The organism is Halomonas sp. AOP22-C1-8 (assembly GCF_052378905.1).
Taxonomy (GTDB): Bacteria; Pseudomonadota; Gammaproteobacteria; order Pseudomonadales; family Halomonadaceae; genus Vreelandella; species Vreelandella citrativorans.
This window is the reverse complement of sequence record NZ_JBQSYD010000020.1, coordinates 1-80,744: the sequence shown is the minus strand read 5'-3', so window position 1 is coordinate 80,744 and position 80,744 is coordinate 1. Positions and strand designations below refer to the sequence as shown.

The following is an 80,744-nucleotide window of genomic DNA, read 5'->3' as shown; positions in this document are numbered from 1 at the left end:
AAGAGCTGAGAATTGCACTATTCCGCTCAAGTCTATTTTGATTCTTCTCAGCTGGACTTCTTTACACATGCCCGGATTCCACGTTATTTAAATGTTAGGGTAAAACTTGTCTGTTTTAGGCCACAGTGGTTGCGATGAGGTGGTACTTGGCTAAATACGTAGCTTACACTATTTTCAGTCTCTAAATATAGTGGATGAGAGTATAAGGTTTAAGGAATAAGCTGCTCGTAGATCATGTCTCCTTCCTTTTTTTGTTCACAAATAGTTTTTTTGTTATGTCAGTTTAAAATCCATGTTATTAACCCTCCGTATACTATGCAAGTTCCCCAGGTCGAGTAGAGGATAGAAGCAGAATTAGTAGCGAATATAGTTGGTATGAGATGTATTATCATCCCAATAAGATTTGTTAGAACTGAGGTGGCAGCTCGAGTCCTTCCAATCATGTGTGCTATCGGCAGGTTGTAATTCCACAGTCGAGGATTCTTATTAAGCACAATAAAGTCTCAGCGAAAATAAGATTATTTGGCGGCGGCCTACATTTAAGGAAGTGGTTTAGGCAGGCAGACGCAACAACAAGAAAGGAAAGTTGTTGCGGCTTAATAGTCTGACTTTTTCAAACCCATACGTTTGCTCTTCGGAATGTGCCTTTGGCCCTATTAGCGTATCAGACAGAAGGAGCATAAGGCCATTCGGATGCATTAGTGGGCGGTGGAGGTTTATAAGAAGTGTATTTTAGTCACTATGAGTGATCAAAGTGAGAGTAAATTAAACCTTCTGCTGATACTGGCTAGCGCAATGACTCCCATGCTTTGGCGATAAAAAACACTGGCGAGGCATTGTTTGCGCTGCCCTATGAGGCAAATGAGGCCATTCGCCAACCCGCTATGTGCTTTACTATCAGCAACTGTTATTCACGGAGTAAACATCCATGGCCATAGGCGGCTTGATAGGATTATTGGATGACATTGCCGCATTGGCGAAGTTATCCGCCGCATCATTGGACGATGTGAGTGCCGCCGCTGGGCGTGCGACGGCGAAGGCGGCCGGGGTGGTGGTGGATGATACGGCGGTAACACCGCAATATTTGCAGGGTGTGGCAGCGGAGCGTGAACTGGCGATTGTGAAGAAAATCGCGCTGGGTTCGATCCGCAACAAGCTGATTTTTATCCTACCGGCAGCGCTGCTGTTGAACCACTTTTTGCCCGCGCTATTGCCGATCATCCTGATGGTGGGCGGCAGCTACCTAGCCTTTGAGGGCGCTGAGAAGGTCTGGCACAAGCTTTCTGGCAAGCATGACGACGACAAGCCTGCGGTAGAGAAGGGGCCTGAAGCCGAGAAAAAGATCGTGAGTGGTGCCGTTCGCACCGACCTGATTCTGTCCGCCGAAATCATGGTGATCGCGCTTTCTACTGTTTCCCATCAGGGATTCTGGTCGCAGATGGTGAGCCTGGTGGTGGTTGCGTTTGTCATCACTGTTCTGGTGTATGGCGTGGTGGCGATGTTGGTCAGGATGGATGATTTCGGGCTGAAGCTCGCCCAGCGGGACAGTTCGGGCATGCAGAAACTGGGCCGTGGTCTGGTCACGGCCATGCCCAAGGTGCTAGCGACCATCGCAGTGGTGGGTACCATCGCCATGCTCTGGGTGGGAGGACATATCCTGATGGCCAACCTGGGGGCGGATGGCACGGGTTGGTTCAACGCCCCCTATGAATGGGTACATCATATTGAGCATAGGATTAGCGAGGCCACCGGTGCCTTGGGCGGCTTGCTGGGCTGGAGTTTCAATACGTTGTGCTCAGCGGTGATTGGCTTTTTGGTGGGCTCGGTGGTGGTGGGTGTGCTGCACCTCGTTCCCTTCAAGAAGGCGCATTCGGCATAGGTGGGCCGCGACGGGCGTACCAGAGAACCAAGAGTTTAGTTATAAACGCTTTCACAGTTGTCGCGATACAGCGGGGCATCGGTGCCCAACGCCAGTCGCTTGGTGTTGCTGTTGTAGTAGAAGCGACCGGACTCGGCGCCTGAAAGCGCATAGTCGCCGCACACCCCATACCCCTTGTTGACAGTCGCCAGGTTGGAAATTTCGGCCGGTGCTTGGCTATTAAGACGCTCCGAAATCGTCTCGGCGATGTGGGCATCACGCTGGGCCTCGGAATAGGCCTGGCCACCGAATATCAGGCCCGCAACGACGAAAATGGCGACGACGGGAATCCATAGGTTATGCATAGCGTGTCCAGTGAAAGAATATAAACGTGCATGAAGTCTGCAGAAAACTATTTAGCGGGATAATAACTTTATCAGATTTGCGCAGAAAACCCCGTACTTTTAGTGCGGGGATGTCGAGCGCGTCGTATGACTACCTAAATTCATCAAGCCCAACGCAGCCAGCATCTTTTTCAGTTGAAGAGTCGGCTTTCACTATGAATTTTTCTAAACTTCCCATGAAATAAGACCATTTTTATTCATCTTTGTACTCCTGTATAAAATCCCCAGCACTCTTCGTTATAGAGCCTGCCAGCTTCTCATGAATAAGGCTGTCAGGTTTAAAAGCTGTAAAGCCGCCCGGTTTATAAATATTGGGCCGTTCCGCAGAAGCGAAGAACCGGTTCGATTTTTTACTATTGGAGGCGAGATGATGAATAACGACGTCGCATTTACTATCAAGCGTATCGGCTTCGATGAGAATTATCGTCCGTCGGACAATACGCGTATCACGACCAACTTTGCCAATTTGGCCCGGGGCGAAAGGCGGCGCGAGAACCTCCGCAATACGCTGGAAATGATCAATAACCGTTTCAATGCCCTGGTGCATTGGGATAACCCCGAAGGGCGTCGTTATTGCGTCGAACTCGACATCATTTCCGTGAGTATGGAGGTTGGCGCAAGGGGCCATGAAGCGCCTTTTCAAATCATCGAGATACTCAAAACCAGTTTTCTGGACAAGCAAACCGGCAAACGCATCGACGGTATCGTAGGGAACAACTTTTCATCCTATGTCCGAGATTACGACTTTAGCGTGCGGCTTTTAGAGCATAACAAGCACCAGTCGACTTTCAGTATTCCGGATGATTTTGGTGTTCTGCACGGCAACTTGTTTAAAAGCTTCGTGGATTCACCCGTTTACAAAGAGCATTTCGGGAAGCCTCCCGTCATATGCTTGAGCGTATCGGATAACAAGGTCTATCACCGAACCGATAATCAGCATCCCGTATTGGGGGTTGAATATCAGCCGAACGAGTCTTCGCTGACCGAGCAGTACTTCAAGAAGATGGGGCTTCAGGTTCGCTACTTTATGCCTGCCAACAGTGCTGCCCCGCTGGCGTTTTATTTTTCTGGCGACCTGCTCAACGATTACACCAACCTTGAGCTTGCCGGCACCATTAGCACCATGGAGTCTTTTCAGAAGATTTACCGGCCTGAGATCTACAACGCCAATGCGGTTGCCGGAAATGTTTATCAGCCCAACTTGAAGAACTCGGATCATTCGCTCACTCAAATCGTTTACGACCGAGAAGAACGTAGCCAATTGGCCGCCGAGCAGGGGAAATTTGCTGAAGAGAATTTCATTAAACCCTATCAGGCGATGCTTGAGCAGTGGTCTTCCAACAGCTCGCTTTAACCTAATCAAATGCACGGGATGATGACTCATGAGTAAACGCTTACCCACTTCGACGGCGGGCAGCCTGCCCAAACCCTCCTGGCTTGCCGAGCCCGAAACCCTTTGGTCGCCCTGGAAACTGCAAGACGAGGCGTTGATTGAAGGTAAACAGGATGCGCTGCGCGTGTCGTTGCAGGAACAGCAGCAAGCCGGTATCGATATCGTCAGCGATGGTGAACAAACGCGTCAACATTTCGTGACAACCTTTATCGAGCATCTTAGCGGCGTCGATTTTGAAAAGCGCAAAACCGTGAGAATTCGCAATCGCTACGATGCGAGCGTGCCGACGGTTGTGGGCGAGATCAACCGCCATAAGCCAGTTTTCGTCGAAGATGCCAGGTTTTTGCGCGAGCAAACCCGCCAACCCATCAAATGGGCGCTGCCGGGTCCGATGACCATGATCGACACACTGTATGACGATCACTATAAAAGTCGTGAGAAGCTGGCGTGGGAATTTGCGAAAGCGCTCAATCAGGAAGCCCGGGAACTGGAGGCAGCAGGCGTCGATATCATTCAGTTCGACGAACCTGCGTTCAACGTATTCTTTGATGAGGTGAATGACTGGGGAATCGCCGCCTTGGAAAGAGCCATTGAAGGGCTCAAATGCGAAACGGCTGTCCATATCTGTTATGGCTACGGCATTAAAGCCAATACGGATTGGAAAAAGACGCTAGGATCGGAGTGGAGGCAATATGAAGAAGTCTTCCCCCGGCTGCAAAAATCCAACATCGATATCGTATCGCTGGAGTGCCAGAACTCCCACGTGCCCATCGAGCTGATCGAACTTCTGAGCGGCAAGAAGGTGATGCTGGGCGCCATCGACGTCGCCACCAATACCATCGAAACGCCGGAAGAAGTCGCCGCAACGCTTAGAAAGGCACTTCAGTTCGTGGATGCCGACAAGCTTTACCCGTGCACCAACTGTGGCATGGCGCCACTTTCTCGCTCGGTTGCGCGAGGCAAGCTCAGTGCCTTGAGTGCCGGAGCGGAGATCGTTCGAAAAGAACTTTGATATCTTAACGTCAGTAAAAATCTGGTTTCTATCTGGGAACGAGGTGGGGCTGACGACTCTGAACGCCTGCTCCTATACATGGCAGAGCAAGCGTTCAGATTAAGTAAATCAGATCTAGCTTAGCCCTGAGCAAGCGCGCGGCGTGCTTTAAGCGTGGAAAAAAAGCTCCATACCAAAATCAGCGCAGCAATGGCGAGGATGGTGGCGCTGATCGGCCGCTCAATGAAGGTCGCAAAATCTCCCGACGAGAGCAGCATGGCGCGGCGGAAGTTGTCCTCCATCATCGGGCCAAGTACAAACCCCAAAATGAGCGGCGCCGCTGGGAAAGCCAGTTTGCGCATCAAAACGCCCAACGCACCGAATATCATCACCAGTAGTACGTCGAACGAGCTGTTATTGACGCTGTAGGTGCCCAGGCAAATGAACATCAATACGGCGGGAAACAGCAGATGATAAGGGACGGCAAGCAGGCGTACCCATAGACCAATAAGAGGAACGTTAAGGATAACCAGCATAATATTACCGATCCAGAAGCTCATGACGAGACCCCAGAAAAGGCTCGGTTGCTCTGTCATCAGACCGGGGCCAGGTGTAACGCCATGAATAATGAGCGCACCTAACATTAGTGCCATTGTCGGGCTACCGGGTATACCCAAGGCCAGAGTAGGGATGAACGAGGTTTGGTCAGCTGCGTTATTGGCTGATTCCGGAGCCATGACGCCTTCAATTGCTCCTTTACCAAATCGGCTTGGATCTTTGGATGAGCGCTTTTCCACTGCATAAGCGATAAACGCGGCCAGTGACGGGCCTGTTCCCGGTAGGGCGCCAAAGAATGAGCCAATGCTTGAGCCGCGCAGCATCGGGAACCACGAACGTCGCATATCATCGCGCGTAGGTTTCATGGCACGTAGCGTCAGGTCAGACGATTTAAAGCGGTTTGCCTTAACACTGCCAACGCTAATAATGAGCTCCGCTACCCCGAACACTCCCATGGCCAGTGCTACCAGGCTAATGCCGTCACCGAGTTCTGGGATACCAAAGGCAAAACGTTGTGTGCCTGTGTAAACGTCGGTACCGATACTGCCAAGGAAAATACCCAGCATGACCATGACGAAGCCTTTGACTGCGGAGCCATCAGCAATACCGGTCGCCGCAATTAGCCCTAGCAGCATTAATGAGAAGTACTCAGCGGGGCCCATGCTCAAGGCATATTGTGCTATCACCGGTGCGAAAAGGGTCAGGATGACGATGCCGATGGAGCCGCCAACGAAAGAGGCCACTGTGGTCATAAACAGAGCAACGGCACCACGACCTTTTTGTGCCATAGGGTAGCCATCTAAACAGACCACCGCATTGGCAGGCGTGCCTGGCACGTTAAGCAGGATAGACGCCGTGCTGCCACCGTAACTCGTGCCGTACCATATTCCTGCCAGCATTATGAGTGCTGATGTCACTTCCATATGAAACGTTATGGGAAACAGCATGGAAATGGCGGCTAAAACGCCAACGCCCGGGATAACGCCAAGCAGTGTTCCTAGAAACACGCCAACAAAGCAGAAAAACAGGTTGCTGAACGAAAGTGCGGTGTGCAAACCAAGCGAAAGATTGCCAAAAAAGTCCATTAGAATGCCCACCTGAAGATCGGTATGTTCATGCCAAGTGCCAAGCGGAAGATCAAAATGGCCACCAGAATGAGAAAGGCGATGAGTGCCAAAACCGTCTTGATTCGCAACTGCTTATCGGCAAGCGAGGTGATCAGTGTTAACAGGAAAATGGCAGGTACTAAGCCAACACGTGGTACTGCAAGAGAGAAGACCAAAATTCCGCTGAGGATAGCGGCTAGCGGGCGCCACTCAATGCTTGGCATTGGAAAATGTGGGCGCGATGCGCCTCCAATGGTAAGCATTATGCCAAGCAGGGCAATAATCGATCCTATGCCCATAGGAACCATGCCAGGCCCCATACGCTGAAGTGACCCAAGGTTATAATGCGTAGTGGCATAGGCGGCAATGATTAAGCCAAAAGCTGCCAGTGCCATCCCCGTAATAATGTCAACGATATCGCGATTTAGCATAATGATGTCTCCCATAAGGCCGAGCAAATAAATCAATGCCCGGCCTTAAATGATCACTCCACTGTCGCGCCCGAGGCGCTTACTGCTTCAGCCCAGCGCTCATACTCGGCCTGCAGGTAAGCAGCAAATTCATCGGCGGAACCACCTTCCACCGTACTGCCCTCGTTCTCTATCGTTTCGATCAGGCGTTCATCCTGAAGAGCCTGATTGATAGCGGCGTTAAAGGTTGCGACTACATCGTCGGGAAGACCGGCGGGGCCGACCACTGCTTTCCAGTCGGAGGCTTCAAAACCTTCATAGCCTAACTCGGCTATCGAGGGAACATCGGGTAGCGCCGCGTTGCGCTCAGCCGAGGTAACGGCTAATGCTTTTAATGAGCCTGACCGAATATGCGACAATAAGCTGGGAAGGCTGGCAGTCACAAAGTCCACATGCCCACCAATGGCGTCCGTTACCGCTTGGGCCGCACCGGGGTAGGGTACATGCATGAACTCTACGTCTGCTTGGTCGCTAAATACTTCCATCGACAGGTGACTCACCGTGCCAGAGCCGGGCGTACTCATGGACACTTTGCCTGGGTTTTCTCTGGCGGCGGCGACTAAAGATTCAAAATCTTCGTAGGCCGAGTTCTGGTTAACGGCCAGCACCATGGGTTGTGAGCTAACTAGCGCAATAGGCGTAAAATCATTTAATGAGTCGTAGGGGATGCTGGCGTACAGCGTTGGGTTAATCGCCATGTTAGACGTTTGCCCCATACCCATAACCTGCCCATCATTTTTAGCACGCGCAAGTTGTGAAAGGCCGATGTTGCCTCCTGCTCCGCCGCGGTTCTCAATAACAAAGTTCCATCCTTGCTGCTCGGAAAGCTTCTCTGTCAGTACGCGTGAAGCAAAATCAGTACCTCCACCGGCGGAGAAGGGCACAATGAAGTCGATTGATCCTTTGGGATAGGACTGGGCCATTCCTACGGCAGGAAGAATAAGCAATGCAGCGCAAGCGATAGATTTTAAAGCGTTGTTTTTCATGGCGTGTTCCTTATTATTGATGTTGTCGTACTGCTTGTTGTTGTGTGCTGAAGAAATGTTATGTGTTGAAGTAACGTCGTGTTCTGGGGTAATGACTAAAGCGGACAGCCTTTCTTACGCAGGATGGAATCGAAGCGCTCGCGGTCGACCTCGCCGGTTTCATTCTGCGCACGTATACGCGCCTCTTTCGCTGCCTGGGTTTGGCACAGGCTTAAAAGCGCCTCGGCTTCACTAGCGGGGATAGCGATAACGCCGTCGGCGTCGCCCAGAATTAAGTCACCAGGCATCACTGTCATGCCTGCACAGGAAATAGGAATGTTTATCTGGCCAGGGCCATCCTTGCTGGGGCCACGATGAACATGGCCGCGGGCGTAAACTGGTAAGACGCCTTCGGCCCATTCAGCGACATCGCGCAGCGCGCCATCAATCACGATACCACCTAGTTGGCGGGCAATTGCTGTTGTGCGCATCAGCCCACCAATCACCGCGGTAGAGAGGTCGCCGCCCCCGTCGATAACGATAATGTCACCTGGCTGGGCGCGCTGTATGGCGACATGCACCATGAGGTTGTCACCTGGGCGGGTACGCACCGTAATAGCCGTACCACACATGGTGAGTCCAAGGTCGTTGTGATAAGCGCAAAGGCCTACTGCACCGGTGTGCCGCCCCATCACATCCCCCGCATGAGCGACCGGCACTTGTTTAAAGGCGGTCAGCAGCTTTTGCGTTAGGGTGGTTTGGCGCGGTTGGACAGCAAAGCCAGCAGGCCATGTTCCGCCATCAAGCGTCATGCTCATTGGGTTATCTCCAGTAAGTGTTCGTTGACGATGCGTCCATGCGCAGGGGAATGCCCAGACAGCAGTGCCAAGGCATTTTCGGCAGCAGCACGGGCAGTCAGTGCCAGCGCTGCATCGCTATTACCGCCTACATGCGGGGTGAGTACCACTTGGGGTAAACGCAGAAGAGGATGATTTTCGGGAGGTGGCTCAATGTTCAAGGTATCCAGCCCCGCGCCTTTTAGGCGGTCAGCCATGATGGCTTCGGCCAAGGCGTCCTCATCAATCAGCCCCCCGCGGGCGGTATTGATCACAATGGCGCCCGAATGAAGCTTCGCGAGTGCTGCGGCATCAATCAGGTTCTGGGTAGAGGGCAACAGCGGGCAGTGCAGAGAGAGGACATCGCTACTGGTTAGCAGGTCGTCCAGGTTAGTCGCCTTGGAAATACCTTCCGGCATGGTTTTCAGGGCGGGGTCATAAGCGATAACGCGCATACCAATGGCATTTGCCATTCGGGCTACATGGCGGGCGATGGTGCCGCAACCCACCAGCCCTAACACGCGGCCTGAAAGTTGTAAGCCAGGGGTTTGCCTCGGCCATTCACCGGCACTAACACGTTGGCTCAGATTCGACACGTTACGCGCCACGGTGATCATCAGACCAATGGCTAGCTCAGCGACCGACTGTGCATTGGTATCACCGACGACTGTCACAGGAATGCCCATCTCAGCCGCTGCTTGAATATCTACTGCGTCATGGCCTACGCCGTGGCGGGATATCGCGCGCAGCCCTTGGCACGATGCAATGGTTGCTTTATTCAGCGTGAGCGTGCGTGCGATGACTGCGTCGATAGGCTGGCTGGCCATTATTTCACCCAGGCTATCTTCCTCCCCTTTGGGGATGAATAGCAGACGACAGCCTGCTTGTTCCAGCACTTCCCGGCCTTCGTCAGCCAGACGTGGAGCCGTCACCAGAATCGTATAACTCATGGCTGGCCGCCTTCCTGCTCAACACTACGGGGAGCATGGCCGGTATAGGTCCAGGTTTCGGTACGGGGGAGTGGGCCTTTATTGCGCTCGGGTCGCTGCATCTGTTCCCAAGCATGGCTCATGATGCCTACCGAGCGAGATAGCACAAACAGGCCGCGGCATAGCGCTGGTGGAAATCCCAGCGCCGCATAAATAGCGCCGGTTGCACCATCTACATTCATGGGAATTGCACGGCTGCGGCCTTGGGATATCTGGCGCTCAACTTCTTCTGCAATGTCGGCGAAATGAGTGTTGATGCTGTCGTCGGCTGTGGCGCGTAGAACCTCCATCAGTTTGGGGGCTCGTGGGTCTTTAGGATGGAAGCGATGCCCGAACCCTGGGATATAGCGCACGCCACTCTCTTTAAGCTTGGCAAGCTCGGTATGGGTGGCAGAGGTAATATCTTCACCAGCTTCACAGCGTGCCTGGATAGCGTTATATAGCGCCACGCACTGCTCGCCCGCACCGCCATGTACATCACCAAGTACATTGGCTGCAGAAGCCATGGCGTTGTTGATGCCTACACCGCAGGTGGATGCAATGCGCGCAATTGCAATAGACGGCGCTTGTGGACCGTGGTCAATGGAGCTCATCAGTACCGTGCTTAACAGAGTCGCCTGGGCTGCACTGGGTAGATCGCCGCGTAGCATCAACCAGATCATTTCCGGGAAGCCGACCTTGCCAATCAGATCCTCAATGGCGTAGCCGTGGTAGCGAATTATACCGGGGGACATTTCTATGATATCGGTAGACCACCAGTCTTCACCGGCGGTACGGCGGTTCTCTTCAATCATTTTTCCGTCTCTTTGGTTGTTATGTTTGGATGAGTGAAGGCGGCGCGTGCGGCAGCGTCATAGCCGAGCTCTGCAAGGATCGCATCGGTGTCCTGACCCAATGTGGGAGGCGGTGTTTTGGGTTCGGGATCGCCGCTGCCCAGGCGAAAACCTGAGCGCACTACTGAGAGGTTTGTCTGGCCGACGACGCCGGGGAACGTGCGCGTTAACTCACGCTCTTCGACCTGGGGGTGGCGAAGCGCCTGAGGAACGGTGAGCACTTCGCCTGCTGGTATGCCGCGGGCGTTCATTTGTGTTGCCCACTGCTCAGCGGAAGCGCTTTGCAAGGCGGCTTCCAACTCGATAGTTAAAGCGTTACGGTTGCGCTTGCGCTCTTCACGTAATTGAAATCGTGGATCGGATATCAAATCCACGCGCTCTATCAACTGGCACAGAATCTCGAACTGTTCCTGCTTATTGGCGGCGATGTTCAACAACCCATCACCAGTGCGGAAGGTGCCGGATGGGGCCGCCGTTGTATTTTGGTTTCCCATAGGAAGTGGCTCAATGCCACACGTCAGCCAGTTGGATACCACCCAGCCCATGGTGCCCATCATGGACTCAAGCATGGATACATCAATAAACTCGCCGTGCCCGGTTCTATTTCGGCCGACCAAGGCGCTGGAAATGGCGAAAGCTGCGGTCATACCACCGATGGTGTCGCAAACGGGGTAGCCAACGCGCAGCGGTGCAGACGTTTCATCGCCTGTCACGCTCATTACGCCGGAAAGACCTTGGATAATCTGATCGTAAGCAGGGTTCTTTGCCAGCGGGCCGGTTTGTCCAAACCCTGAAATAGCACAGTAGATCAGGCGTGGATTAAGCGCTTGAAGACTCTCATGTCCAAGGCCAAGCCGGTCCATTACGCCAGGGCGAAAGTTTTCGACCAATACATCGGCGGTTTGTACCAGTTTGCGAAAAGCCTGCTTGCCTTGGTCGGATTTTAGATTGAGCTCAATGGAGCGCTTGCCCGCATTCTGGGCGAGAAATGAAACGCCCATTAGTTGGGCATTCAGTTCAGGGTCGGCTCCTAACTGGCGGGCCAAATCTCCACTTCTGGGTTGCTCAACTTTGATGACATCGGCACCCTGCTGCGCTAACTGATAGCAGCAGTAAGGACCAGCAAGAACGTTGGTCAGATCCAGCACCCGAATCCCTTTTAGCAGTTCAGACATGGGGCTTGCCGAATGCTGTAATTTTGATAAGCGGCATAATGGTTCCTTTTTGTTCTGTCAGGCATAATAGTGTTCTTTATGGCAGAACGATTTTTACATGTCAAACATGTTCTATTTTAAAAATGTTTGTTCTGTCAGGTAGAACTAGGTGCAATGGAGGTGTAGCTTGGTCCAAAAGCAAAATCGAGTAGAAGCCGTTGAGCGTGCTTTAACGATCCTGGAAGCGTTTACAGATCAGGAGCGATCGCTGTCGCTCGTTACGTTAGCGGAGCGTACGGGGCTTTATAAAAGCACTATTCTTCGGTTGATAGGATCCTTGGAGCGCTTTGGCTATATCGTTCGTGAAGGCGATGGCACGTATGCTTTGGGGCCCAGCCTATGGCGGTTAGGAAATCTATTCCGTCATACAGGAGATATGGGCGAGCTTATTCGTCCGCAGTTGACTCAATTGGTAGAGCAAACTCAGGAAACGGCATCGTTCTTTATCCGCTTGGGTAACCAGCGCATGTGCCTTTATCGGCTGAACTCGCCAAAGCCTGCCCGGCACCATCTGGATGAAGGGGCATTACTGCCTATTGAACGGGGGGCGACAGGCCGCGTTCTTTTAGCGTTCAGTGGGGAAGAAGGCGCGTTCTATGATGATATCCGTACCAAAGGCTATGCCTTCTCAAAGGGCGAACGAGACCCGGATGTTGCTGCCATAGCGCTGCCGGTACTCGACCGGCATGGAGTAATGCGCGGCGCAATATCCGTTTCTGCATTAATCACCCGGTTAACCGATGATAAAGTCGAATCAACAGTCGAGTTGCTCAAAGCGAGTTGTGACACCTTGCGTGAAACCATGCCTTAAAAAGTATTACCACAGTGACAGCAGGACTGTTGAACACTGGTCTAATTGTCTCGCGTATTTTAGCCTCCAAGCTGCTGTGCCCAATGAGACCCCCCTGCCTTAAATGGTGAAGGAGGAGGCTGCTCTTGCGGGCTTCTTGATAGGTGCCGCTTTGGGACCAGACGCGGGCGGCGGTCATGTCGGAAAAGCGCAGAATTACCGCGCTTTCCATCACTTCAAAGTCGCCGTAGAAGGCGACCAGCAAGAAGTCGAACAACTGATCAGTAGGCGTACTTGCTACTCTTCCAACTGACGATTCGCCGCCCTAACGAAAGTGGTGGGAGATTGGCCAAGCACCTTGCGAAACATGCTGGAGAAAGCGGCTGGGCTGTCGTAGCCGAGTTCCAGCGCGGTGCGAGTAACGGAACTACCGGACAGCAGCCTGGGAAGGGCGGCCATCAGGCAGGCCTGTTGACGCCATACGGCAAAGGACATGCCGGTCTGCTGACGGAACAGGCGATTGAAGGTGCGCTGGCTGCGATGCATCTGCCGGGCCCAGTCTTCGGGAGGGCTGTGTATATGTGGCTGGCCGAGAAATGCTCGGCACAGGCTGGCTAGTTGAGGGTCATGGGGCAGGGGCGCAAATAGCGGCAGGGCCTGAGCCTGTTGCAGCTCGTATAGAAGTAGTTGCGCCAAGGCGCCATCGCGGCCATTTTCATCATAGAGCGCGGGTAGATGGGCGGAAGCCAGCAGCAGGTGATGCAACAGAGGCGTCACGACCAGCACCTCACAACTGCAAGTCGTTCGTGGCGCGACGCGGGGCTCGATGTACAGGCTTCGGGTGCTCACCCCGTTCATACGTACTTGGTGGCGCTTGCCCGCAGGCAGCCAGACTCCGCTATAGGGCGGCACCATCCAGGTGCCGTCATCCGTATTGACTTCCATCACGCCTGTCATGCCATAGAGAAACTGGGCGCGGCGATGGGCATGAAAGTCAAGAAGCGTACCGGGGCTGTAGTCAGTGCCGATGGCCACTATGGGCCGTGCCACGTGATCCACGTCGGATAAAGGAGTATTGAGCATAATCGTTATTCTGGCCGAAATGCGATGATTATTGTCCAAAAATCGAAGGTCAGCCAGTTCTAGTCGGCATATCCTCCCTGCTGTTGAATTTCATCAGGAGAGTGGCGGTGTATAGCGTATTACTTCTTTGTGGCGGTTTGGCGGGCGTCACCACCGTGTTGTTCGGCTTCGGTGGTGGGTTTGTAGTGGTTCCCTTGCTGTATACCTTACTGATTGCCGTCCATGGGCCAGATAGCGCGGCGGGTATGGCAGCCATGCATATCGCGGTGGCTACCTCGACGGCGCTGATGATCTTCGCGGCTTCAATGGCAACATGGCGTCATCATCGGCGACAGACCGTGCAGTGGCATCTAGTGCGTCCGTTAGTCGGCTATATCGCCATGGGGGCGGTGCTCGGCGCGGCAGTGGCAGTATCGTTAAGTGGCGAATGGGTGCGCTGGGCGTTTATCGGCTATCTGGGTATTACGATTGCGGATGCTATTCTGCGGCCCGGTTTTCTGCGTCAGTCAGGGAGTGATGTGCGCCCTATGGGGCGTGGGGTAACGGCAATGGTGGGTACACTGATTGGTGCGGTGGCTGCTTTGCTGGGCGTGGGTGGCAGTGTAATGACCGTACCGCTTATGCGGCGAAGAGGCGCGAGCATGACGGCGGCCACGGCCATGGCCAATCCGTTGTCGTTGCCCATGGCAGTGAGTGGCACCGCGACGTATGTGTTGCTGTCGGCAAATCACTCAGCGTTAGGAAACTGGTATGCCGGTTATGTGGATCTGCGTGCCTTGCTGGTACTTGCGGTGGGCTCATGGCTCGGTATCCGCTTGGCGTCAGTCTGGATCGGGCGCATCCCTGACCGTATTCATGCCAAGGTGTACCTGTTATTGCTGACAATGGTGCTGGTGGTGATGGTTTTTATGCATTGAATTGAGTCAGGCTGTGGCGATGAACTGTTTTATCCCAATGTGGTGACTCGGACAGCGCATCTGCTTTACTTCGTGATTAAAGGCCGATGGTAACAGTGGCGCTGGCGCTCTTAGTCGCACCACCTCAAAGGAAAAACTCCGCTATTGGCCGTTAGAGCAGTTCATTGGTGAATAAGCCAAGAGTGATATTGCTATTCAGCCATTAGGCACAGATATGCTGGTCTTTAAAAAGATAAAAGGGCCGTTCGTAACCACGAACGGCCCTTTGTGCGTCTATGCGTAATTGCAAAAAGGCTTACGTCTCTTCAACCCCATCCACAATAAACACGCGGTAGTCGGCACCCTGGAAACGATGCTGGCGAGCTTCTTGGTAGGCGTCGCTTTGGTACCAGGCGCGGGCGGCGGCCATGTCGGGGAAGCGCAGAATTACCGCGCCTTCCATGTCGCTGCCTTCCATTACTTCAAAGTCACCGTAGAAGGCGAGTGGCTTCGGGTCGTGGCCTTCGCGGGCGGCTTTGGCCTTGGTGGCGTATTGCTCCATTTCTTTCGCGTCGTGGGTGCGTTCACGCGTCAGTACAACATAAGCCGGCATTCCATTCTCCTTGGGTAATTATCAGGAAAGCTTCTTTAACAGCGCTTGGGCGGTGGCTTCGGATGAGCCGGGGTTTTGTCCGGTAATCAGCAGGCCGTCGACGAGCACGTAAGAACTCCAGTCATCGCCTTTACTGTACTCACCGCCGCTCTCTTTGAGCATATCTTCGACCAAAAACGGTACCACGTTTGTCAGGCCAACGGCGTCTTCTTCGCTGTTGCTGAAACCGGTCACTTTACGGCCAGCGACCAGCGGCTTGCCGTCGCTGCCTTTCACATGACGCAGCACACCGGGGGCGTGGCATACCGTAGCAACAGGCTTGTTGGCGGCAATGGCGTCTTCAATCAGGCGCACAGATGTAGCGCTCTCGGCCAGGTCCCACAGCGGGCCGTGGCCGCCGGGGTAAAATATGGCGTCGAACTCAGCAATATCGATATCGGCAAGCTGATGGGTGTTAGCCAGCGCCGCTTGGGCGTCGAGGTCCACTTGGAAGCGGTTAGTAGCCTCAGTTTGAGCATCCGGTACGTTGCTGTTGGGGTCGAGCGGCGGCTGGCCACCAGCGGGCGAGGCCAGGGTTAGCTCGGCACCTGCATCTTTACACGCATAGTAAGGCGCGGCCAGCTCTTCGAGCCAGAAGCCGGTTTTATTGCCGGTATCGCCAAGCTTGTCGTGTGAGGTAACCACTACGAGAATTTTCATGATTGAGTCCTTTGCAGGCTGAGAGGGCGGCTGGGGTCGAGGTTTAACAAAGCGTAGGTGGCTTTAAAGGCGGCATCCAGCGGCACCCGGTCGCGGGTGATTTTGGCGCGCAGGCTGGCGCCCAGCCATAGCTGGTAAAGGGTGGTGGCTAGTTCCAGGGCACTACCTTGAGCGCTAACGGATTGAGGCAGCGAGCCATCGGCAGTGGCGGCTTCGATTGACTGGGCTAACCTGGTAATAATGCGCTCAGTGCCATGTTGCAGCACGCGGCGCATGCGCTCGGAAAGATCGCTGACTTCGGCGGCAAGCTTCACCGCCAGGCATTTTCCGCTGGGGTCGCAATGGTGTTGGGTATCCCGCCAGTGCGCCCAGTAGCTGAGAAAACGCTCAGCGTGAGAAGCGCCCGGCTGGGTAAGGCGTTCTTCAATTTGCGCGAGATAACCACTGAAGTAGTCTTCCAGCAGTGCTTCGCCAAACGCTTCTTTGGAGCTGAAGTAGTGATAAAAGGAGCCTTTAGGCACCTCGGCGGCTTTGAGAATCTCGTTAAGACCTACCGCCGAGAACCCCTTGCCACCGATGATGACCTGGCCGGTGTTAAGAATGCGCTGCCGGACATCGCCGGTGACGGGTATCATGTTCATAGCGACTAGCTTACGCCTGATTAGACCAGTCGTCTAGCTAGGTCTCGCCGTTTCTATCTCGCCGTTTCTATGATGATGGTTTCCACTGTGGTTGGAGTGGCCCGCCCACCGGGGCAGTCTCCGGCACGGTTACGGAAGCCACCCGCGCTTGTGCTGCCGAAAGCTCGGCCGGGTCGCCGCGCTCGTTCTCCGGGTTTTGCCCCGGCGGGTAGGCGCCGACCATGCAAAAATCGTCGTCCGCCTCTACGCAGGCATGACCCACTCCTGCGGGCAGTACCAGCACATCACCCGCGTAAAGCATCACTTCTTGGCCATTGGGGCCGCCCAGCCGCGCTCTGGCTTGGCCCTGAAAAATGCCTAGCGCCTCGTGGGCGGTGGAGTGAAAGTGGTCAAAATCATATAAATAGTAACGCCATGCGGGCGGCCAGCCGTGCTGTTTGAACATGTTTTCAAAGGTATCGGCCCGCGCTTCTGCGCTACTGAGGTCGAGAACCTTGCGGTATATCAGTACGGGTAGTGGGGAGTTGGGATAGCCGCTCGTTTCATCGCTATCAAAAGTGAGTGTTTCGGGCTGTGGGATGCTCACCGTGGCCTCCTTGCCTATGCTTTTTTGAGCTCGGTATGAAGTTTCAAGATTCTGTTTTCAAAGCTCTTCTTCCAAGACTGTGCTGCCGTTCTCTTGTTTGATCAGATACGCAGGGTGGGGCTTCTCGCTATCTTTGTGGGTCACCTGGCCTGTGGCCCAGTGATCAGCCCATTTCATTTCACCCACTCGCGTTGCTTGAAGTCCGCCATTGCAAAACTCCATCGCTACACACACTGTTCAAGCATTGTTCGTTTTAGGCGTTTCTGCAATGTCGGTTCCTACCATCGCTTTTTCAAAAGCAGTGAATCTTCCTGGTTAGTTGGAGAGTCTCGCAATTACTTTGATTTCAAAATCGAAGCCTGCCAGCCAGTTTACGCCGACCGCCGTCCAGTTGGGGTAGGGTTTATCTGGGAACGCGCGGGTCTTGGCTTCCAGCACGGTAGTGAATTGGGCTTCAGGGTCCGTATGAAAGGTTGTGACATCGACGATATCGTCAAAGCTTGCGCCTGCGGCTTCCAGCACGTTTTGCAAGTTGTCGAAGGCGAGCTGAACCTGTGCGGCGAAGTCCGGTTCGGGTGAACCATCTTCACGGCTGCCCACTTGGCCCGATACAAATAGCAAGTCGCCCGAGCGGATGGCCGCAGAATAGCCATTCTTCTCGTAAAGTGCCTGCCTGCGTTGAGGGTAAACTGCGTTACGCGTTGCCATATCTCTTTCTCCATCCGTTATTCAAATATCAGCTTGGCCGTTGGGTGATTTACTCTAGGTCTGCTGTCAGGCTGGATAAACAGAGAATTCTGATTAACACTGTTTGCATTTTCCAAACAATCACAGGGCGGTGTCGTTGTAATGGACCGTTTTAATGCGATGCAGGCATTTGCTCGGGTCGTGGAGACGGGCAGCTTTACCAAGGCCGCTGAAACGCTGCATATCAGTAAAACCAGCGTGACCCAGTTAGTGCAGCAGTTAGAGGCACGGCTGCGGGTAAAGCTGCTTAACCGCACCACCCGTAAGGTTAACGCGACGGCAGACGGCGCGGCCTACTACGAGCGCGTTATAAAACTGTTAGCCGATATGGATGATGCTGAAACCAGCCTCTCCAATGCGGTGATGTCGCCTCGCGGACGGCTTAGAGTTGATGTGCCCAGCCCGTTTGCGCGAATGATTTTGATACCGGCACTACCGGACTTCTACGCGCAGTATCCCGATATTCAACTTGATATGGGCGTTAGCGACCGCTTGGTGGACTTAATTGACGAAAATGTGGATTGCGTAGTGCGTGGCGGAGAACTTACCGATTTATCGTTGGTGGCGCGCCGGATAGGGGAACTGAGTGTTGGTATTTACGCCGCGCCCAGTTATCTGCAAAAAAGCGGGGGCGCCTTCGCATCCGTCAGCGTTATCTGCCCCGCCTCATTACATTGTCGGCTTCAAGTGGCGTGCTGGTTTGGCTTCCCTCTATACCCTTCACCACGAAACAGAGAGCGTTAGCGTTCAAGGGCACTATAGGATATGATGGCAGTGCAGCGCTTGCGGCAGGTTTGGCGGGGCTGGGCACGATTTTGTTGCCTGATTACATGGTCCGGGAACACGTTGCACGCGGTGAGTTAGTGCCCTTATTCGAAGAGTGGCACCTGGACCCTATGCCGATGTTCATCGCATTTCCGCCCAATCGGCATGTAAGCGCTAAGCTACGTGTGTTCATTGATTGGGTTGTTGCGCTAATGAATGAGCGTGAGCTGGGGCATAAACCAAACCGCTAATAGACTAAAGTTCAGCGCAGCGAATGGCTATAGAAGTGGCGTAACTTGGTACGCTAGTTGGGATTGGTATCAAGATTTCAAACATACGCTCACTTCTCCGTTTCCCGTGTCGAGTTAAGGCGAATTCATGATCATTTCAAGCCCTTCTGATTACCGGCAAGCCGCCAAGCGGCGTGTTCCTCGTTTTTTGTTTGATTACCTTGATGGCGGCTCGGTCACGGAAAGCACGCTGCGCAGCAATGTGGAGGCGTTGCAGGCTATTCCTTTACGTCAGCGCGTGCTGCAGGGGGGCGGGACGCCGTCGCTTGAAACCGAAATTTTAGGCAGCCAGTGGAAAATGCCGGTTGCGCTGGCACCGGTGGGCGCCACGGGCATGTATGCTCGGCGCGGCGAAGTGCAGGCTGCGCGCGCGGCAGAAAAGGCGGGGATTCCCTATACGCTCTCCACCGTTTCGGTTTGCTCGATTGAGGAAGTGGCGAAAAATGCCCACGGCGAGCAGTGGTCTCAGCTTTATGTGCTGAAAGATCGCGGCTTTATGAAAAATGCCCTGGAGCGCGCTTGGGAAGCAGGCATGAAAACGCTAGTGTTTACCGTGGATATGCCGCTGCCGGGTTCGCGCTACCGTGACCGTCGCTCGGGTATGTCAGGCCCCAATGCCAAGCTGCGCCAGTACGCTCAGGCAATCACCCACCCGCAGTGGGCGTTTGATGTAGGGCTTAAAGGCAAGCCGCTGTCGTTCGGTAACATCGAGGCCTACACCGGGCGCGAAATGAACATGGACGACTACATGGGCTTTCTGGCGAAAAACTTTGACCCCTCCATTAGCTGGAGTGAGCTTGAGTGGATTCGTGAGAGCTGGAAGGGCAAGCTGATCATCAAAGGGTTGTTGGATAAAGAAGATGCGCGAGATGCGGTACGCATGGGGGCCGACGGTATCGTGGTGTCCAACCACGGTGGGCGCCAATTAGATGGGGCTATTTCTACCGCCCAAGCGCTACCGCATATTGCCGAGGCCGTGGGCGATGAGCTGACGGTGCTGGCGGACTCTGGCGTGCGCTCTGGGCTTGATGTGGTGCGTATGCTGGCGCTAGGCGCCCAAGGCGTTCTACTGGGCCGTGCTTACGTTTACGCCTTGGCCGCACGGGGCGAGCAGGGCGTTTCCCACCTGCTGGATCTAATCGCCGCCGATATGCGCGTCACCATGACGTTGATCGGCGCCAACTCGCCTGCCGAGATCAACTCAAGCCACCTGGATGCTGTGGTTAAAGAGATGAAAAGGAGCGAGTAGCACACGCGGACTGTTGGATGGCCCAACGTGGTAGCTTGGTAGCCACTTCCAGGCGAATATTGGCTGATGATGGAGTCAATCGGTATCATATCGCTGATGCTGTTCATCATTAAGCCACTGTACGCGAGCTTCTATGACCCAATCTAAAACGCCCTTCATTGTGGTACTGAGCCTGGCATTAACCATGATGCTGGGCCCGTTTTCCATGGATACGTACCTGCCGGCCTTTCCGGTCATTGGCGAGTCGCTGGGGATATCTCAGCAGGCCGTATCGTTAAGCGTTTCGGTGTACGTGTTCGCGATGGCTGTGGGGCAGCTCATTGGAGGGGCGCTTTCGGACCGCTTCGGTCGCCAACGTGTATTGATGAGCGGGCTGGCAATTTTTGCGCTCGCAAGCATTGTCATCGGCGTGGCGGAATCCTTGAACACTCTGCTTAGCGGGCGGGCCGTTCAAGCCATTGGCGCGGGGTTAACGCTGGTGTCGGTACCGGCACTGGTGCGCGACCGGGTGGCGGGCCGTGATGCCGCGAAGCTGTTCTCGATGATGGGCTTTATCATGGTGCTGGCGCCGGGTATCGCCCCGAGCGTTGGTAGTGCGATTTTGGCGGTGGGTTCCTGGCACAATATTTTCTTTGCCTTGGCGGTTTACGCGGTGCTGCTGGTGCCGTTACTGGTGCGGGTGCTTTTTTCCGGGAAGGGCAAAGTGTCGCGATCAAAAAGCCCCAAGATGAGCTTGCTGGCGCGTTACAAACTGGTGCTGTCGACGAAACCAGCTTTACCGTTTATCGCTTGGCAGGCCGCCTCCTTCTCCACCCTGATGATGTTCATTACCTACGCTTCCTTTATCTATCAGGGGCACTTCGGCCAGTCGCCCTCAAGTTTTTCGATGCTGTTTGCGGCTAACATCGTCGCGATGCTTTTCTTCAATATTTGCAACCGTGTACTGCTTTCCAGAATATCGTCGCTGCGTATTCTGCAATTGGCAACGGGCTGCCAAGCGGTCGGCATTGTATTGTTAGTGATGGCTGCCTTTATGGAGTGGCCAATGTACGCTTTCCTGTTCGCCATGATGCTGACCATCGGCACAGTAGGGGCGATCTCGCCCAATATTCAGGCCTGCTTTTTGGAGTTCTTCCCCACTAGTAGTGGTACCGCCGCCGCGCTTTTGGGCGCCGCTCAGTTCGGTATCGCCGGGATTTTGAGCGCCCTATCTGCCATGCTGCCGCATACGCTTGAAGCGGTGGTGTTGGCCATGGCCGCCTGTGGCTCGGTCGCGTATCTGCTGCTTGCCCGCTCAATTATCAAGGGGCGTGCCGCGGTCGAGGCGTAATGAGCCCAACAGCGCCCCTTGCCAAAAGCCCCGTGTTATCCAGAACACGGGGCTTTTTTATTAAGTATCTGCTGAGCTTACTAATTGTTCGAAAAGTGCTTCTATGGTCTGCGCAGTCGGTGTTTCGTTAGCAAACAGGATGCGGTACATCAGAGGCGCCACCACTATTTGGGTGACCCGCCCTATATCTATCGGCTGCTCTCCTCTGGCAAGACCGCGTTCGTTGATTACTTCGATCTGCTGACGCAAGAAACCATCACATTTACCCGCGCTGGTATGGCCTTCTGTGCCTAGAACATCGCGGAGCATCGCCCGCCCTGGGGCTGATGACATCTCCTCAAAGTACTCAACAAGCCAGGCTAACAAGTCGCTACGCAAACTTCCCGTATCGGCTGGCGGCTGCTCCGGCTGTAGTTGCTCGACGGCAACGTCGGCCAGTAACTGGGTAAGGTCACCCCAGCGACGGTAGATCGTCGAGGGGGTGACGTCAGCGCGTGTGGCGATGGCGGGCACCGTAAGCCCGGCCCGGCCTTGTTCTTGTTGCAGATCTCGAACGGCTTGATGAACGGCAGCCTGAATACGAGCGCTGCGGCCACCTGGACGGGGGGTGGGTTTGTTGGTCATGTGTTCCTTCAGTACTTATTCGTCAGTACGGTTTCGTCGGTACGGTGCAATAAATCGCTAAAGCAAAATATTTGCGTTAGTGATTTATTGAGTTTATGCTCTTTAAAGCTAATATTTTGCCTTTTGGGAGAGATCATGTCCATCAACGTTTCTGATACTGTCCGCCGTTCCTCTAGCTGGAGTTTGTCTCCCGCCCGTACCGTTTTCCTGCACACAGCGATAATGATTGCCTTTTTAGCAGCATCGAGTGCGCCTACCCCGCTGTACCAACTTTATCAGCAGCAGTGGAGCTTTAGCGCAACACTGCTGACGGTGGTTTTTGCCACTTACGCGCTGGCTTTGCTTTTGGCACTGCTGGTGACGGGGAGGCTGTCCGATCATATTGGTCGACGTCCGGTTATTGCCATGGCGTTGTCGCTACAGATCATCGCTATGGTGGTTTTTTTGGGTGCGGCCGGGCCGGGTTGGCTGATTGGTGCGCGCGCTCTGCAAGGCTTTGCCACGGGTATGGCCACTGCAGCAGTTGGCGCGGCGATACTCGATGTTAGTCGGGAGAAGGGGGCTGTGATTAACAGTATCTCACCACTGCTTGGTATGGCAGCCGGCGCGCTAGGCAGTACCTCGTTGATCGTGTTGGCGCCCGATCCGCTGCACATGGTGTACGCGTTGTTGCTGGCTATTTTTCTGGTGATGCTGGGCTTGATTTGGTTGGCACCAGAGACGGTGACATATCGCCCGGGTGCATGGGCAAGCCTGAAACCACGCATTACCGTGCCGCTGCAAGCGCGCAAAACGCTGTTATCTGTCACTCCTGCAAACGTGGCAGTGTGGATGCTAGGTGGTTTTTATCTATCGCTTATGCCATCGCTGATCGTTGACGTTACGCATGTGAACACGCCATGGCTGGGTGGTCTTGTCGTCGCAGCGCTAACGCTCACCGGCGCCACAGCGGTTCTGGCGGCTCGCAAGCTGAGCGCTTTTACAACCCTCTTGTCTGGCGAACTTGCCTTGGTCGCAGGGCTGGTTGTCATTTTGGTCGGGGCTAACCAGGGAAACGCGGTCTTGCTGTTGGCCGGGTCGGTCATTGCGGGGTTTGGGTTTGGCGCGAGCTTCCTCGGGGCTGTACGCAGTGTCCTGCCGTTGGCTGAGCCCCATGAACGTGCCGCGCTGATGGGCGTGTTCTATATCGAAAGTTATCTGGCCCATAGCGTGCCCACGATGGCTGTCGGCTTCCTGGCGCAGAAGGCCGGCTTGCTGGCCGCGGTCAATGTCTATGGTGCGGTGATCACAGCGCTGGCCTTGCTCGCCATTATCCTGCTGCTTATGCAAGCGCGCACTTCAATGAAGAAAGGAAATCAAGCATGACTGTTCAAAATGTCTCTCCTATGTCCGCCGAGGAAACCCTGGCTCTGGCTACTAGCCTAGGGCTGCCCCTGAACTCTGAACGTGCGCCACTGATTGCGGGTGTACTGCATCACATACACACGGTCATTGCCCGGCTCGACGAATTACCTATTGATGAATCATGCACTCCTTCATTTGCCTTTGATGCTAGCCAGGGGAACAAGCCATGCTAAACCCATTAAACCTGACACTGGCCCAAGCCAGTGCCGCCATCGCGGCACGCGAACTGTCGCCAGTAGAATTGGTGGATGCGGCCTTGGCGCGTATTGGTGCGCGAGAGCCCGAGATCAACGCTTTTGTATCTGTATGGGAAGAAGCCGCCCGTGAGCAGGCACTTGAGGCCGAGCGAGACATTCAACATGGCCGTTACCGTGGGCCGCTGCATGGCATTCCTATCGCGCTGAAAGACTTGTTCGATGTTGCTGGCCAACCCACCACTGCCAGCTCCCGTGTTCGGGACGGGCATCAGGCAGAGGCCAACAGCGCGGTAACGGATGCCTTGCTGCGTGGCGGCGCCATATTCCTGGGCAAGACCCATTTGCATGAGTTCGCTTTCGGCCTGACCACACCACAAACGCGCAATCCGCTTGATCCACAGCGCACGCCGGGGGGCTCCAGTGGGGGCTCTGCAGCAGCGGTTGCCTATGGCGGCGCCTGGGCAGCCATGGGAACCGATACCGGTGGCTCGATTCGGGTGCCCGCAGCACTTTGCGGGTTAGTCGGGTTCAAGCCAACGTATGGCTTGGTTTCTCGCCACGGCACTATGCCCCTGGCCTGGTCGCTCGATCATGCGGGCCCTATGGCACGCACGGTAGAGGATGTTGGCCTGTTATTGCAGGCAGTGATGGGCTTTGATGCGCGCGACCCCGCTAGCCGTACTCCTCCTGCCTCTTTCGATATCAATGCACAGTCGAGTGTGCATGGGTTGCGTGTTGGTATCCCACGCAACTATTATTTTGACCACGTTGCGGAGCCAGTCGCCGCGGCTGTTAGGCGTGCGGCAGCGCATCTGGAACAACAGGGCGCCGTGCTGGTGGAGGTGGATATTCCGCTGGCTGACTACCTCATCCCGACTCAATGGGGCCTGATGGTGGCCGAGGCAGCAACCGTACACGCCAAGGACATACGTCAATCAGCATCGCTATACGGTGATGATGTACGCACCTTGCTCGAAGCCGGACAACTGCTGTCAGCAGGCGATTATTTGAAGGCGCAGCGTGCCCGGAACCTCATTGCTAAGCGCTGGGGCTCTCTGTTTTCAGACATCGATGTTCTACTGACACCCACCGTGCCCCAGACAGCAGCACGCTTGGAGCAGGATACGTTTGATTGGGAAGACGGCAGCCAAGAGAGTGTCGCCGAAGCGTATGTGCGCTTATGCGCACCCGCCAATGTGACCGGACTACCCGCGCTGACGGTGCCATTTGGTAAGGATCATCAAGGGCTGCCCGTGGGGGTCCAGATCATGGGTAAGGCATTTGATGACGCCAAAGTGCTACAGGTTGGGCGGGCCATTGAGCAGCCTCTTTCCCCCACTTAACCGGCCTGTGTCTCTCTATCGGCAGTGGGTGCGTGCTTACGCTTGCGCGTCCCATGCCGCCCCAGCGGTATCATCATGGGTTTTCCCGTGACCGGGTCGTCGATGACCCGGCTTTCCAGGTCAAATACGTCGCGTACCATCTGTTCGGTAAATACGTCTTCCGATGGGCCAACGGCGTAGATGTTGCCGTTAGCCATGGCGACTAGCTTGTCGGCGTAGCGGGCGGCCAGGTTCAGCTCGTGAAGCACCATCACAATGGTGGTGCCGCGCGTTTGGTTTAAGTCGGTGAGCAGGTCGAGCACTTCGATCTGGTGGTTGATATCCAGAAAGGTCGTGGGCTCGTCCAGCAGTAACACATCAGTTTGCCGAGCAAGGGCCATGGCGATCCACGCCCGCTGGCGCTGCCCGCCGGAGAGTTCTTCTACGGCGCTGTCGGCCAGGTTAGCCATGTGAGTCGCGCTTAAAGCATCGGCCACGGCGGCTTCATCGGTAGCGCTCCAGCGTTGGAAAAGCCCTTGATGCGGGTGGCGGCCGCGGCTCACCAGCTCCAGCACAGTGATGCCTTCCGGCGCGATAGGCGACTGAGGCAGAAACCCCAGCTGTTGCGCCAGGCGGCGGGCGGGGAGCTTATGAATGGCGTTACCATCCAGCAACACGTTGCCTTGCTCCGGTGTCATGAGACGCGAAAGCACGCGCAACAGCGTCGATTTTCCACAGGCGTTAGCGCCCACAATAGCGGTTGTTTGCCCCGCTTGAACGGTTAGGCTCACGTCATTAAGAATGGTCCGTTCGCCGTAACCTGCGGTCAGGTGTTGGGCGAGAAGCGACGAAGCGCTCATAGGGTGCCTCTGCTTTTATTGTCGCGAGTAATCAGGTAAACGAGATAGGGGGCGCCTAATACGCCGGTCACAATGCCGACCGGATAGCGGGCAGGTAGTAAAAACTGGCCCGCGTAGTCTGCCAGAAGCACCAGCAGAGCGCCTACCAGCGCAGAAGGAATCAATAGCGAGCCGTTGCGCCCCACTAAACGTGCCGCAATGGGGCCGGAAAGAAACGCCACAAACGCAATCGGGCCGGTTACCGCAGTGGCAAAGGCGACAAGCGCCACGGCGGTAATTACCACAGTAATTCGCGTGAGGGCTAAACGAACACCCAGCCCTACCGCGATATCGTCACCCATGCGCAGGGTTTCCAGGTCACGGTGGCGGCTTAACAGCAGCCCGCCAAACAGTAGCAGGGCGATAAACAGCGGCAGTGCCTGGTCAAGCTGCACACCGTTAAGGCTACCCGCCATCCAGCGCAGTGCTTCCTGTAGTGACCAACTGGGCGCACGCATTAAAAGGTACGCCGTAACGCTCTGTAGCATCGCGGCCAGGCCAATGCCGATGAGAATTAATCGAGCGCCGGTTACGCCTTGCTGCCAGGAGAGCCCGTAGATTAACAGCGCCACGCCTAGCCCCGCCGCAATCGCAAGGATCGAAACCGCCGTGCCACTGAGCGATAGCACTACAATGGCAAACACCGCGCCGGTGCTCGCGCCGGTACTAATACCGATAATGTCGGGGCTTGCCAGCGGGTTACGCAGTAGGGTTTGAAAAGCGACACCACCCAGTCCAAAACAGGCGCCTGCCAGCACCGCAACCACGGCCCTTGGTAAGCGTAATTCTCGCACGGTAAAACTGGCCCCGGGCACCTCAGCGCCACCCAGAATGCGCAGCACCGTGGTGAGTGGCGTAAAGGACTGCCCGAGCATCAAGGTCAACACTACGCCTGCCAGTAAACAGGCGGCCAATACCGCAAGTATCCGCCCCCGGCGCTTGGCGTGTGCCCGACGCATCTGCCCGTAAGGACGGTGCCCATGGCGTTGAGAGGGGGATGAAGGAGTGACGTTATAAGAGGGCGGGTTCATAGCGCGCCTACTTTGCGGTTGCGTACGATCCAGATAAACACGGGGGCACCGATAAAGGCGGTAACGATGCTCGCATCAAGCTCCGCAGGATGCGCTACCAGCCGCCCCACCACATCTGAAAACGTTAACAGCACGGCGCCACCTAGGGCGGAAAACGGCAATAGCCAGCGGTAGTCACCGCCAACAAGCAGGCGGCAGGCATGTGGCACCACCAGCCCGACAAAGCCGATGGGGCCACAGATAGCCGTAATCGGGCCGCATAGCAGTACCGCGCCCACCGCCGACATGGCTCTGGCGACGGCGACTTTTTCGCCCAGGCCCGCAGCGGCATCGTCGCCCAGTGCCAGCAGGTTGAGCTTGCGCGCGGCGAGTAACGTGATCACAAAACCTGCGAGCAGAAAAGGCAGCACGGGCGTGATCTGATCGTACGTCGCGCCGCCAATACCGCCCACCAGCCACGACTGCGCCAGCCCCGCAATATCGCCGCGTGGCAGTATAACGGCCGTCGCCAGCGAGCTTAGCGCCGCCGTCGTAGCGGCTCCGGCCAACGCCAACCTGAGCGGTGTGGCGCCCCCGCGTGCCAGGCTCGCGATGGTGTAAACCGCTACGGCGGCAAGCCCTGCACCCAGAATAGCCGTCCAGATGTAGGTCGTGGTTTTATCAATCCCAAACCACGCGATTCCTATGACAATGGCCAGCGCCGCCCCGGCGTTAACGCCTAACAGGCCGGGGTCGGCAAGCGGATTACGGGTAAGCCCTTGCATAACGCCTCCTGATACGGCAAGCGCGGCGCCTGCCAGCACTGCCAGTAGAGTACGCGGCAAGCGGCTCGCCACGGCGGCATCACCAATGGTTTCTACCTGCCCGCTTAGCGCCGCCATTACCTCTGGCCAACCCACCGTGCGAGCGCCAAACGCCACAGAAAGCGTTAGCGCCAACGCAAGCAGCGCCAGCAGCAGTAGGCCTCCAGCAAGGCGCGTGCCTCGCTTGTTACGCTGCCGGGTAACGCTAGCGGCGGGTGCAGTAACAACGTTACTCTGCGTGGCGTGCGGCTTCTGAGAGCAGGTCAGCATAATCGTCTAATAACCATGAAATCGACATGGGTGTCGGATTGGCCGCAGTACCCAGCGGACTATTGTCGAGCAGCACAATGGCGCCGTTTTCAACGACGGGCAGCCGAGAGGTCAACGGATGGGCTTCGAGCTGTTCAATCAGCGCTTGTCCGCCGTAGGTGACGAGAATATCCACGTCTGCTAGTTGGTCGATTAGCTCAGCGCTGATTTCGCCTGAAAACGTGCCCGGTGCCGAGTTGGCTTGAACGATTTCTGGCGAGACCAGCCCCAGGTCATGGAAGAATCGCACGCGTGCATCGTTATCGGTGTAGAAAGAGATGCGCCCCAGGTTGGTGGGGTCGAGGTGCGTCACGAACATGGCTGTTTTGCCCTCTAGTTCGGCATGCGCCTGGGCAGTGTCAGCAATTTGGCGTTCAAGGCGTTCAATCAGTGCCTGGCCTTCGTCGGCCATGCCCATGCCAGCACTATTGAGAAGAATCATATCGCGCCAGTCTGTCGCCCACGGGCCCTCGGAGTAACCGATGATGGGGGCAATTTGGCTCAAGGTGGTGTAGTCCGCTTGGCTAAGCCCTGAATAGGCCGCAAGGATTACATCAGGTTGACTGGCCGCAACGGCCTCAAAATCAATGCCATCACCTTCATCGAACAGGGCGGGGGGCGTTACTTCAAGTTCTTCAAGCCTGGCTTCCACCCAAGGGAGCAAACCGTTGCCGTTGGTATCGCCAAAGTTGGCGGCAGCAAAGCCGACCGGTACAACGCCTAACGCCAGCGGCACCTCATGGTTCGCCCACGCCACGGTCGCGATCCGTTCGGGTTTTTCCTGAAGGATGGTGGTGCCAAGGGCGTGTTCGATTTCTAGCGGGTACTCTTGGGCACCCGCGAGGGTTGACCCTAAAGTAAGCGTTGCAACGGCCGCAAGGCCTAGTGCTTTACTGCTACGTAGCCAGGTCATTATGCTCTCCGGTTCAATTATGCAATCGCCTCCATTCGGGCAGGGCGAATGGAGGCGGTGGTATCAAGGCGACGCCATCATTGCTAACGCCTGTGCATTAGAACGAATAGCGCAGCGTCGAGGAGATGCTGGCTGGTTCGCCATAGACGCCGTAGCCACCGACATTGCTGTAGTACTTTTCGTCGAACAGGTTCTTGATGTTGACCTGAAGTGATAGGTCTTGATTGAACTGGTAGCGGCCAAAAAGATTGGCAAGCGTATAGCTGCCTTGCTCATACTCGGTAGGTATACCGGCGGGGGTGGTGAGGTCGCTAGCCAACAGGCTGCTCTGCCAGTTAACGCCGCCGCCAATCGTTAGCTCACGCTTTTGTGGCACGTTATAGCTGGCAAAAAGATTGAACAGCGAGCGTGGCTGATTGGTATTGAACGTGCCTTCTTTGGCTTTCGCGGTGAAGTGGGAGTAGCCGATCGTCATATCAAGATCATCAGTGACCGCACCACTTAGTTCCACTTCAAAGCCCTCACTCACTCCGCCGCTAGCGGCGGAGTAGTACGTCTCGGTTTGCCCAGGAAGCCCCGGGTCTGCCGTGGCAACGTTGTCTTGCTCTATTCGGAAGACTGAGAAAGAGCCGTTAACCAGGCCATTAAGCCAGGCCGCCTTGAGGCCGGTCTCATAGTTTTTGCCTACCACCGGGTCCAGGTAGGCGCCACTCGCATCGCGGTAGTTTTGCGGCTCGAAAATCTCGGTGTAGCTGGCAAAGGCTGAATAGGTATCGTTGAGGTCGTATACGATTCCACCGTAAGGTGTTACTTCGTGCTTGCTCTGGCTATCCAGGCTACGGAATAGCGTCATTCCATCCCATTCGGTATAGCGTGCGCCGAGAATCAGCGTTAACGGATCAGCAAGTGAGAATCGTGAAGCGGTATAGACGGCTTTCTGACGAGTGCTTGATGCTTCAGAAGGGGTAAATTCGGACCAGCCCTCGTTAGGTGCCGAGCCACCCCAGTTGTTGAAGTCATCAACCGTGAAGAGACCATCAATGAAGCTGTTTTCGTAGTTGTTCTTCTGGTCGCTGTAGCTACCGCCTACGACCAGTTCGTGTTCGCGTCCCAATAGCTCGAATGGCCCGCTGACCTGGGCATCTACAGAGTTAACTTTCCGATGCCCCTTGTTCCATCCGGTATAGAAGCCGACGCCACTGCCATCCATTTGGTCTGGCAGCATTCCTTCCACGTAGGGATACGCCAGCTTGCCATCCATATCGGTTTTTTCGTGGGTGCCCACTACACGAGCCTGCCAGTCATTAGCAAACCGATGGTTGATTTCCGCGAAGACTTTTTCAGATTTGAAGTCGTAGTAGGACCAATCCGGCGCCACGCTGAACGAGCGTGAGTAATTGGTTGGCGTGCCGTCGCTGAACCACAGCGGTAGACCGCCCCATGTGGGTGAAGAGGTGTGGCTGTCCTGGTAATCAAAGCCCAACGAAAGCGTGGTGGCGTCGGTTACGTCTGCATCAATAACGCCGTAGCCGAACATGCTTCGCTTATCCTGACGGTCAAGGTGGGCACCCCCTTCTTCATAACCGCCGATAAAGCGCGCCCGCACATTGCCCGAGGCGGTTAGCGGTGTGGTTATGTCAACAGTGCTACCGCGTTTATCCCAACTGCCCAGCGTGCCAGAAACGGAGCCAGTAAATTCCCGGCTCTCAGCATGCTTGCGCACAAAATTAACCGAAGCGCCTGGGTTGCCCGATCCACTAACCAGCCCGTTGGCGCCACGTATTACTTCAACGCGGTCATAAATAGCCGTATTGAGCCGACCTTCACCAAAATACCAACGGTTATCCGTGTTTAGCGTAGGGATGCCGTCGTACTGAAAGCTGTTAATACGAAAACCACGGGAGGAAAAGCCGACACGATCACTATCGACATTACGCGTTGAAATACCCGTGACGTTACTTAATACCGCCTCGACGGTATCCAGGTTTTGGTCCTGCATTCGTTGTTCAGTAACGATGCTGATGGCTTGTGGCAGCTCTTTTTGGCTTAGTGTTAAACCGGTACCCGCGCTGGTGGTGCGGCGCGTATAGCCAACGTTGTCATAAAGGTTTTCGCCCGTGACCGTCACGGTTTCCAGCGCTTCTGGGCTAGCGGCGTCAGTGGTTTGCGCCGCAACACCTGTTGAAGCCAGCAGCGACGTAGACAAAATGGCGGTAAAGGTGACTTCTCGAAAGGATAGTGCGCTTTTAGTGAAGAGTTGGGTGGGCCTGGAGATAGAGCCAGCGAAGCGTGTCGTGTTTAAGGCATGGAGTAAAGGCGTTTTCATATAATCCCTTGCATCGCGCCTATGGGCGCTTGCTCGTTAGTATTATCAGTAATACAGAGGGATCATATAAAAACAGTTCTCATATGTAAATGATCATGAGAACGCTTATTGTTTGAGATGCTGACCTGTTAGACAATACTGAAGATACAATAATGCAAAGCGCAGCAAGCCAGCACCTTTCGCTAGTATGCTCTATTTGGGTTCTATCGAACCCGTTACTGGCTGTAAGTCGGCGCGGTTACTCTCCAGTGTCGCCAGCGCAATTTTATAGCAATCCTCAACATGGCTATTGCCCATATACTTCATCGCCGTAAAGCTGATGCCCCCCGCCACGGCGCTGCCGACAAAGGGTACATATTTAGCCACACCGGTGGCGGCTACTTTGACGCCCATCTTTTGAAGCAGCGATACCACCAGTTTTTTGGTGATGTACTTCCCGGCCATCTTGCTGCCGACATTGGAAATAGCGGTCATCACCATCACTTTTGATTCGGTATCCAGACCTTCGATTTGCTCGGGCGTTAAGCCGAATTTATCGTTTATTTTAGGAATGAGCCTTAGCAATATGGCAACGTCTGACCCGATATCCACGCCGGGAATGGGGATGATCGCTGTGCCAGCAGAGAGACTCGAGCTTCTTGTCACCATTGAATGGCATGTTTTTCTGATGGCTTCTAGCTCTTCGCGTGATTCGATCATTTAAAAGTCCTTTTTACGATGCGCTAACACCATTGTAGTCGATAGCTACTTGAGGAAGAGGGGCGCCTCGCCACGCTTCTACGCATCGTCGCCTCTATTTATCCACAGCCGTGCTCGCTGCAGGCAAGCGTGTGGTCGTATAGCGTTTGGATGATCTGGCAGTCGGCGGTTTTGCCACCCCGGCATTGCTGTACTACCTGGCGTAGCTCAGTAGCGAGCGCTTGCAACTTGGCAATGCGCGCTTCCAGATGCTGAAGGTGCCGAGTGGCGATGTCGTCAGCCGCGCCGCAGTCGGTGTCCGGGTGGTCTGAAAGTGCCAGTAATTCCTGAATGCTAGGTAGGTCGAGACCGAGGCTGCGGCCGTGACGAATAAAACCGATACGCGCAAGCGCTGCTTGGTCGTAATGCCGGTAGCCTTGCTCGCTGCGTTTGGCGGGTGGCAGTAACCCGAGCTTTTCGTAATGACGAATGCTTTCCGGTGAGCAGCCTGTGCGGGTAGCCACTTCACCAATGCGATACGTGTTTTTCATCGGCTTGACCCTGTAACGATTACAGGGTTTAGGCTAGCCCCTATTCCCTCTGTGGACAAGCAGGTGATGACATGACGCTGGTTATAGAGCTATTGCAAATTGCGTTAACGGCGGCCCCGTGGCTGCTGTTGGGGTTGGTAATTGCTGGGCTAATTAAAGCATGGCTGCCGGAACACGTGCTGCAGCGCTGGATGGGAGGGCGTGGCTTGGGCAGCATTGTGCGGGCGGCCGTCATTGGTATGCCCCTGCCGCTGTGTTCGTGTGGCGCGATTCCTACCGCTATTGCTTTGCATCGGAGTGGTGCAGGGCGTGGGCCCACGACGTCTTTTTTAATCAGCACGCCGGGGGTGGGCGTTGATTCCATTCTACTGACCAGCGTACTGCTTGGTCCGTTGATGGCCGTCGTGCGCGTCATCGGTGCCTTGGTAACGGCCATTGTCACCGGGCTGCTAGTCGGATTAACGCGTGAACCTGCAACTCCCGCCCCTGCCACGCTTGGCGGCTGCTGCGCTTCCTCCGGCTGTCATACGCCCACCACGAAAGCCGACGAACCCAGCGGTTTGAAGGCCGGGCTGCGTTATGCGTTTAGTGATCTGTTGGATGATATCAGCGCATGGGTGTTTGCCGGACTGTTGCTGGCGGGCGTGCTGGTAACGCTGGTGCCGCCTGATACGCTGGCCCATTACTCAGGTGGGCTGCTGGCGCTTGCGCTGATGGCCGTGGTGGGCATCCCACTCTACATTTGTGCGGCAGCGGCCACGCCGGTTGCCGCTGGGCTGCTGTTAGCGGGGATTTCACCGGGTATGGCGCTGGTTTTCCTGCTGGCGGGGCCGATCACCAGTCTGGCGACGTTAGCGATATTGCGTCGCGAACTGGGCAATGCAGCGTTGGCGGTTTATCTCGCCAGCGTGCTTGTCGTTACTGTGCTCGTAGGTTGGACAGTAGATAGCGTGCTGGGAGTGACGGGCTGGAACGTGGTCGATCAGGCAAGCGAGGTTCAGGAACTACTGCCTGTTTGGCTGGAGTGGTTGGCGCTGGCAGTGCTGGCTTTGGTGGCTATTCGCCCCGTGCGTAAGCGCTTGCTGGGGTTTTAAGCATTCACCGTTTGAGACAGCGTGATGAAGCAGCGACGGGCAGGGAGTACCTGCCCGACGCTTGGTGGTTAGTCAGCCTCTTGGGGCGTTGATGGCTGCTCGGGTGGTTCGGTGGATGTTGGCTCGGGCTCCTCTGGCTCAGAAGCGTTTGCTTCAGGCTCCTGCTCCGGTGGGGCGGGCGGATTATCCGGCGTAACCCGCCAAATCGCATTGGTCAGGTCATCGGCAATAATAAGCGCGCCATCCGGATCAATAGTGACACCGACCGGGCGGCCAAGTGCTCTGCCATCATCGGTAAGGAACCCGCTGGCAAAATCAATCGGGTCGCTGTCAGCAAGTTGGCCGTTGCTAAAGGGGATGAAGCTTACCTTGTAGCCAACCGGGTCCGCGCGGTTCCAACTGCCGTGCTCACCTACAAAAACGCCCTCGGCGTACTCTTCGCCCATGGCGGGCGTAGAAAAAGCCAGGCCAAGCGGGGCTACGTGAGAGCCAAGGCTGTAGTCCGGTGCAATAGCGGATGCCACTTTTTCAGGATCTTCCGGGCGTACGCGAGGGTCAACATGCTGTCCCCAGTAGCTGTAGGGCCAGCCATAAAAACCGCCTTCCTGAACCGAGGTAATATAATCAGGTACCAGGTCCGGACCGAGTTCGTCACGTTCGTTAACCGCTGCCCAAAGCGTGCCGGTATCGGGTTGGGTGGCTAGCGCTGAGGGGTTGCGCAGGCCGGTGGCATAGGGGCGGTGCGCGCCCGTGTCGACATTGATCTCCCACACTTCGGCGCGATTAACCTCCGCCTCCATGCCCCGCTCGGTAATATTGCTGTTCGAGCCGATACCGACATAAACAAACTGCCCATCGGCGCTGGCGGTCATCGCCTTGGTCCAGTGGTGATTGATCGCTGAGGGCAGTTGCGCAATGACTTCTGGCGGCCCGCTGGCCTCTGTTTGGCCCTCGTCATAATCAAAGCGCACCAGCGCATCCTGGTTGGCCACATAGAGGTTGTTGTCTATCAGAGCCAGCCCATAAGGCGCGTTAAGGTCTTGTGCGAAAATCATCTGTTCGTAGTTGCCGTCGCCATTGTCATCGCGTAGCAGGGTTAAGCGGTCGCCGCCCTCTACAGCGGTGTTGCCCTGGTCCTTGATGTACCCAGCGATCACATCCTTGGGCTTTAATGCAGGTGCATTACCGCCGCTACCTTCCGCCACCAGAATATCGCCATTAGGCAGCATGATGGTTTGCCGGGGCACCTTAAGATCAGAAGCAATCCTGGCGATGGTGTAGCCCCTAGGTACCGTCGGTAGCCTGTCGCCCCATTCGGCGGGCTCGGGGACGGTCATGTCTGGCAGCAGCCCGCGCTGTGGCTCGGGAAGTGTTGGGTTGGGGCCAAAGGGCTGTTCTACATCAAAGGCATTCGCGCTGCTGGCAGCCAGCATAAATACCAGCGGCGTTGTGTAACGAAGGGCGAAATGTTTCATGACGTTGCTCCGACAGTGGGCCGAGAAAAACCGATCCAAATCGCTGCGACGCTCAATACGGTAACGATGATCGAAAGAATAAAGCCGGTGGGCATCATGGCCCAGGCATCGCGGGCATGCACCAGGGCATTGATACAGCCAAGTATCCAGATGACCAGCAAGAGTGCTGGGTAAGCCAGAACAAGCCCGCGACGATGTTCGGCACGAAAGAGACCGATAATTGCGCATAAAAACGCCAGGCCTGCGAAAACAAGCCCGCCAGCAATTAACCAGGAAGAAAATGTGCCCCATTGAATATGAAAGCTTTTCGAGTAGGCGTAATCGCTTAACGCGGCGCCAAGAAAAAGTGGAAAAATGCTCACCAGTAATACGGCATGAAGCGGATAGATGCCGCCTGGATAGGTCGTCGTTGTAGACCTCCTCATGATACGCCCTCCTTGATAAGTGACCCCAAAAAACGTGGTCAAACCCGCTCTCTATACGGGCTTACGATAGCCAGCTGGATAGCTGACAACGTGAGTATAGGTCACGTTTTGCTACCCCAAAAATTGCCATGTTTTTCGGTTAATACAATAAGCGCAGAAGATGAGCGCTGCGGTAACTATCGAAAAAAATATGTTCGTTAGTTGATGTGAGGATGTTTTATGTGAGCAGGTAATGATTAATTATCATAAGGAAAGGGGGTGTTGAACTAATGTCTATTTGTTTGAAAATTTATATTAATCAAAAGCATAGATGGTGAATTTAAAGAGAGTTATTTTTTTGTATTGTTTTTTTCAATACCCCCTATAGGATGAAAAAAGGAAAGCGATATTTTCTAAAAAGAACATTCAATCGTTCTAAACAGAGCAAACCGATCACATGGAGTAGCTGGGTACGATGCTTGAAACAATTTTTCTATACGAAATAGTGGGTACGGCCATATTGACGCTCTTGGGGTGTGGCGTAGTCGCTAACGTGCTGCTGAACAAAACCAACGGTAATGGCAGCGATGGCATCGTTATCTTCTTTGGTTGGGGGCTGGCGGTCTTTTGCGCGGTTTATGTTGCCTATGAGACTGGGGCACATATCAATCCCGCCGTTACGCTTGGATTGCTCGTCGGCCCGGCGACGGAATACGCCCCCGGCATCCCTATTAACGCTGTGACCACTGCGGCCTACTTTGCGGCTGAGCTCATCGGTGCCTGGTTGGGTGCCACCGTTTGCTATCTGGCCTATAAAAAGCATTACGACGCGACCGAAGACGCGTCAAGCATACTGGCGACGTTCTCTACAGGCCCGGCGATTCCTTCTTACGGGTGGAATCTGGTCACTGAGATCATCGGTACCTTTGTGCTGGTGTTCGTCATTATCATGTTTGGACATACGCCTTCTGGGCTTGGCCCGTTGGCGGTGGCATTGCTGGTAGTATCCATTGGTGCTTCGCTGGGTGGGCCTACAGGCTATGCGATCAACCCCGCTCGGGACTTGGGGCCGCGCATTGCCCACGCATTACTTCCCATTAAGCACAAGGGGACGAACAACTGGTCTTACGCTTGGGTCCCTATTTTAGGACCCCTTATCGGCAGTGTCCTTGCCGGGCTTGCCGCTTATGTTTATTAAGTCAGCTGGGCTTATTAAGTCAGCCTGCTGATTTGATCCTTTTTAAAACAATCATTTAACGTTAACGCTTGAGAGGCATTTCATGAGCCAGAAAAACTACGTTCTCGCTATTGACCAAGGCACCACCAGCACGCGGGCGATGCTGTTTGACCATGAAGGCCGGGTTGTCAGCGTAGCCCAGCATGAGTTTGAGCAGATTTTTACGCGCCCGGGTTGGGTCGAGCACTGTCCTCGCGAAATCATGACCAGCGTGCTGACCACCTTGACCGAGGTGATTAACAACAGCGGCGTTGATGTCTCCGAAGTTGCCTCTATCGGTATTACCAACCAGCGTGAAACCACCGTGGTATGGGATAAAAATACTGGGCAGGCCGTACATAACGCCATCGTCTGGCAGTCGCGTCATTCCGCCGAGATTTGCGATGAGCTGCGCGAAGCGGGCCATGCCGATATGATTCGCGATAAAACCGGGCTGGTCATTGATGCTTACTTCTCCGCCACCAAATTGAAGTGGATTTTCGACAACGTAGCGGGCGTTAAGGAAAAAGCGGAAAAGGGCGACCTGCTGTTCGGCACCATCGACTCCTGGCTGGTGTGGAACCTGACTGGCGGTGCTGTGCATGCGACAGATGTCAGCAACGCATCGCGCACGATGCTGTTTAATATTCGTGACCGGAAGTGGGACCCGGAGCTGCTGGCACTGTTTGGCGTACCTGAGTCAATGCTGCCCGAAGTTAAGTCCAGCAGTGAAGTTTACGGCAACGTGCTGCCTAAATTCCTGATGGGCCAGGAAGTGCCGATTGCCGGTATCGCTGGCGACCAGAACGCCGCGCTGTTCGGCCAAGCCTGTTTCGAGCCGGGTATGGCGAAAAACACCTATGGCACGGGCTGCTTTACGTTAATGAACACGGGCACCCAAGCCACGCCGTCTAAAAATGGCCTGCTTACTACTGTTGCGTGGGAAGTGGATGGCACGCTGGAATACGCCCTTGAAGGTAGCGTATTTGTGGCGGGCTCGGTGATTCAGTGGCTGCGTGATGGCCTGAGAATGCTGGGCAAAGCGTCTGATTCCGAAGCGTACGCCACGCGTGCTAAGGATAATGACGGCGTTTATATGGTGCCTGCCTTTACCGGACTGGGTGCGCCTTACTGGAACTCTAACGTACGTGGCGCCATGTTTGGGCTCTCTCGGGGGACTCAAAAAGAGCACTTTGTGCGCGCGGCGGTCGAATCACTTGCCTATCAAAGCACCGATGTTCTCAAAGCCATGCAGGCGGATGCCGACATTGCGCTCACCGAGCTTCGCACCGACGGTGGGGCGATCTCTAACGATTTCCTTGCTCAGTTCCAGGCCGACATACTGGGAGTGGATGTTCTACGCTGCGAAATAAACGAAACCACTGCGCTTGGCGCGGCGTATCTTGCTGGCCTCGCCGTTGGTTTCTGGAAATCGCGAGATGAAATCGTTGCACAGTGGGCGTTGGAGCGTCGCTTTGAACCACAGATGAAAGATGAAAAGCGCGACGAACTTTATGCCGGCTGGAAAAAGGCCGTCAACGCTACTATGGCATTCCACGTAGAGTCCTAAGCGTAACGCCGTTAACGCAGGTGTTTGTCACGCCCCGGCCCCAGGCCGGGGCTTCGTGTTATAGGCGCTGTGGCCGGTATTGGCCTTATTGCTATGCCCACCGGCATTTTGGCCGCTGCGTTTCAAAATAAACGTCATTCGTAAAGAGAGTGTAGAGCGTCAGGTTCAGAATAGTGAATATCTTGTTCCAGAACCCTTGATTCACTATTTGCCGCTTTAACTCTGCAAATACTCCCCCGGCAGGCGTTCGGCTAGAAAGTCCATAAACAGCCGGGCGCGCTGTGAAAGTGTGGCTTGGCGGTAGTAAACAGCATTGACGGCCTGCATTTGAAGTTCGGTATGACTGGGCAGCACATCGACAAGTGTGCCCGCCTTGCGGGGCTTGATGGTCATGAAGTCGGCAAGGCAGACGATTCCTTCACCTTTAAGCGCTAGCTCAATCAGCGTGCTGCCGCTGGAGGCGGAGAGGGCGGGCATAATGTGTAAGCACTCACCATCGGCACGGCGCAGCGGCCAATGGTTAAGGTGTTCAAGCTGGCTGAAGCCGAGCAGACTATGGTGCTTAAGATCTTCAATACCTTGAGGAGTGCCCGCGCGCTCAAGGTAAGCAGGGCTTGCCAAGAGGCGAAGCGGGCTATGACCCAGGCGCCGGGCATGTAACGAAGAGTCGTCCAGCTCCCCGATACGAATGGCGAGGTCCACACGCTGTTCCAGCAGGTCAACAAAACGGTCGTGGGTATCCAGCTGTAGCGTAATGCCGGGGTAGCGGGCACGAAACTCACCAAGTACCGGCACAACGACAAACTGCATAAAGCTGGGCGCAGCGTTCACTCGTAGCCGCCCTTGAGGTTGGCCGTGGTGATGCTGAACGGACTCTTCTGCGGCTTCTACCGCCGTTAGTATGCGGCGGCAGTGTTGTAAAAACGTTTCTCCCTCTTCCGTTAGCTCCAGGCGGCGGGTGGTTCGGCGTAGCAGGGTGGCGCCAAGCTTGAGCTCCAGGCGGTTAAGCGCTCGGCTAACGCCCGATACCGTAATGCCCAGCCGTTCGGCGGCGCCGGTGATCGAGCCGCTGTCCACCACGGTGATAAATGCTTGCTGCTCTTCAAGCGTGGTTTTCATAAGCGTTGCTCTTGCCTGTCCAGGTTAAATGTCGTTGTTGATTTTATATCAAAAGTCTCTTGCCCGTGGACGGGTTTTTCCATGCTTTTAAGCACCCCATAATCAGCGGCATTCAAGCCATGTTGGTAGGGTTGTCGCCTATCAGCAGGCAAACTATCTATTGGGCGAGAGGTTTTTAACGATGAAGATTCTGTTAATCAATGGCGGCAAGCCGTTCGCACATTCTGGCGGTGAACTCAATAATACGCTGCATGATGTCGCGTGGCGTACGCTCGCCGAGTTGGGCCATGAAGTTCGCGAGACGGTAATTGAACAGGGTTACGAAGCAGAGGCCGAGGTGGAAAAATTCCTCTGGGCAGACACCATCGTCTATCAGATGCCGGGTTGGTGGATGGGCGCGCCCTGGAGCGTTAAACGCTACATTGATGAAGTCTTCACCGCTGGGCATGGCTCGCTTTATGCCAGCGACGGCCGCTCGCGCCAGGATCCCACCAGGCAGTACGGCAGTGGCGGCTTGCTGCAAGGGCGGCGCTATATGCTGTCGCTCACCTGGAATGCGCCGCTGGCCGCCTTTGATGAGGCAGATAACTTCTTTGAAGGGCGCGGTGTCGATGGCGTTTACTTCCCGTTCCATAAGTCTCAGGAATTTGTTGGCCTGAAAGCGCTGCCTACGTTTATCGCCAACGATGTAATCAAGGCGCCAGACGTTGCACGTGATATGGCCGCTTATGCCCAGCATCTAACGCGCCTGTTCGGCTAAGCGCATTGCTTTTATTACGGGGTTAGCGATCTTGTGCTTCTTGAGTCAATTTACCCAGTAACCTCGTAAGCATCGTGCCCTCGCATTAACTAAAAGCGCCACGTAATGCCGGCGAGAGGTCCGCCCATTTCGATATCGATAAGTGAGTCTGTTTCATCGCGTTTAACCGATAAATGGCGATAGCCGCCTGAAAGATAAAGCGTATCGCTGAACTGATAGTTGAGTGTAGCGACAACTTGCCAGGTGTTTTTTTTCGACATCTCCAGGCCGCCTATATCTGCATGAAGCAGTGTGGACCAGTTGGGTGCCCAGTGTGATCGCAGGCGTGCCGCCACAATAGGGTCTACCCACTGTTTGGTTTTGGCTACATCAATGCCCAGCGCAGGAATATTGATATCGGTATCAATTTGCCAGGTACGTGCGCCTGCCAGTAGGTCAAGCTGCTGTGTCGGGGTTGTTATCACTTGATAACCCGCAGCGGCCGTTATAAAACGCTGGCGTAGCTTGCTATTCGCGACAATGCCGAAGAGTAGCGTGCTTGCCTGGCTAAGGGAGGCCCAGGAAATATCGCCAAAAAGTACCAAGCGGTCCTGGCGTGCGGTGCCGGTCATGAAAAAGGCGCCATCCAGGTCATCCAAAATGCTGCTGAAAGAGCGTGAAGTACTAACGGTAGGGGCATTTTCAAGCGGGCGCACATCGCCTGCCAATCCGGCCATCCAGACATAGGGGGTAAGCTGAAAGCGCCAAGTCTCCTTATTAATGTCATCAGCGTTGGAGGGCAGGGCAAGGCCTGCTGCGATAAGACCTATAATGGCTGAAAATGACCGCAATCGACGCATCTAAAGGTTCCCCTGCTGTGTTTTATTCGGTTTCCGCTCTTTTTTGATTAACACGCTGCTTATCCCAACGCCGTTTTGGGGAGACGTTTTATCGGCCTCGTTAGATTAAGCTATCGTGAGGTTCGATGCTTTGCAAGTCGCTAATATGACGCTAGTCACACTGCTTTCACCCAACCTAAGTGGCGCTATGCAGCTTTGTTGTAAGGCCTTATGCGTAGGCATAACAGGCCGACTCTTTATGTGTGAGGTGGTGGGCCGTATTAATATTGCTGTTTATTACTCCGCCTTGCGTCCTACCTAAAGGTAGGCTGTACTTGATTTTTCACCTTCACTGACATGGATAGTCCAGTAACGCTGGATGTTAGTGTAGAACTTTTGACTCCCAAGTGAATATGGGGCTTATGAAAGCACATGGCTCGTGGCCTACATGGGTGGTACTGGTAATTGTATTCGCGTTTTCTAACCTCTGTGCCGCGCAAACTCAGGGCGAAGAAGGCGAAGAAGCTACACAGTGGTTTACCACGGATGAACTGAATGTAGGGCTGGGTGAAGCGCCCGACGAGATTAACCGTATGTCGCCGAGGGAGGCGATTCGGAGTTTTCTTGAGCTGACTGAGGAGGAGGACTATCAGGGGGCCGCCCACGTACTGAATCTTGCCGAACTGTCACCAGAAGAGCAGCAGGAGCGTGGACATGTGCTGGCCAGGCAGTTAGCCGAGGTATTCCGGCGCGGTGAGTGGCTGAGTGCGTCGAACCTTTCAGGCCGCCAGGATGCCGTTATCGAAGACACCACGGGCGAAAACCCGCTCGCTGGTAATCCGCGACGGGATATTGAGTTGGCCTCACTACAAGCCGATGGTGAAGCCTACGACATTCGCCTGGGGCGATACCGAGTAGGAGACGAAGACCCCATCTGGCTGATCATGCCGGGAAGCGTTACCTCAATCCCTTTGCTTTACGATGAGTATGGCCCCTCCATGGTTGAGGAGTATATACCCGACCGATTTAAAACCACGTTCGGCTTTCTAATGGTGTGGGAGTGGATTGCCGTCCCCGCCTTTCTTCTATTAATTGTACTGCTGGGCTGGGGCATCTACACCTTTGTGGGCCTGATGGCCCGATGGCTACCTTCTGGCGCGCTCAGTATTTTTGCCGCGCGTATCAAGGGGCCGATGTCGCTCATCGCCATGTCGCTTGTCACGCAGATGCTGCTTGAGTATGTCGTCTCTTTCTCTGCAGTGGCAATGACCACATTCCGTGTTCTGTTGATTACTGTTATGGCGTGGGGAGTCGGCACGATTGCGCTGCGTTTGGTGGACACAATCATGCTGCGCATGGCCCGGCGGCTAGTGGGGGAAATCGACGACACCAAACCAAAGGATGAACGTAGGCTTCTCACCACGCTCTATGCGGTGCGTCGGGCCGTGATATTGGTGATGGTGTCGGCGGTGACCATCTACGTGTTAAGTCAGATCCAGCTCTTTGAGACGCTTGGTCTTTCATTGCTGGCCTCGGCCAGTGTGTTGGCGGTGCTGGTGGGTATTGCCGGGCAGGCCGTGCTGGGCAATATTCTTTCATCGATGCAGTTATCGCTTGCCAAGCCGATTCGTATCGGCGATTTGGTGATTTTTGAAGATGAGTGGTGCTATGTGGAAGGTATTTTCTATACCTTTATTCGGCTGCGGGTGTGGGACGACCGGCGAATCGTTGTTCCGGTAACGTACTTTGTCTCTAGGCCTTTCCAGAATCTGTCGGTCAAGAGCGCGAAAATGTACCGCAGTATGGAGCTGATTCTGCATCTAAGTACCGATATTGCGTTATTGCGCAAGAAGTTTCTAGAGTATGCCAAGATGGAAGATAGTGTCATCGAGCATCATAAACTTCTGTGCTACGCGACGGGGCAAACAGCGACAACGTTGGTGATTACCTGCTACTTTGTGGCTTCTGATCCCATGTCGGGCTGGACCGCTGAAATGAATATTCGGGAAAAGCTGCTGACCTTTATACGTGAAGAGCATCCCGATTGGTGGCCCAGGGACGTTATGGTGATTAGCCATCAGGATATTGCCCGTGCAGAAGGCACCAAGCCTCATAAAACCATTATGGGGACGAGCAGTGAAAAAAACGCTTCAGACTCTGAGCCGCGTAAGGAAGTGTAACCTTTGTGAAGTAGCGCACGCAGGGGTCACAAGGTTATCCCATACGAGCTGATAGCAGATTCTGGGGGGCTTCAGGCACGTTAGCCTAAGCACTCAACCCTTCGATTTTATTTTCTTTCACTTATGGCGCGACACCCTGATAGCAAAACATCGAGCTATGGGGCGTTCGCGCTTGGTTACCGTGCGCGTATAACAAATGTTCTCCGTTGCTTCTAAGTGCTTGCCCACACAATGACCTTTCACGCACACCCAAAAACCTCAGCAAGCAGTTTTTCAGAAAATGACCAGTACCCGCGTTAAATACATATTCTCAATAAGTGTGTAATACGTTAATGCAATTATGCTTTAGGCTAATACCCAATGATAGGGCGTACTTGTAAGGTGCGCATGTCTAATAAATGCCTGTATTGCTAATTATTCGAAGAATTCATTAGACAAAAAATACAGGCTTATAATGATTTTAATCATACGGTTTTTTGCTTTATACACGTCATAAGGGAACACCAAGATGTTTAGCACCAGGCTCTCAATGTTAACCGGCGCTATGCTGGTCGGATTAGTTACCGTTTCAGCTCAGGTGCAGGCAGCGACCACCCTGCGCTTGGGATGGACCACAGCGGATAGTGAAGTTGATCCTTACGCGATTGCCGCACGCTATTTTGCTGAAGAGTTAGAAAACGCCGCGCCAGGCGAGTTTGATGTTAGGTTTTTCCCGAATCACCAACTGGGTGACGATACGGAAATGCTACAGGGTATGCAGCTAGGTATTCTGGACGCAGCGGTTATCACTGGAACTCAAATCAGCACCATCGATTCCAGTTTTCAGCTCAATGATTTGCCCTTCCTCTATGCCAACAGTGAGCAAGCTCACGAGATTCTTGATGGTGAGATTGGGCAAGAGCTTATGCAGCGTCTCGAACCGCAGGGAATTATTGGTTTAGGATTTGCTGAGGCTGGTTTTCGCCATACGATTAACAACGAGCGCGCAATAACATCACCTGAAGATTTCAGCGGCATTAAACTGCGCGTACAGCCGAGCGATCTTTACATAGAGAGCTTCCGTGTCCTGGGGGCGAACCCTCTTCCCTTGGCTTGGAGTGAGTCATTCACTGCGGTACAGCAAGGCACCATAGATGGCTTGGAAATTCCCTTGGCGGTGATTTTTGCCAATAAATATCCTGAGGTAACAGATTATCTTTCTCTGACAAGCCATACCTACAATGCGTTGGGGCTGCTGATTTCAAAGCAAGCCATGGACGGCCTGTCTGCTGATATGCAGAACGTTGTTCGTGAGGCTGCCGCCAAGGCGATTGAGCGTCAGCGCGAGACGATTGCGGCCAATAACGAAGAGATCCTTGTTCAGATCGCAGAGCAGGGTATGGAAATTAACGAGATCGAAAACGTTGAGGCTTTCCGTGAAAGAGTCGCACCTGTCTATGAAGAGTACCGCGGCAAAATCGGTGCCGATCTTGTTGATCGTACCCTTCAGCTCGTAACTGAATAAATCGCTGAATAAATCCCTCGCCCGGCCTAAGGCCGGGCAGTTTTGACGCCAGGTAGCCATCATGTACCGTTATATTGATGCGTTCAGTCAAAGGCTAGCTACGCTTAGCCAGTATGTAGGCGCCTTTTCCGCTGCGGTGATGGTTCTCACCCTTTTGTTAGGTGTTTTTTATCGATATGTGCTGCAAGACTCGCTGTCCTGGTCAGATGAGATAGCGCTGCTGGCGGCCTCTTGGACCACCTTTCTTTTTTCTAGTGCCTTGGTACGTCGGTTTGAGCATGTCCGCGTGACGCTTTTTCTGTCGCTACTGCCTGATGCACTATCGGGCTTATTCGAGCGTATCAACGTTCTTCTTGTACTGATATTCGGTATTGCCATGGTTTGGACGGGTTATGGCTTTATGGAATTTACGATCAACCAGGTCTCTCCTGCCATTCGTTATCCCCTCTGGGTAAAGAACGCTGCATTGCCGGTTGGGGGCGCCCTCATCTGCGTCCACGCTATCGCCTTGCTGTTTAGGCCAGGCTCGCTCAATGCCTTAAGGGAACAAGATAATGGATGACACAGGCCTCGTTCTTATATTCGGTCTCTTCGGCCTTTTATTCCTGGGTACTCCCATTGCTTTCGCGCTTGGCCTGCTGGCCTTGGTCGGCATTTGGATGGCTGATCTCAATCTTTTGATTGCGGCACAGCGCTTTATGGCCGGCAGTAGCTCAACCAGCCTGCTGGCGATTCCTGGGTTTATACTTGCAGGCGCGCTAATGGGCGCTGGAGGGTTGTCACGACGCCTCGTCAAAGTAGCCTCTACCTTTATAGGTCACTTCCCCGGCGGCCTTTCGATGTCAACCGTCGGTGCGGGTACATTCTTTGGTGCTATTTCTGGTTCTGCCCCTGCTACGACAGCGGCTATTGGCTCCATTATGATTGATGAGCTTGAGTCGCGTGGCTATAAGCGTGGGTATGCCGCTGCACTATCAACGGCGGTAGGGCCTCTTGGCCAAATGATCCCTCCCTCTATTCCTATGGTGATATGGGGCGTGCTGTCAGAACAATCGATCTCCAAACTCTTCCTGGCAGGCGTTGTTCCGGGGCTTCTTGCTGCCGCAGGTTTTTGTGTCATCAGTTATTTCTATGCCAAGCGACAGGGGATTGTTAGCGACCCCCGGGCGTCCGGTGCTGAGATTCTTTCAGCGCTGCGGGAAGGCTTATGGGCGCTGCTTGCTCCGGTTGTCATTCTGGGCGGTATCTATGGAGGTATCTTTACACCGACAGAAGCGGCGATGGTCGGTGCGCTCTATAGTGCTGTGATAGGGCTTTTCGTTTATCGCGACCTACATTGGCGCCAACTGCCGGGCTTGTTAATCAGCGCGATGCGCACAACGGCCGTGATCATGTTTATTATTGTGACGGCCTATGGTTTTGCTTGGGTCATCGCGAGTGAAGAGTTGCCTACTAAAATCACCGAGCTGATTCTAGGGGTCACTACCAACCCTCTCTTGCTATTGCTGTTTATCAATCTACTTTTGCTGTTGCTTGGTGCCGTAATGGACAATATTTCAGCCATGGTGATTATGAGTGGCGTACTTATTGGCATCGGCGCACAAATCGGTCTCGACCCCATTCAGTTGGGCGCTATGGTAGTGATCAATTTTGCTGTAGGCATGGTTACCCCTCCGCTGGGTTACTCCATTTTCGTGGCTTCCTCCATTAGCGGAATGAGTATCGAGCGGATCGCAACACACCTGTTGCCGTTCCTGGGAGTACTTCTGCTGGTGATAGGGCTCATTGCCTATGTTCCCGCCGTTACGCTATGGCTGCCGAGTGTGCTTGGATGATATCCGGCTCACAGCCGCCTATACGTGGTCGACGCTTGTCATCTGAAGCAGCGGCTACGCTAGAGCGCGAAATTCGCGAAGGGATTTATCTTCCCAACGCGAAGCTGCCCACTGAAGCGAGCTTGATGGAGCGCTTTGGTATGAGCCGAGCCGTCATTCGTGAAGCGATTGCCGAGTTAAGGCAAACCAACCTGGTTTATACGCAACAGGGTAGCGGTACGTTTATAGCCGCTATTTTGCCCGAAAGGTCTGCATTTGCACTGAATGTGAATGAGATTGATCAACGCGAACTGCGATTTATTTACGAGATGCGTAGAGAAATCGAAGCAGGGGCGGCTGCGCAGGCCGCCACTCACGCTACTCAAAACCAGCGCGATGAGATTGCGTTGGCGCTTGAGCGGCTTGCTATCAGCCTGGAGCGTAAAGTGGACGGCGAAAAATACGATCTCGCCTTGCATCAAGCCATTGCTGCCGCCACAGGCAATCATTTCTTCTGCGATTTTATAGACTTCTTTTATAACCGTATGTCCATGGCTATCAGTACCGCACGTCGACATACGGCCCGTGACGCCAAGCTTGAACAGATCGTTCAGGTCGAGCATCAGAATATCGTTGATGGAATCCTGAATGCTGAGCCAGAAGAGGCGCGGGCGGCCATGCGGCTACACCTGACCAATGCTTCGCGTCGTCTTGGCTTGCTTTCCACTGAGTCGAAGGGATCCTAATGTTAGTACCTGATATTTTAGTACCTGATATACCCGCTCCCCACCCCAATCCCCGAGCACCCAAGCGCAAGCTTCCAAAGGGGGCCTGTGATTGTCATGCTCATTTATTTGGCCCGGCTACGCAGTACCCTTATCAGCCGGATCGTAGCTACACACCGCCTGATGCAAGTTTTGACAGCTACCAGCACATGCTGTCGGTGATGGGGTTTGACCGTGCTGTGTTAGTGCAGCCCAGCGTGTATGGAACCGACAACCGCCGATTGATTGACGGGCTCCAACACGCTCAAGCTTGCAATCTTGAATGGCGCGGTATTACTGTTTTAAATACCGATACCAGCGATGAAGAGATTGCTCGTCTGCATGAGCTAGGCGTGCGGGGGATTCGCATTAATATGCTTTTCCGAGGCGGCATCGATTTTGACGCGGTTACCGCACTCAGCGAGCGGATTGCGCAGTGGAATTGGCATGTCCAGTGCCTGATTGATGTGTCCAATTTTAACGACCTTGCCCATACCCTGGACCGTTTGCCGGTATCCAAGGTCATTGACCATATGGGGCACATGCCTGTCTCTAAAGGGATTAATGACCCAGGTTTTAAGCATCTGCTTAATCGAATTGAAAAGGGCGACACATGGGTCAAGCTCTCGGGCCCTAACCGTATGACGCTTAAAGCCAGTGCGCCTTATCAGGATGTAGACCCCTTCTTCCATGAGCTAACTCGCCGTAACTCGGATCGGTGTGTGTTCGGTACAGATTGGCCCCATGTGCAGCTGCCAGGGCCTATGCCAAACGATGGCGACCTGGTAGACGAGCTCCTGCGGCTTATAGATGACCCCGCCACGCTCGAGAAGGTACTTGTCCATAACCCTACTAAGCTGTACGACTTTGAAGGTTGATTGTCTGGTAAGTAAGGAGCTATGTAAGGAAGCTTTGCACATAAAAGCGATGCTTTAAAACTGAAGCGCCCCGCAAACCCTTCCACAATGAAGTGTATAAGAGGGCGGGGCACTTGGACACACATTTCGCTGCTATAATGATGGCGCGATTTATATCCGCAAAGGCCTGTTTTTTTTAAGAAAATGCTTAAGCGAAGATGCGGAAGCGTTCTTCGTCATCCATAAATGTCTTCTCGCCTAACGGCGCCTCATGAGAGCCGAAGGGCATTTGCGCACGCAGTTTCCAGGAAGCCGGCAGGTCCCAGGTTTCAAATACGGCGTCGTCGATAATCGGATTATAGTGCTGCAGGCTGGCGCCGATATCGGCCTCGGCAAGGGCGGTCCAAACGGCAAACTGGGCGATGCCCGTGGCGTGTTCTGACCAGGCAGGGAAGTTGTCGGCGTAAAGTGGAAACTTCTCCTGCAATCCTTTGACAACGTCCTGATCTTCAAAAAACAGTACGGTACCCGCGCCAGCGGAAAAGCTATTGATCTTTTGCTCGGTCGGCGCAAAGGATTCAGCAGGCACGATGGCACGCAGCGTATCCAGCACCAGTTGCCAGAACTTGTCGTTCTGCTCGTTGAACAGAATGACTGCGCGCGAGCTTTGGGAATTGAAGGCAGTGGGGGCCTGTTTCACCGCTTCCTTGATCAGGGAAGTGGCGTCGGTTTGACCGATGGAAATGTTTTTACCAATAGCGTATTGACTACGACGTTGCTTGTAAATATTGATGGCTGGGTTGGACATAAAGCATTCCTCTTTTAGTGGGTAGGAGCCTTTACGAAGCAGTAATTTCATAGGACTATTAGCTTAACTTAATACACATTTATTCTGGATGCTATAAGTAAAAATTATCGGCTCGGATAAAAAAGCGCTTCTTCACACCCGTAATTAAGCCTTTGAAACCAGGCAGTTCTTTTAGACACTGCCTGGTTTCTACAGCGCTAATGGGAGCCCATTATTCACGGTTGGGCTACTGTAGCGAGGGCTGCTCGCTTTCGGTTAGTTGTTCCTGCGCCAAGCGTTTGGCACCGGCGATATCAGGCTTCCCGGAACCTAGTTGTGGTAATTGATTAACGGTGAACCAGTGGCTGGGAATCATTAGCGATGAGATACCCTGGCCGCGCAGGGCCGTTCTGACAGCCTGTGCATCCAGCGGGGTTTCCGAGAGCAAGACAATACGCTCGCCTTTATGAGCATCCGGTATGTTGACCGCCATGATGGCGGTATCGGGGTCGGCAAGCGTGGCTTTAACAGCCTGCTCCACCGCGCCGAGGCCAATCATCTCACCGCCAATTTTAGCGAAGCGTGAGTAGCGATCAACAATGGTCAGAAAACCATCTTCATCCAGATAACCCTTGTCTCCAGTGATATACCAGCGCTGGTCGTTGAGATTGCACACTACCTTGGCGGTACGTTCAGCATCGTTCAGGTACCCTTGCATGACCTGCGGTCCGCTAATCAAAATCATACCTGCTTCGTCAGTGGAAAGTTCTTCAAAACTCTCTGGGTCAACAATTTTGAAACTCGTGCCGGGTAGCGGCATGCCGACGGTGCCTATCTTGGCTCCTCGCTGCACTTGCAGGTAGTTTACATCCAGCGTATCGGGAAGATTAACCGCCGCTACCGGCGAGGTTTCGGTTGCGCCGTATCCTTCATAAATCAGCTTATGAAATTTAAGCTGGAACGCGCTGCGTACGCTGTCGTCGACCTTTTCCGCCCCGGCTACTACCACTCTGATGCTATCCAGCATGAGCGGATGAACATTGGAGCTGCGAGTGAACAAGCGCAGAAACGTCGACGTGCCACACATAATGGTTGCCCGGTGCTTGGCAACCGCTTTTGCAATACCCGCCGCATCGGTCGGGTCGGGGTGGCACACCAGGGGCAGGCCCTCAATTAACGGTAAGAACTGAGTAACCGTGAGGCCGAACGCATGAAACAGCGGAAGCGAGCCCATCATGACGTCGTTATGCTCGGTATTCAGCGCGTCGGATGTTTGCTTAACGTTCGCCATTAGGTTGCGGTGGCTTAACATCACGCCTTTTGGCTGTCCTTCGCTACCGCTGGAAAACAGGATGGCGGCGGTGGCCTCGGCATCATGTGCTCGGCAGTAGCAGAGGCGCAGCAGCCAGGTCGGCAGCAAGCGGACGCTAAGCCATGTGCCTAAGCGTTCAGCCCGGCCCATGGAGGCTTGTAGTGTTTCCAGGTAAACAACGTTTTGCTTGGCAAGTAACGCCGATACATCAAGCCCTCGGGCGTTAAGTTTTTCCACGAAACGCGTAGACGTGAGAACGGTATCTATCCCCGCTTGCGAAAGGGCCGAAGCCAACGCATCGCCGCTGGCGGTGTAGTTAAGGTTTACCACCGTTTTTCCGGCCAGCAGTGTTGCCATATTGGCGAGTACACCCGCGCTACTGGTAGGCAGTAACAAGCCGATGTTCTGCGCTTTGCTCTGTTTGCGGATGCGCTTGGCCATCAGAATACTCGCCGTGAGGGCTTTAGCGGCACTCAATGGGCGGCTGATCGTGTCCGTGAGCGCCAGCTTTCCTTGGCGGCGTTTTACGCTGCGTATCCAAGCATCCGGCAGGGTGTGCAGGTTCTCCATCGAGAGCTGCCAGGAGCGGGTAGCCTGCTCAAAGATGCGCCGCTTGAGTACATCGGCTGGGGTCTCTTTTGGCAGCGCTTGGCCAAAGACCACAACGATAGAGCGGTGTAGCGGTGCATGGCGTAGCTCTTTAAGCTTGCTGGAAGAGTGCGAGAACTGGCTGCCCCATAGTCCACGTAGATAAAATGGTACGATTTTTACGTCGGGATTGGCCATTTTGCAGGCCCGCTCATAGCCTCGGCGAAATTCGCCCAGCTGCCCGGTGCGGCTGATAGCGCCTTCCGGAAACAGGCAGACCACTTCACCTGCGTTGAGCAATTCGGCAACGCTATTAAGTGCCCGCTCGGCGGCAGCGCCGCGCTCAATGGGGATACAGCCCAGTGCTTTAAAAAACCAGCGCAAATACCAGCGCTGATAAATGCTTTTTAGCATCACAAAACGCACCGGCCGAGGGCTTGCGATCTGTACCATGGCCCAATCAATCCAGCTGATATGGTTGCCCAGTAACAGCACGCCACCCTGGGCAGGCAGGTTTTCCAAACCGTAAACATCAACGCGATAGCGGCGGGTTAGCAGAAAGCCCAGTAAAAAACGCACCAGACTTTGGGGCAGTTTGATAATGGTGTAGCCACCCCCTATCATCGCTACGCTAGCGATCACAAGTAATAAATAGTGGCTATCCACGCCCGCTAAAGCGAACAGCGCCGTGAGCACCAAAAAGCCCAGCATGGCGATATTTTGAATCCAGTTATTGGCTGCCAACACCGTGCCCAGCTCGTTATCCGCAGCGTGGAACTGGATCAGGGCGTTGAGCGGCACAATAAACAGCCCGCCCATTAAACCGATAAACACAAAATTAAGCGCTTGGCTGAGTGGCGTTGTGAGTAGCGGTAAGCACCATAAACCTACGGCAACGCCCAGAGCGCCCACTGGAATTAAGCCGGTTTCAATACGGTTGCGTGAAAGACGACTGGCCAGCACCGAACCCAGCGCAATACCGATGCCGCTAGCGGCGAGAATGCCTTGCAGCACCAGCGTGTTATCAATGCTGAGTGCGGATTTGGCGTAGGCAGGGAAGGCGGCTAACAGCACTTGGCCAACAGACCAGAAGGTGGCAAGACCGATAATCGACAGCCTTAACACGGGCTGGCGTGCAACGATGCGTAGGTTATCTTTAAGCGCGCTGCCTTTTATATAGCGCTTCCAGGTTAGCGGTGTGCTGGGCGGCTGTGGGGTATCCAGCGGCAGCCGATAAAGCGCCACCACCTGAATAATGCTATTGAGCACTAATAGCCAGCCTAGCGGAGCAATTTGGCGCAGCAACTGCTCAGGGGGTTGGTTGGCCAAGGGGGTCCATGCTTCAAAGAAGGCAGTAAACACCACCGTGCCCGCTAAAATGGCACCAATGGTAACGGCCTGGACGATACCGTTCGCTTCGGCCAAGCGGGGTTTCCCAAACAGCGTTTTGACCATGCCGTATTTGGCAGGCGAGTAAAAGGCTGACTGTATCGCCAGCAGAAGCGTCATCGCAAAAGCCAGCCAAAACCAGCCTTGATAATAAGCCGCCGTAATGCCTAGTGATACCACGACCGCTGCCCACGCCGAAACGCGTAGGATACGTACTTTGGGATAGGTATCAGCCGCGTGACCTGATGGGCTAAACAGTGCAATGAACGGGAGCAGGATTAACCCGTTCACCAGCGCTGTAAGCACTATTTGGGTGGTGCCATCGTAGCTTTTGAAGATCGAATTCTGAATCACGATCTTGTGCCCTAAGTCGAGAAAAGCATTAAGAAAGATAGCGATGAAGTAGGGCCATGCGCCCTTCATCTGTAGCACTCTTTGCATGTTCACTAAGCCTTATAAACCCCTTTAGATGGTAGCAATCTGTCCAAGTCAGGCCTTGGGTGCAACCTTGTTAGACCAGGTTGTGTTATATGTGCTTTAAAGTATCATTATTTGCTACGTTGAGGTGTCTGGAGGCGCTTATGTCCCAAGTGGGGTGTTTAATTGATACGTTGAAGCGCCAGCTTCGTGCTCAGGGTAAAACCTATGCCGATGTGGCTCAGTGGCTGGGCCTAAGCGAGGCGTCCGTTAAGCGTTTGTTTGCTGAAAAGCACTTTACCCTGGCGCGGCTTGAGTGCATCTGTGATCAACTCAATATCGAATTTGCCGAGCTGGTACAAGCCATGCAGGCAGAAGAGCTACGGCCCCAGCAATTGACCCAGGCTCAGGAGCAGAGCATCGTTGATGATCGTGAGCTATTTCTGGTCGCTGTCTGTGTTGTTAATGGCTATAGCTTTGACGAAATTCATCATCAGTATCAGTTAAGCGAGACGGAGTGTACACGTCAACTGCTTAAGCTTGAGCGGCTAAAGCTTATTGAGTTGCTACCTGGTAATCGTATTCGCCGCCGCGTAGCTGCCAATTTCCGCTGGCGCTCTGGCGGCCCTATCCAGCAGTTCTTCCAAACGTATATTGCGAATGAATTTTTTCGCTCACGCTTTGATGGCGAAAGCGAGCAACTGCTGGTCCTCAATGGTCTGTTGTCCCGAGCAGGCAATGACGAGTGGCAGCAGATAATGCAGCGCCTGGCCAAGGAGTTTCACGCCCTGTGCGAAAGAGAAAGTAGTTTGCCTCTGCATAAGCGTTTTGGCACTACGTCGGTATTAGCGGTACGCCAATGGAAATATGCGTTGTTTCAGGACTATACGCGACAGTTGGATAATTCTTAATGATGTGGGGATGTATTTTGAAAGGTCTCCGCCTCTTGGGTTATCCATTCGCTAAAGTGTGTGACCGCTTCGGGTGCGCCTCCGCTCGCCGGTAGAATAAGATCGTAAGCAAAGCGAGATACGAGCGCGTACTTCTCTTTAAAGGGACGTACTAACACACCACTCGCCAGCCGGTCGGCAATTAAGGGGTAGCTTGCCAGTACTACGCCTTGGCCAGCAATGGCTTGGTCTAGCGCCAAACTATAAAGCGAGTATTGCATGGGGGTGGGTAAGCGGTGGTTTTTTACACCGACGCTATTAAACCATTCGCTCCAGCTCGGTACAGGACTGAAGGCCGGAGTATGCCGATGCCATTCAACCGAAAGCAGCGGTTGTGCCAGCAAGTCTTCTGGCACCCTAATTTTATTTTTGAAAAGCAGCGCAGGCGAGCACACAGGAAATAGCACGTCTTCGAATAATCTAATGCTATTGACGCCTTGCCACGGGCCTTGGCCATAACGCAGTGATAGCTTGGCACGGTTAGGCAACCACAGTGGTGGCGTTAAATTCGCATCGGCATCAAGCGATATATTGATGCCGCGTTCACGCGCTTCGAATCGATGAAGTCGCGGTAGTAGCCAAAGCTGTAAAAAAGAAGGTGGCGCGCTAATAACCAGCTCAAAAGCTTCGCTAGAGCGCTGTGTGATATGTTCCACCCCACTTGCAATACGTGATAACCCCGCCTGCACATCGTCGAGCAGCATTTTACCCGCCTCGGTGACTAACACGCCATTGGCGTGTCGCTCGAAAAGAGTGACGCCCAACCTTGCCTCTAGCTGTTTGACTTGGCGACTAACGGCACCAGGAGTCACGCTGAGCCGAGTGGCGGCTTTTTTGAAGCTGTTTTCACGAGCAGCCTCAGAGAAAGCTCGCAGTGCATTAAGCGGTAGTCTTTCAATTTTCATAGCGTGAGTTTTACTAAGCCTAGGTCGGATAAGTAATCGTTTGTAGAGAGTTTCCTCTGCTGATGCAATAGCCGTCTTATTGCATAGCGAGGTCTACATGCGCAATCTTGAGCCAGATATAGCAACAAAGATTTACCACAAGGACGTCGTTTTTGAGCGAAAACCCCTAGGGCGAAGAGCGGCATCGTTAATGCTTCTCTTCTGTCTGATATTAGGGTTTCAGCAGGTTGCTATAAAAGGGGTGGCTGAGGAAATATCGCCACTGTCTCAAATTGCTTTACGCTCTTTGCTTGCCGCTATGCTGGTAATACCTTGCGCGCTCTGGCAAGGCATTGGTTGGCGAGATGTGCGCGCGCATTGGCGGCCGGGGTTACTCGTTGGCTTAGGTTCCACGAGTGAGTTTGTCTTTTTGGCTTGGGGGCTTCATTACACGCTGGCTTCTCACATGTCTATTTTTCTCTATACGGCGCCTATTTTTGCGGCGTTAGGACTGCATTTAATGGTTCCGGGGGAGCAGTTGGCTCAACGCCAGTGGTGGGGTATTGGCTTGGCTTTTACAGGTATGACCATTGCGATAGCGCCCGGTCAAGCGGGCAGTATGGATACGGAAATACTGATCGGTGACATGATGGGAATATTGGCGGGGTTATCTTGGGCCACGACGACGGTGGTGATACGCAGAAGCTCGCTTTCCGAGCAGCCCGCTGAACTCACATTGAGCTATCAACTAAGTGTAACGGCACTGCTGCTATTGCCAGCTGCGTTAATATCGGGGCAGTTAATGAGCGCTCAGTTTACCTCAATGGCCATTTTAAGCCTTGGGTTTCAATCAATCATCGTTTCCTTTGGCGCCTTGCTACTTTGGTTCTCGTTATTGCGGAGCTATCGTGCATCGCAGTTAGGTGTGTTCTCTTTTTTAGCACCGCTTTTTGGCCTGCTTTTTGGTACCCTACTGCTCAACGAGCCGTTGAGCTTTAACTTTTTAATCGGTGGTGTGGCTATCATGATCGGTATCGTGGTGGTAGTGCGCTAACTACTGACTCATCCTTCGCTGAAAAAAATCATTTTATGTTATCGAACGCGTTTAAAGCGCTGGCCTGCCCGCTTGACGGCGGCCCGCTCACTCAAGCGGAAGGCGTATGGTGCTGCACGGTTGGGCACAGTTTTGATATTGCCAAACAGGGTTATGTAAACCTGCTGCCTGTTCAGAACAAGCGTTCAAACGACCCCGGTGACAGTAAGGCCATGGTGGCTGCACGGCAGCGTTTTTTGAATGCCGGGTGTTACCAGCCTGTTGCCGAAGCTGTTCGTCACGCTGCCTTGAGCGGTGCCTCGGGAAACGAAACTCTTAGCTGCCTGGACGCAGGGTGTGGTGAAGGCTACTACTTGCGTCAATTAGCCAGCACTGCGCTGCAAATACCGCTTGCTTTGATCGGCCTGGACATTTCCAAATGGGCGGTTATGGCGGCGGCCAAACAGGATCATCAGCAAGAGCAGAATCGTCAACAGGAACAGGGTCATCAGCCAGGGCAGGACCGTCGGCATGCAGCCACGTGGGTAGTGGGCAGTAATGCCAATTTGCCCGTGCTGTCGGCCACGCTGGATAGGCTGCTCTGTATGTTCGGCTTTCCCGTGATGAGTGAGTTTGCCAGAGCGCTTAAGCCGGGAGGCTTGTTGTTGCAAGTAGAGGCAGGATCAAATCACCTGCGCGAATTGCGTGAAATTATTTATCCAACGCTTAAACCTGAGCGCAATGCAGAACCCTCTGTGCCAGAAGGATTTAGCTTGCAGGCAACCGACACGATCCGCTATCCGCTGACACTGAATGACAAAGATAGCATTGCGGATCTTTTGACCATGACGCCGCATCTTTACCGAGCAAGTACAGAGGGCCGTGAAAGGGCAGCAGCACTTGAAACGCTAACCGTGAGCGTTGATGTACGGCTTATTACGTGGATTAAAAATACATAAAAGCGAGAAACGGACAAGTCGTGGGTGAGGCTTGTCTTGTTTTGCCAAGCCCAAACGCAACAAGGCCCGCCGAAGCGGGCCTTGTCAGTCAGACCCTAAGGTCTGAACAAACACTTAATAATAAATATTAAGAAGTTTGCTTGATGTTAGAAGCCTGAAGGCCTTTTTTACCCTGGGTAACGTCAAAAGAAACGCTAGCGCCTTCTTGAAGGGTTTTGAAGCCGTCAGACTGAATTTCGGAGAAGTGTGCAAACAGGTCGTCGCTGCCGTCAGAAGGAGCGATGAAACCGAAGCCTTTAGTGTCGTTGAACCATTTAACTGTGCCAGTTGCCATGATTAAATCCTTTCGCGCATAAGCGCCGTAATAAAGTTCCTGGTATTACCCAGATTGAAGTAGCGGGTGAAACAAGGAATACAATATCAGGCTGCCGAAAGAATCGTACGCTTCTGAAACCATGCTGCTTGCTAACCAACTGGCGCTACATTGCCATGATTCGCGGTGCGCGTCAATGGGTTTTTGCATTTGTTTTCTAAGCCCAAGGCAATATTTCACTCTTGCACACCACTGGCCATGTCTCGAGTGCTAAGTACTTAATACTAATTGCTTAGTGGCTGCGCTTGCGCATGGTGAACTGTAATAACGCACCGCTTGCGGCAAGCGCACCGGCACTTAACGCAAGCGTCCAAAGCGGAAAGGCACTGGCAAGCATAAGCCCGCCTGCCGCCGCCCCAATCGCGCTACCCAGGTAAAGCGCTGACTCGTTTAGGGCCACGGCGAGCTGGCCATCGCCATGCGGTTTGCGAACGTGCATTAGTGCATTATTTTGCGGTACCTGTAACGCCCAGCCGACGGCTCCCCATAGGGCGATAGGCACAAGCGCGAGCCATGGATGCAGAGCGGCAGCAATTGGCAAACTTATCAGCGAAACGGCCAGGACCAGCATAATAGTCAGTACAACGCTGGAGCCTTGGCGTTTATCCACAATCGGGCCAATTAAAAAGCTGCCCAAAATCCCGCCAACGCCCCAAACCCATAGATAAAGTGCCATAGAGGGAGAGCTGCCAGACGTCGATGCTGCTATAAGCGGTGAAATAAAGGTGTACATACCAAGGCTTGCTACGGCAGCTAACAGCGATACAGCTAGAACGGTCATGGTCGCGGGGTGCTTCAAGATGACCAATTTGCGCCGCAACGATATAGAAGGCGCTGCGGGAATATTGGGTAGCTTGTAGTGCAGGCCTGCCAAGGAAATTGCGCCGAGCAGAGCAATCATCCACATGGCCGAAGCCCAGCCCAACTGTCCGGCGAGCAACAGACTAAGCGGCACGCCCAGCACGGTGCCACTGGCCATACCGCCCATAATTATCGCGATGGCATTGCCGCGTTTCGCTTCAGGCGCCAGTGCCGCCGATGCTGCAATCCCTAGCGCCAGATAAACCCCGGCTCCCACGCCAGCGAGTGCTCTCCAGGCCATCAGCATGACAAAACTTGTGGTCAGCGCGCTTGCTACATTTGCAATAACGAACATCGCCAATGCGATGATTAACCCTGTGCGCTGCTGATGACCTGGCAGGAGCGCGACCACGATGGGGGAAACCAGGCCATACGCTAGCGTAAACGCCGTTACCAGTTGTGCAGCCATGACATCTGATACTAAAAAATCGTGAGTAATCAGGGGAATAAGGCCTGCAGTGACATAAGACGCCATCCCCAAAGAAAAGGCGCCCAAGGCAATTAAGTAAATCGATAGTCGAGAAGAAAGTGCCATTAGGCTCTCCAGTCAGGCTCATACATTACTTGGCAGCCGTATCTTGCAGACGGCTCCAAGCGGTGAGGGCGCTATTCTGGAGAGGCTTTAAAGGGGGTACAATTTAACCATTTATACTATTACTAAAGGCAACAAGATGGCGGCAGTACGTTCGTTAAATCGCACCCGAACCGAGCTTGGGGAGTTCCTGCGTAGCCGGCGCGAGCAGGTAACGCCTGAAGAGGTTGGCTTGCCCGTGGGTAAGCGGCGGCGCACGCCTGGCTTACGCCGCGAGGAAGTCGCGGCACTCGCCGGGGTTGGGTTGACCTGGTACACGTGGCTGGAGCAAGGGCGCGATATTCGTGCCTCGGCGGATTTTCTCGACCGCCTTGCGCGTACGCTTAAGTTTGATGCCACCGAGCGGCGCCATCTGTTTTTGCTGGCGCACCAACGCCTCCCCGCTGAGCCGGGAAAAACATGGTGCATAGTGCCGCCCTTGATACATCGTCTGATGAACGATTTACCCACTCGGCCTGCCTACGTGTTGAATTTGCGCTGGGATGTGCTGGCCTGGAACCACGCGAGTGATCGTCTGTTTGGCTTCTCTAAACACCCACCGGAGCAGCGCAATCTTCTGTGGCTACTGTTTGCCGATGCAGCCACTCGCGGGCTTTTCGACCCTTGGGAAGAGCAGGCTCGCCAAATGCTCGCCAGCTTTAAACGCGATGCGGCCCGCGCGCCTGAAGACCCGGCGATCAATACGTTGATTAAGATGCTGATCCACGCGGATAAAGATTTTAAAACGTGGTGGGTAGGACAGGATATCCACGGGCCTTGCCACGGCGTTCGACACTTTTACGTCGCGCCGTTAGGGGCGCTCGATTTTGAGCATACCTCGTTGTTGGTTGACGAAGACCGCCACCTGCGGCTGGTCTATTACGTTATTAAAAGCGACGCCGCTAACAATGGCATGGGCACCGAAGAGGCGTTTAACCGCTGGCTTCAGGATGCCCAAACGCCAACATCATAATGAGTGGTTTTAGGCTTTTTCCAATACCCAGCCCTCTGGCGTAGCGCATAGGTAGTCGGTCAGCGCGAGGTTGTGCAAGAACTCCAGGTCATGAGAGGCCACTACCAGCGCACCTGAGTAGCCTCTTAACATGCTTTCCAATGCCTGTAGCGAGGGTAGGTCGAGATGGTTGCTGGGCTCATCCAGAAGTAACAGCTGCGCGGGCGGGTCGGCATATAGCGCGCACGCCAGCGCTACCTTTAGCTGTTCACCACCGCTTAGCTTCCCGCAGGCAACGCTAATTTTCTCAGCCGTTAGCCCAAGGTGTACTAATCGTGTTCGCAGCAGGCTGGTCGGTGCTGCTCGGTTGGCGGCTGCTAACTGCTCTATAGCGCTCCGGGTTTTATCCAGCTGAGCCAGGTGTTGATCGAGATAGGCGCTTCTGACATGCATACGGCGTTCACCCTTTAGGGGTAGACGCTGTTCAGCCAGGAGTTTAAGCAGAGTGGATTTACCCGAGCCGTTGGGGCCAACAATGCCTAAACGCTGCTGTCCCGTGAGGCTGAGATTAAGCTTCCCGGCAACGTAAGGAAGTGTGATATCCGTTAGCTCAGCAATGATCCGCTGGGCAGGCTGCACGGCAATGTCATGCAGCGCGATATGCGGATCTTCAGCAAGCTGCTCCCGGGCTTGCTGAATAGCGTTCAGGTGCTGGCTGCGTGTTTCTGCCTGCTGGTGGGCAAGACGCCCAGCGGAAAGTTCGCTGCGCTCTTTTTGACGATCCAGCAGGATTTTTGCCTGATTGGCCTCATGCCGCTGGCGGTTGCCACGCGCCTGACGTTGCGCTTGGCGTTCATGTTGTTGATGCAGCACGCGCTCTGCACGTTTTTTCTCTTTTTGATGGTGTTCCAGGCTAGCTTGAGCCGCTGCTTGTTCGCTCGCCTTTTGTTCGGCGTAAAAGGTGTAATTGCCGCCATAGCTGCGTAGCCCCAACGTTGACAGCTCAACGATACGTGGCAGGTGGGCGAGCAGTTGGCGGTCATGGCTAACAACCAGCAGCCCCTTGGGCCAGCGGGTTAGCTGCTCAATAAGCGCTTTTCGGCTTGGGCCGTCCAGGTGATTACTCGGCTCATCCAGAATAAGAAAGTCCGCACTCGATAATAGTACGCCGATCAGGGCAACGCGCATGGCTTCACCGCCGCTTAATGTCGCCGCTGGGGTTGTCGAATCAAGGTGGGCAAGGCCACTGTGCTCAAGCTCGCGCTGTAGCGTCTGGCGGATATCCCATTGATCGCCTAGTGCATCAAAGTCTTCGGTGTTCGTGCTGCCCGCCTCAATGCGGGCCAGTGCCGCTAACGTAGTGCCCAAGCCTGCCAGGTCGGCTACCGTGCCGGATACCTCTTGGGTAACGCGTTGCGATAAATAGCGCACTTCACCTATGCGAAGGCAGCGCCCTGTTGAGGGTGTGATGTCGCCAGCCATTAGCCTTGCCAGCAGCGTTTTACCCACGCCATTGCGCCCCACCAAGCCAGTAGGCGTTGTATCGAAGGTTTCCGTTAGCGCGGAGAATAAAACGTGACCGTTGGGCAGCGTATAAGAAACGCTATCGAGCGAAATAAACGTCTTCGTCATCGGATGTACCTATCAATGCCAAACATTCCCCTTTTGATAAGGGATGGAGAACGTGGCCGTCGGAAACAGGACGGCAGCATTAATAGCGCATTGGACGAATACCTTAATCAGAGGGAAGGCTTCTAGCCTAGTCAACTTATGTTGCTTTTCCAAGGCCTTTGCCGCGCTATCTGCCTGCTGATCTACACTTTCTGACAAGGATTTTGTATCTCGCTAGATACGCGCAATAGGCACTCAATGGAAAGAGAGCAAACCATGATGTACGACGTGGCAATTGTAGGCGGCAGCTATGCCGGGATGGCCGCTGGGCTGCAGCTGGCCCAGACAAGGCGCCATATAGTAGTGGTGGATACTGACCAGCCGCGTAACCGGTTTTCCGCTCGGTCGCGGGGATTTTTGACGCAGGATGGTAAGTCGCCCGAGGACATTGTGGCGGCAGGCTACGCGGAACTGGCTCAATACCCGACAGTTGACTGGCACAAAGGGGAGGTTGAAACGATTGTCGGCGAAGTGGGAGACTTTACGCTAACGCTTGCCGAGCCACGGGCAGCGGCGTCGTCATTTCGCGCCCGTCGCGTTATTCTGGCCGCTGGCGTAGACGATGATCTTCCCGCCTTGCCAGGGCTTAAAGAGCGCTGGGGCACGCATGTTTTTCATTGCCCTTACTGTCATGGTTTTGATCTAAACCATGGGCATATTGGTGTGTTGGCCCATTCAGCAGCGGCGATGCACCTTGCGCTGATGCTGCCCGACTGGGGCAAAACAACGCTATTTTTGAACGACGCATTTGCGCCTGATAAGTGGCAATTACAAAAACTCGACGAGCGCGGTACGCATATCGAACATGGCGCTGTTGAACGCCTGGCAGGGGAAGGCGTGAAGGTAGTAATGGCCGATAGCCGGGTATTTCCCTTGGAGGGGCTGTTTGTTGTCACTCAAACGATCCCCAGCACGCTGGCGCTGCGCCTTGGGTGCGAAATTGAGACCACGCCGCTGGGGCGTGTTATCAAAACCAGTGCTGCCCAGGCAACCTCCGTGCCTGGCGTTTTTGCTTGTGGTGACATTGCACGGCCTGTGGGTAATCTTTCGCTTGCCGTTAGCGACGGCGCCTTGGCTGGGCAGGCAGCGCACCATTCGCTGGTATTTGATTTATAAATCAGGCTTCAATGGCGCAGTAGAGGAGCCTCTTTCAATGTCAATCAGCGCAGTCTCCAATACGTGTGCTTGTATCGCGAGCCTGAGCCATCAGGCAGCGGCTGGAGGTTCACCGGCTCCGTAGGGTGACGTTTTCTGCTGGCGGGCTCTAATAAGCTTTCTGGGTAAAGGTGACTAACATGGCGGCGCTTTTGAAAGGATATATGCGCTCTTCGTTGATTCTACGTGTCACGATCGCGTTGCTGCTGGGTGTGGTGGTGGGTTTGTTGGGTGGGGAAAACATCGCCACTTGGCTGGCGCCGGTCGGCGACCTACTGCTGCGTCTGCTGACGTTTCTAATTGTACCTATTGTACTGTTTACGCTGATGGTCGGGGTCAACCAGTCAACGGTGGGTGGCGTCGGCCGCGTTGGTCAAAAGGTGCTGCTGTATTACCTGGCTTCTTCTGCGTTCGCAATTGTGGTGGGGCTATCGGTTGCCTCACTACTTAATCCAGGCAGTGGCATGACGCTGGATGACAGTGCGAGCTTCTCAGTGCCGGAGAATCCGGGACTCGTTGATGTACTGCTTAATATCGTACCGAACAACATTATTGGCGCGTTGGCTGATCAGAACCTGCTCGGCATCATTTTTACCGCGTTGGTATTCGGTATCGCTTTGATGAAAGTGCGTCAAAGCGAAACGCACGGCAAAAGCGCCGAGCGGTTGTATGAAATGATCGAAGGCTTGAATGCTGTGACGCTGAAGGTGATGTCGGGCGTGCTGCATGTCGTACCGATTGGGGTGTTCGCTATCGTGGCGGAAACTGTCAGCCAGCAGGGGTTTGAAACACTACTGTCATTGGGTGACATGGTGATCGTGCTTTACATTGCCCTGGCCGTTCAATTGGCGATTTACTGCGTCATTATGCGTCTTTTTGGGGTGAAACTGCGCCGCTTTTTTCGGGAGGCTCGCACACCGATGGTCACGGCGTTTGCCACGCAAAGTAGCGCGGGCGTGCTGCCACTGACCATGGATGCCGCCCGCCGTATGGGCATCGCGCAAAGTGTGTATGGGTTTAGCCTGCCACTGGGAGCGACCATGAACATGGATGGCGCGGCGATTCGGATCGCTATTTCCGCGGTGTTTGCTGCTAATGTGATCGGCGCACCGCTGGACCTTGCCAGCATGGCTCAAATTGTCGTGATCGGTACGCTGATCTCAGTTGGCACGGCGGGCGTGCCGGGGGCGGGTATCATCATGATTGCCACCGTGTTTGCTCAGGTAGGGCTGCCGATCGAAACCGTCGTACTGTTAACCGCTATTGATGCGTTGGTAGGAATGGGCGCTACCGCCCTGAATATAACCGGCGATTTAGTGGGCACGGCAGTGATCGCCAAAAGTGAAGAAGGCAAACAGAAAGATGTGCCTTTAGACGATATATCTTCCACAGTGAAAGAGTAACGAGCAAGGCCATTAATCGACAGGAGACGCCGGGATGAATGACCAGGAACTCACTTACTTGACCCGTGCCATTGAGCTGGCTGAAGAAGCCCTTGATGCGGGCGATGAACCCTTTGGCAGCGTGCTGGTAAGTGCACAAGGGGATATTCTTGCCGAGGACCGTAACCGAATTGTCAGCGGTGACGTGACGCAGCATCCCGAGTTCACGCTGGCACGTTGGGCAGCACAACACATGACGCCAGAGGCGCGCGCCAAGGCAACGGTGTATACCACAGGCGAGCACTGCGCCATGTGCGCAGCCGCGCATGGGTGGGCAGGGCTTGGTCGGATCGTTTATATCAGTTCATCTGAACAGTTAGGGCGTTGGCTAGATGACCTGGGCGTCGCCCCACCGGCGGTAGCCTCCTTCCCTATTCAGCACATTGTGCCAGGACTTGAAGTAGCAGGCCCGTTAGCGGGGTGGGATGAAAAGGTCCATGCGCTGCACCAACGGCGCCATGCCGTTTAGCTAGCAGCAACAAAAGAGCCGCCCAGGCATTCGTCCAGGCGGCTTCAGGGTTTATCTATGTTGTACAATCAGTGCTCTAAAATCACATAAAACGCATGAATGATGTCGGGGATAAAGTCAAGCAGCGTCAGGATGGTGTTTAGCCAAAAATAGCCTTTTAGGCCAACCTTTAAAATACACCGAACGGCGGTAGGATGATGGCAACAATCATCTTGATCGGATCCGTTGCTGTCAACGCCACAACGCCTCCTTTACTTATATGAAGTGTCATCTGCGGCGTTATTTCTATCTTTAATTAACGTTTTTTCAACACCCTTAACTATCACTTTTTATCAGAAAAACGGGGAAGGGAATCCATGTATAAGTTACTACCGCCATCACTACTACTTGCAAGCTGCGCTGTTTCTGGCCCGCTTTGGGCACAAACCGAGCCGGTATCTACCCAAGCACTGCCCACTGTTGAAGTGAGTGCACCCCGTTTAGCACGTGAGCTTTATGCCACACCGGCTGCGGTTTCAATTCTGGATCGAGACGCCATTGCTCAGGGCCAGCAGCGTGTGCGGCTGGATGAATCGCTGGTACGCGTGCCGGGGGTGTTTGTCCAAAACCGGGATAATTTTGCCCAGGGCCAGCGTATCGCAATACGTGGCTTTGGTGCGCGTGCGCCGTTTGGCGTGCGCGGTATTACGGTGATGGTTGATGGCATTCCTTATACCTTGCCCGATGGCCAAGCGCAGTTGGACGCCATTGATCTGGACAGTGCCGAGCGCATTGAGGTGATTCGTGGGCCTTCCTCGGTACTTTATGGCAATGCCGCCGGTGGGGTGATTGATGTGACGACCGCTGACGGGCGTGATAATCCAGGTACACGGCTGCGAGTAGGGGTAGGCAGTGATGGGTATCGTAAAGCTGCCCTGCAAACCGGTGGCGCCCAAGGGGAATGGTCACACCACGTCAGTTTTTCAGCCTTGAACATGGATGGCTATCGCGATCAGAGCTCTACTGAAAAGTATTTGTTGAATGCCAAGCTACGCCGGGAGCTGGGTAGCGAGCGTGTTCTAACCGCGATTGTAAACCTGTTGGAAAACCCGCGCTCGGAAGATCCCGGTGGGCTGACGCTTGGAGCAGCTATGGATAATCCTAAAGGTACGGTTGACTCGGGATTTTATTCTCCAACACGTTTAGATTCACACCAGAAGGTTGATCAGCAGCTAGTTGGTTTGCAGTATGAAGATTTGGCTGCAGGCCCGGGTGAACTCTACCTTAAAGGGTTCATTGCGCGACGCGATTTTGAGCAGCAGTTGCCCTACGTGGGCGACAGCCGATTAGGGTATAAGCGTGATTACATGGGCGCCAGCGCTGAATACCATCATGATATTACCCTGGGCGAGCTGCCGCTGAGCTATGTCGCGGGGGTTGATGTCGCGCGCCAGAGCGATGATCGCTTCCGTAATGATGTGAACGCCCAGGGCGCGGTAGGTGATCAAGTGGCGGATGAAACCCAAAAGGCCACGTCGGCGGGTGTTTTTGCTCAGGGCGACTTGGATATCACCGAGCAGGTAACGCTTTCGTTAGGTGCGCGGTTTGACCGTGTGGAACTGGATATAGATGACCGATATATCGCCGATGAAGATGGTGACCAAAGCGGTGAGCGTACCTATAACGAGTGGAGCGGCTCTGCCGGGCTTAGCTATCGCTATCGTCCTCAGCATCAGGTGTATATCAATACCGGGACTGCCTTTGAAACGCCTACGTTCGTTGAATTTGCTAACCCGGCAGGCGGCGGCTTTAACCCATCCATTGAGCCGCAAAAGGCCTGGAACCGTGAAGTGGGCATGCGCGGATATATTGAGCCGCTAGCGATGGATTACGACGTTGCCTTGTTCTCGGTACGTGTGCGTGATGAGCTAGTACCTTATGTCGATGAAAATGAACGTACATTCTATGAGAATGCAGGCGACACCAGCCGCGATGGCTTGGAAGTGGCGCTGGGCTGGCAGCTTGCCGATCAGTGGCGGTTAGACAGTGCGTTGACGCTGGCGCGCTATGAGTTTGACCGGTTTTCCACGCCTGATGAGCGCTTTGATGGCAAGCGTATTCCCGGCTTGCCCGAGCAAACCTGGGTCAACCAGCTCACCTGGGAGAGCTCAGCGCATCGCTTTGTCACGCTTGAAACGCAATACACCGGCGATATGGTCGCTGATAACGCCAATGAAGCGGATATAGATAGCTACTGGCTGGTGAACCTTCGCGCGGGGGATGGTTGGCAACTGGGACGTGATACACGCTTAAACGCTTATGTGGGCGTGCGTAACCTGCTTGATCAAGAGCACTATGCCAACGTGCGCTTGAATGCTAATAATGGTCGCTACTATGAACCGGCACCGGGGCGCAGCGTTTACGGCGGGGTAGAGATGCGCTTCTAAGCCCGTGGTATAGGCAAAGGCTTCGGTAATGGCCACTACACGGTAATGACAGCGGGCAGCCCAAGGGCTGCCCGCTGTGTTATGACGAGACGATGAGTAAACGCTTATTCAGGTAGTGCGTACCCGATAACGTAATCGCCCATTTTAGTTCCGAAGGTGCCGTGACCACCTGCCGTGACCACAACGTACTGACGACCATCGGCGCCGGTATAGGTCATGGGAGTGGCTTGGCCACCGGCGGGCAAGCGTGCTTTAAAGAGTTCTTCACCCGTGGTGATGTCGTAACCACGCAGGTACTGGTCCAGCGTGCCCGACATAAAGACAACGCCGCTGGCGGTGGAGAGCGGGCCGCCTAGTGCCGGAACACCCACCGGCAAACCAATTGGCAAATCAAAGGGCATGCTGTCACGCGTAGTGCCGTTGCGGTGCTTCCACACGACCTCGGCATTTTGCAGATCAATACCCGCTACATCGCCCCAAGGCGGTGCCTGGCAGGGCAAATCAAATATCGACAGCAGCGGCCCTAGTTCAACGGCGTACGGGGCTCCTGCGTTTGGTTGTAGCCCTTGTTCGCTGGCAGAACCCTGGCCTTCTTCAACCTCATCACGAGGAATCAAGCGCGAGATAAATGCCAAGTACTTGGCCCCGGTGAAGAGCGCCTGGCGCTCAGGGTCAACTGCAACGCCGCCCCAGTTCATCACCCCGACGTTGCCCGGGTAGATGATACTGCCTTCAAGCGAGGGTGGCGTGTACTGGCCTTCATAGCGCAGTGAGTTGAACTGAATACGGCACATCATTTGATCAAACGGTGATGCACCCCACATGTCGCGCTCGGTCAGCGGTGGGGGTAGCAGATTGAGTGCCGAACGAGGCTGAGTTTCTGCTGTCCAGTCGCCTTCAATGGCGCCCTGGGGCGCAGGGATTTCTTCAATCGGCACGATCGCTTCGCCGGTTTCCCGGTTAAGTACGTAAAGGCTGCCCTGCTTTGTCGGCTGAATCACCGCGGGTTGAACGCCGTCACTGGTCGCCAAATCAATCAGTACGGGTTGAGCGGGCATATCCATATCCCACAGGTCGTGATGAACGAACTGATAGACCCAAGCAACCTGGCCGGTTTCGAGTTCAAGCGCCACCAAGCCTGCGCTGTAGATTTCATCGTTTTCGGTACGGTCCGCGCCATACTGGTCGGGCGTTGCATTGCCCATTGGCAGGTACACCAGCCCCAGCGTTTCATCAACGCTAATGGGCGCCCATACGTTGGGCGAGTTGCGTGTGTAGGTTTCGTTATCGGCAAGCGGTTCTGTTTCTTCCGGGTTGCCGCTATCCCAGTTCCATACCAGCTCGCCAGTGCGCACATCAAAGGCGCGGATAACGCCTGACGGCTCATCGGTTGAGCTGTTATCCGTCACGTGGCCGCCCAGGATGACCAGGTTCTCGGTCACGGTGGCGGGGGAGGTGGAGTAGTAGCCGCCAGGGTTGAAGTCGCCGATGTTGCGGGTTAGATCAACTTCGCCGTTTACCCCAAACCCTTCACACGGCTCACCGGTGTCGGCATTCAGGGCGATCAGGCGGGCATCGGCGGTGGGCAGGTAAAGACGGCGCGGGCACATCACATCGGTTTGGCTAATAATTGCCGAGGGCGCATTGTCAGCATCACCTGCAGCGGTTTCTGTCAAACCACTAAGAATAGCAACGTCGATATCAAAGGCGCTGGCATCCGCAAAGAGTTCAGACGCCTGAACGCCTGCTTCGCTCGTATCATCTGTACCGTTGTCTGCGTAGTTGGCAGCATCATAGTACGCAAGGCCTCGGCAGGTCATGTGCGCCCAGCCCGAGAAGTCATCGGCGCCTTGGGTGCTGATTTGCGGGTCAAACGCCCACAGGGTTTCGCCGGTTTCGGGAGAAAGCGCCATAGCGCGGCTGTGAGAGGTACAGATATACAGACTGTCGTTAACTTTTAACGGCGTATTCTGGTTGGTAATTTCGGGAGGGGCGTCGGGGCCCGCCTGGTCACCGGTCTGAATGCGCCATACCTCTTCCAGTTGGCCGATGTTTTCAGGGGTTATTTGACTTAACGACGAGTAGTGCGTACCAGCGTTGGTGCCGCCATAGGCAGGCCAGTCGTCGCCGGCTACTTGAGCGGGGTTGACGCTCTCACTACCCGGGGTGTTGTTATTGGCAAGCGTACCACCAATGGTCGTGGGGTCATCAAATTGGCTGGCGATAGCCACCACAATAGCGGCTGCAATGCTGGCGGTCAGCGCGAGACTTCCACCTCGTGAACGAAGCGGCTTTCGCCACCAGGGAAGCAGCATAATGATGCCGATGAGCGCAAGAATGGCGACGCGGGGAACCAACTGCCACCAGTCCAGGCCAACTTCCCATAGTGCCCAAAGAAGCGTCGCTATTAAAACTAGCGCATAAAGCCAAAGGGCAGCGCCCCTGCGCATAGCGAGTAAAATACCGGTGGCTGTAATACCAATGCCAACGATCAAATAGTAGGCGCTTCCGCCGAGGCTAATGAGTTTGCCGCCGCCTACCGCTAACGCCAGGCCTGCAACAATAAGTAAGAGGCCTAGCAGTAAGGCAGGCCATTTCCCACGTGCTCGCGTATTTTCATCCATGAGTGTTCCCCCTGTTTATTACGTTTGACAGCTTATTACGTTTGATAGCTGTTGATGACTAGGCTTGGTACCGGCTCCGACGGGGTTTACCCATCAAGCAGGTGACTGCGCTGCGCCGAAAGTACCAGTAATGGATGTGAACTGATCAAACGGCGTTTGATAGCGCATAAAAAAGCCACGCTATAAAGATAGCGTGGCCATGGTGTGTTGCTACTATTTATTTATTCTAACACGGTGTTAGCGCTCTAGTGCCACTAGCATCTTGCCAGTATTACCACCTTTGAACAGCTCCAAAAACGCCTCCGGTGTGCCCTCCAGGCCCTCTTTAACCGTTTCCTTGTAATCAATTTTACCCGCCGTTACCTGGGGAGCCACTTCCTTGAGGAACTCAGGGTAGTGATCCCAATGGTCTGCCACAATAAATCCTTGCATCTTCGCTTTGCGTACCACCATTTGAGACAGATTGCTGGGGCCTGGCGTGGGTTTTTCGGCGTTATAACTTCCGATCATGCCGCAGACCGCAATACGAGCGCCTTCATTTAGCTGGCTTAATGCGGCTTCCAGGCAAATGCCTCCCACATTTTCAAAATAAACGTCAATGCCTTCGGGGCTGGCCAGCTGTATCGCATCGCTTAACTCGTGAGCGCTGCGGTCGCGGTAGCTAACGGGCTCAACACCCAACGACTCAAGCCACGCAAGCTTATGCGCTGCACCTGCAATACCGACCACGTGACAACCCTTGGCCTTGGCAAGTTGCACCACTAGTGAGCCCACCGCACCGCTGGCAGCACTGACCAGCACATTGTCGCCAGGGCGGCACTCGGCAATGCGGTTAAGGCCGGCCCAGGCCGTCATGCCCGGCATGCCCAATACCCCAAGATACGCCTGCTCGGGTACATCAGCGTTGGGTAATGGGTAAACGCCTGCTGAAGAGAGCTGAGCGATATCGCGCCAGCCACCCATATGGCTAACAATATCGCCCTCTTTTAAGCGTTCATCGCTGGAGGCAATCACTTCGCCTATTGCGCCACCTTCCATCGGCTGACCCAGCCTGAACGGTGCGACATACGTATGTTGCCCGCTCATACGGCCGCGCATGTAGGGGTCTACCGAGAGCCAGCGGTTGCGAATACGCACTTCACCTGGGCTGAGATCAGGAAGTGATTGGGAGTCCAGGGTGAACAGTTCACGTTCGGGTAAGCCGTTGGGGTAATCGGTGAGGGTAAAGAAATGAGACTTCATGCATACCTCCAGTCACGTGAAAGCGTATTAATGTACTTGAAACAGATGTACTTGAAGCATAGAGATCATTACCTTGCGCGCAAGTTCGTTTTTTTTGAAGTCATGTATGCGGTAAGCCAAGCATCTAAAACACCAGGCAAGAACAGGAGACAAAAAAACAGGGCGCTCAAATGAGCGCCCTGTAGGATTCAGCGAATAACAGAAGTGATGTGTCGTTGAGCGGCTAAGGGGTACCACACACTTAGGGGGTGTGCTATCCGTTAATCCAGCAACGTTACCATAACCGGGGCTACTCCCTGGTTTAGCATGCCCAGTGTGCGTGCTGCTCGCTTGGATAGATCAATAATCCGCCCTTTTACAAAGGGGCCGCGGTCATTGATCAGCACTTCTACTTCTTGCCCTGTATCAGGGCGGGTTACCAGCACTTTCGTCCCAAACGGTAAGCTAGGATGAGCAGCGGTGAGTGCCTGCTGGTCAAACGCTTCTCCGCTGGCAGTGAGCGCGCCTTGAAAGCGGTCACTATAGTAGGAAGCAACGCCTTCCTGTGTATCTGTGTCGTTGGCAAACGCGCTATTTGCTGTCATGGCGATAAGCAGGGCAGCTAAACAACTCGTTCGAAATAGTCGTGTAGGGGCTCCCATTGGAGTACCTCAGTTATTCGTGTCGGTCGAGAGTCTCGCAAGCATCAATGAGGTGCCGGATAGGCGAAGGGATGGTAACGCGCTCTTTCAGAGTCAGCAAGCTTTAAGACGTTCGGTGCAATTGACCCCAAAGTTGCGTGTTTTTTGATGTTCCCGTTATGACCTTGCATTTCAGGGGGTTAACGGGAGGTGTAGGAATATAAGTAAAGTTCTTCTGGTACATTAAAATGATACCGCTCATTGAGCATTTTACTTACCATTACGTATTATTAATCTTGCTGAACGACCCATCCTTCCGTCATTGATCAAGGACGCCCTAATGGCTAAATCCTCTCCTTTTGCGCTAATCGTGGTTGCGGTAGGGGGAGTTGTTGTCGGCTTTTTAGCTGCACAGACGCTCTCTTCCGATGCATCTTCCTCTTCCTCGGTGGCGTCTCAAACCGCCGAACAAACTGCACTGGCGGGGCTGGATAGCATTACGCTTGGCGAGCAACTGCGTGGGGAAATTACGGCCAGTGACCTGCTTAATGGCAATGATGGAAGCCGCTACGACCGCTACATGATGACGCTTGATGAGAGTGATCTGGTTGAGTTTAGTTTGCGCGGTGCCCTGAATGGCATCGTAGCGCTTTATGATGACCAGCTTCAGCTGTTGAGCGTAGCGCCTACTGCACGCCACCGTATTGAGCAAGCGGGCGATTACATGGTGGTGGTCAGCGGTGCTGATAGCAGCAGTTACGGCCCTTATACGTTGAACAGCCGAGTGGTTGAACTAAGCGATAGCACGGTATTGACCCTTGATGCTCCACTGGACAGCTGGTTGGATGGCACCTCCAGTGAGTATACGCTGACCATTGAAGAAGCGGGCATGTATCAGTTGGAAATGCGTTCCGATGAATTTGATGCGTATCTTGAGTTTAGCGGGCCAAATGGCTATTTCCGAGAGGACGACGATAGCGCGGGTAATTTGGACGCCCGAATTTCAGATTTCCTGGTGCCGGGTGACTACACCGTAACGGCGCGCACACCTTATGACGAAGGCGCTGGCCTTTTCACGCTGACTGCTGAGTCGCGCGAATTACCCGGCGATGGCGAGCTGCGCAACGACGGCAGCATTGTGCCCAACGACTCATTAAATGGTTTGTATAGCGGCCAGGATCTTAGCTATCAGGTTGAAATTGAAGAAGCGGGCATGTACCAGATTGACATGATGTCGGATGATATTGATGCTTACCTGGTGCTCGAAGGTCCTGATGGCTATTACCGTGAAAATGACGATGGCGGCGATAACCTGAATGCCCGTATTACTGATTTTTTTGAGCCTGGTACTTATCAGTTAACGGCGCGTACTGCTTATGGCAGTGATAGCGGTTTGTTCAGAATCACCTTGGCACCGCAAGAGCTACCTGAAGGGGTCGAGCTGCGTAACAGCGGTGCAATCACGCTTGGTGAAACGTTAAACGGTTGGTATACCGGTGAGTCACTGGTGTACGAGCTTGAGCTAGCCGAAAGCTCATTAGTCACCATTGGTATGCGCTCCAGCGACTTTGATGCTTATCTGGAACTTGAGGGTGAAGGTGTCGCTGTTAGTGATGACGATGGTGGTGCCGGTACCAATGCGCAACTGCAACAGCAATTGCTGCCGGGTACCTATACGGTCATTGCACGTGGCTTTAGCACGGCGAGCAGCGGGTTGTTTGAACTTGACGTAACCGCTGAACCGGCACAAATGCAGCCCAATATGTAACTGATTACGCTATTTTAAGCTGTTGTTTCTCTCCATGGTGGGCAAGGGCGCTTAAGTATGACTAGACTCAACTTGGCGCCCGACAAAATGCCTTACATGGAGATAAAATATGCTTCGTTGGAAAATGAGTGTATGTCCCGCTGCGGTTCTGCTGCTTAGTGTCTGCCAATCAGCTAATGCTGAAACGGCCGATACCAGCGCCCTCGCATACCAGCCATTGGATAAGCAGTATTCATCTCCTGATTGTCAGGATGAGCACTGTTCAACGGTAAAGATCTCTGCATTAACGTTTCCTGATAACTCCGCATTAACAGAGCAGGTGCAAGAACGCCTGCTTGCGCTTGCCTTGGGTATCACCGATGGCGACGACACGCCCGCTGACGACTGGGATCACTTCGCGGATGAGTTTTTTCATCGTGCTGAAGAGGACAATACCAGGCTGCCTCACCCGATGGCGAGTGAAGCACAGCTGAGTGCCAGCGTGTTTTCCCGTCAGAACGACCTTCTGGTGCTTGAACTTGATAGCTATGTGATTTATGCAGGCCAGGCCCACGGTTTACCATCCACGCAGTTCATGGTCATTGATGAGCGTTTGAATGAGGTGGTGACTCTCGATGATATGCTCATGGCTGGCGGTCAGGAGGGTTTTGATGAAGCGTTAGCCGAGGCGCATGAGCGCTGGATGAGTGAGCAGGATGTTGGTGAGGATTTTGCGTCCAGCTGGCCATTTACTGACAGCACCAACGTGGCACCGCTTGAAAAGGAGTGGATGGTAAAATACAACGTGTACGAAATTGCTCCCTATGTGATGGGGCAGCCTGAGTTAACGATCCCTGTTGAGGAATTAAAAGGGATTGTTGAGCCTCGTTATTTAGGCCAATGAGAATCGGTAAGGTAATTGGCTGTTTGGAGAAGTAAACAGCCCGTGCGGGGCAGGAGCTAATCAGTATCTCAATGCTCCTGCTCTGCTGCTTATTCATTAATTAATAAGCAGGCATGGGGATGGCGATGAGTCTCACCGGCCAGCGTTTAAACAGCCCACCACTACCAGCAGCGCCGCAGTGGGTAAGCGCCAATCCAGTACGCTAACGCCCGCAAGTACCAGCAAAAGGCCCGCTAAAATGGGCACGCCATAGGCAAGGCTGCCAACCAGGCTTGCATGCCCCCAGCGCAGGGCTTTATCCCAGGCTACCATGGCGATTCCGTAAGGCCCTAACCCCAACGCAACGCCCGCCAGTAGCGCTTCACTGCTGGGTAGAACCAGCTGGCCTTCCACTCCGATACTGGCAAGCGTCGCGATGGCGCAGGCAATCAGCAGCAGGCGAGGGAGAAGTGGCGTAATGCACACGGGTGCGGCCTGGCTTAACCATGAATAGAGTGCCCAGCAGCAGGCGGCAAGCAAGGCGAGCCCATAACCCAGCGTTGCTCCTCCCAAACCATTACTTAATGCCTGTGGCACGAGCAGAATGGCAGCCCCTGAAAAGGCAACCAGCGCCCCGGTAATACCGGCCAAGCGTATCCGACCAAAGCGGCTCCACTGGCTTAACAACACGAAAAGTACTGGCCAGGTGTACGTGATAAGCGCAGCCTCGGCCGCAGGCGCAAGGCGCATACCTATAAAGTAAGTGCTTACTGCGCCCAATATCAACAACGGAATACCTACCCAGATGCCTAACTGCCAGTTCAGGCTGCAGTGAGTGGTAGTAACGCGGCGGCTTAGCGGCAGTGTGGCAAATGCGCCAGCTAGCAGTGTTAAAGCGGTTAGCTGCAAGGGCGAAGAAGAGTGAGCACGTTCAGCAAGCAAGGGGGCCACGCTCCACAGGATGACAGCCACTAGCGCGGCGCCAACACTATACCAACGAGGAAACACCATAGGGGAGTGTGTACGTTGCATCGATGATCTCCTTGCCTGGAACATATGCAACGCAGCATACTCGTTAATAACACATCACAATATCGATCTTTTATGATTGTTTTAATCAATAATGGTGATATATGCGGGCGCCAACGTTAGACCTCACGCTGCTACGTACGCTAGTGGCGATTGCCGATACCGGTAGCGTCACGGTGGCGGCTAAGCGGCTGGATTACACGCAGTCCACGGTGAGCATGCAGCTTCAGCGTTTGGAGGCTCAGCTGTCGCTCAGCCTGCACGAACGTGATGGACGGCGTATCCGGTTTACACCAGATGGTGAGCGGTTACTTACTCACGCACGGCGCATCCTGGCGCTTAACGACGAAGCATGGGGCGATATGCAGGCCCAGCAGGTAACCGGGGATCTGACCTTGGGCATTCCAGAAGATTACGCATCGCTGCTGCCGTCGGTATTTGCCTACTTTCACCAGCTTTATCCAGCGGTGGGGCTTAAGGTTATTTGCGGAACAAGTGCCCACTTGGTTGAACAGGTAAAAGCCGCTGAGCTTGATTTAGCCCTGGTGACGCGCCAACGTAACTCACCCGGTGGCGATGTTATCCGCCGCGAGCCGCTGGTTTGGGCGGTGGGCGTTAACCAGCAGCCGTTACTCAGCGACCCTATCCCGCTGGCGCTTTACTCACCAGGTGCTGATGTGTTTAGGGAAGTCGCCGAGCAGGCACTGCATGGCGAGGGGCGTGACTGGCGGGTGGCGTATACCAGCCAGTCGATGGCGGGGTTGGCACCGATTGTCATTGCCGGGCTTGCCGTTGTCGTGGTGACACGCAGCATGTTGACACCTTCACTGCGTCCGCTGGATGAAAGTAGCGGCCTGCCCGCCTTGCCCATGATTGAGCTGGCGCTGCACCGAGCGCCTCATCGGCCATCCGAGCCAGCCCGGCGCCTGGGCGAGTTGATTCGTGAGCAGCTAGCGGCTCCCAGTGAGGCGCTATAAGATCAAGTGTAAAGCGTTGAATGATTAATCGACTTAATATAGCTAGACTAAACGCCATATAACGTTGCTGCTAGGAGTGCTCAATGCACGAATTGGATCACTACATTTATCCACACCGGGTGCTGCATTGGCTGGTGGCTGTCGCCGTACTACTTGCTTTGGCCAGTGGCTTAACCATCGGAACGATAGGGTATGAACGCACGGTGGCGCTGGTAGGCAACACGTTCACTAACCTGCTTTATACCAGTCATAAAACCCTGGGGTTAACGATTTTACTGCTAATGACCCTGCGCATAATGACCCGCATGGCGTTTGTCGTACCTGACCACGACCCGCCCTTGAATGCGTTTGAGCGTATTGTCAGTACCAGCGTGCATCACCTGCTTTATTTGGCGTTGGTGGTGATGCCGCTGCTGGGTTGGGTCGCGACCGCCAGCGGTGGGTATCCGGTTGAATTCTTTCAGTGGCAACTGCCTGCACTGATCAGTGAACGCCCAGCGCTTTCTGACCAGCTCTACACATGGCATGGACGTCTTGGCTGGGCCATTGTGGTGTTAATCGTTTTGCACGTGGCGGGAGCGTTATTTCATTGGCGGGTAAAGCGCGATAATGTCACCAAACGTATGAGCCTATTCGACTAGGTTTCAAACGACTGGGTTTCAAGCGACCAGGTTTCAAGCCCAAACCCTCGCAGGGAGCGATGATATATGGGCCTGCAGATCGCCTTTATTATCGGTTTGGCCGCCGTGCATATCTTTGCCAGCAGGCTTCGAAAGCTAAGCGCTGTGCCTCGCAGCGCTTGGCTTTCGTTAGCAGGTGGCGTCTCTGTTGCTTATGTCTTTATTCATATATTTCCTACCCTAAGCGATGCTCACGAAACCATTAACGCACACGGCCTGCTGGCGGTGCTGGAGCATAACGCCTATATCGTGGCGCTCATTGGGCTGGCGGTATTTTATGGGCTTGAGCAAGCCGCGACAAAGCACTCACATAAAGGTCAGCAGGATGAGTCGGTTAATTTTCAAAAGCTGAAAGGCGTTTTTTGGATACATATTGGCTCTTTTTCGCTTTATAACGCGCTTATCGGCTACTTACTGGTTTATCGCAATAATGAGCTTCCCGCCATTATCTTTTTCTTTCTGGCGATGAGCGCGCACTTTCTGGTCAACGACCATGGCTTGGTGCGCCATCACCGGGATGTCTACTTAAGCAAGGGCCGTTGGGTGCTGGCTACGGCGGTGGTTGTCGGCTGGCTACTGGGGTTAACGGTAGATGTCTCTGAACCCATTGTCAGCCTGCTTTATGCGTTCGTGGCCGGTGGTATTGTGCTTAACGTGTTGAAAGAGGAGTTGCCGGAAGACCGCCATAGCCGCTTTTGGCCCTTCGCGTTAGGCGCGCTTATCAGTACCGTGCTGCTAGTGTTTTCGTAGATTCTTGCGTCGATCTGTAGGTGCTCATTTACTATTTGGCTCATTGGCCGTTTGGTCGCTGCGTATGAACGCCTCATTTGCAAATGAAAATCACTTTGCGCATTGACTTGACGAGGTAGTCCGTCACAATTTGCTGCCTATCTTTCTGTCAGGAAGCGCTAATGGAGTTGTTGCAGGTTGTCTTTCGTCATTACCGCTGGCCATTTCTAGGGGCCATTGGGTTAAGCCTTTTAAGCGCGGGCCTCGGGGTTGGCGTCATTGCCTTTATTAATCAGCGCTTGATTGAAGTTGGCAGCCCGCTTTCAGCGCTGCCCCAGTTTTTGGGTTTGCTATTTGTGTTGCTCGTTGTGACGCTGGGGACCCAGTTAGCGATTACCCTGCTGGGGCACTACTTTGTGTATGACCTGCGCACAAGGCTTGTGAAGCGCATTCTTGACACTGATATCGAGCGGCTTGAGCAGTTGGGTAATGCCACGCTGCTGGCGAGTCTTTCAAGTGATGTGCGTAATATCACCATTGGTTTTGTGCGCCTGCCTGAGCTTGTGCAGGGTGCCGTGTTGGCACTTGCTTCGGTCGCCTATTTGGCGTGGCTTTCACCGAAAATGGTGGTCATTACCGTGATATGGATTGCGGCCACGATGGGGGTGGGCTGGGTGCTGATTTCGAAGGTATATCGGCACTTTAGCCTGGTGCGTGAAAGCGAAGATCGTCTCTACAAAGATTACCAATCCGCCATTGAAGGGCGCAAAGAGTTAGCGCTCAACCGTGACCGGGCTCAGCGCTTCTTTGATGCCACCTTCACCCGCAACGCGCGTGAGTACCGCTACCATATTATTCGCGCGGATACGTATCATCTAAGTGCGGGGAACTGGTCCAACATTATGATGCTGGGAGCCATTGGCGTGGTGTTTTTCATGGCCAATGGGCTGGGCTGGGCGACACCTGCCGTTGCCGCTACCTTTGCATTGACGTTACTGTTCTTACGCACGCCTTTAATTCAAGCCATCGGCGCCTGGCCCACCTTGATCAGCGCACAGGTCGCGTTTGATAAGCTGGCAAGTTTGGAGCTTGCCGAGTATCAGCCGGGCTTTGCGGTTGATGACGCCTTTGCTGCCTGGCAGCGCCTTGAGCTTGTGGATGTGACTTATCACTATCCTGGCAGTGAGCAGGGCGAAGGGTTTCACGTTGGCCCCGTTAACCTGACGCTTGAGCGCGGCGAGCAGGTATTTTTGATTGGCGGTAACGGCAGCGGAAAATCCACCCTGGCGCGTTTGTTAACCGGCTTGTATCAGCCGCAAAGCGGGCATATCAAGGTGGATGGACAGACGCTCACACAGGCGCAGTGGCAAGGGTTTCGAGCGCGATTTGCCAGTGTGTTTACCGACTTTCATCAGTTTGACCTGACAATGGGGCCGGACGGGAAAAATGCCGACCCTGTGCTGGTAGCGACCTGGCTTGAGCGGTTACAAATGCAGCAAAAGCTGAAGTGGGAGGATAATCGGGTCATTAATACCCAGCTTTCCCAAGGGCAGCGCAAGCGCTTGGCACTGTTACTGGCGATTGCTGAAGAGCGGGATATTTTACTACTTGATGAGTGGGCCGCCGACCAGGACCCTCAGTTCAGGCGGTTGTTCTACCGAGAACTATTGCCGCACCTGCGTGATATGGGCAAAACGGTGTTTGCGATCAGCCACGATGATAGCTACTTCGTGCATGCCGACCGTTTATTGGAAATGACCCAGGGGCAGCTAAGAGAATTAACCGGCGCGCAGCGCGATCTGGCAAGCCAGGATGCAGTCACTCAGATTAACAGTTGATGTTAAAAATCTGAAGTTAGAGATCTGAAGTTAAAAAATATACAGTTAGACAGCCGTTAGGTGGCTCGTTTGCGGGCCACTCGGTCACACCCTTCCAGCGGGCAATTGCTGCACACGCTGAACTCATCCAGTAAATAGCGCAGGCAGCAAAGCTTGCGTACTTGCTTCACCTCATCGCTGCCCTTGGGCGTATACGTGCGTACCGGCTCAAAGAGCGGATTGCGCTGGCCATCAATATGGCGTGATTCCAGCAGCGCTCGGGCAGCACTAAGCGCCGCCTGGTTCACTTCCGGGTGTTCGGCAAGTACCTTCACATAGTAATCCAGATAGCCACCGGCGTTGCTCCAGAACACGCGGGGGGCTGCGCCTGAAATGGCGGACAAGCGTTCAATAAGTGGCGCCCAGTGCTGGGTAATCAATTTGGCAAAACGTTCGCTGGTATCCTGAGCGTCCATCAACGCGCCTTCATGGGGCAGCCAAAGCTGCGCTGTACAGCCTTCATCATTCAAAATGACGTGTACGTCATCCAGCTCTACCGGTAGATCACGGTTAAGAAGCAGGTGAGAAGCGAGGGTAGGTACGGTCAACGCGCTGAAATGCCACTTCGACCACAGCGACGTAATGGCGCGCTTGTCGCCACCCGGGTAGCGAGCAGCGTAGCGCTCCAGATCCTGTTCCAGCAGTGCTGCATTGCGCCAGCGCGAAGCCTTTACTGCACCGGCCGGTGGCGTGCCGCCAATCAAGGGCGGGGTAAACAGCACAAGTGCGCCCTGATAGCAGTCAGCGAGCGAAGGCAAGGTACAGGCAGAGTGGGTCAGGGCTAGCGGTGGCATAACAAAACTCCCGACATGAACTTGTAAAAGTTCAAGCACACTTGCGCAAACAGTAACGATGTGGCGTTAGCGCAGGTTGAAAGTGAAGGAGTCAGCTTAATCGATAATGCTTATCAGTTGAAGTGTTAGTTGCGAATCAGTGCGTTTTACAAAAGCGCGTTTATTGAGCGACCGCGATATTATGCTCGCCGTTAGGGTGTTGCATGACCTGCATGGGCAACCCATAAATAGCTTCCAGGGTGCTGTTACTCATCATGTCACTTGGTGTGCCGTGAGCGAGCAAGCGACCGCTGTGCAAGGCCATCAATTCATCGCAGTAGCGCGAGGCCATATTAATATCGTGAAGAACGATAATAACCCCTAGGCCGAGCTCATCGCAGAGCTTGCGGATAAGCGCGAGGACTTCCATCTGGTGGGCAATATCCAGCGCGGCCAGCGGCTCATCAAGCAGCAAAAAGCGGCTACCCTGTGCTAATAGCATGGCAAGCCAAACGCGTTGGCGTTCACCTCCAGAAAGCGTATCGACCAAGCGGTCGGCAAACGCTTCGGTATGGGTGAGCGTGATGGCTCGGTCAATCGCGTCTTTATCTTTTTGGTTATGACGACCCAGTAGGCCGTGCCACGGGTAGCGGCCAAAAGCGACCAATTCTCGGCCGGTTAAATTTTCGGCGCTGGGCAAATGCTGGGGAAGATAGGCCACCTGGCGCGCAAACTCCCGGTTGCCCCAGGCACTGAGCGAGCGTTGGTCAAAATAGATCTCGCCCTGGCTTACCGGCTGCTGCTGGGCCAGTAGCTTGATCAGAGTCGATTTTCCCGAGCCGTTATGACCAATCAGGCCGTAGACCTTGCCTTGCTGAAAGGTATGCTCAATGGGCTGTAAAAGGGGCTTGCCGCTGATCGCAAAGGTAGCGCCTTTGACCTCGAACATGGAGGACTCCTGGCCGTCAGAAGGTGATTACGAAAACCCGATTGTATCGTTAATGGTTATCATTTAGTAGCGCTGCTCCAGCGCTTCGCACAAACGGCTGTCTATCACTAAAGCGGGCCGGCCATCCGGGAAAACACACCGTCCTTGAGCACCGTACGGTGTATAAGTGCCATTATCACGTGCCCAGCCACCAGCGCTAAAAGCAGCCAGGCGAGCGGACTATGTAGTGCGTTGGCTGTCGCTATTATCCATGGGATTTCGCGCTCGGCTGCGCTGAAAAGCGGTAGGCCATAAATATCCAGCGCACCGCCTCTGCCGTACTGGCGCAAGATGGCAAGCGTTGGTAGCGCGATCAGCAGCGCATACAACGTGACATGCACGCCATGCGCTAGCGCGCCACTTATCCCAGGCGCATACGAAGGACGCTGCTGGCGATT

75 protein-coding genes are annotated in these 80,744 nt (G+C 54.2%); 35 read left to right on the top strand and 40 right to left on the bottom strand.

All coding sequences use genetic code 11. The features are described 5' to 3' along the window. Nucleotides 1-928 precede the first annotated feature (928 nt). Nucleotides 929-1,879 carry a DUF808 domain-containing protein gene (locus ACT3TY_RS12075; protein ID WP_441680010.1) on the top strand — a complete coding sequence of 317 codons (951 nt, stop codon included), beginning with the start codon at nt 929-931 and terminating at the stop codon, nt 1,877-1,879. 35 nt (nt 1,880-1,914) lie between these two features. Here the strand turns inward: ACT3TY_RS12075 and ACT3TY_RS12070 are convergent, their stop codons facing one another. Continuing rightward, nucleotides 1,915-2,223 (bottom strand): hypothetical protein, encoded by a 309-nt coding sequence (locus ACT3TY_RS12070; RefSeq protein ID WP_149573861.1) that lies wholly within the window; start codon nt 2,221-2,223, stop codon nt 1,915-1,917. Nucleotides 2,224-2,632: 409 nt separating this feature from the next. On the opposite strand from ACT3TY_RS12070, the gene ACT3TY_RS12065 reads away from it, so the two are divergent. Then, nucleotides 2,633-3,616, top strand: coding sequence for a DUF1852 domain-containing protein (locus ACT3TY_RS12065; protein WP_172118200.1), 984 nt, complete (start codon nt 2,633-2,635; stop codon nt 3,614-3,616). Between the two features lie 28 nt (nt 3,617-3,644). Beyond that, complete coding sequence (locus ACT3TY_RS12060) at nt 3,645-4,667, top strand: methionine synthase (protein ID WP_441680008.1); 1,023 nt, start codon at nt 3,645-3,647, stop codon at nt 4,665-4,667. A gap of 119 nt (nt 4,668-4,786) precedes the next feature. Here the strand turns inward: ACT3TY_RS12060 and ACT3TY_RS12055 are convergent, their stop codons facing one another. The 7 genes from ACT3TY_RS12055 to ACT3TY_RS12025 all read right to left on the bottom strand — a co-directional run bounded on the left by ACT3TY_RS12055 (nt 4,787) and on the right by ACT3TY_RS12025 (nt 11,578). Then, nucleotides 4,787-6,289: a tripartite tricarboxylate transporter permease gene (locus ACT3TY_RS12055; protein ID WP_441680006.1), complete on the bottom strand. Its 1,503-nt coding sequence runs from the start codon at nt 6,287-6,289 to the stop codon at nt 4,787-4,789. Further along, nucleotides 6,289-6,741: a tripartite tricarboxylate transporter TctB family protein gene (locus tag ACT3TY_RS12050; protein ID WP_441680004.1), complete on the bottom strand. Its 453-nt coding sequence runs from the start codon at nt 6,739-6,741 to the stop codon at nt 6,289-6,291. Before ACT3TY_RS12050 ends, ACT3TY_RS12055 begins: the two co-directional genes overlap by 1 nt. A gap of 53 nt (nt 6,742-6,794) precedes the next feature. Next, nucleotides 6,795-7,766 (bottom strand): Bug family tripartite tricarboxylate transporter substrate binding protein, encoded by a 972-nt coding sequence (locus ACT3TY_RS12045; RefSeq protein ID WP_441680002.1) that lies wholly within the window; start codon nt 7,764-7,766, stop codon nt 6,795-6,797. A gap of 95 nt (nt 7,767-7,861) precedes the next feature. Further along, nucleotides 7,862-8,563, bottom strand: a complete 702-nt coding sequence (locus ACT3TY_RS12040) for an RraA family protein (protein ID WP_441680000.1) — start codon at nt 8,561-8,563, stop codon at nt 7,862-7,864. Beyond that, nucleotides 8,560-9,531, bottom strand: coding sequence for a hydroxyacid dehydrogenase (locus tag ACT3TY_RS12035; RefSeq protein ID WP_441679998.1), 972 nt, complete (start codon nt 9,529-9,531; stop codon nt 8,560-8,562). Before ACT3TY_RS12035 ends, ACT3TY_RS12040 begins: the two co-directional genes overlap by 4 nt. Then, on the bottom strand, nt 9,528-10,364 hold the full coding sequence (locus ACT3TY_RS12030; protein WP_441679996.1) for a citryl-CoA lyase: 837 nt from the start codon (nt 10,362-10,364) through the stop codon (nt 9,528-9,530). The genes ACT3TY_RS12035 and ACT3TY_RS12030 overlap by 4 nt, the downstream gene beginning before the upstream one ends. Further along, nucleotides 10,361-11,578 (bottom strand): CaiB/BaiF CoA transferase family protein, encoded by a 1,218-nt coding sequence (locus ACT3TY_RS12025; RefSeq protein WP_441679994.1) that lies wholly within the window; start codon nt 11,576-11,578, stop codon nt 10,361-10,363. Before ACT3TY_RS12025 ends, ACT3TY_RS12030 begins: the two co-directional genes overlap by 4 nt. Nucleotides 11,579-11,744: 166 nt before the next feature. Here ACT3TY_RS12025 and ACT3TY_RS12020 point away from each other — a divergent pair, with 166 nt between their 5' ends. Further along, nucleotides 11,745-12,428, top strand: coding sequence for an IclR family transcriptional regulator (locus tag ACT3TY_RS12020; protein WP_441679992.1), 684 nt, complete (start codon nt 11,745-11,747; stop codon nt 12,426-12,428). A gap of 276 nt (nt 12,429-12,704) precedes the next feature. Here ACT3TY_RS12020 and ACT3TY_RS12015 read toward each other — a convergent pair whose 3' ends face one another. Beyond that, a complete protein-coding gene (locus ACT3TY_RS12015) occupies nt 12,705-13,490 on the bottom strand; it encodes an AraC family transcriptional regulator (RefSeq protein WP_444628403.1) in 786 nt (261 codons plus the stop codon). 107 nt (nt 13,491-13,597) lie between these two features. Here ACT3TY_RS12015 and ACT3TY_RS12010 point away from each other — a divergent pair, with 107 nt between their 5' ends. Next, nucleotides 13,598-14,407, top strand: a complete 810-nt coding sequence (locus ACT3TY_RS12010; RefSeq protein WP_087108065.1) for a sulfite exporter TauE/SafE family protein — start codon at nt 13,598-13,600, stop codon at nt 14,405-14,407. 295 nt (nt 14,408-14,702) lie between these two features. Here the strand turns inward: ACT3TY_RS12010 and ACT3TY_RS12005 are convergent, their stop codons facing one another. The 5 genes from ACT3TY_RS12005 to ACT3TY_RS11985 all read right to left on the bottom strand — a co-directional run bounded on the left by ACT3TY_RS12005 (nt 14,703) and on the right by ACT3TY_RS11985 (nt 17,633). After that, entirely contained in the window at nt 14,703-14,999 is a 297-nt protein-coding gene (locus ACT3TY_RS12005; RefSeq protein ID WP_172118158.1) for a DUF1330 domain-containing protein, read from the bottom strand. A 21-nt stretch (nt 15,000-15,020) separates the two neighbouring features. Then, nucleotides 15,021-15,698, bottom strand: a complete 678-nt coding sequence (locus ACT3TY_RS12000; protein ID WP_193055383.1) for a type 1 glutamine amidotransferase domain-containing protein — start codon at nt 15,696-15,698, stop codon at nt 15,021-15,023. After that, nucleotides 15,695-16,339 (bottom strand): TetR family transcriptional regulator C-terminal domain-containing protein, encoded by a 645-nt coding sequence (locus ACT3TY_RS11995; protein ID WP_444622402.1) that lies wholly within the window; start codon nt 16,337-16,339, stop codon nt 15,695-15,697. The genes ACT3TY_RS12000 and ACT3TY_RS11995 overlap by 4 nt, the downstream gene beginning before the upstream one ends. A 67-nt stretch (nt 16,340-16,406) precedes the next feature. Further along, nucleotides 16,407-16,925, bottom strand: coding sequence for a cupin domain-containing protein (locus ACT3TY_RS11990; protein ID WP_444622401.1), 519 nt, complete (start codon nt 16,923-16,925; stop codon nt 16,407-16,409). Between the two features lie 315 nt (nt 16,926-17,240). Beyond that, complete coding sequence (locus ACT3TY_RS11985) at nt 17,241-17,633, bottom strand: RidA family protein (protein WP_444628402.1); 393 nt, start codon at nt 17,631-17,633, stop codon at nt 17,241-17,243. Nucleotides 17,634-17,774: 141 nt separating this feature from the next. On the opposite strand from ACT3TY_RS11985, the gene ACT3TY_RS11980 reads away from it, so the two are divergent. The 4 genes from ACT3TY_RS11980 (at nt 17,775) to ACT3TY_RS11965 (ending at nt 21,306) form a co-directional block, all read left to right on the top strand. Then, entirely contained in the window at nt 17,775-18,416 is a 642-nt protein-coding gene (locus ACT3TY_RS11980; RefSeq protein ID WP_444628401.1) for a LysR family transcriptional regulator, read from the top strand. Then, a complete protein-coding gene (locus tag ACT3TY_RS11975; RefSeq protein ID WP_444628399.1) occupies nt 18,365-18,688 on the top strand; it encodes a LysR substrate-binding domain-containing protein in 324 nt (107 codons plus the stop codon). The genes ACT3TY_RS11980 and ACT3TY_RS11975 overlap by 52 nt, the downstream gene beginning before the upstream one ends. Nucleotides 18,689-18,815: 127 nt before the next feature. Next, a complete protein-coding gene (gene lldD, locus ACT3TY_RS11970; protein WP_172118153.1) occupies nt 18,816-19,976 on the top strand; it encodes an FMN-dependent L-lactate dehydrogenase LldD in 1,161 nt (386 codons plus the stop codon). Nucleotides 19,977-20,109: 133 nt separating this feature from the next. Beyond that, nucleotides 20,110-21,306: a Bcr/CflA family efflux MFS transporter gene (locus ACT3TY_RS11965; protein WP_444628397.1), complete on the top strand. Its 1,197-nt coding sequence runs from the start codon at nt 20,110-20,112 to the stop codon at nt 21,304-21,306. Between the two features lie 60 nt (nt 21,307-21,366). On the opposite strand, the gene ACT3TY_RS11960 is transcribed toward ACT3TY_RS11965, so the two are convergent. Further along, the gene (locus ACT3TY_RS11960; RefSeq protein WP_444628395.1) at nt 21,367-21,930 is read right to left on the bottom strand and encodes a TetR/AcrR family transcriptional regulator; all 564 of its coding nucleotides are present in this window, start codon (nt 21,928-21,930) and stop codon (nt 21,367-21,369) included. Nucleotides 21,931-22,065: 135 nt separating this feature from the next. Between ACT3TY_RS11960 and ACT3TY_RS11955 the strand changes: the two genes are divergently transcribed. Both ACT3TY_RS11955 and ACT3TY_RS11950 read left to right on the top strand, forming a co-directional pair. After that, the gene (locus ACT3TY_RS11955; RefSeq protein ID WP_444628394.1) at nt 22,066-23,295 is read left to right on the top strand and encodes an MFS transporter; all 1,230 of its coding nucleotides are present in this window, start codon (nt 22,066-22,068) and stop codon (nt 23,293-23,295) included. A gap of 205 nt (nt 23,296-23,500) precedes the next feature. Next, nucleotides 23,501-24,874 carry an amidase gene (locus ACT3TY_RS11950; protein ID WP_444628392.1) on the top strand — a complete coding sequence of 458 codons (1,374 nt, stop codon included), beginning with the start codon at nt 23,501-23,503 and terminating at the stop codon, nt 24,872-24,874. On the opposite strand, the gene ACT3TY_RS11945 is transcribed toward ACT3TY_RS11950, so the two are convergent. From ACT3TY_RS11945 to ACT3TY_RS11915, 7 genes are all read right to left on the bottom strand, one after another. Next, nucleotides 24,871-25,713: an ABC transporter ATP-binding protein gene (locus ACT3TY_RS11945; protein ID WP_444628391.1), complete on the bottom strand. Its 843-nt coding sequence runs from the start codon at nt 25,711-25,713 to the stop codon at nt 24,871-24,873. The two genes, ACT3TY_RS11950 and ACT3TY_RS11945, sit on opposite strands and share 4 nt — an antisense overlap. Beyond that, nucleotides 25,710-26,783 carry a FecCD family ABC transporter permease gene (locus ACT3TY_RS11940; protein WP_444628389.1) on the bottom strand — a complete coding sequence of 358 codons (1,074 nt, stop codon included), beginning with the start codon at nt 26,781-26,783 and terminating at the stop codon, nt 25,710-25,712. Before ACT3TY_RS11940 ends, ACT3TY_RS11945 begins: the two co-directional genes overlap by 4 nt. Then, nucleotides 26,780-27,856: a FecCD family ABC transporter permease gene (locus ACT3TY_RS11935; protein WP_444628387.1), complete on the bottom strand. Its 1,077-nt coding sequence runs from the start codon at nt 27,854-27,856 to the stop codon at nt 26,780-26,782. The genes ACT3TY_RS11940 and ACT3TY_RS11935 overlap by 4 nt, the downstream gene beginning before the upstream one ends. After that, nucleotides 27,816-28,808: an iron-siderophore ABC transporter substrate-binding protein gene (locus ACT3TY_RS11930; protein WP_444628385.1), complete on the bottom strand. Its 993-nt coding sequence runs from the start codon at nt 28,806-28,808 to the stop codon at nt 27,816-27,818. The genes ACT3TY_RS11935 and ACT3TY_RS11930 overlap by 41 nt, the downstream gene beginning before the upstream one ends. A 97-nt stretch (nt 28,809-28,905) precedes the next feature. After that, entirely contained in the window at nt 28,906-31,134 is a 2,229-nt protein-coding gene (fhuE, locus tag ACT3TY_RS11925) for a ferric-rhodotorulic acid/ferric-coprogen receptor FhuE (RefSeq protein WP_444628384.1), read from the bottom strand. A gap of 192 nt (nt 31,135-31,326) precedes the next feature. Then, on the bottom strand, nt 31,327-31,833 hold the full coding sequence (locus tag ACT3TY_RS11920) for a hypothetical protein (RefSeq protein ID WP_193055395.1): 507 nt from the start codon (nt 31,831-31,833) through the stop codon (nt 31,327-31,329). A 98-nt stretch (nt 31,834-31,931) separates the two neighbouring features. Beyond that, a complete protein-coding gene (locus ACT3TY_RS11915) occupies nt 31,932-32,363 on the bottom strand; it encodes a MerR family transcriptional regulator (RefSeq protein ID WP_193055396.1) in 432 nt (143 codons plus the stop codon). Nucleotides 32,364-32,434: 71 nt separating this feature from the next. On the opposite strand from ACT3TY_RS11915, the gene ACT3TY_RS11910 reads away from it, so the two are divergent. After that, nucleotides 32,435-33,457, top strand: a complete 1,023-nt coding sequence (locus tag ACT3TY_RS11910) for an SO_0444 family Cu/Zn efflux transporter (RefSeq protein WP_193055397.1) — start codon at nt 32,435-32,437, stop codon at nt 33,455-33,457. Between the two features lie 68 nt (nt 33,458-33,525). Here ACT3TY_RS11910 and ACT3TY_RS11905 read toward each other — a convergent pair whose 3' ends face one another. Beyond that, complete coding sequence (locus tag ACT3TY_RS11905; protein ID WP_444628404.1) at nt 33,526-34,890, bottom strand: PQQ-dependent sugar dehydrogenase; 1,365 nt, start codon at nt 34,888-34,890, stop codon at nt 33,526-33,528. A gap of 38 nt (nt 34,891-34,928) precedes the next feature. Then, nucleotides 34,929-35,357 (bottom strand): DUF2231 domain-containing protein, encoded by a 429-nt coding sequence (locus tag ACT3TY_RS11900; protein WP_444628382.1) that lies wholly within the window; start codon nt 35,355-35,357, stop codon nt 34,929-34,931. Nucleotides 35,358-35,811: 454 nt separating this feature from the next. Between ACT3TY_RS11900 and ACT3TY_RS11895 the strand changes: the two genes are divergently transcribed. After that, nucleotides 35,812-36,534, top strand: coding sequence for an MIP/aquaporin family protein (locus ACT3TY_RS11895; RefSeq protein WP_192526620.1), 723 nt, complete (start codon nt 35,812-35,814; stop codon nt 36,532-36,534). A gap of 82 nt (nt 36,535-36,616) precedes the next feature. Continuing rightward, nucleotides 36,617-38,122 carry a glycerol kinase GlpK gene (gene glpK / locus ACT3TY_RS11890; RefSeq protein WP_444628380.1) on the top strand — a complete coding sequence of 502 codons (1,506 nt, stop codon included), beginning with the start codon at nt 36,617-36,619 and terminating at the stop codon, nt 38,120-38,122. A 216-nt stretch (nt 38,123-38,338) separates the two neighbouring features. Here glpK and ACT3TY_RS11885 read toward each other — a convergent pair whose 3' ends face one another. After that, nucleotides 38,339-39,241, bottom strand: coding sequence for a LysR substrate-binding domain-containing protein (locus ACT3TY_RS11885; RefSeq protein ID WP_444628379.1), 903 nt, complete (start codon nt 39,239-39,241; stop codon nt 38,339-38,341). A gap of 181 nt (nt 39,242-39,422) precedes the next feature. Here ACT3TY_RS11885 and ACT3TY_RS11880 point away from each other — a divergent pair, with 181 nt between their 5' ends. Then, entirely contained in the window at nt 39,423-40,001 is a 579-nt protein-coding gene (locus tag ACT3TY_RS11880) for an NAD(P)H-dependent oxidoreductase (RefSeq protein ID WP_444628377.1), read from the top strand. Between the two features lie 89 nt (nt 40,002-40,090). Here ACT3TY_RS11880 and ACT3TY_RS11875 read toward each other — a convergent pair whose 3' ends face one another. Next, nucleotides 40,091-40,840 (bottom strand): hypothetical protein, encoded by a 750-nt coding sequence (locus ACT3TY_RS11875; protein ID WP_444628376.1) that lies wholly within the window; start codon nt 40,838-40,840, stop codon nt 40,091-40,093. Between the two features lie 401 nt (nt 40,841-41,241). Between ACT3TY_RS11875 and ACT3TY_RS11870 the strand changes: the two genes are divergently transcribed. The 6 genes from ACT3TY_RS11870 (at nt 41,242) to ACT3TY_RS11845 (ending at nt 47,959) form a co-directional block, all read left to right on the top strand. Further along, nucleotides 41,242-42,999, top strand: coding sequence for a mechanosensitive ion channel family protein (locus ACT3TY_RS11870; protein WP_444628375.1), 1,758 nt, complete (start codon nt 41,242-41,244; stop codon nt 42,997-42,999). 508 nt (nt 43,000-43,507) lie between these two features. Beyond that, nucleotides 43,508-44,503: a TRAP transporter substrate-binding protein gene (locus ACT3TY_RS11865; protein WP_444628374.1), complete on the top strand. Its 996-nt coding sequence runs from the start codon at nt 43,508-43,510 to the stop codon at nt 44,501-44,503. 61 nt (nt 44,504-44,564) lie between these two features. Then, complete coding sequence (locus ACT3TY_RS11860; RefSeq protein WP_441679108.1) at nt 44,565-45,065, top strand: TRAP transporter small permease; 501 nt, start codon at nt 44,565-44,567, stop codon at nt 45,063-45,065. Further along, nucleotides 45,058-46,338 carry a TRAP transporter large permease gene (locus tag ACT3TY_RS11855; protein ID WP_087108151.1) on the top strand — a complete coding sequence of 427 codons (1,281 nt, stop codon included), beginning with the start codon at nt 45,058-45,060 and terminating at the stop codon, nt 46,336-46,338. The genes ACT3TY_RS11860 and ACT3TY_RS11855 overlap by 8 nt, the downstream gene beginning before the upstream one ends. Continuing rightward, nucleotides 46,335-47,063, top strand: coding sequence for a FadR/GntR family transcriptional regulator (locus ACT3TY_RS11850; protein WP_444628373.1), 729 nt, complete (start codon nt 46,335-46,337; stop codon nt 47,061-47,063). Before ACT3TY_RS11855 ends, ACT3TY_RS11850 begins: the two co-directional genes overlap by 4 nt. Then, a complete protein-coding gene (locus ACT3TY_RS11845) occupies nt 47,063-47,959 on the top strand; it encodes an amidohydrolase family protein (protein WP_441679106.1) in 897 nt (298 codons plus the stop codon). Before ACT3TY_RS11850 ends, ACT3TY_RS11845 begins: the two co-directional genes overlap by 1 nt. Before the next feature lie 187 nt (nt 47,960-48,146). Here ACT3TY_RS11845 and ACT3TY_RS11840 read toward each other — a convergent pair whose 3' ends face one another. Together ACT3TY_RS11840 and ACT3TY_RS11835 are read right to left on the bottom strand one after the other, a co-directional pair. Further along, on the bottom strand, nt 48,147-48,746 hold the full coding sequence (locus ACT3TY_RS11840; protein ID WP_192526628.1) for a nitroreductase family protein: 600 nt from the start codon (nt 48,744-48,746) through the stop codon (nt 48,147-48,149). Nucleotides 48,747-48,972: 226 nt separating this feature from the next. Further along, complete coding sequence (locus ACT3TY_RS11835; protein ID WP_444628371.1) at nt 48,973-52,455, bottom strand: acyl-[ACP]--phospholipid O-acyltransferase; 3,483 nt, start codon at nt 52,453-52,455, stop codon at nt 48,973-48,975. Nucleotides 52,456-52,595: 140 nt separating this feature from the next. On the opposite strand from ACT3TY_RS11835, the gene ACT3TY_RS11830 reads away from it, so the two are divergent. Continuing rightward, complete coding sequence (locus ACT3TY_RS11830; RefSeq protein WP_441679104.1) at nt 52,596-53,342, top strand: helix-turn-helix domain-containing protein; 747 nt, start codon at nt 52,596-52,598, stop codon at nt 53,340-53,342. Here ACT3TY_RS11830 and ACT3TY_RS11825 read toward each other — a convergent pair. Continuing rightward, a complete protein-coding gene (locus ACT3TY_RS11825; protein WP_444628370.1) occupies nt 53,339-54,286 on the bottom strand; it encodes a LysR substrate-binding domain-containing protein in 948 nt (315 codons plus the stop codon). The two genes, ACT3TY_RS11830 and ACT3TY_RS11825, sit on opposite strands and share 4 nt — an antisense overlap. A 97-nt stretch (nt 54,287-54,383) precedes the next feature. Between ACT3TY_RS11825 and ACT3TY_RS11820 the strand changes: the two genes are divergently transcribed. Both ACT3TY_RS11820 and ACT3TY_RS11815 read left to right on the top strand, forming a co-directional pair. After that, the gene (locus ACT3TY_RS11820) at nt 54,384-55,319 is read left to right on the top strand and encodes a DMT family transporter (RefSeq protein WP_444628368.1); all 936 of its coding nucleotides are present in this window, start codon (nt 54,384-54,386) and stop codon (nt 55,317-55,319) included. A gap of 35 nt (nt 55,320-55,354) precedes the next feature. Further along, the gene (locus ACT3TY_RS11815; RefSeq protein WP_444628366.1) at nt 55,355-56,257 is read left to right on the top strand and encodes a putative RNA methyltransferase; all 903 of its coding nucleotides are present in this window, start codon (nt 55,355-55,357) and stop codon (nt 56,255-56,257) included. A gap of 127 nt (nt 56,258-56,384) precedes the next feature. Here ACT3TY_RS11815 and ACT3TY_RS11810 read toward each other — a convergent pair whose 3' ends face one another. Both ACT3TY_RS11810 and ACT3TY_RS11805 read right to left on the bottom strand, forming a co-directional pair. Continuing rightward, nucleotides 56,385-56,591: a cold-shock protein gene (locus ACT3TY_RS11810; protein ID WP_018917934.1), complete on the bottom strand. Its 207-nt coding sequence runs from the start codon at nt 56,589-56,591 to the stop codon at nt 56,385-56,387. A 271-nt stretch (nt 56,592-56,862) separates the two neighbouring features. Continuing rightward, nucleotides 56,863-58,026 carry an MFS transporter gene (locus ACT3TY_RS11805; protein WP_444628365.1) on the bottom strand — a complete coding sequence of 388 codons (1,164 nt, stop codon included), beginning with the start codon at nt 58,024-58,026 and terminating at the stop codon, nt 56,863-56,865. Nucleotides 58,027-58,162: 136 nt separating this feature from the next. On the opposite strand from ACT3TY_RS11805, the gene ACT3TY_RS11800 reads away from it, so the two are divergent. After that, nucleotides 58,163-59,035, top strand: a complete 873-nt coding sequence (locus tag ACT3TY_RS11800) for a helix-turn-helix transcriptional regulator (RefSeq protein ID WP_444628363.1) — start codon at nt 58,163-58,165, stop codon at nt 59,033-59,035. 9 nt (nt 59,036-59,044) lie between these two features. Here ACT3TY_RS11800 and ACT3TY_RS11795 read toward each other — a convergent pair whose 3' ends face one another. Further along, a complete protein-coding gene (locus ACT3TY_RS11795; protein ID WP_444628361.1) occupies nt 59,045-60,646 on the bottom strand; it encodes an ABC-F family ATP-binding cassette domain-containing protein in 1,602 nt (533 codons plus the stop codon). 255 nt (nt 60,647-60,901) lie between these two features. On the opposite strand from ACT3TY_RS11795, the gene ACT3TY_RS11790 reads away from it, so the two are divergent. The 3 genes from ACT3TY_RS11790 to ACT3TY_RS11780 all read left to right on the top strand — a co-directional run bounded on the left by ACT3TY_RS11790 (nt 60,902) and on the right by ACT3TY_RS11780 (nt 63,751). After that, nucleotides 60,902-61,801, top strand: a complete 900-nt coding sequence (locus tag ACT3TY_RS11790; protein WP_444628360.1) for an NAD(P)/FAD-dependent oxidoreductase — start codon at nt 60,902-60,904, stop codon at nt 61,799-61,801. Nucleotides 61,802-61,980: 179 nt separating this feature from the next. Then, nucleotides 61,981-63,243 (top strand): dicarboxylate/amino acid:cation symporter, encoded by a 1,263-nt coding sequence (locus tag ACT3TY_RS11785; RefSeq protein WP_444628358.1) that lies wholly within the window; start codon nt 61,981-61,983, stop codon nt 63,241-63,243. A 34-nt stretch (nt 63,244-63,277) separates the two neighbouring features. After that, the gene (locus ACT3TY_RS11780; protein WP_087108178.1) at nt 63,278-63,751 is read left to right on the top strand and encodes a nucleoside deaminase; all 474 of its coding nucleotides are present in this window, start codon (nt 63,278-63,280) and stop codon (nt 63,749-63,751) included. Nucleotides 63,752-63,819: 68 nt separating this feature from the next. Here the strand turns inward: ACT3TY_RS11780 and ACT3TY_RS11775 are convergent, their stop codons facing one another. Next, nucleotides 63,820-63,882 (bottom strand): hypothetical protein, encoded by a 63-nt coding sequence (locus tag ACT3TY_RS11775; protein ID WP_441679125.1) that lies wholly within the window; start codon nt 63,880-63,882, stop codon nt 63,820-63,822. Nucleotides 63,883-64,107: 225 nt separating this feature from the next. Here ACT3TY_RS11775 and ACT3TY_RS11770 point away from each other — a divergent pair, with 225 nt between their 5' ends. Continuing rightward, nucleotides 64,108-66,177 carry a TonB-dependent receptor family protein gene (locus tag ACT3TY_RS11770; protein WP_444628356.1) on the top strand — a complete coding sequence of 690 codons (2,070 nt, stop codon included), beginning with the start codon at nt 64,108-64,110 and terminating at the stop codon, nt 66,175-66,177. A gap of 104 nt (nt 66,178-66,281) precedes the next feature. Here ACT3TY_RS11770 and ACT3TY_RS11765 read toward each other — a convergent pair whose 3' ends face one another. The 3 genes from ACT3TY_RS11765 to ACT3TY_RS11755 all read right to left on the bottom strand — a co-directional run bounded on the left by ACT3TY_RS11765 (nt 66,282) and on the right by ACT3TY_RS11755 (nt 70,627). Then, nucleotides 66,282-68,801: a glucose/quinate/shikimate family membrane-bound PQQ-dependent dehydrogenase gene (locus tag ACT3TY_RS11765; protein WP_444628355.1), complete on the bottom strand. Its 2,520-nt coding sequence runs from the start codon at nt 68,799-68,801 to the stop codon at nt 66,282-66,284. A gap of 237 nt (nt 68,802-69,038) precedes the next feature. Next, nucleotides 69,039-70,043, bottom strand: a complete 1,005-nt coding sequence (locus ACT3TY_RS11760) for an NADP-dependent oxidoreductase (protein WP_441679096.1) — start codon at nt 70,041-70,043, stop codon at nt 69,039-69,041. 260 nt (nt 70,044-70,303) lie between these two features. Then, on the bottom strand, nt 70,304-70,627 hold the full coding sequence (locus ACT3TY_RS11755; RefSeq protein WP_406565430.1) for a septal ring lytic transglycosylase RlpA family protein: 324 nt from the start codon (nt 70,625-70,627) through the stop codon (nt 70,304-70,306). Between the two features lie 376 nt (nt 70,628-71,003). Here ACT3TY_RS11755 and ACT3TY_RS11750 point away from each other — a divergent pair, with 376 nt between their 5' ends. Together ACT3TY_RS11750 and ACT3TY_RS11745 are read left to right on the top strand one after the other, a co-directional pair. Next, nucleotides 71,004-72,431 (top strand): hypothetical protein, encoded by a 1,428-nt coding sequence (locus ACT3TY_RS11750; RefSeq protein ID WP_444628354.1) that lies wholly within the window; start codon nt 71,004-71,006, stop codon nt 72,429-72,431. Between the two features lie 109 nt (nt 72,432-72,540). Then, on the top strand, nt 72,541-73,314 hold the full coding sequence (locus tag ACT3TY_RS11745; RefSeq protein WP_172118103.1) for an RsiV family protein: 774 nt from the start codon (nt 72,541-72,543) through the stop codon (nt 73,312-73,314). Between the two features lie 132 nt (nt 73,315-73,446). Here ACT3TY_RS11745 and ACT3TY_RS11740 read toward each other — a convergent pair whose 3' ends face one another. Further along, nucleotides 73,447-74,325 (bottom strand): DMT family transporter, encoded by an 879-nt coding sequence (locus tag ACT3TY_RS11740; protein ID WP_441679094.1) that lies wholly within the window; start codon nt 74,323-74,325, stop codon nt 73,447-73,449. A gap of 101 nt (nt 74,326-74,426) precedes the next feature. Here ACT3TY_RS11740 and ACT3TY_RS11735 point away from each other — a divergent pair, with 101 nt between their 5' ends. The 4 genes from ACT3TY_RS11735 (at nt 74,427) to ACT3TY_RS11720 (ending at nt 78,546) form a co-directional block, all read left to right on the top strand. Beyond that, nucleotides 74,427-75,299: a LysR substrate-binding domain-containing protein gene (locus tag ACT3TY_RS11735; RefSeq protein WP_444628351.1), complete on the top strand. Its 873-nt coding sequence runs from the start codon at nt 74,427-74,429 to the stop codon at nt 75,297-75,299. An 83-nt stretch (nt 75,300-75,382) separates the two neighbouring features. Further along, nucleotides 75,383-75,940, top strand: a complete 558-nt coding sequence (locus ACT3TY_RS11730) for a cytochrome b (protein WP_444628350.1) — start codon at nt 75,383-75,385, stop codon at nt 75,938-75,940. Nucleotides 75,941-76,006: 66 nt separating this feature from the next. After that, complete coding sequence (locus tag ACT3TY_RS11725) at nt 76,007-76,729, top strand: hypothetical protein (RefSeq protein ID WP_441679091.1); 723 nt, start codon at nt 76,007-76,009, stop codon at nt 76,727-76,729. Between the two features lie 161 nt (nt 76,730-76,890). Further along, nucleotides 76,891-78,546, top strand: a complete 1,656-nt coding sequence (locus ACT3TY_RS11720; RefSeq protein ID WP_444622102.1) for a multidrug ABC transporter permease/ATP-binding protein — start codon at nt 76,891-76,893, stop codon at nt 78,544-78,546. A gap of 56 nt (nt 78,547-78,602) precedes the next feature. Here the strand turns inward: ACT3TY_RS11720 and fhuF are convergent, their stop codons facing one another. From fhuF to ACT3TY_RS11705, 3 genes are all read right to left on the bottom strand, one after another. Further along, the gene (gene fhuF / locus ACT3TY_RS11715) at nt 78,603-79,379 is read right to left on the bottom strand and encodes a siderophore-iron reductase FhuF (protein ID WP_444628349.1); all 777 of its coding nucleotides are present in this window, start codon (nt 79,377-79,379) and stop codon (nt 78,603-78,605) included. Between the two features lie 160 nt (nt 79,380-79,539). After that, a complete protein-coding gene (locus tag ACT3TY_RS11710) occupies nt 79,540-80,307 on the bottom strand; it encodes an ATP-binding cassette domain-containing protein (RefSeq protein WP_444628347.1) in 768 nt (255 codons plus the stop codon). Nucleotides 80,308-80,414: 107 nt separating this feature from the next. Further along, a partial coding sequence (locus ACT3TY_RS11705; RefSeq protein ID WP_444628345.1) for a cytochrome b occupies nt 80,415-80,744 on the bottom strand: 330 nt, incomplete at its 5' end.

Bases quoted from the DNA above. Each gene is read 5' to 3' on its own strand.
- ACT3TY_RS12000 (WP_193055383.1), bottom strand. From the start codon at position 15,698: ATGAAAATTCTCGTAGTGGTTACCTCACACGACAAGCTTGGCGATACC.
- ACT3TY_RS11735 (WP_444628351.1), top strand. From the start codon at position 74,427: ATGCGGGCGCCAACGTTAGACCTCACGCTGCTACGTACGCTAGTGGCG.
- ACT3TY_RS11795 (WP_444628361.1), bottom strand. From the start codon at position 60,646: ATGACGAAGACGTTTATTTCGCTCGATAGCGTTTCTTATACGCTGCCC.
- ACT3TY_RS12065 (WP_172118200.1), top strand. From the start codon at position 2,633: ATGAATAACGACGTCGCATTTACTATCAAGCGTATCGGCTTCGATGAG.
- ACT3TY_RS11935 (WP_444628387.1), bottom strand. From the start codon at position 27,856: ATGCTGACCTGCTCTCAGAAGCCGCACGCCACGCAGAGTAACGTTGTT.
- ACT3TY_RS11710 (WP_444628347.1), bottom strand. From the start codon at position 80,307: ATGTTCGAGGTCAAAGGCGCTACCTTTGCGATCAGCGGCAAGCCCCTT.
- ACT3TY_RS11740 (WP_441679094.1), bottom strand. From the start codon at position 74,325: ATGCAACGTACACACTCCCCTATGGTGTTTCCTCGTTGGTATAGTGTT.
- ACT3TY_RS12005 (WP_172118158.1), bottom strand. From the start codon at position 14,999: ATGCCGGCTTATGTTGTACTGACGCGTGAACGCACCCACGACGCGAAA.
- ACT3TY_RS11910 (WP_193055397.1), top strand. From the start codon at position 32,435: ATGACGCTGGTTATAGAGCTATTGCAAATTGCGTTAACGGCGGCCCCG.
- ACT3TY_RS11870 (WP_444628375.1), top strand. From the start codon at position 41,242: ATGAAAGCACATGGCTCGTGGCCTACATGGGTGGTACTGGTAATTGTA.
- ACT3TY_RS12035 (WP_441679998.1), bottom strand. From the start codon at position 9,531: ATGAGTTATACGATTCTGGTGACGGCTCCACGTCTGGCTGACGAAGGC.
- lldD (WP_172118153.1), top strand. From the start codon at position 18,816: ATGATCATTTCAAGCCCTTCTGATTACCGGCAAGCCGCCAAGCGGCGT.
- ACT3TY_RS11765 (WP_444628355.1), bottom strand. From the start codon at position 68,801: ATGGATGAAAATACGCGAGCACGTGGGAAATGGCCTGCCTTACTGCTA.
- ACT3TY_RS11850 (WP_444628373.1), top strand. From the start codon at position 46,335: ATGATATCCGGCTCACAGCCGCCTATACGTGGTCGACGCTTGTCATCT.
- ACT3TY_RS11760 (WP_441679096.1), bottom strand. From the start codon at position 70,043: ATGAAGTCTCATTTCTTTACCCTCACCGATTACCCCAACGGCTTACCC.
- ACT3TY_RS12060 (WP_441680008.1), top strand. From the start codon at position 3,645: ATGAGTAAACGCTTACCCACTTCGACGGCGGGCAGCCTGCCCAAACCC.
- ACT3TY_RS11750 (WP_444628354.1), top strand. From the start codon at position 71,004: ATGGCTAAATCCTCTCCTTTTGCGCTAATCGTGGTTGCGGTAGGGGGA.
- ACT3TY_RS11995 (WP_444622402.1), bottom strand. From the start codon at position 16,339: ATGAACATGATACCCGTCACCGGCGATGTCCGGCAGCGCATTCTTAAC.
- ACT3TY_RS11860 (WP_441679108.1), top strand. From the start codon at position 44,565: ATGTACCGTTATATTGATGCGTTCAGTCAAAGGCTAGCTACGCTTAGC.
- ACT3TY_RS11810 (WP_018917934.1), bottom strand. From the start codon at position 56,591: ATGGCAACTGGCACAGTTAAATGGTTCAACGACACTAAAGGCTTCGGT.
- ACT3TY_RS12050 (WP_441680004.1), bottom strand. From the start codon at position 6,741: ATGCTAAATCGCGATATCGTTGACATTATTACGGGGATGGCACTGGCA.
- ACT3TY_RS12025 (WP_441679994.1), bottom strand. From the start codon at position 11,578: ATGTCTGAACTGCTAAAAGGGATTCGGGTGCTGGATCTGACCAACGTT.
- ACT3TY_RS11825 (WP_444628370.1), bottom strand. From the start codon at position 54,286: ATGAAAATTGAAAGACTACCGCTTAATGCACTGCGAGCTTTCTCTGAG.
- ACT3TY_RS11845 (WP_441679106.1), top strand. From the start codon at position 47,063: ATGTTAGTACCTGATATTTTAGTACCTGATATACCCGCTCCCCACCCC.
- ACT3TY_RS11955 (WP_444628394.1), top strand. From the start codon at position 22,066: ATGTCCATCAACGTTTCTGATACTGTCCGCCGTTCCTCTAGCTGGAGT.
- ACT3TY_RS11905 (WP_444628404.1), bottom strand. From the start codon at position 34,890: ATGCTGGCTGCCAGCAGCGCGAATGCCTTTGATGTAGAACAGCCCTTT.
- ACT3TY_RS11800 (WP_444628363.1), top strand. From the start codon at position 58,163: ATGGCGGCAGTACGTTCGTTAAATCGCACCCGAACCGAGCTTGGGGAG.
- ACT3TY_RS11950 (WP_444628392.1), top strand. From the start codon at position 23,501: ATGCTAAACCCATTAAACCTGACACTGGCCCAAGCCAGTGCCGCCATC.
- ACT3TY_RS11840 (WP_192526628.1), bottom strand. From the start codon at position 48,746: ATGTCCAACCCAGCCATCAATATTTACAAGCAACGTCGTAGTCAATAC.
- ACT3TY_RS11790 (WP_444628360.1), top strand. From the start codon at position 60,902: ATGATGTACGACGTGGCAATTGTAGGCGGCAGCTATGCCGGGATGGCC.
- ACT3TY_RS11720 (WP_444622102.1), top strand. From the start codon at position 76,891: ATGGAGTTGTTGCAGGTTGTCTTTCGTCATTACCGCTGGCCATTTCTA.
- ACT3TY_RS11830 (WP_441679104.1), top strand. From the start codon at position 52,596: ATGTCCCAAGTGGGGTGTTTAATTGATACGTTGAAGCGCCAGCTTCGT.
- glpK (WP_444628380.1), top strand. From the start codon at position 36,617: ATGAGCCAGAAAAACTACGTTCTCGCTATTGACCAAGGCACCACCAGC.
- ACT3TY_RS12045 (WP_441680002.1), bottom strand. From the start codon at position 7,766: ATGAAAAACAACGCTTTAAAATCTATCGCTTGCGCTGCATTGCTTATT.
- ACT3TY_RS11915 (WP_193055396.1), bottom strand. From the start codon at position 32,363: ATGAAAAACACGTATCGCATTGGTGAAGTGGCTACCCGCACAGGCTGC.
- ACT3TY_RS11865 (WP_444628374.1), top strand. From the start codon at position 43,508: ATGTTTAGCACCAGGCTCTCAATGTTAACCGGCGCTATGCTGGTCGGA.
- ACT3TY_RS11960 (WP_444628395.1), bottom strand. From the start codon at position 21,930: ATGACCAACAAACCCACCCCCCGTCCAGGTGGCCGCAGCGCTCGTATT.
- ACT3TY_RS11980 (WP_444628401.1), top strand. From the start codon at position 17,775: ATGGACCGTTTTAATGCGATGCAGGCATTTGCTCGGGTCGTGGAGACG.
- ACT3TY_RS12030 (WP_441679996.1), bottom strand. From the start codon at position 10,364: ATGATTGAAGAGAACCGCCGTACCGCCGGTGAAGACTGGTGGTCTACC.
- ACT3TY_RS11930 (WP_444628385.1), bottom strand. From the start codon at position 28,808: ATGACCTGGCTACGTAGCAGTAAAGCACTAGGCCTTGCGGCCGTTGCA.
- ACT3TY_RS12040 (WP_441680000.1), bottom strand. From the start codon at position 8,563: ATGAGCATGACGCTTGATGGCGGAACATGGCCTGCTGGCTTTGCTGTC.
- ACT3TY_RS12055 (WP_441680006.1), bottom strand. From the start codon at position 6,289: ATGGACTTTTTTGGCAATCTTTCGCTTGGTTTGCACACCGCACTTTCG.
- ACT3TY_RS11895 (WP_192526620.1), top strand. From the start codon at position 35,812: ATGCTTGAAACAATTTTTCTATACGAAATAGTGGGTACGGCCATATTG.
- ACT3TY_RS11725 (WP_441679091.1), top strand. From the start codon at position 76,007: ATGGGCCTGCAGATCGCCTTTATTATCGGTTTGGCCGCCGTGCATATC.
- ACT3TY_RS11985 (WP_444628402.1), bottom strand. From the start codon at position 17,633: ATGGCAACGCGTAACGCAGTTTACCCTCAACGCAGGCAGGCACTTTAC.
- ACT3TY_RS11785 (WP_444628358.1), top strand. From the start codon at position 61,981: ATGGCGGCGCTTTTGAAAGGATATATGCGCTCTTCGTTGATTCTACGT.
- ACT3TY_RS11745 (WP_172118103.1), top strand. From the start codon at position 72,541: ATGCTTCGTTGGAAAATGAGTGTATGTCCCGCTGCGGTTCTGCTGCTT.
- ACT3TY_RS11880 (WP_444628377.1), top strand. From the start codon at position 39,423: ATGAAGATTCTGTTAATCAATGGCGGCAAGCCGTTCGCACATTCTGGC.
- ACT3TY_RS11965 (WP_444628397.1), top strand. From the start codon at position 20,110: ATGACCCAATCTAAAACGCCCTTCATTGTGGTACTGAGCCTGGCATTA.
- fhuE (WP_444628384.1), bottom strand. From the start codon at position 31,134: ATGAAAACGCCTTTACTCCATGCCTTAAACACGACACGCTTCGCTGGC.
- ACT3TY_RS12070 (WP_149573861.1), bottom strand. From the start codon at position 2,223: ATGCATAACCTATGGATTCCCGTCGTCGCCATTTTCGTCGTTGCGGGC.
- ACT3TY_RS11730 (WP_444628350.1), top strand. From the start codon at position 75,383: ATGCACGAATTGGATCACTACATTTATCCACACCGGGTGCTGCATTGG.
- ACT3TY_RS11900 (WP_444628382.1), bottom strand. From the start codon at position 35,357: ATGAGGAGGTCTACAACGACGACCTATCCAGGCGGCATCTATCCGCTT.
- ACT3TY_RS11815 (WP_444628366.1), top strand. From the start codon at position 55,355: ATGTTATCGAACGCGTTTAAAGCGCTGGCCTGCCCGCTTGACGGCGGC.
- ACT3TY_RS11945 (WP_444628391.1), bottom strand. From the start codon at position 25,713: ATGAGCGCTTCGTCGCTTCTCGCCCAACACCTGACCGCAGGTTACGGC.
- ACT3TY_RS12075 (WP_441680010.1), top strand. From the start codon at position 929: ATGGCCATAGGCGGCTTGATAGGATTATTGGATGACATTGCCGCATTG.
- ACT3TY_RS11875 (WP_444628376.1), bottom strand. From the start codon at position 40,840: ATGCGTCGATTGCGGTCATTTTCAGCCATTATAGGTCTTATCGCAGCA.
- fhuF (WP_444628349.1), bottom strand. From the start codon at position 79,379: ATGCCACCGCTAGCCCTGACCCACTCTGCCTGTACCTTGCCTTCGCTC.
- ACT3TY_RS11855 (WP_087108151.1), top strand. From the start codon at position 45,058: ATGGATGACACAGGCCTCGTTCTTATATTCGGTCTCTTCGGCCTTTTA.
- ACT3TY_RS11920 (WP_193055395.1), bottom strand. From the start codon at position 31,833: ATGATCGAATCACGCGAAGAGCTAGAAGCCATCAGAAAAACATGCCAT.
- ACT3TY_RS11835 (WP_444628371.1), bottom strand. From the start codon at position 52,455: ATGCAAAGAGTGCTACAGATGAAGGGCGCATGGCCCTACTTCATCGCT.
- ACT3TY_RS11780 (WP_087108178.1), top strand. From the start codon at position 63,278: ATGAATGACCAGGAACTCACTTACTTGACCCGTGCCATTGAGCTGGCT.
- ACT3TY_RS11805 (WP_444628365.1), bottom strand. From the start codon at position 58,026: ATGGCACTTTCTTCTCGACTATCGATTTACTTAATTGCCTTGGGCGCC.
- ACT3TY_RS11755 (WP_406565430.1), bottom strand. From the start codon at position 70,627: ATGACAGCAAATAGCGCGTTTGCCAACGACACAGATACACAGGAAGGC.
- ACT3TY_RS11940 (WP_444628389.1), bottom strand. From the start codon at position 26,783: ATGAACCCGCCCTCTTATAACGTCACTCCTTCATCCCCCTCTCAACGC.
- ACT3TY_RS11885 (WP_444628379.1), bottom strand. From the start codon at position 39,241: ATGAAAACCACGCTTGAAGAGCAGCAAGCATTTATCACCGTGGTGGAC.
- ACT3TY_RS12015 (WP_444628403.1), bottom strand. From the start codon at position 13,490: ATGCTCAATACTCCTTTATCCGACGTGGATCACGTGGCACGGCCCATA.
- ACT3TY_RS11820 (WP_444628368.1), top strand. From the start codon at position 54,384: ATGCGCAATCTTGAGCCAGATATAGCAACAAAGATTTACCACAAGGAC.
- ACT3TY_RS11770 (WP_444628356.1), top strand. From the start codon at position 64,108: ATGTATAAGTTACTACCGCCATCACTACTACTTGCAAGCTGCGCTGTT.